This is a genomic window from Kitasatospora sp. NPDC001547, from assembly GCF_042894165.1.
GTDB lineage: Bacteria > Actinomycetota > Actinomycetes > Streptomycetales > Streptomycetaceae > Kitasatospora.
In genome coordinates this window covers 294,059-409,401 of record NZ_JBIAVL010000001.1, presented here as the reverse complement: position 1 = coordinate 409,401, position 115,343 = coordinate 294,059, and the positions used below count along the sequence as shown (strand labels likewise).

73 protein-coding genes (1 of these 73 cut by a window edge) are annotated in these 115,343 nt (G+C 75.9%); 53 read left to right on the top strand and 20 right to left on the bottom strand.

All coding sequences use genetic code 11. The annotated features are described in order from the left end of the window. The 3 genes in view from ACFY0X_RS01610 to ACFY0X_RS01600 are tightly spaced (each overlapping or abutting the next) and all read right to left on the bottom strand, a layout consistent with a single transcriptional unit that may run on beyond the window. Positions 1-106 carry the 5' portion of a response regulator gene (locus ACFY0X_RS01610; RefSeq protein WP_387747611.1) on the bottom strand. It extends 590 nt beyond the left edge of the window, so only the first 106 of its 696 coding nucleotides appear in the window; it begins with the start codon at positions 104-106; its stop codon lies off the left edge, out of view. Beyond that, positions 103-1,278, bottom strand: a complete 1,176-nt coding sequence (locus ACFY0X_RS01605) for a sensor histidine kinase (protein WP_387747609.1) — start codon at positions 1,276-1,278, stop codon at positions 103-105. Before ACFY0X_RS01605 ends, ACFY0X_RS01610 begins: the two co-directional genes overlap by 4 nt. Continuing rightward, positions 1,275-2,108 carry a CPBP family intramembrane glutamic endopeptidase gene (locus ACFY0X_RS01600; RefSeq protein ID WP_387747607.1) on the bottom strand — a complete coding sequence of 278 codons (834 nt, stop codon included), beginning with the start codon at positions 2,106-2,108 and terminating at the stop codon, positions 1,275-1,277. The genes ACFY0X_RS01605 and ACFY0X_RS01600 overlap by 4 nt, the downstream gene beginning before the upstream one ends. Positions 2,109-2,384: 276 nt before the next feature. On the opposite strand from ACFY0X_RS01600, the gene ACFY0X_RS01595 reads away from it, so the two are divergent. From ACFY0X_RS01595 to ACFY0X_RS01580, 4 genes are all read left to right on the top strand, one after another. After that, a complete protein-coding gene (locus ACFY0X_RS01595; protein ID WP_387747605.1) occupies positions 2,385-2,753 on the top strand; it encodes a hypothetical protein in 369 nt (122 codons plus the stop codon). 58 nt (positions 2,754-2,811) lie between these two features. Then, positions 2,812-5,937, top strand: a complete 3,126-nt coding sequence (locus tag ACFY0X_RS01590; protein WP_387747603.1) for a type 2 lanthipeptide synthetase LanM family protein — start codon at positions 2,812-2,814, stop codon at positions 5,935-5,937. Between the two features lie 5 nt (positions 5,938-5,942). Next, positions 5,943-6,221, top strand: a complete 279-nt coding sequence (locus ACFY0X_RS01585; RefSeq protein ID WP_387747601.1) for a hypothetical protein — start codon at positions 5,943-5,945, stop codon at positions 6,219-6,221. A 212-nt stretch (positions 6,222-6,433) separates the two neighbouring features. Continuing rightward, positions 6,434-9,352, top strand: a complete 2,919-nt coding sequence (locus ACFY0X_RS01580; RefSeq protein ID WP_387747599.1) for an AAA family ATPase — start codon at positions 6,434-6,436, stop codon at positions 9,350-9,352. 212 nt (positions 9,353-9,564) lie between these two features. On the opposite strand, the gene ACFY0X_RS01575 is transcribed toward ACFY0X_RS01580, so the two are convergent. Both ACFY0X_RS01575 and ACFY0X_RS01570 read right to left on the bottom strand, forming a co-directional pair. Next, positions 9,565-10,503 carry an ornithine carbamoyltransferase gene (locus ACFY0X_RS01575; RefSeq protein WP_387747597.1) on the bottom strand — a complete coding sequence of 313 codons (939 nt, stop codon included), beginning with the start codon at positions 10,501-10,503 and terminating at the stop codon, positions 9,565-9,567. Continuing rightward, positions 10,500-11,801, bottom strand: a complete 1,302-nt coding sequence (locus tag ACFY0X_RS01570) for an aspartate aminotransferase family protein (protein ID WP_387747595.1) — start codon at positions 11,799-11,801, stop codon at positions 10,500-10,502. The genes ACFY0X_RS01575 and ACFY0X_RS01570 overlap by 4 nt, the downstream gene beginning before the upstream one ends. A gap of 206 nt (positions 11,802-12,007) precedes the next feature. Between ACFY0X_RS01570 and ACFY0X_RS01565 the strand changes: the two genes are divergently transcribed. The 10 genes from ACFY0X_RS01565 (at position 12,008) to ACFY0X_RS01520 (ending at position 42,572) form a co-directional block, all read left to right on the top strand. Further along, the gene (locus tag ACFY0X_RS01565) at positions 12,008-12,229 is read left to right on the top strand and encodes an MbtH family protein (RefSeq protein WP_387747593.1); all 222 of its coding nucleotides are present in this window, start codon (positions 12,008-12,010) and stop codon (positions 12,227-12,229) included. Continuing rightward, positions 12,226-14,079 carry an amino acid adenylation domain-containing protein gene (locus ACFY0X_RS01560; protein ID WP_387747591.1) on the top strand — a complete coding sequence of 618 codons (1,854 nt, stop codon included), beginning with the start codon at positions 12,226-12,228 and terminating at the stop codon, positions 14,077-14,079. The genes ACFY0X_RS01565 and ACFY0X_RS01560 overlap by 4 nt, the downstream gene beginning before the upstream one ends. Continuing rightward, complete coding sequence (locus ACFY0X_RS01555) at positions 14,076-20,717, top strand: amino acid adenylation domain-containing protein (RefSeq protein WP_387747589.1); 6,642 nt, start codon at positions 14,076-14,078, stop codon at positions 20,715-20,717. Before ACFY0X_RS01560 ends, ACFY0X_RS01555 begins: the two co-directional genes overlap by 4 nt. Beyond that, complete coding sequence (locus ACFY0X_RS01550; RefSeq protein ID WP_387747587.1) at positions 20,714-22,057, top strand: MFS transporter; 1,344 nt, start codon at positions 20,714-20,716, stop codon at positions 22,055-22,057. The genes ACFY0X_RS01555 and ACFY0X_RS01550 overlap by 4 nt, the downstream gene beginning before the upstream one ends. A gap of 140 nt (positions 22,058-22,197) precedes the next feature. After that, a complete protein-coding gene (gene sbnA, locus ACFY0X_RS01545) occupies positions 22,198-23,181 on the top strand; it encodes a 2,3-diaminopropionate biosynthesis protein SbnA (protein ID WP_387747585.1) in 984 nt (327 codons plus the stop codon). Next, positions 23,175-24,176: a 2,3-diaminopropionate biosynthesis protein SbnB gene (gene sbnB / locus ACFY0X_RS01540; RefSeq protein WP_387747583.1), complete on the top strand. Its 1,002-nt coding sequence runs from the start codon at positions 23,175-23,177 to the stop codon at positions 24,174-24,176. Before sbnA ends, sbnB begins: the two co-directional genes overlap by 7 nt. Continuing rightward, entirely contained in the window at positions 24,173-27,394 is a 3,222-nt protein-coding gene (locus ACFY0X_RS01535) for an amino acid adenylation domain-containing protein (protein ID WP_387747581.1), read from the top strand. The genes sbnB and ACFY0X_RS01535 overlap by 4 nt, the downstream gene beginning before the upstream one ends. Positions 27,395-27,866: 472 nt before the next feature. Beyond that, a complete protein-coding gene (locus tag ACFY0X_RS01530) occupies positions 27,867-28,862 on the top strand; it encodes a TauD/TfdA family dioxygenase (RefSeq protein ID WP_387747579.1) in 996 nt (331 codons plus the stop codon). Continuing rightward, positions 28,849-35,346 carry an amino acid adenylation domain-containing protein gene (locus tag ACFY0X_RS01525; RefSeq protein ID WP_387747577.1) on the top strand — a complete coding sequence of 2,166 codons (6,498 nt, stop codon included), beginning with the start codon at positions 28,849-28,851 and terminating at the stop codon, positions 35,344-35,346. Before ACFY0X_RS01530 ends, ACFY0X_RS01525 begins: the two co-directional genes overlap by 14 nt. Continuing rightward, entirely contained in the window at positions 35,343-42,572 is a 7,230-nt protein-coding gene (locus tag ACFY0X_RS01520; protein WP_387747575.1) for an amino acid adenylation domain-containing protein, read from the top strand. The genes ACFY0X_RS01525 and ACFY0X_RS01520 overlap by 4 nt, the downstream gene beginning before the upstream one ends. Before the next feature lie 59 nt (positions 42,573-42,631). On the opposite strand, the gene ACFY0X_RS01515 is transcribed toward ACFY0X_RS01520, so the two are convergent. Together ACFY0X_RS01515 and ACFY0X_RS01510 are read right to left on the bottom strand one after the other, a co-directional pair. After that, a complete protein-coding gene (locus tag ACFY0X_RS01515) occupies positions 42,632-43,330 on the bottom strand; it encodes a LuxR C-terminal-related transcriptional regulator (RefSeq protein ID WP_387747573.1) in 699 nt (232 codons plus the stop codon). Positions 43,331-43,341: 11 nt separating this feature from the next. After that, entirely contained in the window at positions 43,342-43,950 is a 609-nt protein-coding gene (locus ACFY0X_RS01510; protein ID WP_387747571.1) for a response regulator transcription factor, read from the bottom strand. 498 nt (positions 43,951-44,448) lie between these two features. On the opposite strand from ACFY0X_RS01510, the gene ACFY0X_RS01505 reads away from it, so the two are divergent. From ACFY0X_RS01505 to ACFY0X_RS01455, 11 genes are all read left to right on the top strand, one after another. Beyond that, positions 44,449-45,408: a UDP-glucuronic acid decarboxylase family protein gene (locus ACFY0X_RS01505; protein WP_387747569.1), complete on the top strand. Its 960-nt coding sequence runs from the start codon at positions 44,449-44,451 to the stop codon at positions 45,406-45,408. 91 nt (positions 45,409-45,499) lie between these two features. Then, positions 45,500-47,170, top strand: coding sequence for a carbamoyltransferase (locus ACFY0X_RS01500; protein WP_387748055.1), 1,671 nt, complete (start codon positions 45,500-45,502; stop codon positions 47,168-47,170). Next, the gene (locus ACFY0X_RS01495; RefSeq protein WP_387747567.1) at positions 47,167-48,231 is read left to right on the top strand and encodes a glycosyltransferase family 2 protein; all 1,065 of its coding nucleotides are present in this window, start codon (positions 47,167-47,169) and stop codon (positions 48,229-48,231) included. Before ACFY0X_RS01500 ends, ACFY0X_RS01495 begins: the two co-directional genes overlap by 4 nt. Positions 48,232-48,265: 34 nt before the next feature. Beyond that, positions 48,266-48,925, top strand: a complete 660-nt coding sequence (locus ACFY0X_RS01490) for a D-glycero-alpha-D-manno-heptose-1,7-bisphosphate 7-phosphatase (RefSeq protein ID WP_387747565.1) — start codon at positions 48,266-48,268, stop codon at positions 48,923-48,925. Further along, complete coding sequence (locus ACFY0X_RS01485; RefSeq protein WP_387747563.1) at positions 48,922-49,983, top strand: glycosyltransferase family 9 protein; 1,062 nt, start codon at positions 48,922-48,924, stop codon at positions 49,981-49,983. Before ACFY0X_RS01490 ends, ACFY0X_RS01485 begins: the two co-directional genes overlap by 4 nt. 97 nt (positions 49,984-50,080) lie before the next feature. After that, a complete protein-coding gene (locus ACFY0X_RS01480) occupies positions 50,081-51,331 on the top strand; it encodes a glycosyltransferase (RefSeq protein ID WP_387747561.1) in 1,251 nt (416 codons plus the stop codon). Further along, positions 51,331-51,984 (top strand): SIS domain-containing protein, encoded by a 654-nt coding sequence (locus tag ACFY0X_RS01475; protein ID WP_387747559.1) that lies wholly within the window; start codon positions 51,331-51,333, stop codon positions 51,982-51,984. The genes ACFY0X_RS01480 and ACFY0X_RS01475 overlap by 1 nt, the downstream gene beginning before the upstream one ends. Positions 51,985-52,066: 82 nt before the next feature. After that, positions 52,067-53,065, top strand: a complete 999-nt coding sequence (locus ACFY0X_RS01470; RefSeq protein WP_387747557.1) for a glycosyltransferase family 9 protein — start codon at positions 52,067-52,069, stop codon at positions 53,063-53,065. Further along, positions 53,062-53,958, top strand: coding sequence for a glycosyltransferase family 2 protein (locus ACFY0X_RS01465; protein WP_387747555.1), 897 nt, complete (start codon positions 53,062-53,064; stop codon positions 53,956-53,958). Before ACFY0X_RS01470 ends, ACFY0X_RS01465 begins: the two co-directional genes overlap by 4 nt. Next, complete coding sequence (locus ACFY0X_RS01460; protein ID WP_387747553.1) at positions 53,955-54,869, top strand: glycosyltransferase family 2 protein; 915 nt, start codon at positions 53,955-53,957, stop codon at positions 54,867-54,869. Before ACFY0X_RS01465 ends, ACFY0X_RS01460 begins: the two co-directional genes overlap by 4 nt. Positions 54,870-55,195: 326 nt before the next feature. Beyond that, positions 55,196-56,584 (top strand): MFS transporter, encoded by a 1,389-nt coding sequence (locus ACFY0X_RS01455; protein ID WP_387747551.1) that lies wholly within the window; start codon positions 55,196-55,198, stop codon positions 56,582-56,584. Between the two features lie 65 nt (positions 56,585-56,649). Here the strand turns inward: ACFY0X_RS01455 and ACFY0X_RS01450 are convergent, their stop codons facing one another. Continuing rightward, positions 56,650-57,375, bottom strand: a complete 726-nt coding sequence (locus ACFY0X_RS01450) for a glycosyltransferase (protein ID WP_387747549.1) — start codon at positions 57,373-57,375, stop codon at positions 56,650-56,652. Between the two features lie 167 nt (positions 57,376-57,542). After that, entirely contained in the window at positions 57,543-58,574 is a 1,032-nt protein-coding gene (locus ACFY0X_RS01445) for a DNA topoisomerase IB (protein WP_387747547.1), read from the bottom strand. 470 nt (positions 58,575-59,044) lie between these two features. Here ACFY0X_RS01445 and ACFY0X_RS01440 point away from each other — a divergent pair, with 470 nt between their 5' ends. From ACFY0X_RS01440 to ACFY0X_RS01420, 5 genes are all read left to right on the top strand, one after another. Beyond that, positions 59,045-60,007, top strand: coding sequence for a glycosyltransferase (locus tag ACFY0X_RS01440; RefSeq protein ID WP_387747545.1), 963 nt, complete (start codon positions 59,045-59,047; stop codon positions 60,005-60,007). A gap of 151 nt (positions 60,008-60,158) precedes the next feature. Beyond that, positions 60,159-61,592 carry a PfkB family carbohydrate kinase gene (locus ACFY0X_RS01435; protein WP_387747543.1) on the top strand — a complete coding sequence of 478 codons (1,434 nt, stop codon included), beginning with the start codon at positions 60,159-60,161 and terminating at the stop codon, positions 61,590-61,592. Between the two features lie 177 nt (positions 61,593-61,769). Further along, positions 61,770-62,930, top strand: coding sequence for a hypothetical protein (locus tag ACFY0X_RS01430; protein ID WP_387747541.1), 1,161 nt, complete (start codon positions 61,770-61,772; stop codon positions 62,928-62,930). A gap of 127 nt (positions 62,931-63,057) precedes the next feature. Beyond that, on the top strand, positions 63,058-64,365 hold the full coding sequence (locus ACFY0X_RS01425; protein ID WP_387747539.1) for a hypothetical protein: 1,308 nt from the start codon (positions 63,058-63,060) through the stop codon (positions 64,363-64,365). A gap of 189 nt (positions 64,366-64,554) precedes the next feature. Continuing rightward, positions 64,555-65,076, top strand: coding sequence for a pyridoxamine 5'-phosphate oxidase family protein (locus ACFY0X_RS01420; RefSeq protein WP_387747537.1), 522 nt, complete (start codon positions 64,555-64,557; stop codon positions 65,074-65,076). Between the two features lie 81 nt (positions 65,077-65,157). Here ACFY0X_RS01420 and ACFY0X_RS01415 read toward each other — a convergent pair whose 3' ends face one another. The 7 genes from ACFY0X_RS01415 to ACFY0X_RS01385 form a co-directional block, all read right to left on the bottom strand. Further along, positions 65,158-66,684, bottom strand: coding sequence for a GMC oxidoreductase (locus ACFY0X_RS01415; RefSeq protein ID WP_387747535.1), 1,527 nt, complete (start codon positions 66,682-66,684; stop codon positions 65,158-65,160). Further along, on the bottom strand, positions 66,681-68,162 hold the full coding sequence (locus ACFY0X_RS01410) for an FAD-dependent oxidoreductase (RefSeq protein ID WP_387747533.1): 1,482 nt from the start codon (positions 68,160-68,162) through the stop codon (positions 66,681-66,683). The genes ACFY0X_RS01415 and ACFY0X_RS01410 overlap by 4 nt, the downstream gene beginning before the upstream one ends. Beyond that, the gene (locus ACFY0X_RS01405; protein ID WP_387747532.1) at positions 68,159-68,557 is read right to left on the bottom strand and encodes a hypothetical protein; all 399 of its coding nucleotides are present in this window, start codon (positions 68,555-68,557) and stop codon (positions 68,159-68,161) included. The genes ACFY0X_RS01410 and ACFY0X_RS01405 overlap by 4 nt, the downstream gene beginning before the upstream one ends. Next, the gene (locus tag ACFY0X_RS01400; RefSeq protein WP_387747530.1) at positions 68,554-69,984 is read right to left on the bottom strand and encodes an aspartate aminotransferase family protein; all 1,431 of its coding nucleotides are present in this window, start codon (positions 69,982-69,984) and stop codon (positions 68,554-68,556) included. Before ACFY0X_RS01400 ends, ACFY0X_RS01405 begins: the two co-directional genes overlap by 4 nt. Beyond that, positions 69,981-71,432 carry an NAD(P)/FAD-dependent oxidoreductase gene (locus ACFY0X_RS01395; RefSeq protein ID WP_387747528.1) on the bottom strand — a complete coding sequence of 484 codons (1,452 nt, stop codon included), beginning with the start codon at positions 71,430-71,432 and terminating at the stop codon, positions 69,981-69,983. The genes ACFY0X_RS01400 and ACFY0X_RS01395 overlap by 4 nt, the downstream gene beginning before the upstream one ends. Then, positions 71,429-72,664 (bottom strand): DegT/DnrJ/EryC1/StrS family aminotransferase, encoded by a 1,236-nt coding sequence (locus tag ACFY0X_RS01390; protein WP_387747526.1) that lies wholly within the window; start codon positions 72,662-72,664, stop codon positions 71,429-71,431. The genes ACFY0X_RS01395 and ACFY0X_RS01390 overlap by 4 nt, the downstream gene beginning before the upstream one ends. Before the next feature lie 165 nt (positions 72,665-72,829). After that, the gene (locus tag ACFY0X_RS01385; protein WP_387747524.1) at positions 72,830-74,062 is read right to left on the bottom strand and encodes a GNAT family N-acetyltransferase; all 1,233 of its coding nucleotides are present in this window, start codon (positions 74,060-74,062) and stop codon (positions 72,830-72,832) included. Positions 74,063-74,433: 371 nt separating this feature from the next. On the opposite strand from ACFY0X_RS01385, the gene ACFY0X_RS01380 reads away from it, so the two are divergent. Then, positions 74,434-74,745: a hypothetical protein gene (locus ACFY0X_RS01380; RefSeq protein ID WP_355269781.1), complete on the top strand. Its 312-nt coding sequence runs from the start codon at positions 74,434-74,436 to the stop codon at positions 74,743-74,745. 190 nt (positions 74,746-74,935) lie between these two features. Then, positions 74,936-77,953 (top strand): amino acid adenylation domain-containing protein, encoded by a 3,018-nt coding sequence (locus ACFY0X_RS01375; RefSeq protein ID WP_387747522.1) that lies wholly within the window; start codon positions 74,936-74,938, stop codon positions 77,951-77,953. A gap of 94 nt (positions 77,954-78,047) precedes the next feature. Here ACFY0X_RS01375 and ACFY0X_RS01370 read toward each other — a convergent pair whose 3' ends face one another. The 3 genes from ACFY0X_RS01370 to ACFY0X_RS01360 form a co-directional block, all read right to left on the bottom strand. Continuing rightward, the gene (locus ACFY0X_RS01370; RefSeq protein ID WP_387747520.1) at positions 78,048-79,181 is read right to left on the bottom strand and encodes a nucleotide disphospho-sugar-binding domain-containing protein; all 1,134 of its coding nucleotides are present in this window, start codon (positions 79,179-79,181) and stop codon (positions 78,048-78,050) included. Positions 79,182-79,210: 29 nt separating this feature from the next. Then, positions 79,211-80,566, bottom strand: coding sequence for an acetyl-CoA carboxylase biotin carboxylase subunit family protein (locus ACFY0X_RS01365; RefSeq protein ID WP_387747518.1), 1,356 nt, complete (start codon positions 80,564-80,566; stop codon positions 79,211-79,213). Positions 80,567-80,666: 100 nt separating this feature from the next. After that, complete coding sequence (locus ACFY0X_RS01360; protein ID WP_387747516.1) at positions 80,667-82,721, bottom strand: PEP/pyruvate-binding domain-containing protein; 2,055 nt, start codon at positions 82,719-82,721, stop codon at positions 80,667-80,669. 497 nt (positions 82,722-83,218) lie between these two features. Between ACFY0X_RS01360 and ACFY0X_RS01355 the strand changes: the two genes are divergently transcribed. The 21 genes from ACFY0X_RS01355 (at position 83,219) to ACFY0X_RS01255 (ending at position 114,460) form a co-directional block, all read left to right on the top strand. After that, the gene (locus ACFY0X_RS01355; RefSeq protein ID WP_387747514.1) at positions 83,219-84,949 is read left to right on the top strand and encodes a peptidoglycan-binding protein; all 1,731 of its coding nucleotides are present in this window, start codon (positions 83,219-83,221) and stop codon (positions 84,947-84,949) included. An 18-nt stretch (positions 84,950-84,967) separates the two neighbouring features. After that, positions 84,968-85,411 (top strand): hypothetical protein, encoded by a 444-nt coding sequence (locus ACFY0X_RS01350; protein WP_387747512.1) that lies wholly within the window; start codon positions 84,968-84,970, stop codon positions 85,409-85,411. Positions 85,412-85,633: 222 nt separating this feature from the next. After that, the gene (locus ACFY0X_RS01345; RefSeq protein WP_387747510.1) at positions 85,634-87,481 is read left to right on the top strand and encodes a phage tail sheath family protein; all 1,848 of its coding nucleotides are present in this window, start codon (positions 85,634-85,636) and stop codon (positions 87,479-87,481) included. 7 nt (positions 87,482-87,488) lie between these two features. Beyond that, positions 87,489-88,013 carry a phage tail protein gene (locus tag ACFY0X_RS01340; protein ID WP_387732895.1) on the top strand — a complete coding sequence of 175 codons (525 nt, stop codon included), beginning with the start codon at positions 87,489-87,491 and terminating at the stop codon, positions 88,011-88,013. Positions 88,014-88,024: 11 nt separating this feature from the next. Further along, a complete protein-coding gene (locus tag ACFY0X_RS01335; protein ID WP_387747508.1) occupies positions 88,025-88,756 on the top strand; it encodes a hypothetical protein in 732 nt (243 codons plus the stop codon). Continuing rightward, complete coding sequence (locus ACFY0X_RS01330) at positions 88,749-89,450, top strand: hypothetical protein (protein WP_387747506.1); 702 nt, start codon at positions 88,749-88,751, stop codon at positions 89,448-89,450. Before ACFY0X_RS01335 ends, ACFY0X_RS01330 begins: the two co-directional genes overlap by 8 nt. A gap of 170 nt (positions 89,451-89,620) precedes the next feature. Continuing rightward, positions 89,621-90,889, top strand: coding sequence for a DUF4255 domain-containing protein (locus ACFY0X_RS01325; RefSeq protein ID WP_387747504.1), 1,269 nt, complete (start codon positions 89,621-89,623; stop codon positions 90,887-90,889). Positions 90,890-90,910: 21 nt separating this feature from the next. Further along, the gene (locus ACFY0X_RS01320; RefSeq protein WP_387747502.1) at positions 90,911-92,989 is read left to right on the top strand and encodes an AAA family ATPase; all 2,079 of its coding nucleotides are present in this window, start codon (positions 90,911-90,913) and stop codon (positions 92,987-92,989) included. Continuing rightward, complete coding sequence (locus ACFY0X_RS01315) at positions 92,980-93,360, top strand: hypothetical protein (RefSeq protein ID WP_387747500.1); 381 nt, start codon at positions 92,980-92,982, stop codon at positions 93,358-93,360. Before ACFY0X_RS01320 ends, ACFY0X_RS01315 begins: the two co-directional genes overlap by 10 nt. Further along, positions 93,357-99,605, top strand: a complete 6,249-nt coding sequence (locus tag ACFY0X_RS01310) for a DUF4157 domain-containing protein (protein WP_387747498.1) — start codon at positions 93,357-93,359, stop codon at positions 99,603-99,605. The genes ACFY0X_RS01315 and ACFY0X_RS01310 overlap by 4 nt, the downstream gene beginning before the upstream one ends. Positions 99,606-99,639: 34 nt before the next feature. Next, complete coding sequence (locus ACFY0X_RS01305) at positions 99,640-100,242, top strand: hypothetical protein (RefSeq protein ID WP_387747496.1); 603 nt, start codon at positions 99,640-99,642, stop codon at positions 100,240-100,242. Next, a complete protein-coding gene (locus ACFY0X_RS01300; protein WP_387747494.1) occupies positions 100,239-100,886 on the top strand; it encodes a hypothetical protein in 648 nt (215 codons plus the stop codon). Before ACFY0X_RS01305 ends, ACFY0X_RS01300 begins: the two co-directional genes overlap by 4 nt. Further along, positions 100,883-101,227: a hypothetical protein gene (locus tag ACFY0X_RS01295; RefSeq protein WP_387747492.1), complete on the top strand. Its 345-nt coding sequence runs from the start codon at positions 100,883-100,885 to the stop codon at positions 101,225-101,227. The genes ACFY0X_RS01300 and ACFY0X_RS01295 overlap by 4 nt, the downstream gene beginning before the upstream one ends. 37 nt (positions 101,228-101,264) lie before the next feature. Then, positions 101,265-102,359: a hypothetical protein gene (locus tag ACFY0X_RS01290; RefSeq protein ID WP_387748054.1), complete on the top strand. Its 1,095-nt coding sequence runs from the start codon at positions 101,265-101,267 to the stop codon at positions 102,357-102,359. A 36-nt stretch (positions 102,360-102,395) separates the two neighbouring features. Then, positions 102,396-102,905 carry a phage baseplate assembly protein V gene (locus ACFY0X_RS01285; RefSeq protein ID WP_387747490.1) on the top strand — a complete coding sequence of 170 codons (510 nt, stop codon included), beginning with the start codon at positions 102,396-102,398 and terminating at the stop codon, positions 102,903-102,905. 15 nt (positions 102,906-102,920) lie between these two features. Next, a complete protein-coding gene (locus ACFY0X_RS01280) occupies positions 102,921-103,253 on the top strand; it encodes a hypothetical protein (RefSeq protein ID WP_387747488.1) in 333 nt (110 codons plus the stop codon). Further along, positions 103,250-103,657 (top strand): GPW/gp25 family protein, encoded by a 408-nt coding sequence (locus ACFY0X_RS01275; RefSeq protein ID WP_387747486.1) that lies wholly within the window; start codon positions 103,250-103,252, stop codon positions 103,655-103,657. The genes ACFY0X_RS01280 and ACFY0X_RS01275 overlap by 4 nt, the downstream gene beginning before the upstream one ends. Next, positions 103,654-106,878, top strand: a complete 3,225-nt coding sequence (locus tag ACFY0X_RS01270; protein ID WP_387747484.1) for a putative baseplate assembly protein — start codon at positions 103,654-103,656, stop codon at positions 106,876-106,878. Before ACFY0X_RS01275 ends, ACFY0X_RS01270 begins: the two co-directional genes overlap by 4 nt. Next, complete coding sequence (locus tag ACFY0X_RS01265) at positions 106,875-110,630, top strand: putative baseplate assembly protein (protein ID WP_387747482.1); 3,756 nt, start codon at positions 106,875-106,877, stop codon at positions 110,628-110,630. The genes ACFY0X_RS01270 and ACFY0X_RS01265 overlap by 4 nt, the downstream gene beginning before the upstream one ends. A 100-nt stretch (positions 110,631-110,730) precedes the next feature. Next, positions 110,731-112,965: a hypothetical protein gene (locus ACFY0X_RS01260; RefSeq protein ID WP_387747480.1), complete on the top strand. Its 2,235-nt coding sequence runs from the start codon at positions 110,731-110,733 to the stop codon at positions 112,963-112,965. A 46-nt stretch (positions 112,966-113,011) separates the two neighbouring features. Further along, entirely contained in the window at positions 113,012-114,460 is a 1,449-nt protein-coding gene (locus tag ACFY0X_RS01255) for a DUF6519 domain-containing protein (RefSeq protein ID WP_387747478.1), read from the top strand. Between the two features lie 52 nt (positions 114,461-114,512). On the opposite strand, the gene ACFY0X_RS01250 is transcribed toward ACFY0X_RS01255, so the two are convergent. Beyond that, positions 114,513-115,088 (bottom strand): hypothetical protein, encoded by a 576-nt coding sequence (locus ACFY0X_RS01250; protein ID WP_387747476.1) that lies wholly within the window; start codon positions 115,086-115,088, stop codon positions 114,513-114,515. Positions 115,089-115,343 lie beyond the last annotated feature (255 nt).

The following is a 115,343-nucleotide window of genomic DNA, read 5'->3' as shown; positions in this document are numbered from 1 at the left end:
ACTCGCCGGCCACCTCCATGTCGGGCTGGGCGTCGATGATGGTGACCAGGCCGGTGCGGACCAGGATCTGGTCGTCGCAGACCAGGACCCGGATCGGTGTGCTCACGAAGTCCCTCCGGCGGGGATGCGCGCCCGGACGGTGAAGGCGCCGTCCGAACCGCGGTCGGCGCTGAATTCACCGTCCAGGATGTCGACGCGTTCGCGCAGGCCCGCGAGGCCCCGTCCACCGCCGGTGGCGTCGGCGGCGTGCGAGCCGGTTCCGTCCGTGCTGACCGATACGGTGATCTCCCTCTCTCCGTGCTGCACCCGCACGGACGTGCGGCTGCCGCGGGCATGCTTGAGGGCGTTGGTCAGTGCCTCCTGTACCACGCGGTAGGCGACGAGGTCGGCGCTGCCGGTCGAGGCCGCTGGTGTGCCCTGCTCGGTGAAGTCCACGGGCTGTCCGGCCCGGCGGGTCTGCTCGACGAGGGTGCCGATCCTGCCGACGACCGGTGTCCTGGGGTGAGCGCTCTCCGTCGTCGTGATGCCGTGGTCCGGGTTGAGCAGGTCCAGCAAGTGGCGCAGGTCGGTGAGGGCGCGGCGGCCGGTGTCGCTGACGGCGGTCAGGGATCGCTCCAACCGCTCGGGTGCGGCGGTCAGGTAGCGAGCGGCTTCGGCCTGGACGACCATCGCGGTCACGTGGTGGGTCACCACGTCGTGCAACTCGCGGGCGATGCGCGCGCGTTCGGCGGCGCGGACCTCGGCGGCCACGCTTTCGCGGCGTTCGGCTTCCTCCGCCCGCATGGAGCGGAGCCACGCTCCGGCCCCCCAGGCCACCGCGAGGGCCAGGTAGAAGGTCACGAACCCCGTCGGCGTCTCGCCGCCCGAACCGAGCCGGGTGAGCGCGACCGCCAGGGGCACGTACGCCAGCGAGAGGAGGGCCAGGACGGCGCGCCGGTGCCGTTCGAGGTGGGATCCCGCACTGATCAGCACGAGGGGCAGGGCGGCGCCGGCGACCGAGTGGTAGCCGCGCAGCTGGTCGAGGGCGAAGCCGCAGGCCACCAGGGCGAGAGAGACGATCGGCCACCGTCGGCGCACCACGAGGGCGAGGCCTTCGAACACGAGGGCCACGGCGGCCGGCGCGTCGAGGGGGTGGGTGGGCAGGTCCCCGAGCTGCGTTCCGTGACCGCGCAGCCCCGGCAGGAACGGCGCGGCCATGAAGAGCAGTCCGAGGGGAAGGTCGCGCACGGTGACGTCGAGTCGGCGCCAGACCCGCCCGGCACCCTGAAGGCTGATCACCGGGCGAGTGTAGCGAGGGCCTTGACCCGCTCGACACGCTGCCGAGGGACGATGTGGCCGCGGCGGCGGGCGAGCCACAGGAAGGCGACGGTGAGCAGTGTGCCGAACAGCATCGCGTACACGCTGGCTTCCGGGCCGAACTCGCCGCCGGTGAGCAGCTCGCTGCCCGAGGTCGAGGCGTTCAGCAGCCCGTGGACGTCGCCGTTGCCGGAGACCTCGGTGCCGAAGATGCCGGATTCTGCGTAGTTCCAGCCGAAGTGCAGGCCGATCGGCAGCCACAGGGAGCGGGTGGCGGCGTACGCGGCGGCCAGCATGCCGCCGGCCTCGAGCGAGATGGCGACGGCGCCCAGCAGGGTGGCGTCCTTGTTGAGCAGGTGGGCCGCGCCGAATATCACACTGGAAAGGGCCAGTGCGGGGTACGTTCCGAGACCGCGCTCCACGAGTCGAAAGAGCAGGCCGCGGAACATGAGTTCCTCCGTGACGGCGGCGCCGGCCATGAAACCGACCAGCCCGATCGCCCCGGTGGGCGAGCCGAATCCGTGGACCGTGTAGTCGCCGAGGAAGGTGATGTTCGCGATGACGCATCCGAACATCGCGACTCCGATGACCAAGCCCCGCAGGAGCGACCCGCGCGCGCCTTCCCAGGCCAGTTCCGTGACCGGGCGCCGCTCGGTGCGCCCCACGACCCACCGGTAGACGACCACCGAGAGCGCAACCGTCAGGCCGCCCAGGAGCAGTGACAGCCACGGGTTGCCCGCGGCCGCGGTGACACTCTGACCGCCGACCGCACCGACCAGGACCACGGCCAGGATCTGCCACACCAGTTTCATGATGACTCTCTCTTCGGTTCCGCTTCCGGCTTCACGCCCGATCCGCGGGCGGAGCACCGCGGCTGACCGAACGCTACGGAACCGGTGGGCAGGGATCGTCACCCCGCAGAGGGCACTCGCACGTAGCTCTCACGGGGGACCTCACGCGGAGGAGTTCACAGGCAGGACCGGGCCGACCGTGGTGAGGGCGGTGCCGGCGAGCTGACCAGTGCCGAACGCGAGGACCTCCGGCGTCTGCGACGGCAGAACCTCGAACAGGACAGGACCATCGAGGTCTTGAAGAACGGCATCACCTGCCTGCCCACCGGCGAGGGCTGGTACTACCTGGCGTGCCGGCTGGACCTGGCCACTCGCGAGGTGGTCGGCTACGCGATGGCCGACCACCACCGGGCCCGCCTGGTCGTCGACGCCCTGCCCACGGCCCACGGGCGAGGCTGCGAAGAAGCCGCTGCGCGTCGCCGTATGGAGGCGGCGGCTCCGGGGGCCGCCCGGGTCCCGAGGTACCGGGGCGGCTTCGCGTGGGGCGGGGTGTTCACCTCGCACGTCCTGGAGAAGGCGTCCCTGTACCTTCCCCGGGAGCCGCGCGGGCGGCGGGGGCCTGACGACGGGGGCCGGGCGAGGACGGTCCGCACGGTAGCCACGTGATCACTACGTGGAGATCACACCCTTGTGCAATCATCCACACGATGCCACCCTCTGCACTGTGATTGCCAGGGACCCCACGACCGTCAACGCCGGTTCCGGATCCGGTGGTTGGTGGCTGCCCGCGGTCCGGGCAGCGGACCGGGCCCCGGCGGGCCGGCCCGACTGGGCCGTGTTCGTCGAGCGGGCGGTGGCCGGGGCGCCGACGACCGACGCGACCGACCACGGGTTACCCGCCGGCGACCTGCCCGGCGTCAGCGGGTTCCGGCCCGTGGTGGCGCCGCTGGCCCGGCTGGCCGGGGCCGGACTGCCGACCGCGCTGCCCGCCGGGGCGGTCGACCTGCCCGCCGTACGGGCACGGTTCGTCGACGGGCTCACCGGCACGCTGGCCCGGCAGGCCGCCCGGACGCTGGTCCTGGAGCTCAACGTGGCCAGGGAGGAAGGGGTGTTGGCGGGAGACTCCCCCGCCGACCGCTTCCGGGACTTCGTCCGGCGGATGGCCGCACCGGCCGCGCTCCGCGCGTTGTTCGGCGAGTACCCGGTGCTGGCACGGGTCCTGGCCCGGACCTGCCTGGCCGCCGCCGACGCCTTCGCGGAACTGCTGACCCGGTTCGCCGCCGACCGGCGCGAGGTGACCGCGGCCCTGTTCCACGGCGTCGACCCCGGCCCCCTGGTAGCCGTCCGGCGCGACGCGGGCGACGGGCACCAGGGCGGGCGGTCCGTCGCGGTGCTGCGCTTCGCCGGTGGCGGGCGGCTGGTGTACCGGCCGCGGCCGACCGCCGTCCACCGTCATCTCGCCGACGTGGTCCACTGGTTCAACACCCGGCCCGGCACCCCCGGTCTGCGGACCCCCGCCCTGCTGGAGCGACCGGGCTACGGCTGGCTGGAGTTCGTGGAGCGGCGGCCGTGCACCGAACCGGCCGAGGTCCAGCGGTTCTACCTCCGGCAGGGCGCCTGGCTCGCCCTGCTGCACGCCCTGGACGCCACCGACCTGCACGCCGGGAACCTGATCGCCTGCGGCGAGCACCCCGTACCGGTCGACCTGGAGACCCTCTTCCACCCGCCCGCGCCCGCCGACCCGGACCGGCCGGACGACGATCCGTGGCACGAGGACCCGGCGGCGCTCGCACTCCAGGCCTCGGTGCACCGCACCGGCCTGCTGCCCCGGCTGGTCCTCGGCGACGAGCGTGCCCTGGACGCCTCCGGGCTCGGCGGTGACGCCGGCGCCGGCTCCCCGAGCGCGGCCGTGCGCTGGGCGGCGGCGGGCACCGACGGGATGCGGCTGGTCCGCGGTGCGGCCGCGTTCGCCGGCGCCGAGAACCGGCCGCGGCTCGACGGCACCGACTCCGATCCGGCCGACCACCTGGACGAGCTGCTGGCCGGGTTCCGAGCGGGCCGCCGGGCCCTCGTGGCCGGACTCGCGGACCTCACCGGCCCGCGCGGCCTGCTGAGCGCCTTCGCCGAGGACGAGGTCCGGGTCGTCCTGCGGGCCACCGAGGAGTACGCGACGCTGCTCGACGAGTCGACCCACCCCGACGTGCTGCGCGAGGCCGGGCACCGCGAGGCGCTGTTCCGGACCCTCGGCACCGGCGAGTCCGCCCGGCCCGGCCCGGCGGCGGTGATCGACGAGGAGGTCGCCGAACTGTGGGCCGGTGACGTGCCGCTGTTCACCACCCGCCCGGGCGGGACCGAACTGCGCGGCGGCCGGGGCCGACCGGTCGCCGGCGCCCTGGACCGCCCCGGCCTCGACCGGGTCGCGGAGCGGCTCACCGCCCTGGGGGCGACCGGTCCGGCCGAGCAGGAGTGGATCGTCCGCGCGGCCATGGCGGCCCGCTCGACCGGCCCGGCGCACGGCCACACCGGGCCGGGGACGCCCGCCGACCCGCCCGCCGCTCCGGACCCGGCCCGGCTGCCCGCCGCTCCGGACCCCGCCCGGCTGCTCGCCGCCGCCCGGGAGATCGGCGACCGGCTGGTCGACGGGGCGCACCGGTCCGCGGACCGGGCCAACTGGCTCGGGCTCGACCTGATCGCCGACCGCTACTGGCGGCTCGCCCCGGCCGGCGCCGACCTCGGCGGCGGCTACCCCGGGCCGGCGCTGTTCCTCGCCCAACTCGCCGCGCTCACCGGCGCGGACCGCTACGCGGAGGTGGCCCGTCTGGCTCTGCGGCCGGTGCCGGCCCTGCTGGAGCGGCTCGCCGCCCGGCCCGAGGACCTGGCGCTGGTCGGTTCGGGTGCCTGGGCCGGCCTGGGCGGCCTCACCTGGGCGCTGGCGCAGGTCGGCGGCCTGCTGGATGACCGGGAGGTGCTCGGCTGGGTCGGGCCCGCCGTCCGGCTCACCGCGGCCGCCGCGGAGGCGGAGGAGCCGTCCGGGCTGGCCGACGGTACGGCCGGCGGGCTGGCGGCCCTGCTCGCGGTGGGGCGGGAGACCGGGGACGCCGAGGCCCTGGCCGGTGCCCGGCGCTGCGCCGAGCGCCTGCTCGGTCGACTCGACCTGTACCGGGTGCACGACGCGCACGGCCCGGACGGGCCGCGCGACCGGCCCGACCGCCCGGCCCCGGGCTTCGCCACCGGAACGGCCGGCCTCGGCTGGGCCCTGCTGGCGTACGCGCAGGCGGGCGGCGGCGCCGCGTACCGGCACGCGGGGCTGGCCGCGCTGCGCTCGTCCGTGGCCGGGCGGGCACCCGGCGGGTCCTGCTGCGAGGGCGCGCCCGGCATCGCACTCGCGGTGATCGACAGCGGGGCGTCGGCGGGCGACCCGGAGCTGGCCGCCTGGGCCGGGGCCGCCGTCGACGCGGCGGTGACGGCCGGGTCGCGGCCCGACCACAGCCTCTGCCACGGCGAGACCGGCGTGCTGGAGCTGCTCGGCCGGGCCCCGGGCGCCGCCGCCCGGCAGGGGCTGGCGCGCCGTTCGGCCGCCCTGCTGGACGCGCTGGCCCGCACCGGGCCGGTCTGCGGCACCCCCGGTGGCCTCGCCGTCCCGGGTCTGCTGTTCGGGCTGTCCGGAGTCGGCCACGGGCTGCTGCGGCTCGGTTTCGCCCACCGTACGGCTTCGGCGCTGCTCCTGGCGCCGGGTTCGACGCGGCCGTTCCACGAGGACGCCGTGACCCACCCGCGGTCGTCCCCCGGGACGTCGCGGCACCGAACGGCGTCCGCCCCGGACGCCGTGATCCACGAGAGAGAAGGGTGAAGTCCTTGAACCGATCCGTCCCCCTGGCCAGAGCACTCGCCGGAACCACCCCCGCCGCGGGCAGACCGGCCGTCGGGCAGTCCGCCGGAACGCCCGCGCCGGAGGCCGTCCGCCGGTGGAAGCGGGCCGACGGGCACGAGGGCGTGGCCGCCGACCACCCGGCCGGCGCGATCAGGCTGCACCCGGGCGGCCGGCTCGCCCGCCGCTCCGTGCTGCTGGGCGGCGGGACGGCCCGGATGGCCGAAACCGACCCGTGGACGACGATGAGCTACCACGAGGAGTAGCCGGCCCCGCCCGTCCGGGCCCGTGTGCGCGCCGCCGCCCCCGGGTGCGCACGCGGTCGGCGTGACCCCCGCGGCGCGCGGCCGCCGGCGCCCGGACGACCCGCCACCGCCCGCCTGACCGGCACGTTTAGGCATGAACATGCCGGTCAGCCGGGCGGTGAATGCCCGATTCCGCTCTACCGGAGCCGTCCGGTGACCAATAGCCTGCGGCCATGCGGACCTCATCACCGGTGACCGTCGGCCGCACGGCCGAAACGTCACTGCTGCGACGAACCCTGACACGCCTTCAGAGCGACGGCGGGCGCGCGGTGTTCCTGGTCGGCGAGGCCGGCATCGGCAAGTCCCGGCTGGTCGACGACTGCGCCGGGCGGGCCGTGGCGGCCGGACTGCCGGCACTGCGCGGGCGCAGCAGCGCGACCGGGGCGGACACGCCCTTCCGCCCGCTGGCGGAGGCGCTGTACTCGTGCTTCCACGCCGAGGGCCCCCCGGAGGACGCCGAACTGCTGCCGTACCGGCCGGCCCTGGGCCGGCTGGTGCCGGAGTGGCGGCCGGCGGCGGGGCCGGGCTACGCCGAGAGCGTGGTGGAGCTCGCCGAGGCGCTGCTGCGGCTGCTGGGCGTGATCGGCCGCCGGTCCGGCTGCGTGCTGGCCCTGGAGGACCTGCACGACGCGGACGCGGAGACGCTCGCCGCGGTGGAGTACCTGGTGGACCACCTCGACCGGGTGCCGGCGCTGCTGGTCGCCACGCTGCGGCCGGAGCCGGGCAACGCGTTGGACCTGGTGCGCGGCGCGGAGCGGCGCCGGGTGGCGTCCGTCGCCGCGCTGCCGCCGCTGACCACCGCCGACGTCGGGGCGCTGGCGGCGGGCTGCCTGGGCGTGCCGGTGGGCCGGGTGCCGTCCGCGGTGACCGGCCGGCTGGCCGAGCGCAGCGGCGGGAACCCGTACCTGGTGGAGGAGTTGCTGGCCGAGCTGGTCGGCTCGGGCGCGCTGCGCCGGGACGGCGACGGCTGGCGGGTGACCGGCGACCTGGCCGCGACCGTGCCGGCCAGCGTGGTGCACGGCTGCGGCCTGCGACTGGGCCGGCTGGCCCCGCCGGTCCGCGACCTGCTGCTGGCGGCGGCCACCCTCGGCCCCCGGTTCTCGGTCGACAGCCTGCAACTCGTCACCGGGGACGACGATCCGGGCCTGTTCGCCCGGCTGCGCGCCGCGGCCGAGGCGGACTTCATCGTGCCGGACCCGGGTGCGCCCGAGGGGTACGGCTTCCGGCACGCCATCACCGCGCAGGCGGTGCTGGAGAGCGTCGCCCCGGCCGAGCGGGCCGCGCTCGCCCGCCGGGCCGCCGCCGCGCTGCGCAAGGCCGGGCCGCCGTACGCGGCCGACCACGGCCGGCTGGTGGCCCGGCTGCTCGTCGCGGCCGGCGACCACCACGGCGCGGCCCTGCTCTACGCGGAGGCCGGCCGGCAGGCGCTGGCCGAGGGCGCGTCCGCCTCGGCGGTGCGGCTGCTGGAGCGGGCCGTGGAACTGGCGGCGCCGGCCGACCGGACGGCGGCCACCGAGTCGCTGGCCTACGCGCTGGTCGAGGCCGGCCAGCTGGACCGCGCGCTCGCCCTGGCCGACACCCTGCCGACGGCCAGCGCGGCGGCGTTGAGCCCCGAACGGGAGGTCGCGCTGCGCACCCGGCTGGCCTGGGCGGCCGTGGTGGCCGAGCGGGGCTCCGACACCGTCACCCAGGTCGCGGCGGCCCGGGCGCTGCTGCGCGACGGGGGCCGGCCCGAGCAGACCGCCGCGCTGGCGGTGGTCGAGGGGCACCTGGCGCTGCTGCCCGGCCGGCGGGACCGGGTGGACGACGCCGAGCGGATCGCCCGGGAGACCGCCGAGGAGGCGGAGCGGACCGGCCCGCCGGTACTGGCCTGCCAGGCCCTGCAACTGCTCGCCCTGCTCGCGCGCGAGCGCGGCTTCGACGCGGCCGACCAGTGCCTGGAGCGGATGCTGGCGGTCGCCGAGACGCACGGCCTGCCCAACTGGCGCTTCGAGGCCCTGCTCCGGCTGGGCGCCAACGCCTTCCTGCGCACCGGCGACGCCCGCCGGCTGGAGCAGGCCGGGGAGGCCGCCCGGGAACTGGGCTCGCTGGTGCGCACCCAGCACACCGAGAGCCTGCTCGCGATGAACGCCGTCCTGTGCGGCGACCCGGCCGCCGCCGAGGCCATCGTGGACCGCTGGCTGGACACCAGTCTGCGGATGGGCAACCTGGCCACCCACCGCTACCTGCGGCTGACCTCGGCGACGCTGGCCGCCCACCGCGGCCGCCGCCGGGACATGGAGCGCGAACTGCGGCTGTTCCGGCAGGCCGGGGGCGACGGCTCGCTGCTCACCCCGGTGGTGCTCGGGCTCTGCCGGGCGGTCTGCGCACTGCTGGAGGAGGACCGGGCCGGCGCGGAGGCCGAGCTGACCGCCACCGCCGAGTGGGAGGCGCTGCACCCGAGCGTCTTCTACCTGTCCGGCCAGTACGGGCTGGCCCCGCTGCTCGCCGTACTGGCCGGCCGGGCGGACTGGGCCGCGTACGAGGCGGTCGCCGGCGCCCCGGGCGCGGAACTGGCCTGGAACCGCCCGTTCCTGGCACTGGCCCGGGCGGTCCTGCTCGGCCGGCGGGGCCGGGGGGCGGAGGCCGCCGCCGAGGTCGAGCGGCTGCGGCGGGACCCCGACCTCTTCCCGACCGCCCACCGGCTGGGCCTGCGGCTGGTCGCCGAGGCCGCGCTGGCCGACGGCTGGGGCGATCCGGTGAGCTGGCTGCGCACCGCGGAGGAGTACTTCCACGAGCTGGACGTGCCGTCCGTCGCGGGCGCCTGCCGGGCCCTGCTCCGGCAGTCGGGGGCGAGCGTCGGGCAGCGCCGCACCGGCCGGGACCGCATCCCGGCCGCGCTGCGCGAGCGGGGCGTCACCCCGCGCGAGTACGAGGTGCTGGCGCTGCTGGTGGACCGGCCCGGCAACCAGGACCTCGCCCGGCGGCTGTCGATCTCGCCGCGCACGGTGGAGAAGCACCTGGCGAGCCTGGTGCAGAAGACCGGGGCGGCCGACCGGGGCGGGCTCTGCCGACTGGCGGCCGAGCTCGCCCCGGACCCGCGCCGGCCGTGAACGCCGGTGCGCCGGAGCACCCGCGCCGGCTGTGAGCGCCGGTGCGCCGGAGCACCCGGAGGGGACGTGGGCACCGGTGCCCCCGGGGGACGTGGGCACCGGTGCGTCCCCGGCCGGCCGGGGACGGCGGCGCGGCGCACGGGCCGGGAACGGGCGGCGCGCCGGGCCGGCCGTTCCCGACGCCGCCACCGCGCCGCCGTGCCACACCGCGCTCAGCCGTTCCCGGCCGTGCACCACTCCAGGACGGCGCGCGCGCTGTGGTACTTGTTCTCGGCCTGCCCGAAGGCGAGGCTGAGCGGTCCGTCGAGCACGGAGGCGGTGACCTCCTCGCCCCGGTGGGCCGGCAGGTCGTGCAGGAAGACCGGGGCGGAGGTGGCGGCCATCACCGCGTCGTCCACCCGGAAGGGGTCGAACAGCGAGCGCCAGTGCGGGTCGGGCTTGCTGGTGCCGGTGGTCTGCCAGCGGGTGGTGTAGACGACGTCGACCTCCGGCAGGCCGGCCATGTCGTGCCGCTGCTCGATCAGGCCGCCTCGGCGCCCGGCCCCGGCCGCGGCCCGCTCCACGTACCGGGGGTGGACGCCGTAGCCGGGCGGCGTGCGCAGGTGCAGCTCGGTGCCGGGGTAGCGGGACAGGGCCAGCGTGAGCGCGGAGGCGCTGTTGTTGCCCTCCCCCGCGTAGAGCACCCGGAGCCCGTCGATCCGGCCGAAGTGCCGGTGCAGGGTGGTGAGGTCGGCGAGGGCCTGGGTCGGGTGCTCCTCGGCGCTCATCGCGTTGACGACCGCCATGGTCTGCTGGTCGGCCAGTGCCCGCAGCTCGGCCTCGGGGCCCGCCGTCCGGGCCACCAGCACGTCGAGCATCCCGGACAGCACCCGGGCGGTGTCCTCGACGCTCTCACCGGTGTTCTGCTGGAGGTCGTCGGGGCCGTAGCCGATGATCCGCGCGCCGAGCCGCAGCGCCCCGGCGGAGAAGGCCGTCCTGGTCCGGGTGGAGGTCTTGCGGAAGAGGATGCCGACCACGTGCTCGCGCAGCGGGCGGGCGTCCTCGGCGTGGCCGGCGGCGAACTCGGCGCCCCGGCGGACCAGGTCGTACAGCTCCTGGTCGGAGAGGTCGTCGATCGAGATCAGGTGGCGGCGACTGGTCACGGCGCTCACCCGGCCAGGATCGCGTCGAGGACGACGGCGAGGCCGCGTTCCAGCGGGGCCCGGTCGATCGCCAGCGGCGGGAGGAGCTTGACCACCTCGTCGTGCCGGCCGGCGAGTTCGACCACCAGGCCGTGGTCGAAGCAGTACCGCTGGACGCGTTCGGCCCGCTCGGGGCCGCCCGCCCCGGCGAGGTCGAGGCCGAGCACCATGCCCCGGCCGCGTGCCGTGACGCCGGGCACCTTCGCGAGGACGGTCTCGCCGAACTCGCGCAGCCGCTCGGCGTTGTCGGCGAGGGCGTCGAGGAACTCGGGCTGCTCCCAGTAGTCCCAGGCGGCGGTGGCCGCGACGAAGGCGAGCTGGTTGCCGCGGAAGGTCCCGGTGTGCTCGCCGGGCTCCCAGCAGTCGAGGTCGCGGCGCAGCAGCACCAGGGAGAGCGGCAGCCCGTACCCGCCGATGGCCTTGGAGAGGGTGATCAGGTCGGGGACGATGCCGGACTGCTCGAAGGCGAAGAATGTGCCGGTGCGGCCGCAGCCGGACTGGATCTCGTCGGCGATCAGCAGGATGCCGTGGCGGACCGTCAGGTCCCGCAGGCGGCGCAGCCAGTCCGCGGAGGCCGGGTAGACGCCGCCCTCCATCTGGAGCGGCTCGACGATCACGGCGGCCGGCAGGTCGGTGCCGGAGGACGGGTCGGTGAGCAGCCGCTCCAGGTACCCGATCGAGTCGAACGCGCCGTGCGGGCCGTCCTCGTAGGGGACGAAGGTGACGTCCTGGGCGATCGCGCCGCCGGCCCGGCGGGCCCGCCGGCTGCCGGTGACCGCCAGCGAACCCTGCGACATGCCGTGGAAGCCGCCGGTGAAGGCGACCAGGCCGCGCCGCCCGGTGGCCTTGCGGGCCAGTTTGAGGGCGGCCTCCACCGCGTCGGTGCCGGTCGGGCCGGTGAACTGGACCTTGTGGTCGAGGCCGCGGGGGCGCAGCAGCACCTCGTCCATCCGGGCCAGGAAGTCCCGCTTGGCGACGGTGTACATGTCCAGGCCGTGGCTGACGCCGTCGGCGGCGAGGTAGGCGGCCAGCTTCCGCTTGATCGGGTCGGGGTTGTGGCCGTAGTTGAGGGTGCCGGCGCCGCAGAAGAAGTCGAGGAAGACCCGGCCGTCCTCGGCGTGCAGTTCCGCGCCCTTGGCCCGCTCGAAGACCACCGGGAACTTCCGGCAGTAGAGCCGGACGTCGGCCTCCATGGTCTCGAAGAGGGCGTGGTCGCCGGGGGCCGGCGGCTCTGCCGGGGTGGCCGGCGCGGTCCGTTCGACGGTCATAGGTGTCCTTTCCGACGCGGCGGGGTCCGGCCAGCATTCCGGCGCGGCGCGGGCGCGCAGAAGAGAAGGACCAGCAGTCCTGCGGGCAGCGGGGCTGCCGGATTGTCGGCCGCTTCTTCCCTATGGCGTCCGGCCCGCCCCGGGCGAGTCTTCCTGTCGCGGCGCCCCGGCCGAGCGGGCGCCCGCCCCTGCGAGAGGAGAGCGGAATGGCTGACGAGAGTACCGACCCGCGCACGTACTGGGTGGTCCGCAACGACGAGGAGCAGTACTCGATCTGGCTGGCCGACCGGGAGCTCCCGCTCGGCTGGCAGCGGGAGGGCAAGGAGGGCCCCAAGCAGGACTGCCTGGACCACATCGACACGGTCTGGACGGACATGCGTCCGCTGAGCCTGCGTCGGCGGATGGAACAGGAGACCCGGACGGCATGAACACCGTGGTTGGCCGCGCCGACGCACCCCTGCCCGACCGGTGCGTGCACGAGTGGTTCGCGGGACGGGCGTCGGGCACGCCGGACGTGACGGCCCTGGAGTTCGGCGGACGGCGGCTGACCTACGCCGAACTGGACTCCCGGGCCAACCAGTTGGCCCATCTGCTGCGCGCCCGCGGAGTCGGGCCCGACGCCCCGGTCGCGGTGTGCGCCCAGCGCAGCCCGGAGGTGGTGACCGCCCTGCTGGCCGTGCTCAAGGCGGGCGGGCACTACCTGCCGCTGGATCCGGAGTACCCGCCCGAGCGGCTCGCCTTCATGGTGGCCGACTCCGGCGCCCGGGTCCTGCTGGTCGAGCCGGGGCTCGCCGACCGGTTCGCGGCCACCGGCCTGGACCGGGTGGCGATCGAGCCGGACTGGTCGGCGGCGGCCGGCCTGCCGACCACGGCCCCCGCCTCGGGGGCCGTACCGGACGACCTGGCCTACCTGATGTACACCTCGGGCTCCACCGGCCGTCCGAAGGGGGTCGGGGTCACCCACCGCAACGTGCTGCGGCTGGTGCACGAGGCCGACTACGCGGACCTCGACCCGGGGCAGGTGGTGCTGATGCTCGCCCCGCTGTCCTTCGACCTGTCCACCTTCGAGGTCTGGGGCGCGCTGTGCAACGGCGCCCGGCTGGCCGTGCTGCCGCAGGGCGTGCCGACCGCCGCCTCGATCGAGGAGGCGGTGCGCCGGCACGCCGTCAGCGTGGCGCTGCTGAGCACCGGGGTGTTCCAGCACGTGGTGCGCACCCGGCCCGGCGCGCTGGCGACGGTGCGCCAGGTCCTGGTGGCCGGTGACGTGGCGCCGCCGGCCGAGGTGCGGATGCTGGTGGAGCAGGGCGTGGAGGTGGTCAACGGCTACGGGCCGACCGAGTGCACGACCTTCTGCGCCGCGCGGCGCGGGGTCACCCTGGCCGAGACCCGGGGCTCCGTCCCGATCGGCCGGGCCATCACCCGGACCAGCCTGTACGTGGTGGCGGAGGACGGCGTCACCGTGCTGCCGGCCGGCGAGCCCGGTGAACTGCTGGTCGGCGGGCCGGGGGTGGCCCGGGGCTACCACGGCCGCCCGGCGCTCACCGCCGAGCGGTTCGTCCCGGACCCGTACGGCACGGTGCCCGGCGCCCGGCTCTACCGCACCGGGGACCTCGTCACCGAGGGCCCCGACGGGCAGCTGCTCTTCCACGGCCGGCGCGACCAGCAGGTCAAGATCAACGGCCACCGGATCGAACTCGGCGAGGTCGAGGCCGCGCTGAGCAACCACCCGGAGGTCCGGGCGGCGGTGGCCGCGGTCCGGCCGACCCCGGCCGGGGACAAGCAGCTGGTCGGCTACGTGGTGTCGGACACCCTCGACCGGCCGGGCCGGCCGCTGCGGGAGTACCTGGGCGGGCTGCTGCCCGAGTACCTGGTGCCGACCGCGTGGGTGCGGCTGCCCGAACTGCCGCTGAACCCCAACGGCAAGGTGGACCGGGCCGCGCTGCCGACCCCCGGCGACGACCCGGGCCGGGCGCCGGTGGCCGTCGCGCGCACGCCGGTCGAGCGGGCCGTCGTCGAGGTCTGGTCCGAGCTGCTGTCGGTGGCCGCGATCGGCGTGCACGACGACTTCTTCGAGCTGGGCGGCCACTCGCTGCTGGCCACCGAGGTGACCGCCCTGCTGGGCGAGCGCTTCCCGGTCGAGCTGCCGGTGAGCGCGGTGTTCGACGCCCGCACCCCGGCCCAGCTCGCCGAACGGCTGCGCGAGGCGATCACCGAGCGGGTCGAGCAACTTTCCGATGCAGAAGTGGAGTCGATGTTGTCTCAGGTGATCGAGGGATGAGCGCTCCGCTGACCGGCCCTCCCCCCGCCGAACCCGCCGACCCGACGAACGCCGAGGACACGACGGGCGCCGAGAGCACGACGAACGCCGAGGGCACGACGAACGCCGAGGGCACGACGGGCGCGACCGCGCAGGCCGAGCGGCGCCGGGCGCTGCTGGACGGCCTGCTGCGCGGCTCGGCCCGGCCCGCCCCTCCCGGCGGCGCCGCCGAGGGCGCCGTCGCCCGGCTGGCCCGCGGCGGCCCGCTGCCGCTCTCCTTCGCCCAGCAGCGGCTGTGGCTGCTGGAGCAGCTGCGCCCCGGCACCGCCGAGTACGTGCTGCCGGTCGGCTGGGAGCTGCGCGGCCCGCTGGACGTGCCGGCGCTGCGCCGCGCGCTGGCCGAGGTGTCGGCCCGCCACGAGGTGCTGCGCACCCGCTACCTGGAGGTCGACGGCGAGCCGCGGCAGCTGCCGCTGGACGTGGCGGAACCGGAGTTCGAGCTGGTCGACCTGGCCGTGCTGCCCGCCGCCGACGCCCGGGACCGGCTCGGCGGGCTCGTCGAGCGACTGGCCCGCGCGCCCTTCGACCTCACGGCCGGCACCCCGCTGCGGGCCCGGCTGGTCCGGCTCGCCGAGGAGCACCATGTCCTCGTCCTGGCCTTCCACCACATCGCCTTCGACGGCCATTCGGTCGGTGTCCTCGCCGCCGAACTCGGTGCCCTGTACCCGGCGTTCGCCGAGGGGCGGCCCAGCCCGCTGACTCCGCCCGCGGTGCAGTACGCGGACTGGGCCGGCTGGCAGCGCGAGGCGCACTCGGCCGCCGCGACCGCCGGCCAGCTCGACTACTGGCGGCGGAAGCTGGCCGGCTCGACCGCGCTGGAGCTGCCCACCGACCGGCCCCGGCCGCCGGTGTTCGACCCGGCGGGCGCGATCCTGCCGTTCACCGTGCCGGCCGGCACCGCCCGTGCCCTGACCGCCTGGGGGCGCGGCCGCGGCGCGACGCCGTTCATGCTGCTGCTGGCCGCCTTCAAGCTGCTGCTGGCCCGGCACGCCGGCCGCGCGGACGTCACCGTCGGCGCCCCGCTGGCCGGCCGCACCCGCCCGGAGGCCCGCGAGCTGCTCGGCTTCTTCGTCAACACCCTGGTGCTGCGCACCGACCTGTCCGGGGAGCCGACCTTCGAGGAGGCCGTGGAGCGGGTCCGGGAGAGCGCCCTGGGCGCCTTCGCCCACCAGGACGTCCCGTTCGAGCGGCTGGTGGACGAGCTGGGCGCCGAGCGCGACCTGTCCCGCAACCCGCTGTTCCAGGTGATGTTCGCCTACAACGGGGCGAGCACCGGCCACGGCTTCGGCGGCGCCGGGCTGAGCGCCACCCCGTACGCCACGCCGTGGCACAGCGCCAAGTTCGACCTGACGCTGCACCTGACCGAGCAGCCCGACGGCTCGCTGTCCGGCGTGGTCGAGTACGCCACCGCCCTGTTCACCCCCGAGCGGGCGGCCGTGCTGGCCGAGCACTTCACCGCGCTGCTGGAGGCGGTCGCCGCCGACCCCGGCACCGCCGTCACCGGCGCCACCCTGTTCTCGCCGGACGAGCGCGCCCGGCTGGAGCGGTGGAACGACACCGCGGTGCGCTACCCCGACGACGAACTGCTGCACTCCCTGGTCGAGCGGCAGGCCGGGCGCACCCCCGCGGCCGTCGCCGTGCGCTTCGGGACGGACGCGCTCGACTACCGCGCGCTGCAGTCCCGCGCCGAGGCGCTGGCCCGCCGGCTGCGGGCGCTGGGCGTCGGCCCGGAGCGCACCGTGGCCGTCTGCCTCAACCGCGGGCTGGAGCTGCCGGTGGCGCTGCTGGCCGTGCTCCGGGCCGGCGGCGCCTACCTGCCGCTGGACCCGGGCTACCCGGCGGACCGGCTGGCCCACATGCTCGCGGACTCCGCCGCCCCGGTCGTGCTGACCACCGGCGACCTCGCGGCCGCGCTGCCCCCGCACCGGGCCCGCGTGCTGCTGCTGGACGCCGACGCCGGCGAGGAGGCCGCGGAGCCGGCGGAGCCCGTGGCCGCCGCGGCCGTCGACCCGCTGCACCCGGCCTACGTCATCTACACCTCCGGCTCCACCGGCCGTCCCAAGGGCGTGGTCACCACCCACCGGGGCGTGGTCAACCGGCTGCGCTGGATGCAGGACGCCTACGGCCTCACCGAGGCCGACCGGGTGCTGCAGAAGACGCCGTACAGCTTCGACGTGTCCGTCTGGGAGCTGTTCTGGCCGCTGATCACCGGCGCGACCCTGGTGATGGCCCGGCCGGACGGCCACCGCGACCCCGGCTACCTCGCCCGGGCCATCGCCGACCAGGGCGTCACCACCCTGCACTTCGTGCCCGCGATGCTCCGCGCCTTCCTGGCCACCGTGCCCGCCGACACCCCGCCCGCCGCGCTGCGGCTGGTGCTGTGCAGCGGCGAGGCCCTGCCCGACGACCTGGCCGAGGCCTGCCACCGCCACCCGGTGACCGGCGGCGCCGCGCTGCACAACCTGTACGGCCCCACCGAGGCCAGCATCGACGTCACCGCCACCCCGTGCCGGCCCGGCGAGCGCGTCACCATCGGCACGCCCGTCTCCAACACCCGGGTCCACGTGCTGGACGACGACCTCGCCCCGGTGCCCGTCGACGTCCCCGGGCAGCTCTGCCTGGCGGGCGTTCAGCTCGCCCGCGGCTACCTCAACCGGCCCGCGCTGACCGCCGAGCGCTTCGTGCCCGACCCCGACCCGGCCAACCCGGGCGGGCGGCTCTACCTGACCGGCGACCTCGCCCGGCGCAACCCCGACGGCACCCTGACCTACCACGGCCGCGGTGACCACCAGGTGAAGCTGCACGGGCACCGGATCGAGCTCGGCGAGATCGAGGCCGCGCTGCGCACCCACCCGCTGGTCGCCGACGCCGTGGCGGCGCTGCACGGCACGCCCGGCGGCGAGCGGCTGACCGCGCACGTCGTCCCGGCCGACCCGGCCGCCGCGCCGGCCGCCGCCGAACTCCAGGCCCACCTGAGGCTGTCGCTGCCCGAGCACATGGTCCCCACCGCGTGGACCAGCCTGCCCCGGCTGCCGATCACGCCGAACGGCAAGCTGGACCGCGCGGCCCTGCCCGATCCGGTGCCGCAGGCCGCCGCCGAGCACGTCCCCCCGCGCACCCCGGTCGAGCACCTCGTCGCCCGGGCGTGGGCGGCGGCCCTGGGCGTCTCCCGGATCGGCGTGCACGACACCTTCTTCGACCTCGGCGGCGACTCCATCCTCGCCATCCGCGCCGTCGGCCGGCTGCGCGAGCAGGGACTCGACGTCTCCGTCCAGGACCTCTTCCGGTACCGGACCCTGGGCCTGCTCGCCGAGGCGCTGGCCCCGCGGGCGGCCGGCCGGCGGGCCGAGCCCACCGCGCCCTTCGCCCTGCTCGCCCCGGGCGACCGAGAGCGGCTGCCGGGCGGCCTGACCGACGCCTATCCGCTGTCCCAGGTGCAGGCCGGGATGGCGTACGAGATGCTGGCCGGCGCGGACCGGGGCATGTACGTCAACGTGCTGAGCTACCCGGTGCGCGAGGAGGACGACGGCTTCGCGCCCGACGCGCTGCGCGCCGCCGCGGCGCTGCTGGCGGAGCGGCACGAGATCCTGCGGACCTCGGTCGACCTGTCCGGCCACGGCGAACCGCTCCAGCTGGTGCACGCCGTGGCGCACGTCCCGCTGGAGGTCCACGACCTGCGCGGGCTCTCCCCCGAGCGGCTGCGGGCCGAACTCGCCGCCGCCACGGCGCGCGAGCAGTCCACGCCCTTCGACCTGGCCGCGGCCCCGCTGCTGCGGCTGGTCGCGCACCGGATCGACGACCGGCGGTGGCGGCTGACCGTCGTCTACGCCCACACCATCCTGGACGGCTGGAGCCAGAACTCCCTGGTCCCCGAACTGCTGGGCTACTACCGGGCGTTGCGCGACGGCCGGGACCCGGCCCCGCCTCCCCCGCCGACCACCCGGTTCGCCGACACCATCGCGCTGGAGCGCCGCTCCCTGGAGTCCGCCGAGGACCGGGAGTTCTGGCGCGAGCGGGTGGCGCGGTACGGGCCGTGGCGGGTCCCCGAGGGCTGGTCCGCCCCGGAGCGGCACCGCGCGGACGGCGGCGACGAGGCCGTCCACCGGGTCGCCCGGGTGGGCTTCGCCGACCTGCTGCCGGGCCTGCGCGCGGTGGCCACCGGGGCCGGGGTGCCGCTGAAGAGCGTGCTGTTCGCCGCCCACCTGACCGTGCTCGGCCTGTTCGGCGGCAGCACCGACGGCCCGGCCGCGTTCACCTCCGGGCTGGTCTGCAACGCCCGCCCGGAGACCTCCGACGGCGACCAGGTGCGCGGCATGTTCCTCAACACCGTGCCGTTCCCGGTGGTGCTCGACGCGGCCGACTGGCCCGCGCTGGCCCGGGCCGTCTTCGCCGAGGAGACCGCGCTCTGGCCGCACCGGCACCACCCGCTGCCCGCCGTGCAGCGCGCCTGGGGCCAGGACACGCCGCTGGTCGACGTGTTCTTCAACTACACCGACATGCACGTGCTGGCCGGCGAGGGCATCGACGCCGACGAGGTCGAGGACGTGACGCCGAACGAGTTCGGCCTGTCGGTCTCGACCGTGCCCGGCACCCTCCAGCTGGAGGCCGCCGCGGACCGGATCGGCGCCGAGGAGCTCGCCCTGCTGGCCCGGACCTACCGGCACGTGCTGGCCGGCCTGGTGGCCGACCCGCAGGCCGACCCGCGCGCCGTCACGCTGCCCCCGGCCGACCGCCGGGCCCTGCTGCCCGCCGGGCCGCCGCCCGCCGCCGACCAGGACGGCCCGACCGTGCCCGAGCTGTTCCACCGGCAGGCCGAGCGCACGCCCGACGCGGTGGCGCTGGTCTGCGGCGAGGAGCGGATCGACTACGCCGGGCTGCGCTCGCGCGCCAACCGGCTGGCCCACCACCTGCGGGCGCTGGGCGCCGGCCCGGGCACCGTGGTCGGGCTGCTCCTGGAGCGCGGCCCCGAGCTGCTGACGGCGATGCTGGGCGTGCTCGGCTCCGGCGCGGCCTACCTGCCGGTCGACCCGAACCTGCCCGAGGACCGGATCCGCTTCCTGTTCGACGACTGCGCCAGCCCGCTGGTCGTCACCGACCGCGCGCTGGCCGCCCGGCTCGCTGCCGACGGGCCCGCCGGGGGGCGCCGGCTGGTGCTGACCGACGCCCACCGGGCGGAGATCGCCGCGCACCCGGACACCGCGCCCGCCGTGGACCTCGACCCGGCCGCGCTGGCCTACGTCATCCACACCTCCGGCTCCACCGGCCGCCCCAAGGGCGTCATGATCACCCACGGCGGACTGGCCGGCTTCCTGACCGCCGTGGCCGAACAGGTTCCGGTGCGGCCGGACGACGCGGTCGCCGCGCTGACCACCGTCTCCTTCGACCCGTCCGTCCTGGAGCTGTACCTCCCGCTGCTCGCGGGCGGCCGGGTGGTCCTCGCCGACACCGAGGAGGCCAGGGACCCGCTGCGGATGGCCAAGCTGCTGGACCGCGCCCGCCCGGCCGTCGTCCAGGCCACCCCGGTCACCCTGCGGATGCTGCTGGACGCCGGCTGGAGCGCCCCCGCCGGACTGCTGGTGCTCAGCGGCGGCGAGCGGCTCACCGCCGACCTGGTCGAGCGGCTCACCGCCGACGGCGCCCGGGTCTGGGACCTGTACGGCCCCACCGAGACCACCGTCTGGGCCACCGTCACCCGGCCGGGCGCCGACCCCGGCGGAGCCCCGTGGTCCGTCCTGGCCAACACCCGGCTGTACGTCCTGGACGGGCGGCTGGAACCGGCCCCGGACGGCGTGGTCGGCGAGATCCACCTCGGCGGCTCGGGCCCCGCCCGGGGCTACCTCGGCCGGCCCGGCACCACCGCGGGCGCCTTCCTGCCCGACCCCTACGCCGGGGTGCCCGGCGCCCGGATGTACCGCACCGGCGACCTCGGCCGCCGGCGCCCGGACGGCGGCGTGGAGCTGCTCGGCCGGGCCGACCACCAGGTGAAGATCCGCGGCCACCGGATCGAGCCCGGCGAGATCGAGACCGCGCTGCTCTCCTGCCCGGAGGTGCGGGCCGCCGTGGTCCAGCCGGTGACCCTGCCGACCGGCGAGGTCGACCTGGTCGCCCACCTGGAACCGGTGCCCGGCGCCAGGGTGCCCGGCCACGGCGAACTGCGCGACCGGCTGCTGGCGACCCTGCCCGACTACATGGTCCCGGCCGCCTTCTCCGTCCTCGACGCGCTGCCGCTGACCCCCTCCGGCAAGGTCGACCGCCGCCGCCTGCCGGCGGTCGAACCCGGCGTGGGCGTCCAGGAGTTCGTCGAACCCAGGACCCCGGACGAACGCACCGTCGCCGCCGCCTGGCGCGAGATCCTCGGCCACCCGCGGATCGGCGCGCACGACAACTTCTTCACCCTCGGCGGGCACTCCGTGCTGGCCACCCGGATCGCCCTGCGGCTGCGCGAGGCGACCGGCCGGGACGTCCCGGTGCGGGCGGTCTTCGACCGCGCCACGGTGGCCGCGCTGGCCGCCGCGCTGCCCGACTACCCGGAGGCGGGCGCGGCCGCCGCGCTGCCGCTGCTGGGCTCCCGCCGGGCCCGCCGGGGCGGTGCCCGGTGACCGCCGTCGCGGCCGGGCGGCCCGACGCCGAGGACCTGCCGCTGCACCGCAACCGGGACTTCGTCCTGCTGTGGACCGGCTCGGCGCTGTCCATGCTGGGGTCGACGGGTGCCACCGTCGCCTACCCGCTGCTGGTGCTGGCCGTCACCGGCTCGGCCGCCGACGCGGGGCTCGCCGGGTTCACCGCGCTGCTGCCGCTGCTGCTCTTCCCGGTACCGGCCGGGGCGCTGGTGGACCGGGTGGACCGCAGGCGCCTGATGATCTGGTGCGACGTCGTCCGGGGGGCCGGCGCGCTGAGCATCGTGCTCGCGCTGGCCCTCGACCGGCTGACCCTGGCCCAGATCCTGCTGGTCGGCTTCGTCGAGGGCACCCTGACGGTCTGCCACGAACTGGCCTCGCACGTCGCCGTCCCGCACCTGGTGTCGAAACGGCGGCTGACCGAGGCGCTGTCGCGCAACGAGGCCCGTGAACGGGCCGCGATCACCCTGGGCACCCCGCTGGGCGGCGCGCTCTTCGGGGTGGCCCGGGCCCTGCCGTTCCTGCTGGACGCGGTCAGCTACGCGGTGTCGGTGGTGACGCTGCTGCTGATCCGCAAGGACTTCCAGTCGGCGCCCGGCACGGCGAAGGAGGCCGCCGCCGCCGCCGACACCGGCGCGGACGCCGACGCCGGGCCGCCCGCCAAGCCGCTCGCCGAGCTGGCCGCCGGGTTCGCCTGGCTGTGGCGCCGGCCGTTCCTGCGCACCGCCGCCCTGGCCGTCGCCGGCAGCAACCTGCTGTTCCGGGCGCTGTTCCTGGTCGTCGTGGTGCTCGCCGACGAGCGCGGCGCCTCCCCCACCGGCATCGGCGTCCTGCTGGGCGTCGCGGGGGCGGGCGGCGTGCTCGGCTCCACCGCCGCCGCCTGGTGCCGGCGGCGCCTGCCGCTGCCGGCCGTGGTGATCGGCGCCAACTGGGCCTGGGCCGCGCTGGCGGTCGGCCTGGTCCTCGCCGACGACCTCTGGCTCACCGGCGCGCTGTACGCGCTGATGTGGTTCGTCGGCCCGATCTGGAACGTCGCCGTCGCCACTCAGCAGCTCTCCACCACCCCGGACCACCTCCAGGGCCGGGTGTCCGGCGCCAGCTCGGTGCTGTCCGGCGGAGCGCTGCCGCTCGGCTCGCTCGCCGGCGGCCTGCTGCTCCAGTGGTACGGCACCGGGACGGCCCTGACCGCGCTCGCCGTCTGGATGGTGCTGCTGGCCGCCGCGGTGACGCTCAGCAAGGCCGTCCGCCGGGGCCCGGCCGCCCCCGACGACCCCGCGGCGAGCGACCCGGCGCTCCCCGCCCCGACGGACGCACCCGCCTGAGCCCGTCCCCGTCCTCTCCTCGACGCTCTCACCAGGAGTCCCGCCATGACCCGTACCCCAACCTCCCCGGCCCGGGCCGGCCGCGACGCGCGCGCGGGCGTCCGGTGACGGCGCCCCCGGCCGTCGGGGTGGCCGGCGGTGTGCTGTCCACCGTCGGCGCCACCCCGCTGGTCGAACTCACCCGGATCTTCCCGGACAGCGGCTTCCGCACCTACGCCAAGCTGGAGTCGCACAACCCCGGCGGCAGCATCAAGGACCGCGCCGCGCTCAACATGCTCGTCGACCGGGTCCGCTCCGGCGCCCTCACCGCCGGCAAGTCCGTGGTGGTGGAGTCGAGTTCCGGCAACCTCGGGATCGGCCTGGCCCAGGTCTGCCGGTACTTCGGACTGCGCTTCGTCTGCGTGGTGGACGGCCGCACCAACCAGCAGAACATCGCCGTGATGCGGGCCCTGGGCGCCGAGGTCGAGGTGGTGACCGAGTGCGACCAGGACACCGGCGAGTACCTGCCGGTCCGGCTGCGCCGGGTGCGCGAGCTAGTCGCCGGGATCCCGCACGCCTACTGCCCGGACCAGTACGCCAACCCGCTGAACGCCGGGGCGCACCGGCAGACCATGCGGGAGATCGTCGACGAGCTGGACGGCCGGGTCGACTACCTGGTCTGCGCCACCAGCTCCTGCGGCACCCTGCGCGGCTGCGCCGAGTACGTGCGCGAACGCGGCCTGTCGACCCGGATCGTGGCCGTCGACGCGGTCGGCAGCGTGATCTTCGGCGGGACGGCCGGGCCCCGGCTGATCCCCGGCCACGGCGCCTCGGTGCGCCCCGCGCTCTTCGACGCGGACCTGGCCGACGAGGTGGTGCACGTCGACGACCTGGACTGCCTGGTCGGCTGCCGCGCGCTGGCCCGCCGGGAGGCGATCCTGGCCGGCGGTTCCTCCGGCGCGGTGCTCAGCGCCCTGGACCGGATCCGCCCCCGGGTGCCGGCCGGGTCCGTCTGCGCCGTGGTCCTGCCCGACCGGGGCGAACGCTACCTGGACACGATCTACAACGACGACTGGGCGGCCGAGCACTTCGGCGACGCCGCCGACCTGTGGAAGGACCCTTCGGTGGAGGTGGCAGCATGCTGATCCTGGGTGCCCGCGACGTACGACAGGCCCTCGACGGACGGGAGCGGGAGGTGCTGGCGGCCGTCCGCGAGGCCTACGTCCGGCACGCGCGGGGCGAGAGCGCGATCCCGCACTCGGTGTTCCTGCGCTTCCCCGAGGACGAGCGCAACCGGATCATCGGCCTGCCCGCCTACCTGGGCGGTGAGCAGCCGGTGGCCGGGATGAAGTGGATCTCCTCCTTCCCCGGCAACCTGGAGCTGGGCCTGGAGCGCGCCTCGGCGGCGATCATCCTCAACTCGATGCGCACCGGGCACCCCGAGGCGCTGATCGAGGGGTCCCTGGTCTCGGCCCGGCGCACCGCCGCGAGCGCCGCGCTGGCCGCCGCCACCCTGGCCGGCGAGCAGCCCGACACCGGGGCGGCCCTGATCGGCTGCGGCGTGATCAACTTCGAGGTGCTCCGCTTCCTCCGGGTGGTCCTGCCCGCCCTGGACACCGTCACCCTGTACGACCGGGACCGCGTCCGGGCGGAGGAGTTCGCCGCCCGCTGCGCGCGGGAGCAGCCGGGCCTGAAGACCGCCGTGGCGGACCGGCCCGAGGACGCGCTGGCCGCCCACCCGCTGGTCAGCCTCGCCACCACCGCCGCCACCCCGCACCTGTCCACCGGGCCCTGCCGGCCCGGCACCCTGGTCCTGCACGTCTCACTGCGCGACCTGACGGTGGAGTCGGTGCTCTCGGCGGTCAACGTGGTGGACGACCCGGACCACGTGTGCCGGGCCGCGACCTCCCTTCACCTGGCCGAACAGGAGGCCGGCGACCGGGAGTTCATCACCGCCACGATCGGCGGCCTGCTCGCCGGGCCGGCCCCGGGGCCGCGCGACCCGCGGCGCACCACGGTGTTCTCCCCGTTCGGCCTGGGCATCCTCGACCTCGCACTGGCCGACCTGGTGCGGCGCGGCGCCGAGGCCGGGGGCGGCGGCACCCGGCTGGACGACTTCCTGCCCGGCGGCGCGCCGTGACCGCCCGGCCCGCCGTCCTGGCTCCACTGGAGCTGCGGCGGTACCTGGCCGACGCGACCGGCCCCGACCGGCCGTACCCGCTGGAGCAGTGCGTCCACCAGCTGTTCGAGCACCAGGCCCGGCTCACTCCGGACGCGGTCGCGCTGGTCTGCGAGGGCGTCGAGCTGGGCTACGCCCGGCTCAACGAGCGGGCCAACCGGCTGGCCCACCGGCTGCGGGCGGCCGGGGCCGGGCCGGAGGCCCTGGTCGGCGTCCGGCTGGAGCGGGGGATCGACCTGGTGGTGGCGCTCCTGGCGGTGCTCAAGTCGGGGGCCGGGTACGTGCCGCTCGACCCCGAGCACCCGCCGCTGCGCACCGCCGCGGTCCTGGCCGAGAGCGGTGCGGCCCTGCTGGTCACCGACGCCGGGGCGGCGCGGGCCGCCGAGCACGCCGGGGTGCACCCGGTCGTCCCCGCGGACGAGCCGGACTGGCCCTCCCACGACCCGGACCCCGCGGCCGGGCCGGACCACCCGGCGTACGCGATCTTCACCTCCGGCTCGACCGGCCGTCCCAAGGGCGTCGTGGTGCCGCACCGGGGCGTGGTCAACCGGCTGCTGTGGATGCGCGACGACTGCGGGCTGGTCGGCGGCGGCCGGGTGCTGCAGAAGACGCCGGCCACCTTCGACGTGTCGGTCTGGGAGTTCTTCGGCCCGCTGGCGGTCGGCGGCACACTCGTCCTGGCCCGCCCCGGCGGCCACCGGGACCCGGCCTACCTGCACCGGGTGCTGGCCGAGGAGCGGGTGGACACCGTGCACTTCGTCCCCTCGATGCTGCGGGAGTTCCTGGCCGACCTGCGGGCCCGCCGCACCCACGGCGGCCCGCCCGAACTGCCCGCCCTGCGCCGGATCGTGTGCAGCGGCGAGGCGCTCGGGCCGGACCTGGTCCGCGAGGTGCACGAGCTGCTGGACTGCGAACTGTTCAACCTGTACGGGCCCACCGAGGCGGCGGTGGACGTCACCGCCGAGCGCTGCCTGCCCGGCGCCCCGGTCACCATCGGCCGGGCGGTGGCCAACACCCGGACGTACGTCCTGGACCCCGACGGGGTGCCCGTACCGCCCGGCACCGACGGCGAACTCTGCCTGGCCGGCGTCCAATTGGCCCGGGGCTACCTCGGCCGGCCCGGCCTGACCGCCGCCGCCTTCCGGCCCGACCCGTACGGCCCGCCCGGCGCTCGGCTCTACCGCACGGGGGACCTGGCGCGCCGCCGGGTGGACGGGCGGATCGAGTACCTGGGCCGGCTCGACCACCAGGTGAAGATCCGCGGCCTGCGGATCGAACTCGGCGACGTGGAGGCCGCGCTGGCCTCCCACCCGCAGGTGCACGCCGCCGTGGTGGCCGCGCACCCGGCCGCCACCGGCGGCAGCCGGCTGGTCGGCTACCTGGTCGGCGTCGTCCCCGACGCACCCGACCTCACCGAGCTGCGCAAGCACCTGGGCGAACTGCTGCCCGACTACATGGTCCCCACCGCCTGGGTGCGGCTGCCCGAACTGCCGCTCACCGCGAGCGGCAAGACCGACCGCAAGGCGCTGCCCGCCCCCGACGACGGCCGCCCGGAGCTCGCCACCGCCTACCTGGCGCCGCGCACCCCGACCGAGCGGGCCCTGGTCGACGTCTGGGAGCAGGCCCTGGGGGTCGCCCCGATCGGCGTCCGGGACCGCTTCCTCGACCTGGGCGGCCAGTCCCTGATCGCGACCCGGATCTGCTCCCGGCTGCGGGCGCTGACCGGCGCCGCGCCCTCCCCCGCCGACCTGCTGGCCCGGCCCACCGTGGAGGAACTGGCGGCCCTGCTCGACGCGGCCGGACCGGCCACCGCCCCGGAGGCCGGCCGCACCGTCCCGCCGCGCCCGCCCGGCCCGGTGCCGCTCTCCTCCGAGCAGCACCGGCTCTGGTTCCTGGACCGGCTCACCCCCGGCAGCACCGAGTACACCATGTACGACGCGCACCGGCTGCGCGGCCGGATCGACCCGGCCGCGCTGCACGAGGCGCTGCGGGCGACCGTCCGCCGGCACGCCGCGCTGCGCACCACCTTCGAGGCCACCCGCGGGGTGCCGCACCAGGTGGTGCACCAGGACCTGCCGATCGTCCCGGAACTGCTGGACCTCACCGGCACCCCGCCCGGCGAGCGCGAGGAACGGGCCCGCCGGGCCGTCCGGGAGCAGGTGGCCCGGCCGTTCGCGCTGGACCGGGGCCCGCTGCTGCGCCTGGTCCTGCTCGCCCTGGGGCCCGAGGACCACGTGCTGCTGGCGGTGACCCACCACATCGTCTCCGACGACTGGTCGATGGGCGTGTTCTGGCGCGACCTGTCCGAGTGCTACCGGGCCGCGAGCGCCGGCCGCGCGCCCCGGCTGCCCGACCTGCCCGTCGACTACCCGGACTACGCGGCCTGGCAGCGCGCCGGAGCCGACGACGCGGACCGCGCCGAGGAGGACCTCGACCACTGGCTGCGCCACCTCCGGGCGCCGCTGCCCGTCCTGGAGCTGCCCGCCCCGGGGCCGCCCGGCGACGGCGCCCGGCCGCCGCTGCGCGGACGCCGGGACGCCGTGGTCGACTTCACCCTGGCCCCGGCCGCCACCGCCGCGCTCAACCGGACGGCCGGCGAGGCCGGCGCCACCCCGTTCATGGCGCTGCTGTCCTGCTTCTCCGCCGTGCTCACCGCGGCCGGCGGGACGGACGACCTGGTCGTGGCCACCTTCACCGCCAACCGCCCGGTCGCCGAACTCACCGACCTGGTCGGCCTGTTCGTCAACACCCTGGCGCTGCGCACTCCGGTCGGGCGGCGCGAGCCGTTCACCCAGGTGCTGGCCCGCACCCGGGCCACCGCACTCGCCGCCTACCGCCACCAGGGCCTGCCCTTCGACCGCGTGGTGACGGCGCTGCGCCCGCCGCGCGACCCGAGCCGCAACCCGGTCGCCCAGGCCGGCTTCCAACTGCTGGGCCCGCTCACCGGCCGGGTCGACCTGCCCGGGGTCGTCGCCGAACCGTACGACCACGGGCAGGGCGGGCACCCCTTCGACGTGCTGGTCGACCTGCGCGAGAACGGCGGTGCCCTGGACGGCCGGCTGCACTACCCGGAGGGCCTGCTGACCGCGACGGCCGCCCGCGACCTGGCCGGCGCGTTCACCGCCTTCGTCGCGGCCGCGGGCGAGCGCCCCGGCCTCCCGGTGGAGCGGCTCGGCTGACGGCACACCCACCGGCCCGACGGCGGCCGGGCCCCCCCCCCCGGGGGGGGGGCCCGCCCCCCGCGGCGGGCCCCCCCCCCCGCCCCCCGCCCCCCGCCCCGCCCCCCCCCCGGGGGGGGCCCCGGGGGGGGCCCCCCCCCCCGCGGGGGGGGGGGGGGGGGGCCCGCCCCCCCCCCCCCCCCCCGGGGGCGGGGCCCCCCCCCCGGGGGGGGGCCCCCGGCCCGCCGTCGGCGTGCCCGCGCACCGGACCGCGGCACCCGGCCCGGCGCACCCACCGGGAGGGGTCCGAAGCGGGAGGGGCCCGGGCGGGGGAGGCGGAAGAGAAGGACACGCAGCGGGCCCGGTGGAGGGGCTGCCGACAGGGCTGCCGGTAGTTCTCTCGCCGCACCCGGTCCGGCCCGAGAGGCTGAGACGCATGACTGCGAACCCGTCACCCCTGTCCGTGACCGCGGACCCCTCGGGAGAGCGTGCCGTGGAGTCCGCCCTTCCCTTCGTCCTGTCGGCGGACGCGCCGGGTACCCCCGTGGCCGAGTACCTGCCCGCCGCCCGTCCTCTCCTCCGCCGGCGGCTCCTGGAGCACGGCGCGGTCCTGCTGCGCGGTTTCGACGTCGGCGGGGTCGACGGGTTCGCCGGCGTGGTCGCCGCGGTGTCCGGCGAGCCCCTGGCCTACACCGAGCGCTCCTCGCCCCGCAGCACCATCAAGGGCCGGGTGTACACCTCCACCGACTACCCGCCGGCCGAGGAGATCTTCCTCCACAACGAGAACTCCTACCAGGCCGCCTGGCCCAGGACGCTGTTCTTCCACTGCGTGCGGCCGCCGGAGACGCTCGGCTCGACCCCGCTCGCCGACGTCCGCCGGGTGTACGCCGCGATCGACCCGGCGGTGCGCGAGGAGTTCGCGGCCCGCGGCTGGATGGTGGTGCGCAACTTCACCGAGGGCTTCGGGGTGGCCTGGCAGCAGGCCTTCGGCACCGAGGACCGGGCCGAGGTGGAACGGTACTGCGTCCGCAACGGCATGACCGCCGAGTGGACCGCGACCGGCCTGCGGACCCGGGCCCGGCGGGAGGCCGTGCACCGGCACCCGGAGACCGGTGAGCGGGTCTGGTTCAACCACCTCGCCTTCTTCCACGTCACCACGCTGGGGCCGGAGGTCTGCGACGGCCTGCGGGAGATGTACGGCGAGGCCGACCTGCCCACCAACACCTACTACGGCGACGGCGCACCGGTGCCCGACGAGGTGGTCGCCCACCTGCGGGACTGCTACCGCGCGGAGCAGCGCCGCTTCGACTGGCAGCTCGACGACGTGCTGGTGGTCGACAACATGCTGGCGGCGCACGGCCGCGAGCCCTTCACCGGACCGCGGCGGATCGCCGTGGCCATGGCCGAGCCCTGGTCCGCGGCCGACGCCGCCCAGGCCCGCGCCGCCCGTACCGACTCGCCCGGGGAGGCGTCCGATGGCACCCGATGAGACCGGCCCCCCGCTCTCCTTCGCCCAGGAGCAGCTGTGGTTCGTCGACCAGCTGCGCTCGGGCGCCTCGACCGAGTACCTGCTGCACGAGACGATCCGGCTGCGCGGCCCGCTGGACGAGGCCGCGCTGACGGCCGCGCTGACCGAGGTCGCGGCCCGGCACGAGATCCTGCGCACCCGGTACGCCGCGGTGGACGGCGCCGGCTCCCAGCTCGTCGACGACCCGTCCCCGGTCGAGCCCCGCCGGGTGGACCTGACCGGCCTGTCGGCGGCCGACCAGCGGGACCGGCTGCGGGAGCTGAGCGTCGCCGAACGGCGGACCCCGATCGACCTGCGCGCCGCGGCGCCCTGGCGGCTGACCCTCGTGCGGCTCGGCGAAGCCGACGCGGCCCTGCTGGTGACCGTCCACCACATCGCCTTCGACGCCGGCTCCTGGGTCCTGCTCGCCCGTGAACTCGACGCCCTGTACGGCGCGTTCCGGGCCGGCGAGCCGTCCCCGCTGGAGCCGCCGGCCCTGCAGTACGCGGACTACGCCGAGTGGGAGCGGGAGCGCTGGGACGCCGACGCCGAGCGGATGGAGCGCCGCCGCGGCTACTGGCGGGAGCGGCTGGCCGGGCTGGAGCCGCTGGACCTGCCCGCCGACCGGCACCGGCCGGCGCGGTGGGACGCGGCCGGCGCCGACGTCACCTTCACCGTGCCCGCCGAGTGCGCCGCCCGGCTCACCGAGCTCGGCCGCGACCACGGCGCCACCCCGTTCATGGTGTACCTGGCCGCCTACCAGCTGCTGCTGGCCCGGCACGCGGGCCGCGAGGACGTGGCCGTCGGGGTGTCGGTCTCCCGCCGCGACCAGCCTGAGCTGGAACAGCTGCTCGGCATGTTCCTCAACACCGTGGTGCTGCGCACCGACCTGTCCGGCTCGCCGAGCTTCCACCAGCTGCTCGGCCGGGTCCGGGAGGGCGTCCTGGACGCCTACGACCACCAGGACGTGCCCTTCGACCGGGTGGTGGCGGACCTCGCCCCCGAGCGCGACCAGTCCCGCAACCCGGTCTTCCAGGCCGCCTTCGCCCTGCACACCACCGACGCCCAGCCGTTCCGGCTCGCCGGCCTGGACGTCGACCTCGTCCCGGCGACCGTCACCACCTCCCCCTTCGACCTCTCGCTGCACCTCTCCGAGGAGGCGGACGGCTCGCTCAGCGGGCGCCTCTTCTACCCCACCGCCCTGTTCGACGCCGACCGGATCGAGCGGATGGCCGGCCACCTGCTGCGGCTGCTGACCGAACTGGCCGAGCACCCGGACACCCCCGTGCAGCGGCTGGAGCTGCTCACCGAAGACGAGTCCCGGGCGCTCCGGGCCTGGAACCGCACCGAGGCCGACCTCGACCGGCTGTGGTCGGGCCCGTCCCTGCCCGAGCTCTTCCTCGCCCGGGCGGAGGCCGCCCCGGACGCGGTGGCCGTGGTGGCCGGCCCGCTGGAGCTGACGTACGCCGAACTCGCCGACCGGACCAGGCGGCTGGCCCACCGGCTGCGCGGGCTCGGGGTCACCCCGGAGGCCCCGGTCGGGGTCGCCCTGCACCGGGGCGCCGACCTGGTCACCGCGCTGCTCGCGGTGCTCACCGCGGGCGGGGTGTACGTGCCGCTCGCCCCCGACCACCCCGCCGACCGGCTCGCCTACCTGGTCGAGGACGCCGGGGTCGGCCTGGTGCTCACCGAGGAGTCGCTGCGCGACCGGCTGCCCGACGGGCCCCGGCTGGTGCTGCTGGACGGCGACGGGTCCGAGCCCGCGCAAACCCTCGCGGCACCCGTGCCCGTCGACCCCGCGGGCGCCGCGTACGTGATGTACACCTCCGGCTCGACCGGCCGCCCCAAGGGCGTGGTCGTGCCGCACGCGGCCATCCGCAACCGGGTGCTCTGGTCGGTCGAGCACCTGGACCTCGGCCCCGGCGAGCGGCTGCTGCAGAAGACCACGATCGGCTTCGACGCCGCCGTCTGGGAGTTCCTCTCCCCGCTGGTGAGCGGCGCGACCGTGGTGACGGCCCCGGCCGACGCCCACCGCGACCCGGCCGTGATGGCCCGGGCCGCCGCCGAACACGGCGTCACCGTGCTGCAGCTCGTCCCCTCGGTGCTGCGGCTGCTGCTCGCCGAGCCCGGCCTGGCCGACTGCACCGCGCTGCGCGTGGTCTGCTCCGCCGGGGAGCCGCTGCCCGCCGACCTCTGCGAGCGGCTGCGCGCCCTGCTCGACGTCCGGGTGGTCAACACCTACGGCCCGACCGAGTGCGCCATCGACTCCACCGCCTGGCCGCACGACGGCTCCCAGCGGGACGGCATCGTCCCGATCGGCCACCCGCTCACCGGGGCCCGGGTCCACGTCGTCGACGCCCAGGACCGGCTGGTACCGGTCGGCGTGCCCGGCGAGCTGTGCGTGGCCGGCGTCGGGCTGGCCCGCGGCTACCTCGGCCGGCCCGGCCTGACCGCGGAGCGCTTCGCGCCCAACCCGTACCCGCTGACCCCCGGCGAGCGCTGGTACCGCACCGGGGACCTGGTCCGCCGCCGGGCGGACGGCGCGTTGGAGTTCCTGGCCCGGCTGGACGAGCAGGTCAAGGTCCGCGGCGTGCGGATCGAGCCCGGGGAGATCGAGGCGGCGCTCGCCCTGCACCCGGCCGTCCGGGCCGCCGCGGTGGCCGCCCACCGGTCGGCCGCCGGGGACCTGGAGCTGACCGCCTACGTGGTGCCCGCCCCCGGCGCGGCCGCCACCGCCGAGGAGCTGCGCGCCCACCTGGCCGCCCGGCTGCCGGAGGCCATGGTGCCCTCCGCCGTCCTGGAACTGGACGAACTGCCGCTCACCCCCAGCGGCAAGGTCGACCGCAAGCTGCTGCCCTCGCGCGAGGGCCGGCAGCGCGACGCGGGCCGCCCCTGGACCGCCCCGCGCACCGCCACCGAGCGGGCCGTCGCCGAGGCGATGGCCGAGGTGCTGGAGGTGGACCGGGTCGGCGCCGAGGACGACTTCTTCGCCCTCGGCGGCCACTCGCTGGTGGCGATCCGGATGGTACTGCGGCTGCGCCGGGCGCTCGGCGTCGACCTGACCGTCGGCGACCTGTTCGGCGCCCGCACCGTCGCCGCGCTGGCCGCCCGGGTCGACGCGGCCGGCGCCACCGCCGCCGACGCCGGGCCCGCCATCCGGCCGGTGCCGCGCACCGGCGGGCTGCCGCTCTCCTTCGGCCAGCAACGGCTCTGGTTCCTCGACCAGTTGGAGCCCGGCAGCGACGAGTACCTCGTCCCGCTCGCCGTGCGGCTGCGCGGCCCGCTGGACGTCGACGCGCTGCGCGGCGCGGTGGATGCCGTCGCCGCCCGGCACGAGGTGCTGCGCACCCACTACCTGCCCAACGACGGCGACCCCCGCCAGGTGATCGACCCGCCGGGCCCGGTGCCGTTCTGGCTGGTCGACCTCGCCGCCACCCCCGACGCCGAGGCGCAGGCGCACGAGCTGGCGGCCAAGGCCGGCAGCCGCCCGTTCGACCTGGCGGCCGAGTGGCCGGTGCGCGTCACCGTCGTGCGCATCGCCCCCGACGACCACCTGCTGGCCCTGACCCTGCACCACATCGTCTGCGACGGCTGGTCGACCGGTCTGCTGCTCGCCGACCTCGACCGGGCCTACCGCGCGCTCGCGGCGGGCGGGCCGTCGCCGTTGGCCGCGCAGCCGGTGCACTACGCGGACTTCGCGGTCTGGCAGCGCGAGCGGGAGGACGCCGGCGAGCTCGCCGGACAGCTCGACCACTGGCGGGAGCGGCTGGCGGGCCTGGTGCCCGTCGAACTGCCCACCGACCGGCTGCGGGCCACCGTCCGGGACACCCGGGGCGCCACCTTCGACACCACCGTGCCGGCCGGGCTCGGCCGCGAGCTGACCGAGCTGGCCCGCCGCAGCGGGGTGACGCCGTTCGTCCTGCTGCTGACCGCCTTCCAGCTGCTCCTGGGCCGCCACACCGGGCGGGAGGACGTCGCGGTCGGCACCCCCGTCGCCGGGCGGACCAGGCCCGAGACCGAGGACCTGGTCGGCTTCTTCACCAACACCCTGGTGATCCGCACCGACCTGGCCGGCGATCCGCGGTTCACCGACCTCCTGCAGCAGGTCCACCGGGCGTCCGCCGACGCGCTCGCCCACCAGGACGTGCCGTTCGAGCACCTGGTCGACGCCCTGCGGCCGGACCGCGACCTCTCCCGCAACCCGCTGTTCCAGGTGATGTTCGAGCTCCAGCACGCCGACGACCTGCCCACCGCCCTCGGCGGGGCCGCGGCCGAGTGGATCGACGCCGGGCCCTCCGTCGCCAAGTTCGACCTCACGGTGACGGTCACCCAGCACGAGGACGGCCTGCTGCGGGTCTGGTTCGAGTACGCCACCGCCCTGTTCGACCGGGCCACCATGGACCGCCTCGCCGGGCACTACCTGACCCTGCTGCACGCCGTCGCCGCCGCCCCCGACGCCCGGATCGGCGACCTCGGACTGCTCACCGCGCAGGAGCGCCACCAGCTGCTCGAACGGTGGCCGGACCCGGACGGGCACCGCACCGCCGTCCTCGACCCGGCCGAGGACCACGGGCTGTGCGTGCCGCAGCTGATCGAGCGCGCGGCCCGCCGCACCCCCGGGGCCGTCGCGCTGATCGCCGGGCAGGAGCGGATCGACTACGCCGAGCTGAACGCCCGGGCCAACCGCCTCGCGCACCGGCTGCGCCGGCTCGGCGTCGGGCCGGAGACGGTGGTCGCCTCCTGCCTGGAGCGCAGCGTGGCCGCCGTGGTCACCCTGGTGGCCGTGCTCAAGGCGGGCGGCGTGTACGTCCCCCTCGATCCCCGGCACCCGGCCGAGCGGCTGGCCTTCATGCTCGACGACGCCGGCGCCGACCTGGTGGTCACCACCACCGAGTTCGCCGACCGCACGGCCGACGGCCGGCACCGGACCGTCCTGGTCGACGACAAGCCCGGGCCGGACGGCGGGCGGACCGAGCCGGCTCACGCCACCGGCCCGGACGCGGACCCGGCCGCCGGCGCCGACACCGACCCGGTGCCGCTGGCCGGGCCCGGCAACCTCGCCTACGTCATCTACACCTCGGGCTCGACCGGCCGCCCCAAGGGCGTGATGATCGAGCACCGCTCCTACGCCCACCACTGCCGGGTGATCGCCGACGCCTACGGCATCGCCCCGGGCGAGCGGGTCGTCCTGCTCTCCGCGCTCACCTTCGACGTCGCGATGGACCAGATCGCGGCCACCCTGGTCGCCGGCGCCACCATCGTGGTCGGCGACCCGGTCTTCTGGACGCCGACCGAACTGCCCGCCCGGCTCGCCGAGTACGGCGTGACGGTCCTCGAGATCACCCCCGCCTACTACCGGGCCGTCCTGGACTCCCCCGACCTCGGCCGGCTGACCGCGCTCAAGCTGATGAACGTCGGCAGCGACGTCGTCACCGTCGACGACGCCCGCCGCTGGGCCGACACCGGCCTGCCCGGCCGCTTCCTGTGCAACTACGGGCCCACCGAGGCCACCGTCACCTGCCTGCTCCACCCGGTGGACGCGGCCGAGGAAGCCGGCCGGCAGGCCTCCGCCGCGCTGCCGATCGGACGGCCGGTGGCCGGCACCCGGGCCCACGTCCTGGACGCCGACCTGCGGCCCGTCCCGGTCGGGGTGCCCGGTGAACTCTGCCTGGGCGGGGTGCGCCTGGCCCGCGGCTACCACCGCCGGCCCGGCCTGACCGCCGACCGCTTCGTCCCCGACCCGCTCGCCACCGCGCCGGGGCAGCGGCTCTACCGCACCGGCGACCTGGTCCGGCGCCGCCCGGACGGTGCCATCGAGTTCCTCGGCCGGATCGACCGCCAGGTCAAGCTGCGCGGCCTGCGGATCGAGCTCGGCGAGATCGAGGCGGCGCTGGCCCGGCACCCCGCGGTGCGGGAGGCCGTGGTCGTCGCGGCGCCCACCGCGCCCGGCGAGCGGCAGCTGGTCGCCTACCTGGTCGCCCGGCCCGGCGCGGAGGTCCCGCCGGTCGCCGACCTGCGCGCCCACCTGCGCGACCTGCTGCCCGAGTACATGATCCCCGCGCGCTGGACCCCGCTGGCGGAGTTCCCGATGACCTCCAGCGGCAAGGTCGACCGCAGGGCCCTGCCGGACCCCGCCCCGGCCGGCGCCGAGCGGACGGCCGACCACCTGCCCCCGGAAGGCCCGGTGCAGGAGGCCCTCGCGGCCATCTGGTCCGAGGTCCTCGGCCTGCCCGGGGTCGGCGCCCAGGACGACTTCTTCGCCCTCGGCGGCCACTCCCTGCTCGCCACCCGGGTGCTCGCCGCCCTGCGGGAGGCCTTCGCGGTCGACCTGCCGCTGCGCCGACTGTTCGAGGCCACCACGGTGGCCGCCCTGGCCGAGGCGGTGGAGGAGGCCGTCGAGGCCGACATCGACCGGCTGACCGATGACGAGATCGAGGACCTCCTGTCCCGGAAGGGTGTTCTGTGAGCGAGTCCGTTGACCGCGCCGCCCGGCGCGCCGAGCTGCTGCGCCGCCGGCTGGAGGGCGGGGCCGTGCCCCGCCCGGCCGACGCCATCGGCCGGGCCCCCCGCACCGGCGCCCTGCCGCTCTCCTCCGCCCAGCGCCGGCTCTGGATCCTGGACCGGATGCGGCCCGGCGGCACCGAGTACCTGATGACCGCCGCCCTGCGCCTGCGCGGCCCCCTGGACCGCCGGGCCCTGCACACCGCGCTGGACGCCCTGCCGGCCCGGCACGAGGTGCTGCGCACCCGCTACCCGGTGATCGGCGACGAACCCGTCCAGCTGGTCGACGACCCGGCCCCGGTGGAGCTCGACGAGCTGGACCTGAGCGGGCTGGACCGCACCGCCGCCGAGGCCCGGATCGACGCCCTGACCAGCTCCGAGCGCCGCCCGGTCGACCTCGCCACCGGGCCGGTGCTGCGCGCCGCCCTGGCCCGGCTCGGCGAGGACGAGCACGCCCTGCTGCTGACCTTCCACCACATCGCGGCCGACGGCCGGTCGGAGGACCTGCTGGTCGCCGAGTTCACCGCCCGCTACGCCGCGGCCTCCACCGGCGCCCCGGAGGCGACCGCGGAAGTCGCGCCCCTCCAGTACGCGGACTACGCCGTCTGGCAGCGCGAGCGGCTCGCCGCCGAGCCGTCCGAACGGCACCTGGCCTTCTGGCGCGAGCGGCTGGCCGGTCTCGCCCCCCTGGAGCTGCCCACCGACCGGCCCCGGCCGCCGGTCTGGGACCCGGCCGGCGCCCAGGTGCCGGTGGCCGTCCCGGCGGACGTCGCCGGCAGGCTCTCCGCGCTGGCCCGGGAGCACGGCGCCACCCCGTTCATGGCCCTGCAGGCCGCCTACGCCGTGCTGCTCGGCCGTTGGAGCGGGCAGCGGGACGTGGCCGTCGGCACCCCGGTGGCCGGCCGGGACCGCACCGAACTCCAGTCCGTGGTGGGCCTGTTCCTCAACACCCTGGTCCTGCGGACGGACCTGTCCGGTGCCCCGTCCTTCACCGGGCTGCTGCGCCGGGTGCGCGAGGGCGCGATGGACGCCTACGCCCACCAGGAGCTCCCGTTCGAGCTGCTGGTGGACGAGCTGGTCCCGGAGCGCGACCCGTCCCGCAACCCGCTGTTCACCACGATGCTGCTGTGGGAGGACGCGTCGACCGCCGCCGACGTGCCGGCCGGCGGACTGACCGTCGGCCGCCTGCCGGTCGGCGAGAGCAGCGCCAAGGTGGACCTCACCCTGGGCCTCACCGAGCAGCCGGACGGCTCGCTGGCCGGCGGGATCACCTACGCCTCCGCCCTGTTCGACCGCGCCACCGTCGAACGCTTCGCCGCCCAGCTGGCCGAGCTGCTGGCGAGCGCCGTCGCCGCGCCGGAGCTGCCCGTCGACGCCCTGGAGGTGCTGCCCGCGGCCGAGCGCACCCTGCTGCTGGAGACCTGGAACGACACCGCCCGCGACTACCCCACCGGGACCCTCACCGCCCTGGTCGAGGGCCGGGCCCACCGCGCCCCGGACGCCCCCGCCCTGCGCGACCAGGGCGTCACCGTGTCCTACGCGGAGCTGAACACCCGGGCCAACCGGCTGGCGCACCGGCTGCGCGCCCTCGGCGTGGGCCCGGAGTCCGTGGTCGGGGTGCGGCTGCACCGCGGCGCCGAGCTGGTGGTGGCGCTGCTCGCCGTGCTCAAGGCGGGCGGCGCCTACCTGCCGCTCGACCCGGACTACCCGGCCGAGCGGCTGGCCTTCATGCTGGCCGACTCGGGCGCCCGGGTGATGATCGGCCACGCCGGCCACCCGGCCGGGACTCCGAGAGCCGACGGCGACGCGGTCCTGGTCGACGTCGCCGAGGACGTGTCCGGCCTTCCCGCCGAGGACCCCGCCCCGCTCGCCGGGCCGGCCCACCCGGCGTACGTCATCTACACCTCCGGCTCCACCGGCCGCCCCAAGGGCGTCGTGGTGGAGCACCGGGCGATCGTCAACCGGCTGCACTGGATGCAGGAGGCCTACCGGCTGGGCCCCGACGACCGGGTCCTGCACAAGACGCCGACCAGCTTCGACGTCTCGGTGTGGGAGCTGTTCTGGCCGCTGGCCACCGGGGCGACCATGGTGCTCGCCAAACCCGGCGGCCACCGGGACCCGGCCCACCTCGCCGAACTGGTCGCCGCGGAGCGGGTGACCACCGTGCACTTCGTGCCGTCCATGCTGCGCGAGTTCCTCGCCGCGGACCTGCCCGACCTGCCCGACCTGCGCCGGATGGTCTGCAGCGGCGAGGCCCTGCCGAGCGAGCTCGCCGAGGCGGTGCACCGGCGGATCGGCTGCGAGCTGCACAACCTGTACGGCCCGACCGAGGCCGCGGTGGACGTCACCGCCCTGCGCTGCCTGCCGGGCGAGCCGGTCACCATCGGCCGGCCGATCGCCAACACCCGCACCTACGTGGTGGACGCCGGGCTGCGGCCGGTCCCGATCGGCGTGGCCGGCGAACTGCTGCTCGGCGGCGTGCAGTTGGCCCGCGGCTACCTGGGCAGGCCGGGTCTGACCGCGGAGCGCTTCGTCCCGTCCCCGTTCGCCACCGCGCCCGGCGAGCGGCTCTACCGCACCGGCGACCTCGCCCGGCTGCGGCCCGACGGCGCGATCGAGTACCTCGGCCGGCTCGACGACCAGGTGAAGATCCGCGGCCAGCGGGTCGAGCCCGGCGAGATCGAGGCGGCCCTGGCCTCCGCGCCGGGCGTGGCCGCGGCGGCCGTCACCGTCCACGACGGCCGGCTGGTCGCCCACCTCGCCCCGCGCACGGTCGCCCCGGCCGCGGTGCGCGAGCACCTGCACGACCGGCTGCCCGCCGCCCTGCACCCGGCCCACTGGCTGCTGCACGACGCCCTGCCGCTCACCCCCAGCGGCAAGACCGACCGCCGGGCCCTGCCCGCCCCCGACGGCAGCCGCTCCGCGCTCGCCGGGGAGTACGTCGCACCCCGGGACGCCCTGGAACGGACCCTCGCCGAGGCGTTCGCCGGCGCCCTGGGCCTGGACCGGGTGGGCGTCCTGGACGGCTTCTTCCAGCTCGGCGGCGACTCCATGCGCGCCATCCGGGCGGTCGGCGCCCTGCGCGCCCGGGGCGTCCCCCTGGAGGTGCAGGACGTCTTCACCCGGCAGACCGTGGCCGACCTCGCCGAGGCGGTGGCCGCGCGCGCCGGGGAGGAGGACCGGGAGCCCCGGGACACCCTCGTCCGGCCGTTCGAGCTGCTCGCCGACGCCGACCGCGAACAGCTGCCGGAGGGCCTGGTCGACGCCTACCCGATGGGCCGGGTCCAGGTCGGCATGGTCTTCGAGATGCTGGCCGACCCCGAGCGCAACACCTACCAGAACGTCAGCACCTTCCAGGTCGTCGACGACGGCCCGTTCTCCGAGCCGGCCCTCCGGGAGGCGGTGCGGCGGGTGGTCGCCCGCCACGAGATCCTGCGCACCTCCTTCGACCTCTCCGGTTACTCCGAACCGCTCCAACTGGTGCACCCGGCCGACGCCGTCGAGGCGCCCGTCACCGTGCACGACCTGCGCGACCTGACCCCCGAACAGCAGCGGGAGGAGGTCCGGCGGTTCCGCGCCGAGGCCCAGCGCACGCCCTTCGACGTGAAGCGGGCCCCCCTGCTGCGCTACCACGTCCACCGCACCGGCGACCGGGAGTGGCTGCTCACCCACGTGGAGTGCCACGCCATCCTGGACGGCTGGAGCCACCACTCGGTCATCGCCGAACTGCGGGCCTCCTACCGGGACCTGCGCGACGACCCGGGCATCCCGCCGGCCACCGCGCCCGAGGCGCGCTACGCCGACTTCATCGCGCTGGAGCGCCGGGCGCTGCGGTCCGCGCAGGACGCCGAGTTCTGGCGCCGGCGGATCACCGGCTTCGAACGGCTCCGGCTGCCCGCCGACACCGCGCCCGAGGAGGCGGCGCTGCCCGCCACCGAGGTGCGGCTGTCCTGGGCGCACCTGGAGCCCGACCTGCGCCGCCTGGCCGCCGCGTCCGGGGCCTCCCTCAAGAGCGTGCTGTACACCGCGCACCTCACGGTGCTCGGACTGCTCAGCGGCCAGCGCCGCTTCTTCGCCGGGGCGGTGACCAACGGCCGGCCCGAACTGGCCGACGGCGACCAGGTGCGCGGCATGTACCTCAACACCGTGCCGTTCGCCGTCGACCTGCGGGCCGCGAGCTGGCGGGAGCTGGTCGGCTCGGTCTTCGCGGAGGAGCTGGCGCTGTGGCCGCACCGCCGCTACCCGCTGCCCGCCATGCAGCAGTCCTTCGGCGACGGCTCCCCGCTGGTCGAGGTCGTCTTCGGCTACCTCGACTTCCACGTGCTGGACGACCACGCCGAGGGCATCGGCGACGTGACCGACGACAGCCCGAACGAGTTCACCTTCGACGTCTGGACCTTCCCCGGCGAGCTGCGGATGACCTGCCGCCCGGGCTGGCTGGGCCGGGACCGGCTGGCGGCCGCCGCCGAGGCCTTCCTCGGCGTGCTCACCGCGATGGTGACGGACCCGGAGGGCGACCCCCGGACCTTCCGGGCCCCCGCCCTGGAGCGGCCGACCGCCGAGCCCCGGACCGCCCGGCCGCTGCCCGAGGTGACCGTGCCCCGGCTGATCGACGAGCGCTCCGACCCCGGAGCCGTCGCCCTGGAGGACGGCGAGCGGCAGCTGACCTACCGTGAGCTCCAGGAGCGGTCCGACCGTCTCGCCCACCTGCTGCGCTCGCTCGGCGTCGGACCGGACGTCCCGGTCGCGGTCTGCCTGGAGCGCGGCATCGAGGCCGTCGTCACGATGCTCGGCGTCCTGAAGGCCGGCGGGTACTACCTCTGCCTGGACCCGGCGTACCCGGACGCCCGCATCGCATTCGTCCTGACCGACGCCGGAACCACCGTGCTGGCCACCACCGCCCGCCACGCCGGCCGCTTCGCCGACCGCCCGGGCCTGCGGACGGTCGTACTGGACCCGGAGTGGACGGCGCTGGACGGCCAGCCGGAGGGCCGGCCCGAGGTGCCGCTCTGCCCCGACCACCTCGCGTACACCACCTACACCTCCGGTTCGACCGGACGGCCGAAGGGGGTCCAGATCACCCACCGGGCAGTGGTGCGGCTGGTCCACGACGCCGACTACGCCGAGCTCGGCCCGGACGAGGTGCTGCTGCAGCACGCCCCGCTCGCGTTCGACGCCTCGACCTTCGAGGTCTGGGGAGCGCTGTGCAACGGCGCCCGCCTCGCCCTCAGCCCGCCCGGCGCCACCGACGCGGACGGACTGGCCGAGGTGCTGCGGCGGCACGGGGTGACCAGCCTGTTCCTGACCACCGGCCTCTTCAACCACGTGGTCGAGACCCGGCCCGAGGCGCTCGCCGGCCTGCGCAACCTGCTCACCGGCGGCGACGCCCTCTCGCCCTCCCACGTCCGCACCGCCCTCGCCCACGGCGCGCCGGTGGGCAACGTCTACGGGCCCACCGAGTGCACCACCTTCAGCACCGTCCGGCCCGGCCTGACCGCGGCCGACGCCGAACGCGCGCTGCCGATCGGCAGGCCGATCACCGACACCGTCGCCGCCGTGGTCGACGAGGAGCTGAACCCGGTGCCCTTCGGGGTGGTCGGCGAACTGCTGCTCGGCGGCCCCGGTCTCGCCCGGGGCTACCTGGGCCGGCCGGACCTGACGGCCGAGGCCTTCGTCCCCGACCCGACCGGGGCCCGGCCCGGGGCGCGGATGTACCGCACCGGGGACCTCGTGCGGCGCGACCCCGACGGCACCCTGCACTTCATCGGCCGCCGCGACCACCAGGTGAAGATCCGCGGGCACCGCGTCGAACTCGGCGAGGTGGAGGCCGCCCTCGGCGAGCTCCCGGGGGTCCGGGCGGTGGCGGCCGCCGCCCGGCCGGGAGCGGACGGGAACCGGAACCTGGTCGGCTACCTCGTCCCGGATCCCGACGCGACCGACGCCGCCGGCGGCCTCGACCCCGTCGCGCTGCGCGCCCTGCTGCGGCAGCGGGTCCCGGACTTCCTGGTCCCCTCGGCCTGGGTGGTCCTCGACGCCCTGCCGCTCACCGCCAACGGCAAGCTCGACCGGGCCGCGCTGCCGGAGCCCTCCGGCGCCGTCGCGGCCGAGGGGTCCGTCGCTCCGCGCACCCCGACCGAGCGGGCCGTCGCGGAGGTCTGGGCCGAGGTGCTGGGCCTGCCGGAGGTCGGGGTCCACGACGACTTCTACGCCCTCGGCGGGCACTCGCTGGCGATCCTGCGGATCACCGCCCTGCTGCGGGAGCGGCACGGCGTCGAGCTGACCGTGCGGTCCTTCACCGAGCACCACACGGTGGCCGGGCTGGCCGCCGCGGCCGGCGGGGACGGCTCGCAGGCGCTGCTGTGGCTGCGGCGCACCGGCAGCCGGCCGGTCCTGGTCTGCGTCCACCCCGGCGGGGGCAGCGCCCACTGGTACCGGCCGCTGGTCGAGCACCTCGACCCCGACCAGCCGGTCCTCGCCTTCGCCTGGCCGGGTCTGCAGGCCGCCACCGGGCCGGCGCCCTCGACGGAGCGGATGGCCGAGCGCTACCTCGCCGAACTGCGGGCCGCCGTGCCGCACGGGCCGTACCGGCTGTTCGGCTGGTGCGGCGGCAGCGGCATCGCCAGCGAGCTGGCGCACCGGCTGACCGCCGAGGGCGAGGAGGTCGTCCTGCTGCTGCTCGACCCCGGTCTGGACAGCCACGACAGCCCGCAGCTGTGGCGGGAGTTCCGGCTGATCGAGAGCTGTGTCGAGAAGCTGGAGGCACTCGCCGCCGCCCCGCCGGAGCAGGACACCTCGGAGCTGCGGCGCGAGACCCTGGAACTGCTCGACCACATCGTCGACGACGTCGACCCGGAGACCGGCATCGTGCTGCCCGAGCACGGGGCCGGCGAGGTGTGGCTGCCGTCCGCCCGGATCTGGCGCGAGGTCATGGAGATGTGCCTCACCTACCGCCACCGCCGGTACGCCGGGGGGCTGCACCTGATCGCCAGCGACGAACTCGCCCAGGGGCGCCACGAGGTGGCCTACGGCACCGAGTTCGCCGACTACCTGGCGCGCTGGCGGGAGCTGGCGGCCGGCGGGGTGACCGTGCACCGGATGGCGGGCGACCACTTCGGGGTGGTGAAGCCGCCCCTGGTCGGCGAGCTGGCGGCGGTGATCGAGCGGGTGATCGCCCCGGACGCCCGGGAGTGACCGGCGGCCGGGCCGGCGGGGCGCCGGGGACGGCGCCCCGCCGGCCCGGCAGACACGCCCTATATCAGGCCGGCCCGGACGGCGTGCGCCACCGCGTGGGCGCGGTTGCGGACCTGGAGTCGGGCCATCAGGTCGTACAGCGCGTTCTTCACGGTGTGCTGCGAGCAGGACAGCGTCCGGGCGATCGCGGCGTTGTCGTAGCCCTCGGCCACCAGGGCGAGCACCAGGGACTGCCGGGCGGTCAGCGGCGTTCCGGGGCGTTGCGCCCCCGGTTCCTCGCCCCCGACGGGGAACAGCCGCAGCACCACGCCCTGCGGGATCATCCCCTCCCCGTGCCGGGCGGTGCGCACGGCGGCGGCCAGCCGGTGCGGGGCGGTGTCACCGGCGCGCAGCATGGTCCGGGCGCCGGAGCGCACGGCCCGCAGCACCCCGCCCGCGGTGAAGCGTTCGGCGACCAGCAGCACCCCGGACCCGGCCCCGGACCCTCCCGGCGGCGGGCAGATGCCGAGGGCCTCCTCGACCGTCCCGCCGACGGCGACCGTGACCGCGCCCGGTGGTCCGTCGACGGGGCGGCTGCCGAGCAGTTCCACGCCGGCCCGTCTCAGCGCGTCGGCCAGGGCCTCGTACCCGGCGAGGTCGGCGGTCCGGAGGTGGGCGCGCAACCGGTGGCCCGCGCCGGTCCGGGCCCGGTCGGCCGGCGCGGCCGGCGCGGCCGGGTACGAGGCGCCGGTCAGGGGCCCGGCCGGAACCTCGGCCACCGCCGCGCCGCTCACAGCAGGCCCCCGCGCAGCGCGAAGGCGACGGCGTGGGCGCGGTTGCGCAGCCGGAACCGCTGCGTGATGTCGCGCAGCACGGTCGTCACGGTCCGCACCGAGTAGTTCAGTTCGCGGGCGATCTCCTCGGTCTCCCGGCCGTCCGCGACCAGTTGCAGCACGGTGCGTTCCCGGTCGCTGAGGCCCGGGCCGCCGGCGTACGGGCGGACGCCGCCCTCCCGGTGGTCGAGCAGTTCGTCGAGCAGGTCGGCGGACATGGTGCAGTCGCCGCCCGCGGCGGTGAGCACGGTGCGCACCAGGCGGTCGACGGTCACCTCGCGGCGGCGCAGCAGTCCGGCCGCACCGGCGGTGACGGCCTGGCGCGCGTCGGCGGCGTCCAGTTCGGTGGCCACCAGGACCACTTCGGGCCGCTGGGACCGTTCGCGGGTGGTGGTGACCAGGTCCAGGGCCGGGCGGTCCACCTGGTCGACGATCACGACGGCGACCTGGGCGGGCTCGTTGGGGAGCGCCAGCGTGACCTCCGGGCTGTTGCCCAGGGTGCTGGCGGCTCCCGCCTCCAGGACGGGATCCAGTGCGACTACGCGGACGGACAGGGCGTTCCCCATGGAGCGGCTCCTCGATCGGCGCGGCGAGTCCTCTTGGGCCCTGAGCATCGGTCGGGCCCGGCTGGAGCCGCATGGGGGATCGGCCCCCGCATTCCGCCCACGGCCGAGGCGGCCCCTCCCCGCTCCCCGGGGAAGGCCTCGGCGGCCCCGCGGGACACCGTCGTGCGCGGTGCTTCCCGGGCCGGGCGCACGCCGGCCCGGGGCCGCATGGGGGGATCGCCCCCAGGTTCTCGGCGGCCCGGCCGGGACGGCCGGGGTTCGTTCGGATGGAGTACCGGCCCGGTCGGCGGCGGCCGTCCGTTCGCGGTCGTCCGCGGCCTGCCGCCGCGCCGGGGGGCGGCAGGGCGGGCGGGGCGGCGGCGGCCCGCGGGCGCGGCGGGGGGGTGCGCGGGCCGGAACCCGAGACGCGGGCGGTCCGACTGGCGGAACGCCCCCAGGTCCGCCAAAGCTGGTCCGGGGACCGCGGGCCGCAAGTCCGCGACGACCGAAAGGAATTCCATGGGCAGCTTGCCGACCGACCACATGCATGCCGTCGTGACGGGAGGGGCCGGCTTCGTGGGTTCCCATGTGTGCACGGAACTCGTCCGGCTCGGCCATGCCGTCACCTGCGTCGACGACTTCTGCACCGGTTCCCCGGCCAACGTGCGCCACCTGCTGGGCCGCCCCGGTTTCGAGCTCCGCGAGGCGGACGTCACCGACCGGCTGGAGATCGACCGGCCCGTGGACCTCGTCCTGCACCTCGCCTCCCCCGCCTCGCCCAGCGACTACCTCCGGCTCCCGGTCCACACCCTCGACGCGGGCAGCCTGGGCACCCGCAACGCGCTGGCCCTGGCCCAGCGGCACGGCGCGAGGTTCCTGCTCACCTCGACCTCGGAGGTCTACGGCGATCCGCTGCAGCATCCGCAGAGCGAGACCTACTGGGGCAACGTCAACCCGGTCGGTCCGCGGAGCGTCTACGACGAGGCGAAGCGGTTCGCCGAGGCGCTGACCACGGCCGAGTCCGCCGCCGAGGGGGTGGACACCGCGATCGTCCGCCTGTTCAACACCTACGGGCCCCGGATGAGGTCCCACGACGGGCGGGCGGTGCCGACGTTCATCCGCCAGGCGCTGGCCGGCGAGCCCCTGACGGTGACCGGCGACGGCAGCCAGACCCGCTCCCTGACCTACGTGAGCGACACCGTGAACGGCATCCTCGCCATGGCCCGCTCCGAGCTGGCCGGCCCGGTGAACCTCGGCAACGACACCGAGATCACCATGCTGGATCTGGCGAGGCTCATCATCGAGCTCACCGGTTCCACGTCGACGGTGGAGTTCATCGCGCGCCCCACCGACGACCCCGCCGTCAGGTGCCCGGACATCACCCTGGCCCGCGGGAAGCTCCGCTGGGAACCGACGGTGCCCGCCCGCGAGGGACTCGCCCGCACCATCGCCTGGTTCCGCGAGCACCCCGAGGCCTGACGCGAGCACCCGAGGCCAGAGCAGTCCTCCCCGACCCGACCCTCCACCTGACGTGCGGGGCCCGCCGCCGATCCGGAAGGCCGTCATGACCATGCGCATTCTCGGCATCAACGCCCTCTTCCACGACCCTGCCGCCGCCCTCGTCATCGACGGGCGGACGGTGGCGGCGGCGGAGGAGGAGCGTTTCAGCCGCCGCAAGCACGGCAAGCGTCCGCTGCCCTTCTCCGCCTGGGAGCTGCCCGAACAGGCCGCCCGCTGGTGCCTGGACCACGCGGGCATCCGCCCCGGCGACCTCGACCTGGTGGGCTACTCCTTCGACCCGGCACTCGCCCGGCCCGCCGAGCAGCTGGGCCTGGACGACCCCTGGGACCACGTGCGCCTCACCTACGCCCGCGAGGCCCCGAACTTCCTCGCCGAGGCGCTGCCCGGACTGGACCCCGCCAAGGTCAGGTTCGTCCCGCACCACGTCGCGCACGCCGCGTCCGCCGCGTTCGCCGCCGACGGGAACACCGACCCCTCCTCGGTCCTGGTGCTCGACGGCCGGGGCGAGGCGACGTCGCACCTGGCCGCCCGCCGGGAGGGGCCGCGGCTGCACCAGCTCGCGGCCCAGGAACTCCCGCACTCCATGGGCCTGGTGTACGAGGAGCTGACCCAGCACCTGGGATTCCTCCGGTCCTCGGACGAGTACAAGGTGATGGCGATGGCCTCGTACGGCTCGCCGACCTCGGTGGCGGAACTCCGCCGGTACGTCCACTCCACCGGCGACGGCGGCTTCCGCGCCGCCGGCGTGCCGTGGGCCGAGTTCGCACCGGCCCTGCGGCCCGGCCAGGATTGGACTCCCGCCCACGCCGACCTCGCGTGCTCCGCGCAACGGGTGCTCGAGGAGGTGCTGCTGGACCTGGCCCGCTGGCTGCACGGGCGCACCCACGACCGGCTGCTGACGATGGCCGGCGGGGTGGCCCTGAACTGCGTGGCGAACTCCCGCATCGCCGCCGAGGGCCCGTTCGAACGGGTCTGGGTGCAACCGGCCGCCGGCGACGCCGGCACCGCGCTCGGCGCCGCGCTGCACCTCGCGGCCTCCGCCGGGGACCAGCCGGAACCGATGCCCGGCGCCGACCTCGGCCGGGGCTGGTCGGACCGGGAGCTGGAGGACTGGCTGCGCGGCGCCGCCGTCCCCTACGAACGGCCGGAGGACGTCGCCGCCGAGGTGGCCCGGGAGCTCGCCGCGGACGGCATCGTCGCGTGGTTCCAGGGCCGGTCCGAGTTCGGCCCGCGCGCGCTCGGGCACCGCTCGCTGCTCGCCCACCCCGGCCGGGCCGCGAACCTCGAACGGCTGAACGACGTCAAGGGGCGGGAGCAGTTCCGGCCCGTCGCGCCGATGGTCCTCGCCGACCGGGCGCAGAAGATCTTCAACGGCCGGCACCCGAGCCCCTACATGCTGTTCGTCCACGAGGTCGCACCCGCGTGGCGCGACCGGATCCCCGCCGTGGTCCACGTGGACGGCACGGCCCGGATCCAGACCGTCGATCCGCTGGACGACCCCCTGACGGCACGGATGCTGGAGCGGTTCGAGCTGCTCACCGGCCTCCCCGTCGTCGTCAACACCAGCCTCAACACGGCGGGGCGCCCGATGGTGGACGACGTCCGGGACGCCCTGGAGTGCTTCGGCTCCGCGCCGGTCGACCTGCTCGCCCTCGGCCCGTTCGTCGTCCGCCGAGCGGCCCTGTTCGCGGGGCCGGACCGGACGGAGGCCCGGGCATGACGCACGGCACCGGCCCCTCGTACGCCGTCGTCATACCCACGCTCGGCCGGCCGAGCCTGTCCGTCACCCTCGCCGCCCTCGCCGGGGCCCGCGGGCCGGCGCCGGAACGCGTGGTCCTGGTGGACGACCGCCCGCTGACCGACTGCGGGCCGCTGGACGTCGAGGTCCCGCCGTCCCTCCGGGACCGGACCTCGGTGGTGGCGGGTTGCGGGAACGGCCCCGCGGCCGCCCGCAACGCCGGCTGGCGGAGCGTCGGACAGGAGTGGATCGCCTTCCTGGACGACGACACCGTGCCCGGACCGACCTGGCCGGCCGACCTCGCCGCCGACCTCGCCGCCTGCGGGCGGCGCACCGGCGGAAGCCAGGGCACCATCGTGGTGCCGCTGCCCGACGACCGGCGGCCGACCGACTGGGAGCGGTCGACGGCCGGGCTCGCCAGATCGTTGTGGATCACCGCGGACATGGCGTACCGCCGCACCGCCCTGGAGCAGGTCGGCGGCTTCGACGAGCGCTTCCGCAGGGCCTTCCGCGAGGACGCCGACCTGGCCCTGCGCGTCCTCGACGCGGGCTGGCACCTCACCCAGGGCGCGCGCACCACCCTGCACCCCGTCCGGCCGGCCGACCGCTGGGTCTCCCTGCGCCAGCAGGCGGGCAACGCGGACGACATCCTGATGAACCGCCTCCACGGGCGGCACTGGTGGCACCGGGCCGGAGCCCCCCGCGGCCGGCTCCCCCGGCACCTGGCGGTCACCGGCTGCGCGGTCGGCGCCGCCGTCGCCGCCCTGGCCCGCCGCCCCCGCGCCTCGCTCGCGCTCGCCGGGCTCTGGCTGGCGGGCACCGGGGAGTTCGCGCTGGCGAGGATCGCGCCCGGGCCGCGGCTCGCGGACGAGGTCACCACGATGCTGCTCACCAGCGCGGCGATCCCGCCCGCCGCGGGCTACCACTGGGCCGCGGGCCTTCTGCGGCACCGCCGCGTGGCGCCCTGGCGGCCCGCGCCGGACGCCGGGCCCGGGCCCGCGCACCGGGCCGGCGGCGGACGACCGGTTCCGGCCCACCACTGAGCCCCGTAGCCGCGCAGCCGAGGAGGACACCCCCATGACCGTTCCCACCGACTCCACCGCGCCGGCCGGGCCCGTGCCCGGGCGCCCGGCTCCGGACGGCCTGCTGCCATGGATCCGTACGACCGGGTCCGCGGGTGCCGCGGACCGTCCGGGGACACCACGTGCGGCCGTGCTCTTCGACCGCGACGGGACGCTCGTCCACGACGTGCCGTACAACGGTGATCCGGACGCCGTACGTCCGGTGACCGGCGCGGCCGACGCCGTCGCGGCCCTGCGGTCGGCCGGGATCCTGGTGGGCGTCGTGAGCAACCAGTCCGGGGTGGCCCGCGGCCTGCTGACCCGGGAGCAGGTCGAGGCCGTGAACCGGCGCGTCGACGAACTGCTCGGACCGGTGGACGTCTGGGCCGTCTGCCCGCACGGCCCCGAGGACGGCTGCCGCTGCCGCAAGCCGGCGCCCGGGCTGGTGCTGGCCGCCTGCCGGGCCCTGGGCGTCCCGCCCCGGCGGGCGGTCGTCATCGGGGACATCGGCTCCGACGGCGCCGCGGCCGAGGCCGCCGGGGCGTTCCCCGTCCTGGTGCCCAACGCCGCCACCCGCGCCGAGGAGACGGCCGCGGCGAGGACCGTCGCGAGCGATCTCGTCGCTGCCGTCGGGACCGCGCTGCACCACCTCCTTCCCCCCGGGCGGGCCGCATGACGAGGACCCTCGTCGTACGCCTCGACAGCGCGGGCGACGTGCTGCTCGCCGGGCCCGCCGTACGGGCCGTCGCCGGCTCCTCCGCGCACGTGGCCGTGCTCTGCGGGCACCGGGGCGCCGCGGCGGCCGAGCTGCTGCCCGGCGTCGACCGGACCGTCGTCTGGGAGGCCCCCTGGGTCGGCTTCGACCCGCCCCCGCTGGACGCCGAGGACGTCCGGGCGGTCGTGGCGGACCTCGCCCGGCAGCGCTTCGACCGCGCCCTCGTGCTCACGTCCTTCCATCAGAGCCCGCTGCCCACCGCCCTGCTGCTCCGGCTGGCCGGCGTGGCCTGGATCGCCGCCGACTGCGAGGACTACCCGGGTTCGCTGCTCGATCTGCGCCACCGGCGCGCGCCCGGCCGGCACGAGGCCGAGGCGGCCCTCGACCTGGCCCGGGCCGCCGGATTCCCGCTCCCCCCGCACGACGACGGCCGGCTGCGGGTGCTGCCGCCGCCCGACTTGCGGCACCTGACCGGTCCGGACCCGTACGTGGTGGTCCATCCCGGCGCGGCCGTTCCCGCCCGCGCCGCCGGTCCCGCGGTGCTCGCGGCCGCCGTGCGCGCCCTGGCGGACTCCGGACGGCGGGTGGTGGTGACCGGCGGCCCGGCGGAGAAGGAACTCACCGCCGAGGTCGCGGGGGCGCACGCCCTGGACCTCGGCGGCCGCACCGACCTCAGGGGCCTGTCGGCGGTGCTGGCCGCGGCCGACGCCGTGGTCGCCGGCAACACCGGTCCGGCCCACCTGGCCGCCGCCGTCGGCACCCCGGTCGTGAGCCTGTTCTCCCCGGTCGTGCCGGCCGAGCGCTGGCGTCCGTTCGGCGTGCCGCACCTGCTGCTGGGCCGGCAGGACGCGCCGTGCGCCGCGAGCCGGGCCAGGGTCTGCCCCGTCGAGGGCCATCCCTGCCTGGACACCCTGACCGGCATCCAGATCGCGGCGGCGGTGGGCCGGTTGACGAACGGAGCGGTGCCGGGCGGGCAGTTCCCGCCCGCCCGGCCGAGCACCGGAAAGGTGAGCTCATGAACACCCTGCTGAGGCACGTGCACGGCTCCCGGACGACCGGGACGGCCGAGGAGCGGCTCCCGGCGGACCGGGACCGCCTGACCGATGAGGTGACCCGGTGAACCGGCCCCTGACCGTCGCCCTGGTGTCCGAACACGCCAGCCCGCTCGCCGTGCTCGGCGGGGTGGACGCCGGAGGCCAGAACGTCCACGTCGCCGCACTCGCCGGCGCCCTGGCCGACCTGGGCCACCGGGTGGTCGTCCACACCCGGCGCGACCGCGCCGGATCGCCCGAGGAGGTCGCGATGCGTCCGGGCGTCGTCGTCCACCACGTGCCGGCCGGACCGCCCCGCCCCGTCCCCAAGGACCGACTGCTGCCCTACATGGACGAGTTCGGGGACCATCTGGCGCGTTACTGGACCCGCCGCAGACCGGACATCGTGCACTCGCACTTCTGGATGTCGGGGCTGGCCGCCCTGCGCGGAGCCCGGCACCTGGGCCTACCGGTCGCCCACACCTACCACGCGCTCGGTACGGTCAAACGCCGCCACCAGGGCCACGAGGACAGCAGCCCCGCCCAGCGGATCGGGCTGGAGTCGCACCTCGGCCGCACCGCCACCCGCGTGATCGCCACCTGCAGCGACGAGGTGTCCGAGCTCCTCGCGATGGGCGTACCCACCGACCGGGTCAGGATCGTGCCGTGCGGTGTCGACCCCGACCGGTTCAGCCCGCAGGGCGACGTGGCACCGCGCTCGGCACCGCACCGGCTGCTCATGGTCGGACGGCTCGTCGCGCGCAAGGGCGGTGCCACCGCCCTGGAGGCGCTCGCCCGGCTGCCCGACACCGAGTTGGTGATCGCCGGCGGCCCCCCGGCCGACCGCCTGGACGCCGATCCGGAGTGCCGGCGGCTGCGCGCGCTGGCCGTCGAGCACGGAGTGGCCGACCGGCTCGTCCTGCTGGGCGGCGTGCCCAACACCCGGATGCCGGCGCTCCTGCGCAGCGCCGACCTCGTGGTCTGCCCCGCGCACTACGAGCCGTTCGGCATCGTCCCGCTGGAGGCGATGGCGTGCGGCGTGCCGGTGGTCGCCACCGCGGTCGGCGGCCACCTCGACACGGTCGCCGACGGCCGGACCGGCCTGCTGGTGCCCAGCGGGTCCGGTGCGGCGCTGGCCGCCGCGGCCGCCAGGCTGCTCGGCGACCACCGGCTGCGCCGTGACTTCGGGGCGGCCGGACGCCGGCGCGTCCTCGCCTCCTACAGCTGGGAGCGGGTCGCGGCGAGCACCGAACGGATCTACCGGGAGGCGGTGCGCCCCCACCCCGTGGCCCCCGATCCGCAGGCCCGTACCGCGGCACCGTCGGGAGGACTGTGATGAGCGCTCACTTCCACGAGTCGGCGCACGACCTCGCCGAGGCCCAGCGGCACTGCGCCGCGCTGGAGGACGCGGTGCGGGCCCTGCGCGGCGGGCAGCTTCCGCTGCTCACCAGCTGGGGCCAGGCCCTGGCCGGCCTGCTGCCCGCCGGTGGGCGCCTGCTCGTCGCGGGCAACGGCGGCAGTGCCGCGCAGGCCCAGCACCTCACCGCCGAACTCGTCGGCCGCTATCGCGTGGAGCGCCCCGCGTTCTCCGCGCTGGCCCTGCACGCCGAGACCTCCGCGCTGACCGCGATCGGCAACGACTACGGCTTCGAGGAGGTGTACGCGCGCCAGGTGGCCGCACACGGGAGGCCCGGCGACGTGCTGGTCCTGATGTCGACCTCGGGGCGCAGCGGCAACCTGCTCAGGGCCGCCGACGTCGGCCGTAGGTCCGGCCTCGGGGTGTGGGCGATGACGGGCCCGGCACCCAACCCGCTCGCCGAGCGGGCCGACGAGACGTTCGCCGTCGCCTCCGAGGCGACCGCCACCGTCCAGGAGGTCCACCTGATGGCCCTCCACCTGGTCTGCGAGGCGTTCGACGCGGCGCTGGCCCGCCGCGCCGGCGGGCGGGCCCCGGCCGACGGCGCCCGGCCGGCGGGTGAGGTCGCGTGAACGGGCCGCCCGTGGTGGCGGAGCGGGCCGTCGGTGTCGGCGCCGTCGGCACCGGCGGGCCGGGCTCCGCGGGGGCGGGCCCGTGAGCGCGGCCGACGGCCGGCCGCGGCTGCTCGTCCTGCGCGCGCTGGGCCTCGGCGACCTGCTCACCGGGATCCCGGCCCTGCGCGCACTGCGCCGCCACCACCCCGGCCACGAACTGGTCCTGGCGGCGCCCGGCCGCCTGGCCCCGGCGGTGGCGGCCACCGGCTGCGTCGACCGGCTGCTGGCCACCGACGCCGCCGGGCGCGAGGTGCCGGGCGACCTGCGCTGGGACGGGCCGGCGCCGGCGCTGGCGGTCGACCTGCACGGCTGCGGCGAGGAGAGCCTCGGACTCCTGCGGGCCCTGGAGCCGCGGCGGCTCATCGGGTACGCGGCACGGGGGGCCGGCGGCGCCGGGTGGCGCGCGGACGAACACGAACGGGACCGCTGGTGCCGTCTGCTGCGCTCCCACGGCATCCCCGCGGACCCCGCCGACCTGCTGATCCGACGGCCGGCGGTTCGTTCCCCCGCTCCTGGCGCGGTGGTGCTGCACCCGGGCGCCGACGCGGGGGCCCGCCGGTGGCCCGCCGCCCGCTTCGCCGCGGTGGCCCGCGAGCTGCGCCGCTCCGGCCGGCCGGTGGTCGTCACTGCCGGCGCGGGCGAGGCGGAGCTCGCCCGGGAGGTGGCCGCCCTCGCCGGCCTGCCCGCGGGATCGGTCCTCGGCGGGGCCGCGGACGTGCCGTTCGAGACCCTGGCGGCGCTGGTCGCCGAGGCGGGCGCCGTGGTCGCCGGGGACACCGGCCTCTCCCATCTCGCCACGGCCCTCGGCACCGCCTCGGTCACCCTCTTCGGCCCGGTGTCGCCCCGCCTCTGGGGACCGCCCGCCGACGAGCGCCACCGGATCCTGTGGCGGCCCGAGCGCCTCGACGGCGACCGGCCCGGCGACGCGCACGGCGAGTCCCCCGACCCACGGCTGCTGCGGATCGGTCCGGACGACGTCCTGTCCGAACTGAGGGCCCTCCCCGCCCGGGCGCAGGAAGGAGGTGACGGCGACCGATGACGAGCCCGCACCCCGCGCCCCGCGTCGGCGTCGTGGTCATCACGCGCAACCGCCGGGAACGCCTGCTGCACACCCTCGACCGGCTCCGGAGCCTGCCCGAGGCCCCGCCCGTCGTCGTCCTGGACAACGCCTCCGCCGACGGCACGGCCGCCGCCGTACGCGAGCGCCACCCCGCCGTGGCGGTGCACGTCCTGCGCCGCAACCGGGGCGCGGTCGCCCGGAACGTCGGAGTCGAGCAGCTCGGCACCCCCTACGTCGCCTTCAGTGACGACGACTCGTGGTGGCGGCCCGGGGCGCTGTCCCTCGCGGCCGGGCTGTTCGACCGGCACGAGCGGCTCGGGCTGCTCGCGGCGGCCACCCGGGTCGGGCCCGGCGGTCGGGCCGACCCCATCGACGACCGGCTCGCCGCGTCCCCGCTCGGGGTGGCTCCCGATCTGCCGGGGCCTTCCGTCCTGGGCTTCCTCGCCTGCGCGAGCGTCGTCCGCCGGAGCGCGTTCCTGCAGGTGGGAGGGTTCCACCCGGTGCTGCACTTCGGCGGGGAGGAGGCCCTGCTGGCCCTCGACCTGGCCGCGGCGGGCTGGGGAGTCGCCCACTGCCCGCAGGTCGTCGCCCACCACCACCCGGACCCGGGCGCGCGGCCCGGACGGGTCGCGCGGATGCGCCGCAACGAACTGCTCACCTGCTGGCTGCGCCGGCCGTGGCCCCACGTGGCGCGGCAGAGCGCCGGCCTGCTGCGGGAGGCCGCGGGGAGCCCCCAGGCCGCCCGGGCCCTGGTCGGAGCGCTCCCCAGGATCCCCGTCGCACTCGCCCTGCGCAGGCCCCTCCCTCCGGAGGTGGAGAAGTCCGTGGCCTGTCTGGAGGAAGCCGGCGTGATCGACGGGACGGCCCGATGACCGACCAGCGCGTCGCCGTCGCCGTCATCACGCACAACCGCCGCGACGAGCTCCTCCACACCCTCGGCCGGCTCGCCCTGCTGCCCGAGCGGCCGCCCGTCGTCGTCGTGGACAACGCCTCCGCCGACGGCAGTGCGGACGCCGTCCGCAGGCTGCATCCCGGGGTCCGCCTGCTCACCCCCGGCCGCAACCTCGGCGCCTGCGGTCGCAACCTCGCCGCCCGCGAGCTGGACTGCCCCTACCTGGCCTTCAGCGACGACGACACCTGGTGGGAACCGGGCTCGCTCAGCGCCGCGGCCGACCTGCTGGACGCCCATCCGGACGTCGCCACCGTCACCGCCCGGATCGTGGTCGAGGACCCGGCCGCGCCGGACCGGCCGCCGGCCGAGGACCCGATCGTGGCCGAACTGCGCGACTCCCCCGTGCCCGCCCCGGCAGGCCTACCCGGCCCCGCCCTCGGCTCGTTCCTGGCCGGAGCCACCGTCGTCCGGCTCTCGGCCTTCCGGGCGGCCGGCGGCTTCTCGCCGCGGCTGTGGCTGGGCGGCGAGGAGGAGCTCCTCGCCCACGACCTCGCCTCGAAGGGCTGGTGGCTCGTCTACGCCGCCGAACTCACCGTCCACCACCGGCCGTCACCGCTGCGTGACCCGACGCTGCGACGCCGCCACGGGATCCGGAACACCCTGTGGACGACCTGGCTCCGGCGGCATCCCGCCACCGTCGTGCGACGCACCGCCCACCTGGTGCGCACCGTCCCCCGCGACGCCGTCTCCGCCCGCGCCTTCGCCGAGGCCGCCGCCGGCCTGCCCTGGGTCCTGCGGGAGCGCCGACGGCTGCCGGCCCGGGTCGAGCAGGCGCTGCGGCTGCTGGAGGAGCCCCAGCGGTCGTCGACCGCGCGCCGCTACGTCGGTTGAGCCCGCGCCGCACGGCAGGCGGCGCTCCCCCACGGCGATGCGGCGCCCGCCGCACCGGCCCGGTCGCGGAGCGTCACACCGCACCGGACCGACCGCCCGGCCGACGCGGTGTGACAGACGCCACCGAGCGGCGACGCCGCTGGTCAAGCCGGGTGCGACGGCTCCGCGCCCCGGCAGTGTGACGCGATCGTCGCTCGGGATCCCGCCGCGACCGGTCAGGATGGACGGCGCCGCTCCGTCGCTCCCGCGTCCGAGCCGCCCCGGCTCCCGCCCGGCGACCGTCCGCCCGGAGCCCTCCCCGTGCCCACCTGATCCAGATGTGAGACGTGCTGCCCACCACCAAGGCGTCGCCGGCGACCCCGAACACCCTGCTCCCCGCCCAACGAAGCGGCCCGGACCGTCCTGCCGCGAGTCCCGCCGTCCCCCCGACCGCCCCGTCCGGGTCGCGCGCCCCGTGGCGCTCCCTGCGCCACCGCGGCATGCGCTGGTGGTCGCTGGCGAACCTGGTCTCGAACGTCGGCGCCTGGATGCAGCTGACCGTCCAGAACCTCCTGGTCCTCCAGCTGACCGGCTCGGCCGCCGTCACCGGACTGTCGCTCGCCCTCCAGGTCGCCCCCGGCCTGCTGCTCGGACTCGTGGGCGGAGCCGCGGTCGACCGCTGGCCGCGCAAGCTCACGGCGACCGCCTGCCAGGCGGTGCTGGCCGCGATCGCCTTCGCCACGGCGGCCCTGGTGGCCTTCGGGGCGCTCAGTGTCCCGGCCCTGATGGTGCTGGCCGTCCTCACCGGGCTCGTCGCCACGGTCGAGGGCCCGGCCTGCGCCCTCCTGGGCAACGACCTCGTGCCGCCGGAGGACGTCCCCTCGGCGATCTCGGTCGGCTCGGTGGTGCACAGCGTCGGACGGCTGGCCGGCACCGCGTCGGCCGGCGTCGTCGTCGCCCTGTTCGGGATGGCGAGCGCGTACGTGGTCAACGGCGTCTCCTTCGTCCTGGTGGCGGCGGTCATCCCGTTCCTGCGGCCGGCCGCCGGCGCGGTCACGGCCGACGCGCCACCGCCGCCGGCCGCGGGACAGGGCGTCAGGGACGGCATCGCCTTCTTCTGCAGCAGGCGCCGCCTGGTCGCGCTGGCGTGTCTGACCGGCCTGGGCTCGGTGCTGGGCCGCAACTACGGCCTGACGCTCGCCGCACTGGTCAGCGGCGCCCTGCACGGCGGAGCGGAGGAGTTCGGGGTGATCGCCACCGTCCTGGCCGTCGGCGGAACCGCCGGGGCGGTGCTGGCCGGACGGCTGCGCAACCCCTCCGTGCGGTTGGTGGCCGTCGTGACGGCGGCCGGCGGCGTGCTCCAGTGCTTCGCCGCGCTCTCCCCCACCGTCCTGTTCCTCGCGCTGCTGGTCGTCCCGATGGCCGTGCTGGAGTCGCTGAGCGACACCGCGGTCTCGACGATCCTCCAGACGGACCCGCCGGCTCACCTGCGCGGACGGGTCCTGGGCGCCTGGCGCAGTGTCAGCACCGTGTGGGGCCTCGCCGGACCGCTCGTGCTCGGGGGGTCCATCCAGGCGCTGGGGGCCCGGGGCGCGCTGCTTTCCGGCGGGCTGGTGGTCGGCGGGGCGGTGGGCGGAGCCGCCGCCGCGCGACGCCGATCGGCCGGGCCGGTCACGGCCGCGGCCGCGGAGGGGCGGGTCGCCGTCGCGGAGGAGCGGATCGCCGTCGCGGTCTGAGGGCCGGCCGGCCCGACGGAGGGCGGTGCCCGGCGGCTCGCTACCGGACGGTTGCGGACGTCCCGCTACGGGTGCTCCCGGCGGGGCGACCGGGTCTCCAGCGCCTCCCGGTAGACCAGTTCGGTGAAGGCGGCGGCCCGGTCGCGGGCGTGGCGGGCCGCCGCCGGCGGGCGGCGCGACACCGAGTGGTCCCCGTCCCGCGGGAGGAGCCGGATCCGCTCCTCGGCGACGCCCATCGCCCGCAGGGCGCCGAACTCGTCCTGGCAGCCCGCGAGGACCCGGTCGGCCTGCCGCCCCACGGCGGTCTCGATGGCGAGCCGGCCGGACGCGGTCACGCCCCGGCCGTCGCCCCGGCCGTCGTCACGGCCCCGTGCCGCGCTGCCGCCGAGGGCGTGGAAGGTCTGCACCAGGGGGACGCCCAGGTAGTGGGCGCCGGGCAGGGCGACGAGCCCGGAGGTCCAGAAGTGCGCGTGGGCGATCGTCGGCGGGTGGTGGATCCAGTAGTCGGCGAGCCGTTCGCCGAAGTCCGCCATGCCGCGCAGCACGTCCTCCTCGGAGGTGCCGAGGGCCAGGCACTCGCCCACGTGGTGCACCAGGACGCCCGGGCAGAGCGGGACGTCCTCGCCGAGGCGGGTGTCGGCACGCCTGGTGTGCACGGTGACCTGGTGGCCGCGGCGGGCGAGGGCCCGGGAGAGGGCCGCGACGTGGGCGCGCAACGGGTCCGCGTCGCCGCCGGGCGGTGCGAGGGGGCTGACCCTTTCGGACACCAGTGCAATGCGCAGCGATCTCATCGGAGCCTCACCTCCCGGTCAGTGTGGCCCAGCCCTTCCGAGCACGCCAGCCGGCTGTTCCGGCCCGTCGGCGGCGGGCCCGCGACCGGCGGTGGGGGCCGTCCTCGGGCCGTTCGTCGGGCACGTCGGCGTACCCTCGGGCCGCTGACCGACGCGGGCGGCCGCGCTCATCGCCGGCCCGGCGGACCCACCGGTTCGGACAGGAGCGCGCGGACCGCGTCCTCGACCGGTCCGTGGGTGGCGACGGGTCCGCCGTCGATCCCGAGGTCGTCGAGGGCCGGCGCGATGGTCACGCCTTCGTCGAACAGTTCGATCAGCCGCGGGTTGATGTAGGAGGCCCGGCAGACGGCGGGGGTGTTGCCCAGGTAGTCGGCCACTTCCCTGACCACCCGCCCCACCGCCCGCTTGCGGGCGGCCTCGGACGTGCCGGCGGCCCGGCGCGAGACGGCGAGCCCGACCGCGGCGAGGACGGTGGCGTTCCACGTCCGGAAGTCCTTGGCGGTGATGTCCGTCCCGCCGAGCTCCCGCAGGTACTCGTTGAGGTCGCTCCCGTGCACCTCGCGCCACCCCCGCCCCTGCCGGTGGACCAGGAGCCGCTCGCCCGGGTGACGGCTGCGCAGGAGGGACCGGACCGCGGCGCAGGCCGGCGGGTCCGCGAGGACGGCGAACCGCTGTCGGCCGGATTTGGCCGGGTACTCGAAACGGACCCCGTCGCGCGCCAGGGTGACGTGGGAGCGCAGGACGGTGGTGAGGCCGTAGGAGCCGTTGTCCCGGGTGTAGGCGTCGGATCCGATGCGGAAGAGGCCGAGGTCCAGCAGCCGGGCCCCGCAGGCCAGCACGCGCTCACGACGCAGTCCGCGTCCGGCCAGGTCCTGTTCGACGGCGTCGCGGAGCTTGGGGAGGCAGGCCGCGACGTCCACGACGTGCTCGTGCTTCGCCCGGTCGCGCTGCTCCCGGAAGGCCGGGTGGTAGAGGTACTGCCGGCGGCCGGCCGCGTCGGTGCCCACGGCTTGCAGGTGCCCGTCGGCGTGCGGACAGATCCACACGTCGGTCCAGGCGGGCGGCACCGCGAGGGCCCTGAGGCGGGCGAGTTCCTCCTCGCCCACCGGCCGGCCGTCCGCGGCGAGGTAGCGGAAGCCACGACCGTGCCGCCTCCGCCGGTAGCCGGGCGCGTGCGGATCGCTGGTTCTCAGACGCATGGCCCGACTCCCTCCGCCCTGACCGCTGCGACGTCGCCGACGAGTCGCTGCCGCGTCCGTCGGCCTGCACCGAGCGCTTGCCCGTCCGGCCGCGCGGCAATCCGCCCGGCCACGCGCTCTCACCGGGGTCGGCCGCAGCTGCCGCCCACGCCCTCCGCCGGGCCGTGCCCGACCACGTCCGCCGAATGACCGGCCCCCGGGCCGGGGTCACCCGAGTGGCGGCGGGCCGCGACGCGCCGGCGGCCGCCGCCGTAGCGCGGTGCGACACCGGTCGGACGCCGTCGCCGGGAACGCGGCGCCGCCGGCTCCGGTCGCGGGCCCGCGGGCCGGTCACCGATGCTGATCCTGCTGCCGCGCCCGGTGAGGAGGACCGCCTGCCCGGTTCCGGGCCGCGCCGGTCCGGGCGCGCCGGGCAGGCCCGGGGTCGCCCCCGCCGTCGACGGTCCGCTCCCCCGTACCGAGGAGGCTTCGTGAACATCCTGCTGTGGCACGTGCACGGGTCCTGGACGACGGCCTTCGTCCAGGGGCCGCACCGCTACCTCGTCCCGGTGCTGCCCGACCGCGGGCCGGACGGCCTCGGGCGGGCCCGGACGTTCGACTGGCCGTCGTCCGTCGTCGAGGTCTCCCCCGAGGAGCTGCGCGGCACGGACGTCGACCTGGTGGTGCTCCAGCGCCCCCACGAACAGGACCTCGCCGAGCGCTGGCTCGGGCGCCGGCCCGGCCGGGACGTGCCGGCCGTCTACCTGGAGCACAACAGCCCGCACGGGGACGTCCCCGACACCCGTCATCCGATGGCCGGCCAGGACCGGGTGCCGATCGTCCACGTGACCCACTTCAACCGGCTGTTCTGGGACAACGGGCGGGCCCCGACCACCGTCGTGGAGCACGGCGTCGTCGACCCGGGCCACCTGTACACCGGCGAGCTGGAGCGGGCCGCCGTGGTCGTCAACGAGCCCGTCCGGCGCGGGCGCACCGTCGGCTGCGACCTGCTGCCCGCGCTGTCGGACGCCGCTCCGCTGGACGTCTTCGGCATGCGCAGCGAGGGCCTGGCCGACCACCTCGGCCTCGCCCGCGAGCGCTGCCGGACGTACGAGCTGCCGCAGGCGCGCCTGCACGCCGAACTCGCGCGGCGCCGCGTCTACCTGCACCCCGTCCGCTGGACGTCCCTGGGGCTGTCGCTGCTGGAGGCGATGCACCTCGGCCTGCCCGTGGTGGCGCTCGCCACGACCGAGGCGGTGCGGGCGGTACCGCCCGGCGCCGGGGTGCTCTCCACCCGGCCGGAGGAGCTGGCCGAGGCGGCCCGCCGCTACCTGCACGACCCCGCCGCGGCCGAGGCCGACGGCCGGCAGGCCCGCCGGGCCGCGCTCGAACGCTACGGGCTGAAGCGGTTCCTGCACGACTGGCAGCAGCTGATCGAGGAGGTGGCCCGATGAGCCCGGGCCCCAGGAGCACCACGCCCGCCCCGCACCCCGGCCGCGGGGCCTTCGTCGCGGCGCCGGCCCGCCCGCGGCCCGGTCCGCTGCCGCCCCGTGCCGCCGCCGGGCGCGGGGGCGGCGACGGCCGGCGCCCGTCCGGGGGGCCGGCATGAGCGACGTCGCGGTACGGCGTACGGACCGGCGCGGTCCGCTGGTCGTCGTCGGGGACAGCCTGCTCGACTGCGACATCGACGGGGAGGCGACCCGGCTCGCCCCCGACGCGCCCGTGCCGGTGGTGGACGTGACGGGCGAGCGGCACCGGCCCGGTGGCGCCGCGCTGGCCGCCTGGCTGGCGGCGAGCGGCGGCCGCGAGGTCGTCCTGGTGACGGCGGTCGGCGACGGCGAGGCCTCGACCGAGCTACGGCGGCTGCTCGCGGACCGGGTCGTCCTCGCCGGGCTCCCCCTGGACGGCGACCTGCCCGTCAAGACCCGGGTCCGCACCGGCGGCCGGCCGCTGGTCCGGATCGACCGGGGCGGCGGCGTGCCCGGCGCGCCGACGGACGCCGTCCGGAAGGCCGTCGCGGCTGCCGGGGCGGTGCTGGTGTCCGACTACGGCACGGGCACGGCCGACCGGTTGCGGGCGCTGCTGGCCGCGGTGGCCGACCGCGTCCCGGTGGTGTGGGACCCGCACCCCCGCGGTGGTCCGCCGGTGCCCGGTGTGCGGCTCGCCACCCCGAACGCCGCCGAGGCCCGCCTGTTCACCGCCGCGCTCGCGCCCGGCGAGCCCCCGGGCGAGGACCTTCCCGCGCACACCCGCCGGGCCGCCCTGCTCACCCGCCACTGGCGGGCCGCCGGTGTCGCGGTGACCCTCGGGCCGCTCGGCGCCCTGCTCAGCCGCGGCCCGGACAGCCCGATCCTGCTGCCGGCCCCGTACCAGGCGGCGGGCGACACCTGCGGCGCCGGGGACTGCTTCGCCGCCACGGTGACCGCCGCGCTCGCCGACGGCGGTCTGCCCGAGGAGGCCGTGCACCGCGGCGTCACGGCGGCCACGGACTTCGTCGCCCGCGGCGGCGTGGGCGACCCGGCGCTCTGGCAGCACGAGCCGGCGGCCGACCGCGTCCCGGCCCGCCGGGCCACGTCCGACGCCGCGCGGCTGGCCCGGTCGGTCCGCGCGCGGGGCGGCACGGTGGTCGCCACCGGCGGCTGCTTCGACCTGCTGCACCCCGGACACGTGGCCCTGCTGGAGTCCGCCCGGCGGCTCGGCGACTGCCTGATCGTGTGCCTCAACTCCGACGCCTCCGTCCGGCGGCTCAAGGGCCCCGGACGGCCGATCAACGCCGCCGAGAACCGGGCCCGGGTGCTGGCCGGCCTCGGCTGCGTCGACGCGGTGGAGGTCTTCGACGAGGACACCCCGGACCGCGTGCTCGGGCGGCTGCGGCCCCACCTGTGGGTCAAGGGCGGCGACTACACCGCCGAGACGCTGCCCGAACGGGCCGTCCTGCGCGGCTGGGACGGCCACGCCGTCGTCCTGCCCTACCTCGACGGGCACTCCACCACCTCCCTCGCCCGGCGGGCCGCCACCGCGCACGGCGGCAGTCCCTGACCGCCGGGGGCACGGCGACGGAGCATGCGGCACCGGGCGGGCAACGGGAGTTGCGGCCCGCAGAAGGTGTAGGCCGCTCACCACCCCGCGACCCCCTTGAGGTGGCACTGACAACCCGATGGCGCTCGCCTATCGTGCTTCACGGCCGTACGAACCGTGCCGGAGGGTGGGTGCACCGTGCTGAACGATCGTCTGCGGGCTGGGGCGCTGGAGGTGGCGGAGCGCTGCGCGACGCCGTTCTACCTGTTCGACCTGGAGCGACTCGGCGCCGGCTACCGGGAGATGGAGCGGGTCTGGCGACGGGAGTTCCCGAACCTGACGGTGGCGTACTCGTACAAGACCAACCCGCTGGCGGCGGCGACCCGGCGGCTGGCGGCGCTCGGCGGGACGGCGGAGGTGGTGTCGGGCGCGGAGCTGTCCCTGGCCCTGTCCGACGGCTTCGCACCCGGGCGGATCGTCTTCGACGGGCCGGTGAAGAGCCCGGCGGAACTCGCCCTGGCGGCCCGGCTCGGGGTGCCCGTGCAGGTCGACTCGCTGACCGAGCTGGACGACCTGCTCGCGCTGCCCGACGGGCCCCCGCCGGTGGGCCTGCGGCTCGCCACCCGGGGCGGCGACGGCGAGTGGTCGCGGTTCGGGCTGGTGCCGGACGAGGTGGCACGGGCCCGGGAGCTGCTGGACCGGGCCGACCGGCCGGTGTGGGGGGTGCACGCCGGGGTCGGGACGCTCTCCGGGCCGGACGCGTACCGCGAGGCGCTGGTGTTCTGGGCGGAGACGCTGCGGGACCTGGCGAAGGCGGCCGGGGGCCGGTTGACGGTCGACGTCGGCGGCGGTTTCCCGCCCCGCGGAGTGCCCGGACGCGAGTGGGAGGTGTACGCGGCGGCCGTGGCGGCCGGGTGCCGCGAGGCGGGGCTGCGCCCGGAGGAGCTGGACCTGCTGATCGAGCCGGGGCGCTCCCTCGTGGAGGAGCACGGCGCACTGGTCTGCCGGGTGGCGGTCCGCAAGTCCCGGGACGGGCGCGAACTCCTGGTGCTGGACGGGGGCACCAACCTGGCCCGTACGGTGAAGAGCCGGGCGCACCCGATCGAGTTCCCCGCCGCGCCGGGCGACCTCGGCGGCCGCTACCGGCTGCTCGGCGCCAACTGCTACGAGGGCGACGTGTTCGCGGACGACGTCGCCGGGCCGGCCGGGGCGGCGCCGGGCGACGTGGTGGTGATCGGCGGCGCCGGCGGCTACGACCAGCCGTTCGCCCACCTGTGGGTGCGGCCCCGGCCGCCCGTCCACACGCTGGACGGCGACGGCTGGACGGTCGTGCGGGAGCGCGGCGACACCATCCGGTGAACGGGCCTGGCCGGAACCCGCCGGGCGCCAACTACCTTGACCGCGCGCCCCCTTGAGGCCGGGTGAGCGAATGGCTACCTTCGGTCACCGTTCGGGCTCTCGACGGGTTGAGGACGTGATGGTTCCCATGGCTGACGACACCAGGACCGCCGACGGCGGGAGCTGGGCGGGGGTGGACGAGGCGTTCACCCGGCAGGTCGCCGCGATCGGCGCGACGGCGGAGGGCCGGGCGCTGGCCGAGTCGCACACCGTGGGCGACCCGGCGCTGGGGAAGGCACGGCCGCTCGGCCTGCCGCTGCGGCTGCGGCCGGGCCTGCGCGCGGAGTTGGAGGCCCTCGTCGCCGCCTGCACCCGGATGCTCGAAGCCGTCGTGACCGCCTGGGAGCACGATCCGCGGCTGCGCCGGGTCCTCACCGTCCCGGAGCCGCTGAGCGCCCTGGCGGCGGCCGCCCGCGACACCCGGGTGCACCTGCTGCGGCTCGACCTGCTGCCCCAACCCGACGGCCGGTGGGGCGTGTTGGAGACCAACGCCAACGGGCCGGGCGGGCTGGCCGTGGTCGGCCGGGCCCGGGCCGCCTGGCGGCCGCTGCTCACCCGGCACGGGATCGACCTGCCCCGCCCGCTGCCCGCCGACGACGCCGACTGGACCGGCCGGTGGCTGCTCGACCTCGCCGAACGGGAGACCGGCCGCCGACCGGACACCGTCGCGCTGCTGCGTCCGGACCGCGGCGGCCGCAACGCCGTCCGGTCCTACGAGGACGGCCTGCGCGCCCTCGGCGTCCGCGTCCTGCACGCCGACCCGCGCGAGCTGCGCACCGGCCCGGACGGCGGCGCCACCCTGCGCGGCGAGCGCCTCCGGCACGCCTACGCCAAGATCCCCCTGCGGGACCTCCAGCACCTCTTCGGCGACCTCGGCCCGTACCTGCGGGCCGTGCGCGAGCGCGCCCTGTTCGTGCAGAACGGCCTGCGCGCCCGGCTCCTCGGCGACAACAAGCTCTGCCTCGCCGTCCTGTCCGACCCCCGCTTCGCCGACCTCTTCGACCCGGCCGACCACCGGCTCGTCCAGCCGGCCGTCCCGTGGTCGCGCAACCTCGCCCTCTGCGACGGCCCGACCGTCCGCCGGATCGCCCGCGACCGCGGGCACTATGTCCTCAAACGCCCGCTGGGCAGCAACGGCCACGGCGTGGTCGTCGGCCCGGACACCGACGCCGCCGCCTGGGCGGACGCCGTCGCCCTCGCCACTGCCGAGGGCTGGCTGGTCCAGGAGCACCTGCCCAGCCCGCGGCTGCGCGGCGGCGCCGACGGATCCACCGCCCACCACGACGTGGCCGTCGGCGCCGTCGACGGCCGCCTGGTCTCCGCCTTCGTCCGCACCGGCCACGACGCCCGCCTGAACATCGGCCTCACCGGCGGCCTCCACCCGCTCTACCTCTGAGGCGCGGGCGGACGGAAGTCCTACCGGTCGCGGCCCTCTTCTGGGCCGCGCCGGGCCTCGGTAGAGTGAGGACGCGAAGAACCGGCGTCCCGGCGCCCGGCCGCAGGACGCCCGGCGGAGCGGTCGATCCGCCCGCCTTGCCCGTGCGAACCCGTGGCAGCAGCCCAAGCTCACCGAACCGGAGGCACTGTGCCCAGCTCGGACGACGACCTCTGCACCTCCGCACGCGAGATCCTCCGCTCCACCCGCTACCTGACGCTCGGCACCGCCTCGCCGCAGGCCGTCCCGTGGGTGTCCGCGCTGGCCCACGCCTGGGACGACGAGGACCGGTTCTACTGGATCTCGGGGCTGGACACCCTCCACTCCCGGAACATCGCGGCCAACCCGGTGGTCTCGCTGACGGTCTACGACTCCAACCCGGCCGGCGGGGGCGGCGACGCGCTCTACGCGCTCGCGCGGGCCGAGGTCCTGGAAGGTGCGGACCTGGTCGAGGGCTGCGAGCTGTACTACCGGCGGCGCTACCCGGACGAGGCGGCGCGGGCCCGTCGGGCCCGCCCGCCGCAGGACTTCGCCGGGGACTCCCCGGTCCGGATCTACCGCGCGCAGGTCACCGCCTACTCGATGCTCTCCCCGGCCGGCCACCCGGTCCACGGCGACGAGGTCAACTACCGCGTCGTCATCCCGTTCAGCACCAAGCAGCTCGCCGACTGAGCCCCCGAGCGGCGGACGGCGGTGCCGTCCTCGTCCTGGACGAGGACGGCACCGCCGTCGGGGTTGCGGGGTGAGGCGGCGTCAGGCCAGCACTCCCTTGGCGATCCGGAAGGCGTTGGCGGCGATGGTCAGGGCCGGGTTGACCGCCGCCGACGAGCAGAACACCGAGGCGTCCGCCACCCAGAGGTTGTCGTGCTCGTGGGTGCGCCCGGCCGGGTCGACCACGCTGGTGGCCGGGTCGGTCCCCATCACGGCGGTGCCGCACTGGTGGGAGTTGGTCTCGATGCCCATCCGCCGGGTGAACACCAGCGGGTAGCCGGCCGCGCGCAGCGCGCCGGTGGTGCGCCGGACCAGTTCCCGGTGGGCGCCGAGGTTGTTGGGCCGCCAGTGCACGGTGATCCGTCCGGCCGCGTCCAGCAGGACGCGGTTGTCCCGGGTCGGCAGGTCCTCGCTGGTCAGGTAGAGGTCGAGGCTGCGGCCGGTGACGAAGCGCCGGACCGCGGCCGGTACGTTCGGGCTGGCCGCGCGCACCATGGGCTCCTGAAGCTTGCCGAGCATCTGGACGTTGCCCAGCGGGGGGCGGCCGCCCTTGGCGAGGTACCAGTCGTTGATGCCCAGGGTCTTCTGGAAGACCGCCCGGTTGCGGCGGGCGGGGTCGGCGGCGACCAGGAAGGTGCTGTTGTGCACCAGGTAGTTGCGCCCGACCTGGCCCGAGCCGTTGGCGAGACCCGAACGCAGCAGCAGCGCCGCGGTGTTGACGGCGCCGCAGGCGAGCACGAAGCGCTCGGCCCGGATCGTCAGCTCCCTGCCGTCCCGGGTCGCCATGGCGTGGGTCACCCGCCCGGTGGCGTCGGCGTGCAGCCGGCCGACCAGGGTGCGGGTCAGCAGCCGGACGTCGCCGCCGGCCAGGGCGGGGCGCAGCGCGCGGACGTCGGCGTCGCTCTTGGCGCCGACCAGGCAGGGGAAGCTGTCGCAGGTGGCGCAGCGCACGCAGGCGCCGCCCTCGCGCAGGTCGATGCCGGTCGGCAGGTGGAAGGGGTTCAGGCCCTGGTCGCGCAGGCGGTGGGCGAGGTCGACGACCGCGCCCTCGTGTTCGACGGCCGGGTGGGGGTAGTCGGTGGAGCGCCACGGGTCGGTGGGGTCCTCGCCGCCGGCGCCGTGCACCCGGTAGAGGTCCTCGGCCCGGCCGTAGTGGGGTTCCAGGTCGGCGTAGTCGATCGGCCAGCCGGGCGAGTCGCCCTCGGCGTGGGCGACCGGGCCGAAGTCGGTCTCGCGGAAGCGCGGGAGGGTGGCCCCGTAGACCTTGGTGTTGCCGCCGACGTAGTAGTGGACGCCGGGCTGGAAGGGCCGCCCCTGCGCGTCCTGCCACTGGTCGCCGTTGCGGTAGCGGCCCTGGACGAAGACCGCCTCCGGGGACCAGTTCTGCTGCTCGCGCGGCAGGAAGTCGCCGCGTTCGACGACGAGGATCCGCGCGCCGGAGGCGCGCAGCGCGTGGGCGAGGGTGGATCCGCCCATGCCGGAGCCGATGATCGCGAGGTCGCAGTCGACCTCCGGTCCGTCCGGCTCGATGACACCGGGGAGCCGGTGCGGTGCCTGGTCGTCCGTCATCCGGTGGTCTCCCGTCGGGTGGTCTGGAGCAGCCGTTCGGTGATCTCGTGGGCGAAGGCCATCACGGTGCCCTGGGGGCTGATGCCGGTCGCGCCCGGGAGCACCGAGGCGTCGCAGAGGTGGAGGTTGTCGAAGCCGTACGGCCGTCCGACGGCGTCGCAGAGCCCGCCGTGGGCCGGGTCGCCCATCGGGCAGGAGGCCATGGCGTGGACGGAGACCAGCGGCCAGTCGGCGAGGGCGCTGCGGTCGGCGCACTGCCGGGCCTCGGCCTCCGAGCGCAGCGGGGGGCCGGGGAACGGCGGGTGGATCTCGGTGGCGCCGGCGGCGAGCAGCAGGCGGGCGGTGCGGTGGAGCGCGGAGCGCAGCCGGGCGGCGTCGGCGGCGGTGAGCCGGTGGCGCAGCAGGGTGTGGCCGCCGGGCAGGGCGGTGACGGTGACCGGTCCGTCCACCCGGACCTGGGCGGTGAACAGGGCGACCCGGTCGAGGTCCGCCAGCACGGAGTTGACGGTCCGCGGGTCGTGGCCGGCCAGGGCGGCCCCGAGGGCGCCGGGGGTGAGGTTGGCGGGCATCACCAGCAGTCCCTCGTCCTGGAAGTGCTGGAGCTGGGCGGTGAAGATGGTGCCGTTGGTGGCCCGTAGGGGCTCCCGGAAGCGGGCGACGACCTTCAGGTTGACGTGGACGGCGGTGCGCCGGCCGGCCCGGCGGCGGTGGATGCCGCTGCGCTGGAGCAGGGCGGGGGTGCCGATCGGGCCGGCGGCGAGCACCACGGTGCGCGGCCGGTAGCCGACCGGTTCGCCGTCGGGGCCCACGGCGTGGACCTCGGTGACGCGCCCGCGGCGGTGGTCCAGCCTCAGCACCCGGGTGCGGGGGCGGATCAGCGCGCCGTGGCGTTCGGCGGCGGGCAGGTAGCTGAGCAGCATGCTCTGTTTGGCGCCGGACGGGCAGCCGGTCGGGCAGCGGTTGGCGTGCGAGCAGCCGGGGGCGGCGCGGCGGGCCGCGGCCCAGTGCCAGCCGAGCCGGTCGGCGCCGTCGGCGAGCAGCCGGGAGTCGCGGTTGCCGTCGCCGGGCTGCTGGGCGGCGACGCCGAGGCGCCGGGTGATCTCGCGCAGGTGGCCGTCCAAGTCGGTGCGGCGGTAGCCGTCGGTGCCGGCCCGGTGGGCCCAGCGGTCGAGCAGGTCGGCGGGCGGTTCCCAGAGCAGTCCGCCGTTGACGACGGTGGTGCCGCCGACGCAGCAGCCCTCGCCGAAGGCGATGACGGGCCGGCCGTGGATGGGGGCCAGGCCGGCGTGCCGGTAGAGGCGGCGGAGGTTCTGCGCGGGCGAGGCGGCGGCGAGTTCGGCCGTCGTGACCCGCGGGCCCTCCTCGAGGACGACGGTCTCGCGTCCGGCCCGGGCCAGGCCGAGGGCGGCGACGCTGCCGCCGGCGCCGGAGCCGATCACCAGGGCGTCGCAGTCGATCGGGCGCGGTGGCCGGCTCATCGGGCGGCCATCCGTTCGGCGGTCCACGACGCCGGGACGCGCGCGGGCCGCAGGTCGGGGCCGTCCCCGGCGGTGGTGGCCGCGGCGGCGTCCAGCCCGCTGTACAGGGCGAGGGTCTCCGCGGTGCGCACCGCCCGCCCGATCAGCGGCAGCCGCTCCACCCGCCGGAGCCCGGCCAGCAGGGCGTCCGGCGGGGCGGCGGCCGGGCGGCGGCCGGTCAGCAGCAGGAGCGCGAGCGGCACCAGCCGCAGTGCCACGGCCAGGCCCGCCCGGTAGTGCGGGGCCAGTTCGGCGAGGCTGCCGAGGACGTGGGCGCGGGCCGCCGCGCGGGCCGCCGGACCGCCCAGGGCGGGGTGGCGCAGCGTCCAGATCCGCAGCAGGAGGTCGATCGTCACGGGCGGAGCCTCCCGGCGGCCAGTTCCCTGGCCAGTCGGCCGAGCAAGCGCACCGCGCCCTGTCCGAGCACCTCGTCGAGCGCCCGGAGGAAGGTCTGCGCCTCGGCCTCCTCGGCGACCAGCGGCGGCGCGACGACCAGCGGCAGGCCGTGGTTGGACCCGAAGAAGGTGAGCACGCCGTGGTCGCGGTAGAGGGCGGCGATCACCGCGCCGGTGATCAGTTTGGTCCGCAGCCGGGCGTCGCGTCCGAGTGCCGCCGGGAGCAGCGGCAGCAGGCGGTCGAGCGAGGCCGGCCCGGCCTTGAGGAAGACGCCGTGCAGGGCGCCGCACCCGGAGGTCGAGGCGACCAGGGCGGGGTGCCGGTCGGCGATGTCCCGCAGGCCGGTCTCCAGGACGGCGCCGAGCTTGCGGGCGCGTCCCGGGTAGTCGTCCTCGACGGCGACGGCGACGGCCTCCAGCGCGGTGGCGGTCTCCTCGCCGAAGCCGTAGTAGGTGGTGCTGTGCAGGGTGGCGTCCTGGAGGTTGTCGTAGGCACGGCGGAAGACCGGGCCGCGGGCCACGTATCCGGCGATGGACGCCTTGCCGCCGCCGAAGGACTTGGACATCGTCACCACGTCGGGGACCAGCCCGGGGTGGTGCATGAAGTGGAACAGCGCGCCGGTGCGGCCCCAGCCGGTGTAGACCTCGTCGAAGACCAGCACGATGTCCCGTTCGGTGCACAGCCGGCGGACCTCGCGCAGGAACTCCCCCGAGCACTCGCGCAGGCTGGAGGCGCTGAACGGCTCCAGCACCACCGCGTAGACGTCGCTGCCGCCGTCGAGCGCCCGGTGCCGGTCCAGGGCGAGGGCGAAGGAGTCGAGGTCGCCGTAGCCGAAGTAGTCGGTGCCGGGGATCCTCGGGTAGTCGAAGTGGAGTTCGGGCGAGGCGGTGAGGCTGCCCGCGCCGAGCAGTTTGCCGTGGAAGGAGATGTCGGTGTGCAGCACCGTGCCGCGGCGGCCCGCGTGGTACTTGTAGGCGAGCTTGACGGCGCCTTCGACCGCCTCCGCACCGGAGTTGGGGAAGTAGCTGACGTCGAGGTCGCCGGGGAGCAGCCGGGCCAGGTTGTGGCTGAGGGCCGCGACGTAGGGCGAGAGGTAGTTCTTGTGGACCTCCATCCGGCGCCGCTCGGCGAAGCGCCGGCGGGCGGCGAGGATCCTCGGGTGGTTGTGGCCGTGGTTGAGGACGCCGATCCCGCCGGTGAAGTCCAGGACGCGCCGGCCGTCGCGCAGGGTGATCCAGCAGCCCTCGGCGCTCTCGACCAGGTCGTGTCCGAAGCCGAACGCCCCGACCAGGGAGACCTGGCTGCGGCTGACGAAGCTCCGGTAGAGCGCGTGCACCTGGTCCTCGGTCAGGTTCTCGGCGGCCGCGATGTCCAGCAGGTCGTTCATACCGCCTCCTCGGTCGGTGCCGTGCGGAGCCCCGCGTGCCGGCGGGTGCGGATCCGGTCCGCGATCAGCCGTCCGGCCGACCGGCCGTGCCGTACGGCGTAGTTGGTGCCGCGGTCCTCCGGGAAGACCTGCGCCATGCTCGACATGTAGAGGCCGGGCACGGCGCACTCGACCTCGGGGACGCGCCGGGAGTAGCCGGGGGTGACCACCGGCTGGGCGTGCTCCGCGCGCCAGACGTGGTAGCGGTGCACCCAGTCCTCGCGGAACCGCGGGAACATCCGGCGCAGGTGGGGCAGGCTGTGGCGGTAGACCTCCTCGTCGCTCATCCGGTACAGCTCGGCGTCGACCGGGAGGTACTTGGACAGGTAGACGAGGTGGCGGCCGCCGTAGCGGTCCGGTGCGTCGAGGTTGGTGTGCTCGATGACGCCGACGTACGGGAACGCCGGGTCGGTGACGTTGAGCCAGTAGGTGTCGGACAGGGCCCGGCGGTTCTCCAGGACCAGGCAGAGGTTGGCCAGGTACGGGACGGAGCGCAGCCTGCGCAGCAGCGCCGGGACGGCCGGGTGGGCGCCGGCGGCGCCGTCGAGCATGCCGGCCAGCGGGCCGGGGGCGGTGGTCACCAGGACCCGCCGGGCGCGCAGGACGCGCCCGCCCGTCCGGACGCCGGTCACGCCCCGCTCCCCGACCAGCACCGCGTCGACCGGGCTGCCGGTGCGCAGGTCCACGCCCAGCTGCTGGAGCCGGTCGCGCCAGGCCTCCAGCAGTGCGCCGGAACCGCCCCGCAGGTAGTGCAGCACCTCCTTGCCCGAGCGGGACCGGCTGCCGCCGCGCAGGTGCAGCTTGGTCCACATCCAGGTGGCGCCGACCTGGGAGGCGTAGGAGCCGAACTTGCCCTCCAGCAGGGGGCGCCAGACCACCTCGAAGGCCCGGCGCCCGCCCAGCTGGACCAGCCACTGCTCGGCGGTGAGCGCCTCCAGTTCCCGCCAGTGCCGCACCCGGCCGGCCCGTACGGCCGACAGGCCGAGCCGTAGCCGGTCGACCGGGGGCAGCGGGGCGAAGCGCAGCACGTCGAGCGGGCTGGAGAGGCGGTACACCGAGTTGGCGTGGTAGACGCCGGTGCGGGTGGGGTGGCGTTCGATCAGGTCCGCGCAGCCGAGTTCGGCGCAGAGCCGGAAGATCTCGTGGTCGGAGTCGAACCAGTGGTGGTAGAACCGCTCCAGCTGCCGGCCGCCGACCGGGAAGGTCGCGGCGAGGCCGCCGATCCGGTCGGCCGACTCGACGACCCGGCAGCGCAGGCCCGCCAGGGCGAGTTCGTGCGCGGCGGCCAGGCCGGTGAAGCCGGCGCCGACCACGATCACGTCGGCGTCGTCGGCACCCGGGCCGGCACCGGGCACCGGGTCGGCGGCGTGCGGCCGGCCGCCGCGGCCGGCCGGGTCGGCGGCGGTCACCGGCCCAGCACTCCCGCCACGGCGGTGCGGAACCGCTCGGCGACCGCGTCGACGTCGGCCGGGGTGCTGCGCGCGGTCAGTCCGAAGTCGGCGCCCAGGTAGGTGTCGGTGAGCCCGACGGTCAGCGCCAGCGAGCGGGCCAGGACGTCGTCCGTCCTCGGCAGCGCGCCGGCCCGGTAGTCGTGCCGCGCCGTGTCGGGCGGCCGGCGGAACGGGCTCGGCCGGGCGTCGCCGGCCATCAGGGCGGTGAGTTCGGGCAGGCCGCCGTAGTAGTGCTTGGGCGAGTGGAGCAGCGTCCGGGTGCCGAGTTCCTTGGCCACCGCGTCGGCGCTCGCCGCGTCGTCGAAGAGGTAGACCAGCAGGGTCGCGCAGTCGCCGTCGGCGTCGTGCAGCAGGCGCGGGCGCAGGCCGTCGCGGGCCGGGATCGCCGCGGCCAGCGCCCGGGCCAGCGTGCGGTTGCGGTCCAGGATGGCGTCCAGCCGGGCGAGTTGGGCGCGGACGACGGCCGCGGTGAAGGCGTTCATCCGCAGGTTGAGGCCGAAGAGCTGGTCCCCGTCGCCGGTCTCCTCCCCGTAGGGGAACCAGCCGTGGTGGTGGAAGGAGTAGGCGCGCTGGAAGAGGCGCTCGTCGGGGGTGAGCAGGAAGCCGCCGTCGCCGCCGGTGATCACCTTGAAGATGTTGGTGGAGAAGGCGCCGGCCTGGCCGAAGGTGCCGACCGGACGGCCCCGGTAGGTCGCCCCGCAGGCCTGGGCGGCGTCCTCCAGCAGGAACAGCCCGTGGTCGTCGGCGGTCTGCCCGAGGGCGGCCAGGTCGCAGGGCGCGCCGAGCATGTGGATGGGCATGACGGCCTTGGTGCGCGGCGTGATCCGGGCCAGGACGTCGGCCGGGTCGAGGGTCAGCGACTCGTCGATCTCGGCGAACACCGGGGTGGCGCCCGCGAAGACGACGGCCGAGACGGAGGCGGCGTAGAGATAGCCGGGGACGATGACCTCGTCGCCCGGGCCGATGCCGAGCGCGGCGAGCGCGGCCAGCAGGGCGGAGGTGCCGCTGTTGACGGCCAGGCAGTGCGGGCCGGCGAAGCGTGCGGACAGCTCCCGCTCCAGGCCCCGGACCTGGGCGTCCACGCCGGGTGGGCGGGAGTGGGCGTCGGAGGTGGCGAGCCAGGAGTCGACGACTTCGAGGAGGTTGCGGCGCTCCTCGGCGCCGAAGTACGCGTATCCGGGACCAGGCATGAGGCTCCTTGGTCGGGCGTCGGTCGGTGCTCGGTCGGTTCTCGCTCGGTGTTCGTTCGGTGCTCGGTGGGTGCTCGGTTCGGTACTCGGACGGATGTCGGGGAACGCCGGCCGGCGCGCTCCGGCTGGTGCGCGGGCGGTCCGGCCGGCGCGGGCGGCCGGGTGTCAGAAGACGACGGGGCAGAACGGCGCCGGATCGTGGCGGAACGCCGTGGCGGCGGCCCGGACCGCGCCCGGGCGCAGTTCGCGCACCAGGCCGGCCCGGGCGAGCTGCACCAGGGAGGTGCCGCCGAGGTGCAGCGCTCCCAGCTCCCGGGCGGTCAGTTCCAGGTCGGCCGCCGCGGTGGTGGGCCGGCACTCGCCGCCCTCGGGGCCGGTGCGCAGCCGGAACCGCCGCTCGTTCCACGGGCAGAGCGGGTCGGTGACGTCCAGGACGACGTCGACCTCGGCGGCGTAGCCGCGCTGCTCCAGCGCCCGGTCCACGTCCACCAGCCGCACGTGCAGCTGGTCGCGCAGGACGGGCGCCGCGCTGCGGGGGTCGGTGAGCAGGGCGAGCACCGGGTCGTCCACCGGCCGGTCGGCGACCACGCTGCCGGCCAGGTCGACGTCGAGCAGGGCGCGCCAGAGCGCCGCGCCGGAGGCGGGGTCGCGCGCGAACAGCTCGCGCACCGACACCTCGTAGCGCGGCACCGAGTGCTCCCAGGCCGCGGTCAGCCGGTAGAGGGCGTAGCCGGACGGCTCCCCCCGCTCCTCGACCACCAGGCAGAGCAGGCGTCCGCTCCCGCCGCGGTGGTCGGGCAGGTCCAGCACGGCCCGGGCGGCCCAGGCCGCGTCCCGGCGCAGCGTCCCGGGGCGTTCCCCGACGCACTGGGCGTAGACCGCGGCGATCGCGGCGGAGTGCTCCTCCGGCCCGCCGATCCGCACGGTCCGCTCGCCGCCGGCGGTGTCGCGCAGCTCCCGGGCGTGCCGGGGGATCCGGATCTGGGCGGCCTGGCTGGCGAGGCCGAACCCGAAGCGGCCGTAGATCCCGGCCTCGGTGGTGTTGAGGACCGCCACCGGCTCGGCGCCGCCCTCGTGCAGGGTGTGCAGGACGCGCAGCACCATGCCGCTCATCACCCCGCGCCGCCGGTGCTCGGGCGCGACGGTCACGTAGCCGAGGCCGGCCACCGCCCGGGGGCCGCCCGGCAGGGTCATTTCCAGCGAGTAGACGGCACAGGTTCCGCAGGTGCGGCCGCCGATGCGGGCGACCAGCGATCGTTTGGGTTCGAAGATCGACGCCGCCGAGGCGTGGTAGTCCGCGGTGTGCCCGTAGCCCCCGTACGCCAGTTCCACGACCGGAACGAGATCGTCCCAGGAATCGGCGGCGGACATCTCCGGGACGGCAGAGAATTCGGGCATGCCTATCACGCACTCCTCACACAAAGAAGATCTCCGGGAATTCAGATCATGACGGTCCGGCATATGAGACGGCGCGTTTCCCGAGACAGGTGGACCAGCACACCCGGGCGACGGTGACCTGATCACGTCAGAAGTCACAGGTATAGCACGATCGAACCACGCGGCGTCAAGAAGCCGGAACCGCACCACCGTTCACGGCTCCGGCACCGTGATCAGTATTCTCAACCGGAATTCCATTCCTCGCATTAAGCACTCTTGTGATCAATGGAAGATTCACTCAGACTCGCTGCGGTGGATGATCCCTGGTGCGCCAGCGATCCATTCTGATCCACCCCCCTGCCCGTTTGTGTGATCACAGCGAGGAGACAGGTATGTCCAACCCCAGGTTCATCGCCGGCAACACGCCCGTGGGCGACTGGCAGCAGCATGTCGAGGAGGACAACGGGACCGGCATCTACATCGACGTCGACACCTCCGCCGGCAACTTCAGCGAGACGCCGGTCTACACCGCGAACCTCTGCGGCCGCGACTCGATGTGGACGACCACCGGGGGGAACACCATCTACACCCCCACCTCGAAGGGCTTCCGGATCTACGTCCGCTGGCAGGACGGCCGTCCGCTGACGGTCGACTACGCGGTGAGCCACGGCTGGTACATCAGCTGGGTGGCCACCGAGGTCTGAGCCCCGCCCCGGTCCCGTTGAGGCCCTGAACCGCTCCCGGGCCGGCCCGTGCCGCATCTGCCGCGGCCGCGGGCCGGCCCGGTCGCGCCGGGCCCGCGCCCGTTCCCGGGCCCGCCCTGTTCCCGTCCCTCCTCCCGCCCTCCGTTCCCGCCCCTGTCCCCCGTCCTCGTTCAGCGACCAAGGGAGAGCCATGCGAGCCCCGACCGAGCGGCAGCTGGGCCAGTTCCGCGGCGACACCGTCCCCCACCACCCGGACGTCACCGCCTGGAGCCTCGTCGAGGCGGCGGCCGCCCGTACCCCCGACGCCGTCGCGGTCGAGCATCCCGGCGGAACCCTGACGTACCGCGGGCTGATGGCCCGGGTCGACGCCCTGGCCGGCCGGCTGGCCGACGCCGGGGTGCGCCGGGGCGGCTTCGTTCCGCTGGTGATGGCCGGCGGGCCCGAACTGCTGGTCGCCATGCTCGCCGTGCTGCGCTCCGCCGCCGTGTTCGTCCCGCTGGACGAGCAGTGGCCCGGCCCGCGCCTGCGCGCCATGGTCGACGCGTGCCGCCCCGCCGCGGTCCTGCTCTCCCCCGGCGCCGCCCCGGACGGCTGGTCCGCGCCGGCCATCGCCGTCGATCCGGTCTCCGGGCCCGCGCCGGCCCTCCCCGCACGGCCGGTGCCGGCGCCGCCCCGCCCGGACGAACTCGCCTACGGCTTCTACACCTCGGGCTCCACCGGCACGCCCAAGTGCGCCCTCAACCTGCACAGCGGCCTGGCGAACCGGCTGCTCGCCATGGGCCGCCGGTTCGGATCGACCCCGCGGAACGTGGTGCTGCAGAACAGCCGGCACACCTTCGACTCCTCGCTGTGGCAGCTGCTCTGGCCGCTCACCTGCGGCAGCCGGGTCGTCATCCCCCGCGCCCACGACATCCTCGACCTCACCGCCACCGTCGAGGTGATCGGGCGCCACCGCGTCACGATGACCGACTTCGTGCCCACCATCCTCACCGCCCTCGTCGAACTGCTCGACTCCCGGCCGGAGTTGGTGGACGGCCTGGCGAGCCTGCGGATGCTGCTGGTCGGCGGCGAGGAGATCGCCCCGCAGAGCGTGCGCGCCCTGCAGCGGCTCCTCCCGCAGCTGCGGGTGACCAACACCTACGGCCCGACCGAGGCCTCGATCGGCTCCGTCTTCCACGAGGTGTCCGCCGAGGACCCCGCCCCCGTGCCGATCGGCCGGCCGATCGACAACACCTGGGCGGTCGTGCTCGACGAACACGGGGAACCGGCCCGCACCGGGGAGGTCGGCGAGATCTGCATCGGCGGCGCCTGCCTGGGCACCGGCTACCTCGGCGACCCCGACCGCACCGCCCTCGCCTTCGTCGCGAACCCGTTCCCCGAACTGCCCGGGGAGCGGATGTACCGCACCGGCGACCTCGGCCACTACGGCGCCGACGGACTGCTCTACTTCGACGGCCGGCGCGACCAGCAGGTGAAGATCGGCGGCGTGCGGGTCGAGCTCTCCGAGATCGAGCACGCCGTCGCCTCGCACCCTGCCGTGCGCGAGGCCAAGGTGCTGGTCAGCGACCACGGCGGCGGCCAGCACCTGGCCGCGTTCTTCACCGTGCGGGGCGACCTGACGAAGCATCAGCTCAGGTCGCACGTCCGCGCGCTGCTGCCGGCGGAGCTGGTCCCGAAGCGGTTCGTCAGGCTCGACGCCGTCCCGGTGAACGGCAACGGGAAGACGGACCGCAGGGCCCTCGCGGAACTCCTGAAGTCCCCCTCGCCGACCGGGCCCGACGGCTGGACGGCCACCGGGAGCAGCACCGAACGCGCCCTCGCCGAACTGTGGAACGCCCTGCTGCCGGAACCCGTCACCAGCCCGGACGCCGACTTCTTCGACAGCGGGGGCGACTCGCTCCACGCCCAGCGGCTCGCCCTCGCGGTGTCGGCCCGCTTCGACACCCCGCTGTCGATCCGGGACATCGTCCACGCGCCGACCATCGCGCTCCAGGCCGCCGCGCTCGACGGCGGCCGCGCCCTGCCCGCCGCCCCGACCGCCACCACGGCGCCCGCCACCGACCTGACGCTGCCCGCCGACATCCGGCCGGCCGGAACCCCGTCCGGGCCGCCGCGGCACGTGCTGCTCACCGGCGCGACCGGGTTCATCGGCGCCCAACTGCTGCACGACCTGCTGGAACGGACCGACGCGACCGTGCACTGCCTGGTCCGCGCCGACGGCCCGGAGGCGGCCCGCCGACGGGTGGTGGACGCCCTGCACCGGTACCGGCTGTGGTCCGACCGGACCGCCCACCGGATCCACGCCGTCCCCGGCGACCTGAGCGGTCCCGCGCTCGGCCTCGACCCGGCCGACCACCGCCGACTGGCCGAACAGGTGGACACCGTCGTGCACGCCGGGGCCATGGTCAACCTGGTGCGCGGCTACCGCGCCCACCGCCGCACCAATGTGACCGGCACCGTGGAACTGCTCCGGCTCGCCGCCACCGGCCGGCCGGCGATGGTGCACTTCGTCTCCACCCTCGCCGCCTGCCCGGCGGAGCCGGCCGGGGACACCCCGGTCCCGGAGCGCCCCGTCCCGGCCGGACGCACCCCGGACACCGGCTACGGGCAGTCCAAGTGGGCCGCCGAACAGCTGGTCCAGGCCGCCGCGGACCGCGGTCTGGCGGTCGCCGTGCACCGGCTCGGCGAGGTCATGCCGTCCACCCGCACCGGCATCCCCAACCCCGGCTCGCGGGTCGAGCTGCTCGTCCGGGCCTGCCTGCGGGTCGGCGCCTACTTCACCAGCGACCTGAGCACCGACTACACCCCCGTCGACCACGTCGGGCGGCTGCTGGTCGCCGCCGTCACCCACCGCCGGTCCGGCTACTTCCACCTGCTGCGCCCCGGGCCGCTGCCGCTCGACGACCTGCTCGGCGGCTTCGGATCGGCCTTCGGCCTGCGCAAGGTCGAGTACCAGGACTTCTGGCAGGCCGTCCACCGGGCCGCGGCCGCCGCACCCGACGACCGCCGGCTCGCGGGGGCGCTGGCGCTGCTGCCGGTGCCGACGACCCGCCCGGAGCGCTCACCGATGGCCTTCGAGGACGCCGCCGCCCGCTTCAGCACCACCCGGGCCGCCCGGCTCGCCGTCCTCGCCGACGCCCGGGCCCTCCCGTCCAACCCCGACGGCCTGCACCGCTACGTCGCCTACCACGCGGACCGCCGGGGCTGACCTCCCGGTGCGGGTCCGCGGCGGGCCTGGCACAGGGGCTCCCGGCGTGGGAAGCCGACCGGGCCGGCTTCCCACGCCGGGGACGGGCCCGCCGCTACCGCGCGGCGGCGCCGGTGAGCCGCTCCGCCACGGCCGTCGGCGACGGCATCGCCGCGATCTCGGCGGCGACCTCCCGCGCGGCCCGGCTCAGCGCGCCGTCGGTGAGCAGCCGGTCGAGCAGCTCCGGCCCGATCTCCCCGGCGCCCGCGCCGAGCCCGGCTCCGCGTTCGCGCACCGCGTCCGCGGTGATGAAGCGGTCGGACCCGTCCGGCAGCACCAGCTGCGGGATGCCCGCGTCCAGCGCGCTGAGCGCGGTGCTGCTGCCGCCGTGGTGGACGGCGGCCGCGCAGGTCCCCAGCAGCGCCCGCCACGGGACCCAGCCGTACGGGCGGACGTTGTCCGGCAGGGTGCCGAGCGCGCCGAGGTCGAGTTCGCCGGTCGCCAGCACGAACTCCGCGTCGACCTCGGCGGCCGCCGCGATCACCCGCTCCAGCCTGGTCAGGCCGTCGGTCTTGGGCGCGACGGTGCCCAGGGTCACCGCCACCCGCGGACGGTCGGCGGGCCCGGCCAGCCGGTCGGGCAGTGCGCCCTCGCCGTTGTAGGCGACGGGCCGCATCGAGCAGCCGTAGCGCTCCGGTCCGGCCATGCTCGGCGGCGCGAGGTCGACGGTGTCCGCCGGTTCGGGCAGCCGGTCGATCCCGTGCCGGGCGAAGGTGTCCGCCATCTCCGCGAGCATCAGCGCGCGCAGCTTCGGGGTGCGGACGAACCCCAGGTCGTGCTGGACCGCGGGCACGCCCAGCCGGGTCGCCGCGAGCAGCGCCACCGGGAACTGGTAGTCGTACACCACCAGGTCGGGCCGCCACCGCGCGGCGAGCTCGACCATGGCGTCGGCCACCGCGCTGTTGACGTGGGCGGCCAGCGGGACGAACGCCTCGCGGTCGGCCGAGTTGCTCTCGACCACCCGCCGCATCAGGTCGGGCCGCCGGGTGCGGCCGGCCTCCCGGATCTCCTTGCGCCAGTCGACCCCCGGCGCGACGGGCAGGTACGGCAGCCCGGATCCGGCGACCGGCTCGCCGCCGTCCATCGAGGCCACCGCGACCTCGTGGCCGAGCGCCCGCATCGCCCTGGCCAGCGGGACCAGCGGGAAGAGGTGGCCGATGCCGGGGGCGCCGGCGAACAGTACACGCATGAAGGAACCTCGGTGGTCGGGACGGGGGGTCAGGAGGCGGCCCGGTGCAGGGCGGCTTCCATGCCGTTCAGCACGGCGTTGCAGTCGCGCTGCAGGGTGGCGGCGTCGACGGCGCTCAGCAGGTAGACCCCGAGCCAGTTGCGCGATCCCGCGGACGGGTCGAAGGCGGGCACCGGCTGTCCGGCCGGCATGGCGAAGGCGGGGACGGCCTCGATGGTGCTGCCCGGGGACAGCAGGCTCTGCCAGTCCACGGCCTGCGGGTTCCAGACCGGCGTGCTCCGCCAGGGCACGCCCGCCGCGTCGGCCGGCACGACGGCCAGCGACGCGGCGGCCCTGACCCCGTCGGTGAGCATGGCCTGCGGGTAGTCGACCCGCTCGCCGAGCAGCTGCCGGACCAGCATGCCGATCGGGTCGAGCCCGAAGACCTCCTCGACCTGCCTGGTCGTCAGCAGGCCGCCGAACCGGGCCGCGGTCTCGATGACCACCAGCTCGCCGTCCTTCATCAGCTTCAGCTCGGTGTGGGTGCCGCAGTTCTCCAGCCCGAGCGCGTCGACGGCCTGCCGCGAGACCTCCTCGATCCGGCGCTGCAGCGGCACCGCCATGACGGACGGCGAGGTGCTGGCCACCTCGACGAAGGACGGCACGGTGGGCAGCTTGGCGGTGATGGCCAGCGGACGGTAGACGCCGTCCGCGACGATGCCCTCCACGCTCACGTAGTCGCCGTAGCCGGGCTCCTGGTACCAGCCCTCGGTGGAGCCCTGGGCGATCTCCTCGACCAGGCGGTCCCGGTCGGTGTCGGCGGCGTAGAGCTCGTTCATGCCGACCCGGCTGCCGGCCCGGAGCCCGCGCTCGATCCCGGCCCACGCCGGGGCGGCGTCCGCGGGCCCGTTCAGCACGATCTGGGCGACCGAGCCGGCGCCCCAGGCGGGCTTCAGCAGCAGCGGGGGCGTGAAGTCGGCGAGCGCGGCGTCCAGGTCGGCGAGGCTGTCGACCCGGCGGAACCCGGGTACCGGCACCCCGGCCTCGGCCCACGCCTCCCGCATCAGCCGCTTGTCCCGGGCCCGCAGGATGCCGTCGCCGGCCCCGGCCAGGTTGAGCCGGCTCGCGGCGTGCGCGACGGCCAGCACCGCGAACTCCGAGAGGGTCAGCACCGCGTCGGCCCCGATGGCCTTCGCGTGCTCCACGATCAGGTCGACCAGCTCGTCACCGCGCGGCGCGTCGGGCACCAGCTCGATGCCGGTACAGCTGGGCCGCCAGACGTCCTCCCCGGTGGTGGGCAGCGGCGCCAGCGCGAGGACGTGCAGTTCGCCGCAGGCGGCGATGCGCGGGAAGGCGTACTCCAGCGGGGCGCCGCCCTTGACGTAGACGTACAGAATCCGGTTCAACGTACTCTCTCCTGAGGGAAGTTCATTCGGCCCGGGGCATGCCGGGGCCGCCTCGCACGGACCCCTGGACAGGCGGGGCCCGTACGGTGCTCCGGCAGCGTCAGCCGGCGGTGTGGAAGGGGCGCAGCTGCAGCAGGCTGACCCGGTCGCCCTCGATCGCCCACTCGATGTCGACCGGGGCCGCGTAGGTCTCGTCGGGTGCGAAGTGCGACTGCAGCAGCCTGCTGATCAGGGCCAGCCGGCGGACCAGCTCCTTGGTCCCGGTGTCCAGGTCGCCGGTGGCGGTGCCGAGCGACAGCGTCCGGCTGCCGCCCTCCATGGTGTTGCACAGGTACTGGAGCGGGGCGCCCCGGCCGGAGACCACGTCGGTCACCGAGCGCGGCGAGATGTTGAGGTAGACGTTGCGGAAGTCCTGCGGGCTCAGCGGGTTGCAGGTGACCAGGACGCCGCCGACGGTGGCGCCGACCTGCTCCTGGACGATCACGCCCATCCGGCAGTGGTCCAGGGGGATGCCCGCCTGGCGCCGCAGCAGCACCGCGCGCGGCGAGAAGAGCGAGGCCCACACCTCCCGGACCGCGTCCAGGACCGCCTCCGTGCCGCTGACCTGGGCCACCGATTCGTAGAGTCCGGCGGCGGAGAAGCCGGGCAGGTCCTCGGCGTTGGAGGAGCTGCGGACGACCTGGACGGCGCTGCCGTACAGGTGCCGGTCGAGGGCCCGGTCGATCTCGGCGCGGACCGGCTCGGGCAGCGGGGTGCCGCGGACCAGCCGCTGCACGTCGAGGCAGAGCTCCTCGATCCGCGACGTCCCCTCCTCCTGCCCGGCCGCTCCACCGCGCGGGGCGCCCTCGCCGAGGGCGGAGTCCAGCCGCTCGACGGCGTCCCGGAGCTCCGGCGAGGAGTCGAGGAAGCGCTGCTGGAGCGAGAACGGCAGCACGATCCCGCGCGGCACCTCGGCGTGCTCCTTCACCAGCAGCCGCGCGGCGGCGTCCAGTTCGGTGCCGTCCGCGTCCTCCGGGAGGCCGAGCTGCCGGGCCAGGTAGCGCAGCAGGTCGGCCCGGGGCGGCCGGGGCACCTGGTAGAAGCCGAGCCAGCGGGGCGAGCCGTGCTGCAGCAGGTGGGTGAGTTCGCCGAGGTTGGCGGCCTTGGTGCCGAACCGGACGTGGTCGCCCTCGCGCAGTTCGAACAGCGGGGTGACCGGCGTGGGCGCGAGGTCGGGCCGGTCCACGGTGATCCGGTCGGTGGGCGGGGCCGGTCGCGCTCCCCGGTCGGTGGGCGGCTCGGCCGCTTCGAGCAGGAGGTCCTCGCCGCCGACGTCGACCCGGTAGCGCACCCACCGGCCGGCCAGCCCGGCGCGCTCGATCCGCTCGACGGCGCCGATGCGGACGGCGTTGGGGATCCGCCAGCCGGCGGCCATCACGTTGATGTGGGAGAGCGGCGTGGTGTGCTCGGTGTGGATGATGCCGGACACCCGGGGAATGTCCTCGGGCACCCGGGGCATCACCACGATGTCGTGCCACTCCAGCGGCTCGGGGTCGGCCCGGTACTCCTCCTCCGAGCGGAACACCCGCAGCCGGCCGTGGGCCGTCCCGGCGGCCAGCGGCACGAACGAGGCCGCGGAGTAGAGCTCGTGGGACAGGACGCGCGGTATCTCCGACTCCGGGATGCCGGCGAGGTAGCCCTCCTGGCGGTGGCCGGCCGGCTTGAGCACCAACCGCAGCGACGGGTCGACGTGCTCGCGCACCCGGTGGTAGAAGAAGCGCAGCATCTCCTGGTCCATGGTGTCGACGTCGACGGTTTCCAGGGACAGGAAGGTGTCGGCCCCGTGGCCGTTCTCCGCGGTGCGGGTGTGGCGGGCGAGGGTGCCGAGATAGAAACGGCGGTCGGGATTCCGGTATACCTCGTCGTTGAACGAATCGAGCCGACCCGCCAGTTCCTCGATCGACATGCCGAGGATCTCGCAGGCGATGTAGCGGACGTGGAGGGTGCCGTCGGCACTGTCGATGAAGTGGAGCACCGACTCGTCGCGGTCGAGCACGATCTTCACATAGGGATAGCCCCCGACCTGGCCGGCGAGCTCGGAGAACTCCTCAAGGGTGAGCTTTTCGCCGGGGAGGCGGGGCCGCGTGGTCGCGTCGTTGCGATCCGAACGGGACATGCGCACAGTTCAGCCATTCGTCATCATGTACACGATCAGTACACGTGGTGCAGAGGGGTTACGACTAACTCCATCCACACTGCCATTCGATATGAACATTTGACGAATGATCATGTGACATCAGGCCAACTTGAAACGATCAGGCCATAAGGAGCTCGTCAGGGAATAAATCACTGCCCCACATCGATCCGAGATCGCCTGAGGTCGTACAGGAATCAACACTTCCGGAAATCCCCGATCACCGATCACGCGCCGGTCCGCCCCCTGTCGGGGGCGCCCGCCGGAGCGCGCGCCGGCGGCACGGTGCCGCTGGCATAGTGCGGCGGCACGGTCCGCCACCGGAGGGCCGCCCCGGCGCGCAAATCCCTTGAAAAACAAGGGAGTTGACCTTCCATTGGCGGTACTGTGGAGTGAGCATGACGCTCTGGCCGGCGTCGCGCCCCGGACCGGGGGCCGGTCGGCCGTGGCTGCCATCGGCGCAAAGGGGGAGCATCCTGATGGCATACGCGAAGGGTTACGACGTCTCCGACTTCCAGTCGGGCATCCCGGGGGACGCGGAGTTCGTCTTCATCAAGGCCACCGAGGGCGGACGCACCGGCCAGTCCGGTTACGCCGACAAGCTCGCCGACGCCCGGCGCCGGGGCCTGGTGGTCGGGCACTACCACTTCCTGCACGCGGAGAACCCGGTCGACGGCGAGGTGGAGCACTTCTGCCGGGTCGTCGGACGGATCCCGCCGGGCGAACTGCTGGTGCTGGACTTCGAGCCGTACGGGCAGTCGGTCGGCGACGGGGCCGCGACCGAGGCGAAGAACCGGTGGCTGGCGGCGGTCAAGCAGCGCTACCCGGACCACCTGGTCGGGCTCTACACCAACCGCGACTACTGGTTCCGCACCGACGACAACGCCGGCGACTTCCTGTGGATCGCGGACTACGTGGCCGCGGGTGCGCCACGCGTCCAGGCGCCCTGGCACTTCCACCAGTACAGCGACGACCCGCTCGACGTGGACGTGTACAACGGCTCGCTGGACGAGCTGCGGGCGTGGGCCGGCGCCGCCCAGGCCCCCGAGTCGCCCGCGCCGGCGCCGGACCCCGTGCCACCGGTGCCCGACTGGCCGGGGCTGCAGCTGGTGGACCGCGCCCAGTGGGGCGCGCGCCGCTGGCGCGAGCCCAACGGTTCGATCCCGTACGCCGGGCCGCGCGCCGGGGTGAAGGTGCACTACCTCGGCACCGCGTACACCTTCGACACCCACGACACCTGCCCGGCCTACGTACGGCGCCTCCAGGCCTCGCACATGGACGACGACCGCTGGTCCGACATCGGCTACAGCTTCGTGGTCTGCGAGCACGGCCACGTCTTCGAGGGCCGCGGCCTGAACCGGCGCAACAGCGCCAACGGCGACGTCCCGCTCAACGAGGCGCACTACGCGGTGTGCGGACTGGTCGGCTCCTCCGGGTCGACCGAGCCGACCCCGGAGATGCTCAACGGGCTGCGGGACGCGATCGAGTACTGCATGCGGCAGGGCCCGGCCGGCCCCGAGATCAAGGGGCACCAGGACGGATACTCGACCGACTGCCCCGGCCCGGCGCTGTACGCCTGGGTGACGTCGGGTGCGCCGCGCCCGTCCGGACCGGTGCCCGGTCCGCCGTCCCAGGAGCCCGCGCCGCAACCGGACCCGACCCCGGCCCGGTACCAGAACAGCGTCGGCGGCCTGCCGTACGGCTACGGCGCGCACGGCCCGCAGGTCACCGCCGTCGGCGAGGCCCTGGTGGCGGCGGGCTTCGGCTCGCACTACAGCGAGGGCCCCGGCCCGGACTGGACCGACGCCGACACCCTCAACTACGCCGACTACCAGCGCAGTCTGGGCTACTCCGGCGGGGACGCCGACGGCGTGCCCGGCGAGGCCTCGCTGCGCCGGCTGCTCGGCGGGGCCGTCCCGCTGGCCGAGGTGTCCAGGTCGAACGTGGTCGAGGCGGCCCGCCGGGACCCGGACGCGCCCCAGGGCGCCACCACCCACGCGGACGACGCGTACACGGTGGAGCTGGCCCTGGTCGCCGAGGGGCTGCTCGACCGGCGTTGGCTCGACGGCTCGTTCGGCACCCAGACCGTCGACGCCTACTCCGCCCTGCAGCGCAGGTACGGGTACAGCGGGCAGCAGGCGGACGGCATACCCGGCAGCAGCTCGCTGACCCGGCTCGGCCGGGAGCACGGCTTCACGGTCGTCGACTGACGTCCGCCGAGGAGGACCATGTACCAACTCGCCCTGTCCCTGTGGCGCACCTGTGTGCCCTACGTCGTCGCCTTCCTCGTGGTGCAGGCCGCGCGGCTCGGCGTCCGCCTGGACGACGCCTCCGTCACCTCCGCCCTGGTCACCGGCTTCGGTACGGCCTACTACGCGGCGTTCCGGTTCCTGGAGCACCGGTTCGGCGCGAACTGGGGCTGGTTCCTGGGGGCCGCCCGGCCGCCGTCCTACCAGCCGCCGACTCCGACGTCGACCCCGACCCCGGCGGCGGTCACCCCGCCGACCGCGTCGGCGCCCGCGCCCACTCCTACGCCCGTTCCTGCTCCCGCTCCCGCCGCGCCCGCCCCCGAGCCGGCGCCCCCCGCCGCACCGACGCCGACGCCGAAGCCGGAACCGGCGGAGCCCACGACGGCCCGCCCCGACTACCGGAACCTGCCCGAAGGCGGCTGACCGCCCGCCCGGCACCGACCGGGGGTTACGGAGTTCCCGCTTCCACAGTCCCCACATAATAAGCACAGTAATACAATTGGCTTTTCAAGTTCGGGTCTTGACGAATAGTCCCCCGAATCTGAGACTGAGCCTGCCACCAATGCATCGGGGCCACGCGGCCCGCCCGCGATCCGAATCGCTTTCTCCCGGTCTCTTGATGCACGAAGTGAACGGAGGGGGAATTTGCCGACGACACCGACCTATCCGGGCGTCTACATCGAAGAGCTTCCCAGCGGCGTCCGTACCATCACCGCGGTGAGCACCTCGGTGACCGCCTTCGTCGGGGCCACCCGGCGCGGTCCGCTCGACCAGCCCGTCACCATCACCAGCTTCGCGGACTTCGAGCGCCGGTTCGGCGGGCTCGCGAGCCAGAGCCCGGTCAGCTACGCCGTCCAGCAGTTCTTCCTCAACGGCGGCTCGATCGCCGTGGTGGTCCGGGTCGCGGCGGCCGGCACCGGCGCCGCCGCGGGCGTCACGCTCGCCTCCACCCAGACCTCCACCGCCACCCCGGCCCTGGAGGTCACCGCCGTCGAGCCGGGCCTCTGGGGCGCCTCGCTGCGGGTCGCCGTGGACTACCGGACGCCCACCCCGGCCGAGACCTTCAACCTCCAGGTCTTCGACACCTCGGGCGCCGTCCGGGAGTCCTTCACGGACCTGTCGGTGCGGGAGGCCAGCCCCCGGTTCGCCGAGACGGTGGTGAACGGCGGCTCGGCGGTCGTCCGGGTGAAGGTCCTGGCGGAGAGCCGGCCGGACCCGGTGGGCACCGTCTCCAAGCCGTTCGCGGCCACGCTGCCGGACCTCACCCACGAGGTCCAGGTCAAGATCGGCGACGTCGCGCGGACCGTCAGGATCCACGACCCGGCGGCGGACGGCCCCGCCCCGACCACCGTCGCCGAACTCGCCCTGCTGCTGGAGCGCAAGCTGCGCGCCCTGCCCGACGCCCCGGGCCGGCGGGCCTTCGCGGGCACCCGGGTCAGCGTGTTCGGCCGGCAGCTCCAGGTCGTCGCCGGCTCCACCGACCCGGCCGACGTGGTGCGCTTCCTCGGCGAGGCCGCCAACAACCTCGGACTGGAGGGCTCGGTCAACCCGCCGGTCCTCGCGCTCGCCGGCGGCCAGGACGGCGGGGCCCCCGGCCTGACCGACCTGATCGGCAGCGAGGCGGCCAAGACCGGCATCCAGGCCCTGCGGGACGTCCAGGACGTCAACCTGCTGGTGCTGCCGGAACTGGCCGGCTACGCCAGCGTCGACGACGCCGTCACGGTCGTCTCCGCCGCCCAGGCGCTCTGCGTGGAGAAGCGGATGTTCCTGATCCTCGACTCGCCGCAGGCGTGGACGACGCTGGACGCCGCCCGGGCGGGCCTGTCCGCCTTCGACTCCGTGCGCGGCGACCACTCGGCGCTGTACTTCCCGCACCTGGAGCTGGTCGACCCGCTCACCGGGCGGCTGCGCAGCTTCCCGCCGTCCGGCACCGTCGCCGGCGTGATGGCGCGCACCGACGCCCAGCGGGGCGTGTGGAAGGCGCCGGCCGGCACCGAGGCCGGCCTGCCCGGGGTGCGCGCGCTGACCGTCCCGCTGACGGACCGGGAGAACGGCCTGCTGAACCCGCTCGCGGTGAACTGCCTGCGGACCTTCCCGGTGGTGGGCCCGGTGGTGTGGGGCGCCCGGACGATGGCCGGCGCCGACGTGCTCGGCTCGCAGTGGAAGTACGTCCCGGTGCGGCGCCTGGCGCTGATGCTGGAGGAGAGCCTCTACCGCGGCACCAAGTGGGTCGTGTTCGAGCCCAACGACGAGCGGCTCTGGGCCCAGATCCGGCTGAACGTGGGCGCGTTCCTGCACTCGCTCTTCCTGCAGGGCGCGTTCCAGGGAACGTCCGCGCGCTCGGCCTATTTCGTCAAGTGCGACCGGGACACCACCACCCAGGACGACGTCAATCGCGGAGTGGTGAACGTCGTGGTCGGATTCGCGCCGCTGAAACCCGCGGAATTCGTGATCGTCAAGATCGAGCAGCTCGCCGGACAGTTCGAGGTTTAGGATCTCCATGGTCGAGTTCACCGTCAATCCGCACCGGTTCGATCCGTACAAGAACTTCAAGTTCCTGGTGGTCTGGGACGGCCGGGTCGTCGCCGGGGTCAGCAAGATCAGCCCGCTCAAGCGCACCACCGAGGTGGTGAAGCACCGCAGCGGGGGCGATCCGAGCGCGCCGCGCAAGTCGCCGGGCCGCACCGACTTCGAGGCGGTCACCCTGGAGCGCGGGGTCACCCACGACCCGGAGTTCGACCGCTGGGCCAACAAGGTCTGGATGGTCGGCGCGGGCCGCGGGGCGGAGGTCTCGCTCCGGGACTTCCGCAAGGACCTGGTGATCCAGGTGCTCAACGAGGCCGGCCAGGTGGCCGTCGCCCACAAGCTGTACCGCGCCTGGCCGAGCGAGTACCAGGTGCTCGGCGAACTGGACGCCAACGCCAACGCGGTGGCGATCCAGAGCCTCAAGCTGGAAGTGGAGGGCTGGGAGCGGGACGAGGAGACGCCCGAACCGGAAGAGCCGTCGTTCCAGCAGCCGGCCTGAGCGGCCGGCCGATGGAAAGCGCCGGGCAGGCCGCCCTGTTGGCCACCTGGGAGGCCGGGCTGGCGGCCGGCCGCACCGGGCGGGCCCTGCTGCTGCACACCGTCGCCCGCCCGGGCGCCGGGACGGCGGAGCTGCTGTCCGTGCCGGTCGGCGAGCGGGACGCCGAACTGTTCGGCCTGCGCGCCGAGTTGTTCGGCGAACAGCTCGACGTGCGGGTCGGCTGCCCGGACTGCGCGGAGGAGATGGAATTCGCCTTCGCCGCCCGGGAGTTGATCGGCACCGCACGCCCGGAGCCCGGGCCGCTGCGGGTGGAGCTGGACGGCTGGCGGGTCGGCTTCCGGGTGCCCACCCCAGGGGACCTGGCCGCCGCCGAACAGGCCCCTGCGGGCCTGGCAAGGGACGTGCTGCTGGAGCGGTGCGTGCTGACCGCCGAGCACGACGGGGAGCCGGTGGCCGCCCAGCGGCTCCCCGAACCGGTCCAGCGGCGGATGGCCGAGGCCGCGGCCGCCGCCGACCCCTGCGCCGACGTCCGGCTGAACCTCAGCTGCCCCGAGTGCGGCCGGGCCGCCCACGCCGAGCTGGACATCGCCTCCTACCTCTGGGAGGAGCTGGACGACTGGGCCCGGGCCACCCTGCTCGACGTCCACCTGCTGGCCACCGCCTACGGCTGGAGCGAGACGGAGATCCTGGCGCTCAGCCCGCTGCGGCGCCGCTACTACCTGGAGCTGTGTGCAGATGGCTGACCACTTCGACCGCCTGGTGGCGAAGGGCGACCCGGACCGAGCCGGGTCCGGGGTGCGCGTGCGCCCGCGCCTGCCGGGGCCGTTCGAACGGATCGACGCGCTCGGACCGGCCCGGCCGGCCCCCGGCGACGAACCGGCCGTACCGGACCGGGCGGGCGGGCCGCCGGATCCCGCTCCGCTCCCCCGGCCCGCGGCGGCGCCGCGACCGGCGGCGGCCGAGGCGGCGCCCCCGTCGGCGGTCCGCGACGGCCGGCCCGCCGCCGCACCCGTCATCCCTCCGCTGCCGCGCACGCCCCTGCTGGTCGCGCCGCCGACCGTCCGCGCCGGCACGCCGGCCGTCGACCCGCTGGGGCGGGCGGCGGCCGCCCGCCCGGCAGCCGTACCGGCCGTCGCCGCGGCGCCCGTCACCGCACCGCCCCGGACCGCCGCGGCCGGGGCACCGCCCCTACCGGCACGGCCCGCCACCACTCCGGCGGCCGGACGGCGGGCCGCCGCGGCGACCGCCCCGGGGCACGCTCCCGGGGCCGGGGCCCGCGGCCGGCAGCGGCCGGTCGAACGGGTGGTCCGGGTCCAGATCGGACGGGTCGAGGTCAGGGCCGCCGAGCGCACCCCGGTCGGACCGCGCCGCACGGCCGCGGCCCGCCCGGCCCCGGCCCTCGACCTGGACGGGTACCTCAACCGGGAGCCGTCATGACCGGGCGGGTGGGCACGTGAGCGAGCGGAGCGAGCGAACCATCGAGAGGTGCGCGTGGGCGAATGCCCTCGCCGAGCGCAGCGAGGCGGGCGCATGAGCGAGCGGAGCGAGCGAACCATCGACAGGTGCGCGCGGGCGGACGCCCCCGCCGGCCCCGGCGAGGCGGTCGCATGAGCAACCACCTCGCGATCGCGACCGTGAGCGAGGCGCTGCGGCTGCTCATCAGCCGCTCGCTCTCGCCCGACATCCCGTTCGCCGTCGAGGTCGGCGCCCGCAAGCCGCCGACCGAGCCGCCGACCGACCCGGCCATCACCGTCTTCCTCTACCAGGTCACGCCCAACGCGGCGCTGCGCAACCGCGACGCGCCCACCCGCGCCGCGGACGGCACCGTGCTGGCCCGGCCGACCACCGCCCTCGACCTGCACTACCTGATCAGCTGCTACGGCGAGGAGTCCCAGCTGGTCGGCCAGCGGCTGCTCGGCTGCGTGATCCGGGCGCTGACCGAACAGCCCATGCTCTCCCGGCAGTTGATCGAGGAGGCGGCCGCCCAGCCGTACCTGGTCGGGGCGGACCTGGCCGCCTCGCCGCAACGGGTGCGCTTCACGCCGACGGTGATGGACGTCGACGAGATGTCCAAGCTGTGGAGCACGCTGCTCCAGACGCCGTACGCGCTGTCCGTGCTCTACCAGGCCACCGCCGTCCTGGTGGAGGGCCGGGTCGATCCGATGGCCGGCAAGCCGGTGCTGCGCCGCAGCGTACGCGCCCTGCCGTCCCGCGGGCCGGTCGTCGACCGGGTGCGCTCCCGGCCCGCCGGGTCCCGGGGCGCCCCCGAGGAAGGGCCGGTGACCAAGGACCGGGAGCTGGTGGTGGACGGCTCCGGGCTGCGGGCGGACCTGGTGGTGGCCCGGCTGGGCGAGCGGCGGGTGACGGTCGACCCGGCCGGCGTCCGGGACGACCGCCTGGTGGTCGCCGTACCGGCGGACCTGCCGCCCGGCGTGCACCGGGTGCAGGTGCTGCACGGACTGGCGCTGGACGGCCGCCCCGCCGCCGAGCACCTCGCCGTGGAGTCCAACGCCCAGACCTTCGCCCGGCAGCCGCGGATCGTCGCGCCGATCGGCACCGCGGACCGCCACGACGGACCGGCCGGCGTCTCGGCCCGGCTGGACGTCCGGCTGGACCTGCCGCTCCGGGACGACCAGCAGGTCCTGCTGCTGCTGGACGAGCTGCACCCGCCCGCCGGGCGGCCCGGGGCGAGCCACCAGTTCCGCGCACCCGCGCCGCCGCGGCCTCGCACCGACCCGTTCGAGGTGCGGGTGCCGATCGTCGGCGTACGCCCGACGGCGTACCTGGCCCGGGTCCAGGTGGACGGCGTGCCGAGCGAGTTGACGGTGTCCGACGACGGGTCCTTCACCGGTCCCGTCGTGGACCTGACGCACTGACCGCAGGACGGGGGGAGAGGGATGAGCACGCGCCGGAGGCAGGGCCGCGAGGGCCCGGCGGACGAGCCGCACCGGCGGTCGCTGTCGGCCGCGGTCGCCGCCGTGCTCGAACGGGTCGACGCGCACGCGGCCGGGCGCACCGACCCGCCGCCGTCGGGCGGGGCCGCGCCGTCGGGCGGGCCGGAGTCGTCGGGCGGGGCCGCGCCGTCCGGTGAGCCGGGGTCGTCCGGTGGGGCCGCGCCCTCGGGTGGGCCCGCGCCGTCCGCTTCCGCCGGCCGCCGGGGCGGGCGCCGGCAGCCCGCCACCGCCCTGGACGCGCTCACCGCCTCCTTCGGGCTCACCCCGTTCGAGCGCGACGTCCTCGTCCTGGCCGCCGCCCCCGCCATCGACCCCACCGCAGCCGCCCGGTGCGCCGCCGCGGGCGGCGACCCCGGGCGCGCGTACCCGACCTTCTCGCTCGCCCTCGCCGCCCTGGACCAGCCGCACTGGAGCGCGCTCACCCCGGTGGGCCCGCTGCGCCGCTTCCGGCTGGTCGAGCTGGACGACGAGACCGCGCTCACCGCCTCCCGGCTGCGGATCGACGAACGGGTGCTGCACTACCTGGTCGGCGTGCCGTACCTGGACGTACGGCTGCACGGCCTGCTCACCCGGCTCGGGCCGCCCGGCGAGCTGCCCGACCCGCACGAGCGGTGCGCGGCCGAGCTGGCCCGTGGCTGGACCGCTGCCGGGCTGACCGGCCCGCCGCACACCGAGCTGACCGGCGCCGACCGCCGCACCCGCTGGGAGATCGCCGCCGCGGCGGCCCACCGCTCCGGGCTGGGCCTCTACGCCGCGCACCGCGAGGACCTGCCCACCGAACCCGCCGAACGCGAGCAACTCGCCCGGCTCTGGCAGCGGGAGGCGATCCTGATCCCCGCCGCGCTGCTGGTGGAGGGCGGGGAGCCGGGCCGGGAGCGCCCGCAGGCCCCGAACGGCACCGAGGCCTTCCTCGCGAGCCTGGCGGTGCCGCTGGTCGTGTCCGGCGACGAGCTCCCGCCGGCCGGGGCCTCCGACCGCGCCCGGCTGACCGTGCCCCCGCTCGGCCCCGAGGAGCAGCTGGCGATCTGGGCCACCGAGCTGGACGGCGCGCCGGGCGTCACCGACGGCGGACTCCGCGCGCTGGCCGCGCAGTTCTCGCTGCCCGGCCACGTCATCCGGGCCGCCGCGGCGACCGCCCGGCGGGCGGCCGAGGACGGCCGGGACATCAGCCCGCTGGCGTGGCAGGCCGGGCTGGTGGAGGCCCGGATGTCCCTGGACGAGCTGGGCCGGCGGGTCGAGCCGCGCGCCGACTGGGACGACCTGGTGCTGGAGGAGCGCCAGCGGGCGACGCTGCGCGAGATCGTCGCCCACGTCCGCCGGCGCGGCACGGTCTACCAGGAGTGGGGATTCGAGTCGGTGCTGCGCCGCGGGCTCGGCGTCACCGCGCTGTTCGCCGGCGGATCGGGCACCGGGAAGACGCTGGCGGCCGAGGTCGTCGCCGGGCAGCTCGGCGTGGACCTGTTCGTCATCGACCTCTCCCAGGTCGTCAGCAAGTACATCGGCGAGACCGAGAAGAACCTCCGCCGGGTCTTCGACGCGGCCGAACGCGGCGGTGCGCTGCTGCTGTTCGACGAGGCCGACGCGCTGTTCGGCAAGCGCAGTGAGATCAAGGACAGCCACGACCGCTACGCCAACCTGGAGGTCAGCTACCTGTTGATGCGGATGGAGGCCTACCGGGGCCTGGCCGTGCTCACCACCAACATGAAGAAGGCCCTGGACCCGGCGTTCATGCGGCGGATCAGGTTCGTCGTCGACTTCCCGTTCCCCGGGGTGCCGGAGCGCGCCGAGATCTGGCGGCGGGTCATCCCCGAACGGACTCCCAGCGAGGGCCTCGACCCGGAGCGGCTCGCCCAGCTCACCGTGGCCGGCGGCTCCATCCGCAACATCGCGCTGTCCGCCGCCTTCCAGGCCGCCGACGAGGGCTGCCCGATGCAGATGCGGCACCTGCTGGCGGCCGCGCGCACCGAGTACCTGAAGCTGGAGCGCTCGCTGACGCCCTCGGAGGTCGGCGGATGGATCTGACCGTGGGGCCCGGGACGGGGCCCGGGGGTGCCGGACAGGCGGGTACCGGGCGTGGGAGCGCCGGACGGCAGGACCTCGCGCACGGGAGGGCCGGGCGGATCGAGGTGGAGATCGGCGAGCTGGTCCTCGACGGCTTCGCGCGCATCGACCACGACCGGCTGACGGCGGCGTTCCGGAGCGAACTGACCCGCCTGGTCGAGGCGCGCGGCGTGCCGCTCGCGGTCGGCGGCGACCGCGTCCTGGACCTGCTCTCCGGGCTGCCGCCGCTGCCGGCGGGCACCTCGCCGCAGCGGCTCGGCGAGGCCCTCGCCCGCGCCGTGCACGCCGGGCTGTCCGGCGGTGGCCGACGGCCGGAGCGGGGGCGGACATGACGCGGGTCACCACCGCTGCGAAGGATTCCGCACCGGACGGCAAGCAGGGCGCGGCCCGGCGCAGGACGCGGACGCGGAAGGCCCGTACGCCCGAACCCGAGGAGATCGTCTCCGGCGCCGGCCAGCCGCTCGACCCGGGCGTGCGCCGGGAGTTGGAGGCCCGGCTCGGCCACGACCTCAGCCGGGTCCGGGTGCACACCGACCGGGACTCCGCCGCACTCACCGAGCTGATCGGCGCGGACGCCGTCGCCGTCGGCCCGGACCTCTTCTTCGGCGAGGGCAAGTACCGCCCGGCCACCGAGGACGGCCGTCGGCTGCTCACCCACGAGCTGCTGCACACCGTCCAGGCCCCGAACCCGCTCGGCGCGCTGCGGGCCGGCCGCGACCTGGGCGCGGTCAGCCTGCCGCAGGACGCCGTCGAACGGGAGGCGGAGCTCGGCGCGCGCGACGGCGGGCCGGCGGCGGCGACACCGGGCGCCACGCCGGGCTGGCTCCGCTACGCGACCGTGGACGCCGACCGGTTCCGCACCGAGCGGCTCGACCCGGCCACGCTGGTCGACCGGCTGGCGGCCGGAATCCTGCGCTCGCTGCGCGGCGACCCGACCGACTCCTCCGGCCGGGTCCGTCTGCAACTCGCCCGTTTCGCCCCCGAGTTGCAGGCCTCCGTGCTCGATCGGCTGGCACTCCGGATGCCATCCTCGGACTACACCCGGGTGCTGGAGCTGGTCGAGGCCGCCGAGCACCGCCTCTCCGAGGTGGACGGCGCGCTGACGCCCGAGCCGGTCACCGGAGCCGCCGAGCGGACGGACCAGGAGCGCGAGGAGAGCGACGACCCGGAGCAGCGGCAGGACCGGCAGCCGGAGCAGGGCGCGGAACAGGGCGCGGAGCAGGAGCCGGAACAGGAGGCGGAGCGGCCGGACGGCCGGAAGCGGCGACGCAAGCACCGCAAGGGCGAGGACGAGCGGGCGGGCACCGGGGAGCGGCCGGAGGAGCAGGCGCCGGCCGCGGAGGGCGAGGCCGACCAGGCTCCGCAGGGCGCCGCGCAGTCGGCGGGGCAGCCCGCCACCGGCCCGGCCGAGCCCACGGCCGGGCCGGAGGCGGCCGTACCGGAGGCAGCCGCGGCGGAGGCGCCTGCCGCGGTGGAGGAGGCCGTCCCCGTCACCGGCGCGCCCGAAGCCGGGCAGCCGGACGCCGCCGCCCAGCCCTCGGCCGGTACGAAGCCGCAGGAGCCGGTCGCCGGACCACCGCCACAGCCCGCGCCGGTCGAACCCGATCGCCTGGACGCGGTCGCGCAGGCCCCGGACAGCCCGCTCACCCGGCACGGCCTGCTGGAGGACGACCACCGGCAGGGCGAAACCCCGGACCAGGAACGGCCGTTGGGCCTGGAGTCCGGCGCCGAGGCCGAGGTCCAGGACACCCCCGGCGCGGACCAGGAGCGGCCGCCGCAGCCGTCCGCCGCCGATCAGGAGCTGGCGCCCGGGGACTTCCTGCCCGCCGCTGACCTCGACGTGTCCGCCGTCCCGACCGTCGACCGGATGCCGCCCTCGGCGGACGGCGCACCCGCCGCGAACGCCGAGGCGCCGGCGTTCCCCGAGCCGCCCGCGACCAAAGCCGAGCAGGTCCAGGAGGAGCGGGAGAGCCGGCCGGAGGCCGACGAGGAGCCGGCCGCGCCGCCGCAGCCGGCCCGGCCCGAGGCTCCCCCGGCTCCTGCCGCGGACGCCGCTGAGGCCGCTGAGGCCGAGGACCGCAGCAGCCGCGACCTCCAGCCGGAGCGCCCGGTCGAGCAGGAGGTCGGCCCCGACCCGGCCCACGGCCAGGCCCGGGGCGCGGAGCCCGCAGAACCCGCGGCAGCCGCCGAACCCGTCGCTCCGTCCCCGCAGCCCGAGCAGCCCGAGCAGCCGGAACAGCGGGACCAGGAAGCACCCGCCGTGCCGGCCCGGGCGACCGAGCCCGCGGCCGGACCCGAGCCGGACGTCCCCGGGCCCACCACCGCCCGCACCGGGGCCGGCCCGGTCGGCGGCGAGGGCCCGGGCGGCCCGGCCGACGTCCCGGACAGCCCGCTCGGGGCCGGGCCCGACGCAGCGCCGTCCGACGCCGCCGCCCCCGGTCCGGCGGCCGAGCAGGCCGACGCGCCCGCCGGGCTCACCGCCCAGCCCGCCCCGGACGCCTCCCTGGAGGCCGGCGGCGGCTCCTGCGCGGGCCCGCAGCAGCCCACCACCGAGGCGGAGCCGGACGGAGCGGGCGGTGGAGGCTGCGCCGCGGGGGGCGGCGGTGGCGCGGCCGGCGCCCCCGCCGAGCGGCAGGAGCAGCCGGCCCCGCCCGACGTCTCCGGCCAGGACCCGCAGAGCGCGCTCGCCACCGCCGCGAGCCTGCCGCCCGATCAGATGGCCGCGACCCTGGACGGCGTGGACGGTTCGGTGGACCGTACGGTCGGTGAGCAGCACGCCCGGTTGCAGGCCGCCCCGCCGACCACCCGGCGCCCGTCCGGCGCACCACGGACCCGGTCCGGCCCGCCCGAGGCCGCGCCGCCCGCCGAGGCGGTGACGGAGCGGCTGGAGCGGGTCGGTCCGCAGGGCGCGGACGGTGAGCAGCGGAAGGCCGAGGAGAAGAAGGTCGAGGGCGGCAACCCCGGTGACCGGGTCGCCCCGCCGCACGTCGCCGACGACCCGGGCAACCAGGTGTCGGCGCAGGAGGTGCAGCAGGCCCAGGTCGCGGTCGACGGCGTGCCCTCGACCGACCCGGCGCTGAACACCACCGTCGGCCCGGCGCCCAAGGTCGAGCTGACCGGGGAGAGCGACCCGGCACGCACCGACCGGCAGGCGGCGAAGCTCAAGGAGAGCTCCGGCCGGATCCTCGGCGTCGGCCGGGAGGACACCGCCAAGCCGATGGGCGAGGACCGGATCTACCCGGACGTGCCGAAGGAGACGCTCACCGCCTCCGTCCCGGGCGGCGGCCGCCGCAAGGGCGGGGGCGCCCGCGGCGCGGTCTCCGCCGAACAGGGCATCGGCATCGTCACCCGGCAGGAGCGCGGGCCGCAGATCCAGGCGGCGGTCGGCCAGGGGCAGAGCCGGCTGGGTTCCGAGCAGGCCGAGCAGAAGCAGGGCGAGGCCGAGGCGCGGCGGCAGAACCAGGCCGAGGTCGACCAGGCGGTCGCCGACAACGCCGAGGCCCAGGCCGGTGAGCGGGGCGACGCGGCGGAGAAGGTCAGGGCCGAACGCGAGCAGTGGCGCACTGAGCAGGACGAGAGGATCTCCACCGCGGACCAGGACGCCGGCGCGGAGCACGAGGACAAGACCGGCCGGATCGGCAGGAAGCGCGCCGAGGCCGACAAGGACGTCCAGGACCGCCGGCAGCAGGACAACCAGAAGATCCAGGACAAGCGCAGGGAGGCCGAGGAGAAGGCTCAGAAGGAGAAGGACCGCAAGAAGGAGGAGTCCGAGGGCTGGTGGGGCTGGGTCAAGTCCAAGGTGAAGGCGGCCTTCGACGCGCTGGTCGAGGCGGTCACCAAGGTCTTCGACTTCTTCCGCGGACTGATCAACGACATCATCGACGGCTTCCGGAAGTTCGCGAACTGGGCGATCGACCAGGCCCGGAAGTTCGCCGTCGAGCTGATCGACAAGCTCGCCGACGCGCTGATCAGGATCTGCGACGTGCTGCTGGCGGCCTTCCCCGAGCTGCGGGACAAGTTCCGCCAGAAGATCGAGGAGTGGCGCGACAAGGCGATCGCCAAGGTCAACGAGTGGGCGGACAAGCTCAAGAACGCCGTCAACAAGCTGTTGGACGCGCTGGCGGCCGGGCTGAACGCGCTGTTGGACGCCCTGGAGGCGGGGCTGAAGGCCGCGATCGAGGCGGTCCGCAAGGCGGTCATGGACGCGATCGACTTCGTGCGGAAGGCGATCGCGGTGTTCGGGGAGTTCGCGGCCCTGATCGGCGACATCGCCCCCGACCCGGGCGGGTGGCTGAAGAAGCTCGGCACCGCCGCGGTCGACGGCATCCAGCACTACCTGTGGGGCGCGATCAAGAGCGCGGTGCGGACCTGGTTCAACGAGAAGGTGGAGTCGGTCGTCGGGCTGACCTCCACCATCGTCAACGTCCTGGTCAAGGGCTGCATATCGATGGCGCAGATCGGGCGGATGGCGTGGCAGGCGATCGTCGCCGCGCTGCCCGGGATGATCGTCTCGATCGTGGTCGAGAAGCTGGTGTCGCTGATCGTGCCGGCCGCGGGCGCGATCATGGCGATCATCCAGGGCCTGGTCGCGGCGTGGAACACCATCAGCAAGATCGTCGCTGCGATCGGGAAGTTCGTCACCTTCCTCAAGGCGGTCAAGTCCGGCTCGGCGGCCTGCCTGTTCGCCGACGCGGTCGCGGCGGGCGTGGTCGCGCTGCTGGACTTCATCTCCAACTTCCTGCTCGGCAAGCTCAAGGGAGCGGGGAAGGCGGTCGGGACGAAGCTCAAGGGGATCGCGCAGAAGATCCTCAAGGGCCTGGCCCGGGCCGGCCGGGGCGCCCGCAAGGCCGCCGGACGGGCGGTCAACAAGGCCCGGGCCAGCCTGCGCCGGGCCACCCAGTCGCTGAAGCGGCGGCCCCCGGTGGGGCGGCGGCCGGCCCGCCCCGTACGGAGCGGCCCCGCCCGCCACACCGCCCGCCCCGCCGAGCGCCCGGGCCGCCCCCGCCCGAAGCCCACCACCACCCCCCGCCGCCCCACCTCCCCCGTCGGCCGCGCCCTCAACGCCTCCCGCCAGACCGTCAAAGCCGCCCTCAACCGGGTGCGGACCGCCGCCCGCACCCTCGGCCGCAAACTCCGCAACAGCAGACTCGGCCGCGCCCTCACCAACGGCGCCCACCGCATCCGCGACGCCTACCGCAAACAGCGCGACCGCCTGCGGGCGTGGCACCAGAAGCGCCAGCAGCAGCGCGCGCAGCGCCGAGCCCACGAGAACTCGCCGGAGGCGAAGAAGAACCGCCTGGACCTGATCGTGGCTCGCATCCGCCCGAAGGTCGAGCGCCTGCTCGGCCGGGGCATCGGTCGCCTGACCCTCCGTGGGGTTCTCGGCGCCATGCGGGCGTGGTACCGGCTGACCCGTCTGAGCACCCGCGAGGACGGACCGCTGACCGCGATCACCGCCGAACTGAATCCGGAGAAGGACGTCCGGGACCACATTCCCGCGGCCGAGGACCTGGTGCGCAAGAACGAACCCGCACTGATGCGCATCCTGGAACAGCTCGGTGAGAAGCTGATCGACGCACCGGACGTCGTCGCCCGTGCCGACGTGCTCAACGAGGAGCAGCGCGCCTACCAGGAGCGCCGCAGCGCGTCGAAGAAGCCCAGCCAGGAGACCCGGCCGGCCCGCGCCGGCCTGGTCGAGGCACGTGCCATCCGCGGGGGGAACAGGCCTCCGGGACACGAGCGCATCATCATGGCGTCCGGTGGTGGCGTGGAGATCGGTGTCAGCGAGCAGCAGCAAGCCATCAGGAGCGGCGACCGGGCCGGTGAAACTCCGCCAGGACTGATCAAGGTGCTCAGCGGTCTGGGGTCGGGGCACTACGTCAAGGCCGGGCCGGCGTCGAAGGCCGCGGCGGCCGACAAGTTGGCCGAGATCGAGGACATGATCGCCCACAGCCTCGGTAAGGAGGGCGTCAGCGCGGCCGACCGATCGGCCCAAGCCCGTCAGCGGATGCAGCGGGCCTTCTTCGACCTCGTGCAGCAGCGGATCCCGCAGGACAAGTTCTTCCGTAGCAATCCGAAGGCCGCCGAAACCATGGCGGCGGCGGCCAGGCTCATGCCGACCGTCGAGGGGGCTCGCTATCCGGCGGCTGCCATGACCAACATCGCGGCCTGGCAACTCGCGAACTTCCCCGGGGCGACCTGGCAGGACGTCGTGTCGAACACCAACACCATGGCGCCACGCAACGCCGTGGCCGGCTCGCAGTACCTTCTGAACCCACAGGGCATCGCCGCCGAGCACACGAACTCCCGGACCGGGGACCTCACCAAGAAGGGCGCTCAGCTCGAAACGGCCGTGGCGGGGATGACGACGCGGTCCAAGCTTCTGATAATCCGCGCTTTCGCCAGAGCGAAGGCCGATGAACTGGTGCTCAGCGATGAACAGCTGGTCCAGCAATTCCCCTTGTGGGCGATGCACAACGCCGCGAGGTTCCTCGCACCCAACGGCCGGATAGCGTCGGACGAGAAGTTGCACCCCGGATGGCGAAAGTCGCCCGGCGGCCTGTGGATACCCTCATGACGTCTCATCCCCGTAATCCGACGAAGGAGTTCCGTTGACCCTGTTCGTGCGGCTTGTGCCCAAGGAAGTACCCGGTCGTGCCGATGTCGACAGGCTTGCGGAGGAAGCCGGTTGGGAACTCCACTCGACGAGTGAGAGCAGCGGTGGCTCCCCGTTCCAGAAGATCTGGCTGACCCCGGACCGCGGTGCGGCCGTCTACTGGATCGAGGACGATCTCCTTCAGGTCCACTACTTCCTGATCGCGGGCCCGGACCGGGAACCGACCGTCGAATTCGTCCGCGGGCGAATCGGCGTGCACGACAACGGGACCATGACGGAGCTGTTCGACAGCACCCGGGACGGCATCGCCCTCATGAACGCCCTGCGGATGCTTTCCGTCCATTGCTACGGCCCGTTCGACCCGGACATGTTCGCGCTGTTCCGTTGGGCGATGAACGATCCCGAGCCGCTCGTCCGCCGGATCGCCGTCTTCACCGCCGGCCGGGTCGACTGGGAGGAACTCCATCCCTTGTTCGTGTTCCTCCAGGAACACGACCCGGAGGAGAAGGTCCGCGACCAGGCCGGCACCGCCATCGCGGAGCGGAACCGCCGGGCCTCCAAGGAGAAGGAGTCCGACGGGGAACGAGGGGACGCGTGACCGGCTACCTGGACGCCCCGCGGCCCATCAGGTCCGGGCTGGTCATCGTCGATCCGTTGCGGGGGACGCCGCAGCGGATCGTCGTGCTGCAGTTCAATCCGGACAGTCTGGAGCGCTCGTTGGCCCCCCAGGTCGCCGGGGCGGACGGGAGCGGGGACCGGACGGAGGCGTTGCGGTTGAAGGGGCCCGCGGTCGAGACCTGGAAGTTCACCGCCGAGCTGGATGCCACCGACCAGCTGGAGGTTCCCGCTCCCAACGGGATCCATCCGCAGTTGGCCACGCTGGAGTTGCTGGTGCAGCCGGCCAGCGCCCAGCTCAGGAGCAACCAGGCGCTGGCCGCGCTGGGCACCCTGGAGGTCACCCCGATCGAGGCGCCGCTGACCCTGTTCACCTGGGGCGGCAAGCGGATCCTGCCGGTGCGGCTGACCGAACTGACCATCACCGAGGAGGCGTTCGACATCGAGCTGAATCCGATCAGGGCCACCGTCTCCATCGGCCTGCGCGTGCTGACCGTCAGTGATCTGCCGACCGGGCACCGCGGGGCCGAGCTGTACCTGGCGCACCTGGCGCAGAAGGAGCGGCTGGTCGGCGGCGCGGCGGACGGGCGGTTGAGTGCTCTCGGCCTGGGCGGGGGGCTCCGATGACCATCAACGACGCGCTGCCCGCGCCCTCGCCGTACCCGCTGACCAGCCGGTACCACGGCGTGCCGGTCGCGTTGCACACGATGCCGGACGGACGCCAGGTCCCCTATCTCCGGCGGCGGTTGCTGCCGAGCACGGACGGGCTGACGCCGCTCGCGGAGCACACCGTCAGCACCGGCGACCGCCTCGATCTGCTCGCCTACCGCTACCTCGGCAGCGCCGACCAGTGGTGGCGGATCGCCGACGCCAACCCGGTGGTCGATCCGCGGGAGCTGACCGCGACGCCGGGCCGGCGGATCACCATCGCGCTGCCGGGCGCCGTACCGGGGGTGGGCGGTGGCTGACGCCTCGGCCGTCGGGTCGATCCACCTGAGCCTGCTGATGGGCCCGCAGATCCCGGTGCCGGTGCCGCAGCCGGTGACCGACGCCCTGTTGTCCGCGCAGGTCACGGTGGCGTCCGGGCAGCGCAGCGGGTTCCAGCTGGCCTTCGACCTGTCGAAGCACGGTCTGGTCAACACCGCGCTGCTGCCGGGCGGCTTCTTCGACCCGAAGATCAGGGTCGTCCTGATGGTGGTCGTCACGGGCACCCCGACCGTGCTGATGGACGGGGTGATCATCCGCCAGGAGGTCGGCATCAGCAACCAGCCGGGCCAGTCCACGCTGACCGTCACCGGCGAGGACCTGACGGTGCTGATGGACCTGGAGGAGCAGGCCGGGGTGCCGTTCCCCGCGATGTCCCCGGCGGCCCGGGTCGCCGCGATCATCGGCAAGTACGGGCAGTACGGCATGGTGCCGCTGGTCGTCCCCGAGCTGGTGCCGCAGACGCCGATGCCCACCCGGCGGATCGACTTCCAGAAGGGCACCGACCTCGGGTACGTCAACGAGCTGGCGAAGGCCAACGGTTACGTGTTCTACCTCGACCCGGGCCCGGTCCCCGGGATGAGCCGCGCCTACTGGGGGCCGGAGGTCCGGCTCGGGGTCCCGCAGCACGCGCTGAACGTCAACATGGACGCGCTGTCCAACGTCGACCAGCTGACCTTCGCCTTCGACGGGACGGCCCGCGAGGAGCCTGAGGCCCGCATCCAGTTCCCGGCGACCAAGGTGTCCGCCGTCCTGCCGGTGCCGGAGGTCAGCATCCTGCGCCCGCCGCTGGCGCTGCGGCCCGCGCCGGCGCTGAAGAAGAAGGTCATCGCCGACACCGCCAAGAAGGACACCTCCCAGGCCGTCGCGGAGACCATCGCCAAGGCGATGGTGTCGGCGGACGCCGTCACGGGCTCCGGCCAGCTCGACGTCGTCCGGTACGGCCACGTGCTGCGGCCGCGCGAGCTGGTCGGCGTCCGCGGCGCCGGGATCACCTACGACGGCCTGTACTTCGTCAAGAGCGTCACCCACAACCTCAAGCGCGGCGCGTACAGCCAGAACTTCACGCTGGCCCGCGAGGGCCTGATCGCCCTTCAGCCGGCCGTCGTGCCGTAACACCGCCCCGACCGACCCGCAGCAGGAGTTGCCAGCATGGCCGAACCGACCCGCTACCTCGGCAAGTTCCGGGGAACGGTGGTGAACAACGTCGACCCGCTCGGGATCGGCCGCATCCAGGCCCAGGTGCCCGACGTCCTGGGCGAGGTCACCTCGACCTGGGCGATGCCGTGCTTCCCGGTGGCCGGCCCGGGCATGGGGCACTACGCGGTCCCGCCGGTCGGGGCCGGCGTGTGGGTGGAGTTCGAGCAGGGCGACCAGAGCTACCCGATCTGGACGGGCTGCTGGTACGGCTCCGCCTCGGAGGTCCCGGCCGAGGCGACGACCGGCCCGCCGGGGTTCCCGAACGCGGTGCTGGAGACCTTCGGCCGGCGGGTGATCGTGCTGTCCGACGACCCGACGACGGGGATCACCCTGCGCACCCCGAGCGGCGCCTCGATCGTGATCAACGACTCGGGCATCCAGATCAGCAACGGCCAGGGCGCCTCGATCTCGCTCGTCGGCGCCACCGTTTCCATCAACCAGGACGCCCTGAGCGTGACCTGACGGGGGGAGAGTCTCGTGCCCGGAAATCTGCTGCACGTCAATGCGACGGTGACCTGCCCGCACGGCGCCCAGGCCACGGCCCGGCCCGCCCAGGCGCGGGTGCTGGCCGCCGGCCAGGCCGTCACCGGCACCGCCGACCTGTACACCGTGACCGGCTGCCCGTTCAACGTGGCCGGCAAGCCGCAGCCCTGCGTCACGATCCGCTGGGTGGTGCCGTCCGCCCGGATCCGGGTGAACGGCTCCCCCGCGCTGCCGCAGTCCGCCGTCGGGCTGTGCCAGAGCGCCGAGCAGGTCCCGCAGGGGCCGCCGGTCGTGACCGTCGTCCAGCAGCGGGCGGTGGGCGCATGACGACGACCGGGTACCCCGCGAACGGCGCCGGACCGGCCCGCACGGACCTCGCCTTCCCGTTCCGGACCGACAGCCGCGGGCGCACCGCCGAGGCGGCGTACGACGACCACGTGCGGGACATGATCGAGCAGTTGCTGTTCACCAGCCCCGGCGAGCGGGTCATGCACCCGGACTTCGGCTGCGGGCTGCTCGACCTGGTCTTCGCGCCGAACAGCCCGGAGCTGGCGGCCACCCTGCAGCTGTCCGTCCAGGCGGCGCTGCAGCGGTGGCTCGGCGACGTGATCGAGGTCGTCTCGCTCGACGTGGAGAGCGAGGACAACGTGGTCCGGGTCGAGCTGGCGTACGTCGTCCGCCGGACGGGTGCGCGGCGGCACGACGTGTTCGAGGGCGGGGTGACGGCATGACCGGCGGATCCGAGGCGAGCGGGTGGGACGGAGGCCCGACGGTCCGGTGCGGGACGGAACGGCGCCGCGCCGACGTGCGCGCGGCGCACCTGCTGGGCCTGGACGGCGCCGAGCCGGACGACGACGGGCGCACGCTGAGCGTGACCTTCCTCGGCCGGGCCCCGGCCGGGCTGGGCCCGGAGAACATCCGGGTCGACGGCGGCCGGCGGATCACCGGCCTGCGCGCCGTCGCGGTCGACATCGAGCGCGCGGACGACCCGGAGCTGGACGACCGGATGCACGTCACCCTCGACCGGGCCGGCGACACCTCCCGCTACCGGCTGACCGTGGTCGAGGCGGACGCCTACGGCCGCCCGGGCACCCGCCCGTACCCGGGCTTCGACCCGAGGTACGCGAGCACCGGGTTCTCCTTCGGCGCCGACTGCCCCTCCCCGTACGACTGCCGCAGCGAGGAGAGCTGCCCGCCCGCCGTCCGGCCGGCCCCGGTCATCGACTACACCGCCCGCGACTACGAGAGCCTGCGCCGGCTGGTGCTGGACCGGATGAGCCTCACCACTCCCGGCTGGACCGAGCGGCACCTGCCCGACCTCGGCGTCACCCTGGTCGAGCTGCTCGCCCACACCGCCGACCAGCTCTCCTACCAGCAGGACGCGGTGGCCACCGAGGCATACCTCGACACCGCCCGCCGCCGGGTGTCGGTGCGCCGGCACGTCCGGCTGATCGACTACCCCGTGCACGACGGCTGCAACGCCCGGACGTTCGTCGCGCTGACGGCGGACCGCACCCTCACCCTCCGGCGCGGCACCTTCCGCTTCGCCGCCGTCGACGTCGGCGGGCTCGGCCCGCAGGAACGGCCGCGGCTGTCCACGGTGATCCCGGACGAGGAGCTGGACGCGCTCACCCGGACCGCCGCCGTCGAGGTGTTCGAGCCGCTCGGCGCGGCCGACCTGGTGCTGCACCCCGCGCACAACACCATCCGGTTCTGGACCTGGGGGGACCAGGACTGCGTCCTGCCCGCGGGCGCCACCTCCGCCACCCTGCGCGACGACTGGCACCCGGCCGACCGGCCGGAGGCCCGCACCCGGCACCTGGCGCTGCGCCCCGGCGACCTGCTGGTCATCGAGGAGGTGCTCGGCCCGCGCACCGGCGCCGCCGCCGACGCCGACCCCGCGCACCGCCAGGCCGTCCGGCTCACCTCCGTCACCCACCTGGTCGACGAGCTGTACGAGCAGCCCGTGGTCGAGGTCGCCTGGGCGCCGGAGGACGCGCTGGCCTTCCCGGTCTGCCTGTCCGCGCACGGCGGGAGCGACTGCGGCCCGATCGACGACGTGAGCGTCGCCCGCGGCAACGTCGTCCTGGTCGACCACGGCCGCTCCCTCACCTTCTGCGGCGGCGCCCCGGAGACCTTCGCGGTGCCGCCGGAACCCGTCCGGGTGGCGCCCTGCGGGCCGGGCGGCTGCGGCTGCGCGGACCGCGACGGCGGCAGCCCCGCGGCGGAGGCGATCCACGAACTGCTGGACCAGGCCCGGGCCGGCCGCCAGCTCGGCCCCGAGCAGGTCCGCGAGCTGGACGCGCTGGTCGGCGAGGCGGCGGTCCGCCGGGCCGGGCTGAGCGTCCGGCTCGCCCCCGGCTCCGGCGCGGAGGGCGGGGAGGGCCAGGGCGCCGTGGTCGAGCCGCCCACCGCCGACGCCCAGGCGGCGGCCCTGGAGACGCTGCTCGACCAGACCCGCTACCCCGTCCTGCCGCAGCCGTTCCGCCCGCTGCTGCGCTACGCGCCGGTCACCCAGGCGGCCGCCTACCCGGACCGCGGACAGGTCGGCGCCCGGCAGGCCGTCCTGCTCGCCGGCATCCCCGGACGGGTCCGCCTACGGCTGGAGGAGCTGTGGCACCGGGCGGACCGCGGCCACGACCTGTCCCGCGCCGAAGTCGCCGAACTCACCCTGCTGTTCGGCGCCCGGGTGGTGCACGAGCTGCGCCTCGCCGACCGGCCGGCCGCCGGGCTGCGCGAGCTGCTGGCCCGCCGCACCCGCCTGCTCGCCGCCAAGCTGCGCCGCCTCGAGGTGCTCACCGCGCGGGCCCGCTGCGGCGGGGTGCTCCGGCGCGGCGGCGTCTGGGAGGTGGCCCAGAGCTGGGGCGCCCGGTACGCCGCCGGGCTCGACCCCGACTCCCCCGCGCTGGCCGGCCCGGCGAGCGGCATCGCCGTCCAGGACCCGCGTACCGCCCTGCCCGCGGTGCTGGCCACCGCCGAGGGCCGGGAGTGGACGCCCCGCCGGGACCTGCTCGCCGACGGCCGGCGGGACCGGCACTTCGTGGGCGAGCTGGAGGACGACGGCCGCCTGGCGCTGCGCTTCGGCGACGGCCGCCACGGCCTGCCGCCCCGGCCCGGCGCCGAGCTGCGGGTCGCGTACCGGATCGGCAACGGCACCGCCGGGAACGTGGGCGCGGAAGCCGTCAACCACCTGGTGGTCTGCGGACAGCAGCCCGACCCGACCGGTCGCGGCACCGCCGCCCGGCCGCAGGACGCGGTGCTCCGGGTCCGCAATCCGCTGCCCGCGACCGGCGGCACCGATCCCGAACCGCTCGACCAGGTACGCCAGTTGGCCCCGCTGGCGCTGAGCCGCACCCGGCTGCGCGCCGTCACCGCCGCCGACTACGCGGAGCTGGCCGCCACCCTGCCGGGCGTCCGGCGCGCCGCCGCCGGGCTGCGCTGGACCGGCAGCGTCCAGGAGGTCCACGTGGCCGTCGAACCGTACGGGCGGGCCGAGGCGGACACCGCGCTGCTGGAGGCGGTCGGCCACGGCCTGGAGGCGTACCGCCGGATCGGCCACGACCTGGTGGTCCGCCCCGCGCTGCTGGTGCCGGTCGACCTCGAACTGCGGATCTGCGCCGCCGCGGGGTACCAACGCGGCCACGTGCTGGCCGAGTTGCGGCGGGTGCTGGGCGGCCGCGCCCTGCCGGACGGCCGGGTCGGCTTCTTCCACCCGGACGCGCTGGGCTTCGGCGACCCGGTGCGGGTCTCCCGGCTGGTGGCCGCGGCCGCCGCCGTGCCGGGCGTGGTCAGTGCCCAGGTCACCCGGCTGCGGCGGCAGTTCGGACGGGACGACGGCGAACTGGCGGACGGGCTGCTGCGGCTCGGCGCGCTGGAGGTCGCCGTCTGCGACGACGACCCCGACCGGCCGGAGAACGGCCGGCTCTCGATCGTGATCGGAGGCGGCCGATGACCGGCCAGTGCACCTGCGGCTGCTCGGGCACCGCCACCGCGACCCCGGCCCCGCTGTTCAACCCGCCCGGGCTGGACGCCATCGGCTACCGCGTCGGCCGCTACGGGGAGTTCCTGGACAGCCTGCTCGCCCGGCTGTCCGGCCCCGGCTACCCGGCGCTGCGCGACCTGACCGTCCGCACCCCGGACGACCCGGCGATCGCGCTGCTGGACTCCTGGGCCGTGCTCGCCGACGTGCTCACCTTCTACTCGGAGCGGATCGCCAACGAGGGCTACCTGCGCACCGCCACCGAGGAGGGCTCGCTCACCCTGCTCGGCCGGCTGGTCGGGCACCGGCCCCGGCCCGGCGTGGCCGCCGACACCTACCTCGCCTACACCCTCGACCACGACCCGCGGGCCGCCGAGGACCCGACCGTGGTCGTGCCGCGCGGCGCCCGCAGCCAGAGCGTCCCCGGCCCCGGCGAGGACCCGCAGTCCTTCGAGACCGCCGAGGACCTCGCCGCCCGCTCGGCCTGGAACGAACTGGCCGTGCTGCGCCGCCGCCCGTACCAGCTGACGCCGGGCCAGCTGAACCCCGGCGGCCGCGCCGAGCTGTTCGCCGCCGGGACCGCCAACAACCTCAGGCCCGGCGACCGGCTGCTCTTCGTGTTCAGCGCCGACAAGGCCGCCGACCCGGTCCACCGGGTGCTGCGGCTGGTGCCCGAGGTCCGGATCGACCGCGAGAACGACGTCACGGTGATCGGGCTGCCGCGGGACCTGCGCACCCTCAAGGACCTGCGCGCCGAACTGGCCGACTGGATCACCGTCACCGAGACCGCCCCGAACCCCAGGCCCGGGCCCAGCCGGATCATCCGGGCGTTCGACGACCAGGTGCTGGCCCCGCTGCGCGCCGACCTCGACCGGCCCGCCGGTCCGCTGAGCACCCCGGCCGAGTTCGCCGACCGGCTCGCCCCGGTCGTCGCCCGGACCGCCGAGGCCGCCGAACTGGCCCGCTCCCGGCAGCCGGTGGCCGACTGGTTCGGCCGCCTCGGCGAGGAGCTGGCCGGCCTGCGCGACCGGGCCCACCAGCTGGAGCCGCCGCAGGCCCCCGAGCAGCCCGAGCCCGGCTCCGGCACCGCCGACCCGGCCGTCCGCGGACTCGGCCCGCTGCTGGCGGCGCTGCGCACCACCCCCACCCGGCCCCCGCTGAGCGCCCGGGACCTCGCCCGCGACCCCCGGCGCCTCTTCGCACCCGGCTCGGACCTCGGCGCGCAGCTGCTGACCGCGCTCGACCCCCGGCTGCGCGACGGCCTCTACCCCGCCTGGCGACGGGTCGACCTGACCGAGCCGCTCGCCGTGCACGAGATCCAGGCGATGCGGGTGGTCGCCACCCCGTTCGGCGCCACCGCGCCACTCAAGCCCGTCTACGGCGACGACGGCCGGATCGACCGCTACGTGGACTGGCCGCTCGCCGGCAGCACCCTGGTCGGCGTCCGGTTCACCTTCGACGCCGCCGGGACGGTCCCGACGACCGCCGACTTCACGTACGTCGAGGCCGGCAGCCTGGTGCACAGCGGCTTCTCGCTGCCGTGGGACCACACCTTCCCGTTCGGGCCCGGCCAGGTCAAGGTGGTCACCACCGAGCCGCCGGAGCCGCCGCCGAACCCGCGGGCCGCCGTGCCCGCGCCCGCCCCGGAGCCCGGGGTCAGCGCCCGGTTCCTCGCCAAGCTGCCCGAACGCACCGTCTTCGTGTCCCGCCCGCGGGCCGACGGACGCATCCACGTGACGGTCGACGGCGGGCCCGGCCCCGCGCTCGACTACCTGCTCGAACCCGGCCAGGAGAAGACCGGCGAGTCCGGCGAGCTGAACGTCCGGGTGCTGCGCCACACCGCCACCGACCAGTCGGCGCCCGCGGTCGAGGTGGTGTTCACCACCAAGCTGCAGCCGGTCTCCGGCACCGTCCTCGCCCTCGACGCGGTGTACGACCAGATCGCGCCCGGCAGCTGGGTGGTCGTCCAGCGCCCGCGCAAGGGCCTCGACGGCGGCATCCCGGGCAGCCGCGACCTCGCCGAGGTCATCACCCGGGTGACGGACGTGCGGGTGGTCTCCCGCGCCGACTTCGGCATCACCGGCAAGGTGACCGAACTGTCCCTGCAGCAGCCGTGGCTGGACGACAAGGACACCCAGCTCTCGGACATCCGGGACGCCACCGTCTACGCCCGCGGCGAGTCGCTGCGGCTCGCCGACGAGCCCGTCACCGAGGACGTCCACGGCGGCCGGATCGAACTCGCCCGGCTCTACGACGGCTTGACCCCCGGCCGGTGGATCGCGGTCAGCGGCGAGCGGACCGACATCCCGGGCACCACCGGCGTCCGGGCCACCGAACTGGCCATGATCGCCGGCGTCGAGCAGGGCGTCGACCCGCACCTGCCCGGCGACACCGTCCGCACCACCATCACGCTCAGCGCCCCCCTCGCCCACCGCTACCGGCGCGACACCGTCCAGGTCCTCGGCAACGTGGTCCGGGCCACCCAGGGCGCCACCCGCGACGAGGCCCTCGGCAGCGGCGACGCCGGCGTCCCGGGCCAGCGCTTCACCCTCTGGCAGTCGCCGCTCACCTGGCTCGCCGCCGACACCCCCGGGGGCGCCCGCAGCACCCTGGAGGTCCGGGTCGACGGGGTGCGCTGGCAGGAGGTCGACAGCCTCGCCGGACGCGGCCCGGACGAGCGCGTCTACGTCACCGGGACCACCGGCGACGGCCGCACCACCGTCACCTTCGGCGACGGCGTGCACGGCTCGCGCCTGCCCACCGGCCGGGAGAACGTCCGCGCCCGCTACCGGATCGGCATCGGCGAGGCGGGCAACGTCGGCGCCGGCCGGATCACCCAGCTCACCACCCGCCCGCTCGGCGTCTCCGCCGTCGTCAACCCGCTGCCCGCCACCGGCGGCGCCGGCCCGGACGGCCCCGGCCTCGCCCGGCGCAACATCCCGCTCGCCGTCACCTCCCTCGACCGGCTGGTCTCGGTGCCCGACTACGAGGACTTCACCCGTTCCCGGGCCGGCATCGGCCGGGCCAGTGCCACCCGGCTCTCGGACGGCGGGCGGGAACTCGTCCACGTCACCGTGGCCGGGGTGGACGACATCCCGCTCAGCGGCGACTCCGACCTGGTCCGCACCCTGCGCTCCGCGCTCACCGCCTACGGCGACCCGCGGCTGCCGGTCGAGGTCGCGGTGCGCGAACTCGTCCTGCTGGTCGTCGCCGCGCGCGTGAAGGTCCACCCGGACCACTCCTGGGACCTGGTCGAACCGGCACTGCGCCGGGCCCTGCTCGACCGCCTCGGCCACTCCGGACGCCAACTCGGCCAGAGCGCCCACCTGTCCGAGGTGCTCGCCACCGCCCAGGCCGTCCCCGGCGTGGACTGGATCGACGTCGACGCCTTCACCGGCGTGCCCGGCAGCCTCACCCCGGAGGGCCTGGAGCGGCTGTCCGAACAGCTCGCGCGGCCGCAGCCGACCGTCCCGGCCCGGCTCGCCCGCTTCGAGGAGCAGCGGTACCGGGTGCGGGACCGCGACGGGGAGACCCTCACCGACATCGCCGCCCGCAACGGCATCCCGGTCGCCGAGCTGCTGCGCCTCAACCCGGCCGTCACCGACACCCGCCCGCTGCCGCCCGGCCGCGTGCTGACGGTGTTCCGCGGCGTCCGCCCGGCCCAACTCGCCGTGCTGTCACCGAACCTGCCCGACACGTTGATCCTCAAGGAGATCCGCGCATGAGCGAGCGATGGGGGCACCCCCGGCCGGAGGCCGGGGGAGAGCGAGTCGACGAGAGGCGCGCGTGGGCGAACGCCCCCGCCGAGCGGAGCGGGGAGGCCGCATGACCTCGCCGTGGGACAGCCGGGACCCGGACGGACTGCTGGAGCTGCTGCCGCAGTGGCACCGGCTGCGGGACGCCGACGCGGGCGAGCCGCTGCGCGCCCTGCTGGCCGTCATCGCCGAGCAGGTCGACCTGGTCCGCGGCGGCGTCGAACAGGGCTACCGGGACTGGTTCGTGGAGACCGCCGCCGACTGGGCCGTCGCCTACCTCGGCGACCTGGTCGGCTACCGGATCCTGCCCGGCTACGAGGAGGTGCTCGCCACCGGTCTGCACGGCGGCGCCTCCCCGGAGCGGGCCGCGGCCCGCGACCGGCTCGCCGCCCGGCTGGCGCCGCGGCACGACGTCGCGAACACCGTCGCCAACCGCCGGCGCAAGGGCACGCTGCCCCTGCTGGAGGAGCTGTCCGCCTCAGTGGCCGACTGGCCGGCCCGGGCCGTGGAGCTGTCCCGGCTGCTCGGCGGGACCCAGCCGGTGCGGCTGCTGCGCCCCGACGAGGAGCTCGCCGACCGTCAGCGGCTGGGCCGGGGCCGGCTGGTCGACGTACGGCGCGGGGCCGCGCTGGACCTGCTCGGCGGCCCCTTCGACGGGCAGGCCCACACCGTCGACGTCCGCCGGGCCGCCTCCACCCGCCGCCAGGGCGGCTACACGCCGGCCGGGGTCGCCCTGTACGTCTGGCGGCTGAAGCCGTACCGGGTCACCCGGGCGCCGGCCTACTGCGTCGACCGGGCCAGGAACCTCTTCACCTTCTCCGTCCTCGGCAACGACGCCCCGCTGGTCACCCGGCCAGAGCCGGAGCCCTCGGCCACCCACCTCGCGGCGATCGACAACGTGCCGGCGCCGATCCGGCGCCGGCAGCTGGCCGAGCGGCCGGCCGACTACTACGGGCCCGGGAAGAGCTTCGCCATCTGGCGCGACGGCGCCCAGGAGCCGGTCCCGCCCGCGGAGATCACGGTGGCCGACCTGACCGACTGGGCGTACCGGCCCAAGCGCGGCCAGGTCGCCGTCGACCCGCTGCTCGGCCGGATCGCCTTCGGCGCCCGCTCCGCCCCGCGCCGCGGCGTCTGGGTCGACTACCACTACGCGTTCGGCGACGACACCGGCGGCGGCGAGTACCCGCGGGACCGCCCCGAGGCCCGGCACCGCACGGTCTACCAGGTCGGGCCCGGCCGGCCGTACGAGCGGATCAACGACGCCTACCAGCAGTGGCGCGCCGACCAGGCGGACGGCGGCGCGGGCGGCGCCGCCGTCATCGAGATCACCCACAGCGGGGCCTACCAGGAGCAGCTGGACTTCGACCTGGAGGGCGACGACCGCCTCGAACTGCGCGCCGCCGAGGGCGCCCGGCCGGTGATCCGGCTGCTCGACTGGTACAGCAACCGGCCGGACGCGCTCAACGTCCGGGGTGTCTGCCCGGGCGGGCGGCTGGTCCTGGACGGCCTGCTGATCACCGGCCGCGGGGTCAACGTCACCGGGCCGCTGGCCTCCGTCACGCTGCGGCACTGCACCCTGGTGCCGGGCTGGTCGCTGGAGCCGCACTGCGAACCGCACTCGCCGTACGAGCCCAGCCTCGTCCTGGACCACACCACGGCCTGCGTCCGGATCGAGCGCAGCGTCCTGGGCGCGATCCAGGTCGTCGGCGACGAGGTGGACGCCGACCCGCTGGAGGTCCACCTCGCCGACAGCATCCTGGACGCCACCGGATCCGAGCGGCCGGCGCTCGCCGGGCCCGACTGCGAACACGCCTTCGCGCTGCTGCACGCCCACCGCTCCACGGTGGTCGGCGAGGTGCACGCCCACGCGGTGCCGATCGCTGAGGACAGCGTGTTCACCGGGCGGCTGCGGGTGGCCCGCCGCGCGGTCGGCTGCCTGCGGTTCTGCTACGTCCCCCCGGGCTCGCGCACCCCGCGCCGGTACGAGTGCCAGCCCGACCTGGTGCGCTCGGCGGTGACCGGGCTGGTCGAGCGCGGCGAGCTGCCCCCGGCGCAGGCCGCCAGGCTGCGCGACGTGGAGGCGGCCCGGGTCCGCCCGGTGTTCAGCAGCCTGCGGTACGGCACGCCCGACTACGCGCGGCTGGCCGCCGGGTGCGCGCCGGAGATCACCCGCGGCGCCGAGGACCGCTCCGAGCTGGGCGCCTTCCACGACCTGTTCCAGCCCCAGCGCGAGGACAACCTGCGGGCGCGGCTGGCCGAGTACGCGCCGGCCGGCACCGACGCCGGCGTCTTCTTCGTGACCTGACCCGCCCCCGACACCGCCCCCGACCATCGACTGTGAGAGGGAACCCGTGCACGCAGACTTCTCGCGCCTGACCTTCCGGCCCGACAAGCACTACTCCGCGGTGCTGACCCAGCAGGGCCGCGTCCAGCTGGACGCCGACGCCAACGAGCAGGCCGCGATCGAGCGCTACCAGCTGCGCACGCTCGCCGCCGACCTGATCGGCCGCCGCGGCGGGCCGGCCGCCGCGCCCGGGTTCGAGATCGGCTACCTGCCGGGCAACCAGGACGCGGCCGACCTGACCATCGGCGGCGGCCGGTACTACGTGGACGGCATCCTGTGCGAGTCCTACCGGCCCGAGCCCGGCGCCGCCGTGCCCGACGACGGCCACTGGGGCGGCGACGGGACGGACGGGGCCGCCGGTGCCGTCGGTGTCCCCGGGCAGGAGCCCGCCGTCTGGACGTACTGGGACCAGCCGGACGCCTACCGGGACCAGGAGCGCCCCGGCGACCGGCTGCCCGCCGAGTTCCCGTTCCTGGTCTACCTGAAGGTCTGGGAGCGCAGCGTCACCGCCGTCGAGGACCCGGAGATCCGCGAGGTCGCCCTCGGAGCGGCGATGCCCGACACCGCGGCCCGCGCCAAGGTGGTCTGGCAGGTACTGGCCCTGCCCGCCTCGGAGTTGAGCGTCCCGGACGGCGGGGTGTCCCGGGTCCGGGACGCCTTCGACGCGTGGGCCGAACCGCAGGAGCGGGCCGCCGCCTGGCTGGCCGCGCGCGCCCGGCGTCCGGACCGGGCGAACGAGGACCCGTGCCTGTCCCACCCCGAGGCCGCCTACCGGGGCCCGGAGAACCAGATGTACCGGGTGGAGGTCCACCGGAGCGGCTCGGCCGAGTGCGGCGCCACCTTCAAGTGGTCCCGGGAGAACGGCTCGGTCGTCCTTCCGATCGCCTCGGTCGAGGGCGTCTGGGTCGACCTCACCACGCTGGGCGACGACGACAAGCTGGGCCTCTCTGTCGGCGACTGGGTCGAGGTCGCGGACAGCGCGTACGTCAGCCGGGAGGAGCCGGCGGACCTGCTCCAGGTGGAGGAGACCGACCTGCCGGGCCGCCGGGTGCGGCTGTCCGCCGAGCCGGCGCCGGAGGTCGGCCGGCTGGCCGAACGCCACCCCTTCCTGCGCCGCTGGGACCACCGCGCGCCCCGCGGCCGGGACGCCCTGCCGCTGGCCGGCGGCGCCCTGCGGCTGCGGGAGGGCGCCTGGCTCGACCTGGAGGACGGCGTCCAGGTGTACTTCCGCCCGGGCGGCGACTACGCCCGCGGCGACTACTGGCTCGTCCCGGCCCGCACCGCCACCGGCTCGGTCGAGTGGCCGCGGAACGCGGCCGGCGAGGCCCTCCTCCAGCCGCCGGCCGGCGTCCGGGTGCACCACGCCCCGCTCGCCTGGGTGAAGGGCCCGACCACGGTCGTCGACCTCCGCCAGACCTTCGCGCCCCTGACCGCGCCCGCCCCGCAGGAGGCCTGACCCGCCCGGCCCGCACCGGCGGCCGGCGGCCTGCGCGGTTCCGCCCGCGGGCTCAGCCGCTCCAGGTGCTGGTCGTGCCGGTCGTGCCGGTCGCCCGGGGCGTCCCTCCGGTGGCGGTGCCCCGGGCGGCCGGGGCACCGGCTCCGGCGCCCGAGGTGGTGGTCCGCACCCCCGGGGCGGTGGTGCCGACCGTCGGGCCGGCCGAGGTGCGGGGCGCGGCCGGGGCCGCCGCCGTGCGGGGCGCGGCGGTGGTCCGGCGGGCGGCGGGGGCGGTGGGCGCGGCCGCGGGGGCGTCGCCGCCCGGTGCGATCCGCTCGATCCTCAGCACCAGGTTGCGGTCCTGGCGGCCGCCGGCCAGGTCGCGGTTGCGGCTGTGCACGACCTGTGTCGACACGCCGCCGACGTCCTGCCACCGGCCCTGGACGGCACGGCTGTTGGGGCACCAGCCGCCCTCGTCCCGGTGTTCCAGGTCGAGTTCCCAGCGCTCCGCCTCGACGACGTGGACGGCGCCGACCTCGCCGGGGATCTCCACCGGGGCGGCGCCCCGGACGGTCACCACCGCCCGCTGGGGGAACCGCCCCTCCACCGCCGTCACCGTGATCCGGCTCGCCCCCTGGTACCAGGCCATCGCTGTGCTCCCTCGTCCGTCCTTCGGGCCGGCTGCCGACCGCCCCCAGCCGTTAGCACGGACGGCGCCCCCTCCGGGGTTCGACCTGTCCGCGTCCGGCACCGCGGGGCCGGGAACGGCCGACGGCCGGGGGGGGGGGGGGCCGGGGGCGCCCCCCCCCCCCCCCCCGGGTTGGCCCCCCGCCCCCCGCGGCCCGCCCCTGCCCCCCCCCGCCACCCCCCCCCCCGCGGGGGGAAAGGTCCCGGGGCGGGAACG

Bases quoted from the DNA above. Each gene is read 5' to 3' on its own strand.
- ACFY0X_RS01600 (WP_387747607.1), bottom strand. From the start codon at position 2,108: ATGAAACTGGTGTGGCAGATCCTGGCCGTGGTCCTGGTCGGTGCGGTC.
- ACFY0X_RS01580 (WP_387747599.1), top strand. From the start codon at position 6,434: ATGCGGACCTCATCACCGGTGACCGTCGGCCGCACGGCCGAAACGTCA.
- ACFY0X_RS01570 (WP_387747595.1), bottom strand. From the start codon at position 11,801: ATGACCGTCGAACGGACCGCGCCGGCCACCCCGGCAGAGCCGCCGGCC.
- ACFY0X_RS01565 (WP_387747593.1), top strand. From the start codon at position 12,008: ATGGCTGACGAGAGTACCGACCCGCGCACGTACTGGGTGGTCCGCAAC.
- ACFY0X_RS01560 (WP_387747591.1), top strand. From the start codon at position 12,226: ATGAACACCGTGGTTGGCCGCGCCGACGCACCCCTGCCCGACCGGTGC.
- ACFY0X_RS01555 (WP_387747589.1), top strand. From the start codon at position 14,076: ATGAGCGCTCCGCTGACCGGCCCTCCCCCCGCCGAACCCGCCGACCCG.
- sbnB (WP_387747583.1), top strand. From the start codon at position 23,175: ATGCTGATCCTGGGTGCCCGCGACGTACGACAGGCCCTCGACGGACGG.
- ACFY0X_RS01525 (WP_387747577.1), top strand. From the start codon at position 28,849: ATGGCACCCGATGAGACCGGCCCCCCGCTCTCCTTCGCCCAGGAGCAG.
- ACFY0X_RS01510 (WP_387747571.1), bottom strand. From the start codon at position 43,950: ATGGGGAACGCCCTGTCCGTCCGCGTAGTCGCACTGGATCCCGTCCTG.
- ACFY0X_RS01505 (WP_387747569.1), top strand. From the start codon at position 44,449: ATGGGCAGCTTGCCGACCGACCACATGCATGCCGTCGTGACGGGAGGG.
- ACFY0X_RS01500 (WP_387748055.1), top strand. From the start codon at position 45,500: ATGCGCATTCTCGGCATCAACGCCCTCTTCCACGACCCTGCCGCCGCC.
- ACFY0X_RS01495 (WP_387747567.1), top strand. From the start codon at position 47,167: ATGACGCACGGCACCGGCCCCTCGTACGCCGTCGTCATACCCACGCTC.
- ACFY0X_RS01490 (WP_387747565.1), top strand. From the start codon at position 48,266: ATGACCGTTCCCACCGACTCCACCGCGCCGGCCGGGCCCGTGCCCGGG.
- ACFY0X_RS01485 (WP_387747563.1), top strand. From the start codon at position 48,922: ATGACGAGGACCCTCGTCGTACGCCTCGACAGCGCGGGCGACGTGCTG.
- ACFY0X_RS01475 (WP_387747559.1), top strand. From the start codon at position 51,331: ATGAGCGCTCACTTCCACGAGTCGGCGCACGACCTCGCCGAGGCCCAG.
- ACFY0X_RS01465 (WP_387747555.1), top strand. From the start codon at position 53,062: ATGACGAGCCCGCACCCCGCGCCCCGCGTCGGCGTCGTGGTCATCACG.
- ACFY0X_RS01460 (WP_387747553.1), top strand. From the start codon at position 53,955: ATGACCGACCAGCGCGTCGCCGTCGCCGTCATCACGCACAACCGCCGC.
- ACFY0X_RS01450 (WP_387747549.1), bottom strand. From the start codon at position 57,375: ATGAGATCGCTGCGCATTGCACTGGTGTCCGAAAGGGTCAGCCCCCTC.
- ACFY0X_RS01445 (WP_387747547.1), bottom strand. From the start codon at position 58,574: ATGCGTCTGAGAACCAGCGATCCGCACGCGCCCGGCTACCGGCGGAGG.
- ACFY0X_RS01435 (WP_387747543.1), top strand. From the start codon at position 60,159: ATGAGCGACGTCGCGGTACGGCGTACGGACCGGCGCGGTCCGCTGGTC.
- ACFY0X_RS01425 (WP_387747539.1), top strand. From the start codon at position 63,058: ATGGCTGACGACACCAGGACCGCCGACGGCGGGAGCTGGGCGGGGGTG.
- ACFY0X_RS01415 (WP_387747535.1), bottom strand. From the start codon at position 66,684: ATGACGGACGACCAGGCACCGCACCGGCTCCCCGGTGTCATCGAGCCG.
- ACFY0X_RS01410 (WP_387747533.1), bottom strand. From the start codon at position 68,162: ATGAGCCGGCCACCGCGCCCGATCGACTGCGACGCCCTGGTGATCGGC.
- ACFY0X_RS01400 (WP_387747530.1), bottom strand. From the start codon at position 69,984: ATGAACGACCTGCTGGACATCGCGGCCGCCGAGAACCTGACCGAGGAC.
- ACFY0X_RS01390 (WP_387747526.1), bottom strand. From the start codon at position 72,664: ATGCCTGGTCCCGGATACGCGTACTTCGGCGCCGAGGAGCGCCGCAAC.
- ACFY0X_RS01385 (WP_387747524.1), bottom strand. From the start codon at position 74,062: ATGCCCGAATTCTCTGCCGTCCCGGAGATGTCCGCCGCCGATTCCTGG.
- ACFY0X_RS01380 (WP_355269781.1), top strand. From the start codon at position 74,434: ATGTCCAACCCCAGGTTCATCGCCGGCAACACGCCCGTGGGCGACTGG.
- ACFY0X_RS01375 (WP_387747522.1), top strand. From the start codon at position 74,936: ATGCGAGCCCCGACCGAGCGGCAGCTGGGCCAGTTCCGCGGCGACACC.
- ACFY0X_RS01370 (WP_387747520.1), bottom strand. From the start codon at position 79,181: ATGCGTGTACTGTTCGCCGGCGCCCCCGGCATCGGCCACCTCTTCCCG.
- ACFY0X_RS01360 (WP_387747516.1), bottom strand. From the start codon at position 82,721: ATGTCCCGTTCGGATCGCAACGACGCGACCACGCGGCCCCGCCTCCCC.
- ACFY0X_RS01355 (WP_387747514.1), top strand. From the start codon at position 83,219: ATGGCATACGCGAAGGGTTACGACGTCTCCGACTTCCAGTCGGGCATC.
- ACFY0X_RS01350 (WP_387747512.1), top strand. From the start codon at position 84,968: ATGTACCAACTCGCCCTGTCCCTGTGGCGCACCTGTGTGCCCTACGTC.
- ACFY0X_RS01340 (WP_387732895.1), top strand. From the start codon at position 87,489: ATGGTCGAGTTCACCGTCAATCCGCACCGGTTCGATCCGTACAAGAAC.
- ACFY0X_RS01335 (WP_387747508.1), top strand. From the start codon at position 88,025: ATGGAAAGCGCCGGGCAGGCCGCCCTGTTGGCCACCTGGGAGGCCGGG.
- ACFY0X_RS01330 (WP_387747506.1), top strand. From the start codon at position 88,749: ATGGCTGACCACTTCGACCGCCTGGTGGCGAAGGGCGACCCGGACCGA.
- ACFY0X_RS01325 (WP_387747504.1), top strand. From the start codon at position 89,621: ATGAGCAACCACCTCGCGATCGCGACCGTGAGCGAGGCGCTGCGGCTG.
- ACFY0X_RS01320 (WP_387747502.1), top strand. From the start codon at position 90,911: ATGAGCACGCGCCGGAGGCAGGGCCGCGAGGGCCCGGCGGACGAGCCG.
- ACFY0X_RS01315 (WP_387747500.1), top strand. From the start codon at position 92,980: ATGGATCTGACCGTGGGGCCCGGGACGGGGCCCGGGGGTGCCGGACAG.
- ACFY0X_RS01310 (WP_387747498.1), top strand. From the start codon at position 93,357: ATGACGCGGGTCACCACCGCTGCGAAGGATTCCGCACCGGACGGCAAG.
- ACFY0X_RS01295 (WP_387747492.1), top strand. From the start codon at position 100,883: ATGACCATCAACGACGCGCTGCCCGCGCCCTCGCCGTACCCGCTGACC.
- ACFY0X_RS01290 (WP_387748054.1), top strand. From the start codon at position 101,265: ATGGGCCCGCAGATCCCGGTGCCGGTGCCGCAGCCGGTGACCGACGCC.
- ACFY0X_RS01285 (WP_387747490.1), top strand. From the start codon at position 102,396: ATGGCCGAACCGACCCGCTACCTCGGCAAGTTCCGGGGAACGGTGGTG.
- ACFY0X_RS01275 (WP_387747486.1), top strand. From the start codon at position 103,250: ATGACGACGACCGGGTACCCCGCGAACGGCGCCGGACCGGCCCGCACG.
- ACFY0X_RS01270 (WP_387747484.1), top strand. From the start codon at position 103,654: ATGACCGGCGGATCCGAGGCGAGCGGGTGGGACGGAGGCCCGACGGTC.
- ACFY0X_RS01265 (WP_387747482.1), top strand. From the start codon at position 106,875: ATGACCGGCCAGTGCACCTGCGGCTGCTCGGGCACCGCCACCGCGACC.
- ACFY0X_RS01260 (WP_387747480.1), top strand. From the start codon at position 110,731: ATGACCTCGCCGTGGGACAGCCGGGACCCGGACGGACTGCTGGAGCTG.
- ACFY0X_RS01250 (WP_387747476.1), bottom strand. From the start codon at position 115,088: ATGGCCTGGTACCAGGGGGCGAGCCGGATCACGGTGACGGCGGTGGAG.